Annotated in this window: 107 protein-coding genes, 2 tRNA genes and 1 pseudogene (1 of these 110 cut by a window edge); 47 read left to right on the plus strand and 63 right to left on the minus strand. The window is 71.0% G+C overall.

The window, feature by feature from the left end:
• Positions 1 to 113: 113 nt before the first annotated feature.
• Together NAG42_RS41725 and NAG42_RS41730 are read right to left on the minus strand one after the other, a co-directional pair.
• Positions 114 to 1931, minus strand: coding sequence for a penicillin acylase family protein (locus tag NAG42_RS41725; protein WP_250038072.1), 1818 nt, complete (start codon positions 1929 to 1931; stop codon positions 114 to 116).
• Between the two features lie 53 nt (positions 1932 to 1984).
• The gene (locus NAG42_RS41730) at positions 1985 to 3031 is read right to left on the minus strand and encodes a beta propeller repeat protein (protein WP_250038073.1); all 1047 of its coding nucleotides are present in this window, start codon (positions 3029 to 3031) and stop codon (positions 1985 to 1987) included.
• A 74-nt stretch (positions 3032 to 3105) separates the two neighbouring features.
• Between NAG42_RS41730 and NAG42_RS41735 the strand changes: the two genes are divergently transcribed.
• Positions 3106 to 3654, plus strand: coding sequence for an antibiotic biosynthesis monooxygenase (locus tag NAG42_RS41735; RefSeq protein WP_438872524.1), 549 nt, complete (start codon positions 3106 to 3108; stop codon positions 3652 to 3654).
• 19 nt (positions 3655 to 3673) lie between these two features.
• Here the strand turns inward: NAG42_RS41735 and NAG42_RS41740 are convergent, their stop codons facing one another.
• On the minus strand, positions 3674 to 5332 hold the full coding sequence (locus tag NAG42_RS41740) for an alpha/beta hydrolase (protein WP_250038075.1): 1659 nt from the start codon (positions 5330 to 5332) through the stop codon (positions 3674 to 3676).
• A gap of 107 nt (positions 5333 to 5439) precedes the next feature.
• On the opposite strand from NAG42_RS41740, the gene NAG42_RS41745 reads away from it, so the two are divergent.
• The 4 genes from NAG42_RS41745 to ligD (NAG42_RS41760) all read left to right on the plus strand — a co-directional run bounded on the left by NAG42_RS41745 (position 5440) and on the right by ligD (NAG42_RS41760) (position 12728).
• A complete protein-coding gene (locus NAG42_RS41745) occupies positions 5440 to 7365 on the plus strand; it encodes an amylosucrase (RefSeq protein WP_250038076.1) in 1926 nt (641 codons plus the stop codon).
• Positions 7366 to 7405: 40 nt separating this feature from the next.
• Positions 7406 to 9193, plus strand: coding sequence for a sensor domain-containing diguanylate cyclase (locus tag NAG42_RS41750; protein WP_250038077.1), 1788 nt, complete (start codon positions 7406 to 7408; stop codon positions 9191 to 9193).
• Positions 9194 to 9241: 48 nt separating this feature from the next.
• Positions 9242 to 10969 (plus strand): acyl-CoA dehydrogenase, encoded by a 1728-nt coding sequence (locus NAG42_RS41755; RefSeq protein WP_250038192.1) that lies wholly within the window; start codon positions 9242 to 9244, stop codon positions 10967 to 10969.
• A gap of 784 nt (positions 10970 to 11753) precedes the next feature.
• Positions 11754 to 12728, plus strand: a complete 975-nt coding sequence (gene ligD, locus NAG42_RS41760; RefSeq protein WP_250038078.1) for a non-homologous end-joining DNA ligase — start codon at positions 11754 to 11756, stop codon at positions 12726 to 12728.
• A gap of 107 nt (positions 12729 to 12835) precedes the next feature.
• On the opposite strand, the gene NAG42_RS41765 is transcribed toward ligD (NAG42_RS41760), so the two are convergent.
• A complete protein-coding gene (locus NAG42_RS41765; protein WP_250038079.1) occupies positions 12836 to 14986 on the minus strand; it encodes an NACHT domain-containing protein in 2151 nt (716 codons plus the stop codon).
• A 230-nt stretch (positions 14987 to 15216) separates the two neighbouring features.
• Positions 15217 to 15459, minus strand: coding sequence for a hypothetical protein (locus NAG42_RS41770; protein ID WP_250038080.1), 243 nt, complete (start codon positions 15457 to 15459; stop codon positions 15217 to 15219).
• A 64-nt stretch (positions 15460 to 15523) separates the two neighbouring features.
• Here NAG42_RS41770 and NAG42_RS41775 point away from each other — a divergent pair, with 64 nt between their 5' ends.
• Positions 15524 to 16420 carry an aminoglycoside phosphotransferase family protein gene (locus NAG42_RS41775; RefSeq protein WP_250038193.1) on the plus strand — a complete coding sequence of 299 codons (897 nt, stop codon included), beginning with the start codon at positions 15524 to 15526 and terminating at the stop codon, positions 16418 to 16420.
• Positions 16421 to 16508: 88 nt separating this feature from the next.
• Here NAG42_RS41775 and NAG42_RS41780 read toward each other — a convergent pair whose 3' ends face one another.
• Both NAG42_RS41780 and NAG42_RS41785 read right to left on the minus strand, forming a co-directional pair.
• Positions 16509 to 17336, minus strand: a complete 828-nt coding sequence (locus NAG42_RS41780; protein ID WP_250038081.1) for an ABC transporter permease — start codon at positions 17334 to 17336, stop codon at positions 16509 to 16511.
• A gap of 62 nt (positions 17337 to 17398) precedes the next feature.
• Positions 17399 to 18379, minus strand: a complete 981-nt coding sequence (locus tag NAG42_RS41785) for an ABC transporter substrate-binding protein (protein ID WP_250038194.1) — start codon at positions 18377 to 18379, stop codon at positions 17399 to 17401.
• A gap of 286 nt (positions 18380 to 18665) precedes the next feature.
• Here NAG42_RS41785 and NAG42_RS41790 point away from each other — a divergent pair, with 286 nt between their 5' ends.
• Complete coding sequence (locus NAG42_RS41790) at positions 18666 to 19595, plus strand: LLM class F420-dependent oxidoreductase (protein ID WP_250038082.1); 930 nt, start codon at positions 18666 to 18668, stop codon at positions 19593 to 19595.
• A 3-nt stretch (positions 19596 to 19598) separates the two neighbouring features.
• Here NAG42_RS41790 and NAG42_RS41795 read toward each other — a convergent pair whose 3' ends face one another.
• Positions 19599 to 20234 (minus strand): response regulator transcription factor, encoded by a 636-nt coding sequence (locus NAG42_RS41795; RefSeq protein ID WP_250038083.1) that lies wholly within the window; start codon positions 20232 to 20234, stop codon positions 19599 to 19601.
• Positions 20186 to 21481, minus strand: coding sequence for a sensor histidine kinase (locus NAG42_RS41800; protein WP_250038084.1), 1296 nt, complete (start codon positions 21479 to 21481; stop codon positions 20186 to 20188). The genes NAG42_RS41795 and NAG42_RS41800 overlap by 49 nt, the downstream gene beginning before the upstream one ends.
• Positions 21482 to 21582: 101 nt before the next feature.
• Here NAG42_RS41800 and NAG42_RS41805 point away from each other — a divergent pair, with 101 nt between their 5' ends.
• Positions 21583 to 22587: a fatty acid desaturase family protein gene (locus NAG42_RS41805; protein WP_250038085.1), complete on the plus strand. Its 1005-nt coding sequence runs from the start codon at positions 21583 to 21585 to the stop codon at positions 22585 to 22587.
• Here NAG42_RS41805 and NAG42_RS41810 read toward each other — a convergent pair.
• The gene (locus tag NAG42_RS41810) at positions 22584 to 24323 is read right to left on the minus strand and encodes a pyruvate dehydrogenase (protein ID WP_250038086.1); all 1740 of its coding nucleotides are present in this window, start codon (positions 24321 to 24323) and stop codon (positions 22584 to 22586) included. The two genes, NAG42_RS41805 and NAG42_RS41810, sit on opposite strands and share 4 nt — an antisense overlap.
• A 70-nt stretch (positions 24324 to 24393) precedes the next feature.
• Between NAG42_RS41810 and NAG42_RS41815 the strand changes: the two genes are divergently transcribed.
• Positions 24394 to 25179: an SDR family NAD(P)-dependent oxidoreductase gene (locus NAG42_RS41815; RefSeq protein WP_250038087.1), complete on the plus strand. Its 786-nt coding sequence runs from the start codon at positions 24394 to 24396 to the stop codon at positions 25177 to 25179.
• Here NAG42_RS41815 and NAG42_RS41820 read toward each other — a convergent pair.
• A complete protein-coding gene (locus NAG42_RS41820) occupies positions 25163 to 25987 on the minus strand; it encodes an alpha/beta fold hydrolase (RefSeq protein WP_250038088.1) in 825 nt (274 codons plus the stop codon). The genes NAG42_RS41815 and NAG42_RS41820 overlap by 17 nt on opposite strands.
• 27 nt (positions 25988 to 26014) lie before the next feature.
• On the opposite strand from NAG42_RS41820, the gene NAG42_RS41825 reads away from it, so the two are divergent.
• Positions 26015 to 26698 carry a TetR/AcrR family transcriptional regulator gene (locus NAG42_RS41825; RefSeq protein ID WP_250038089.1) on the plus strand — a complete coding sequence of 228 codons (684 nt, stop codon included), beginning with the start codon at positions 26015 to 26017 and terminating at the stop codon, positions 26696 to 26698.
• Between the two features lie 5 nt (positions 26699 to 26703).
• Here NAG42_RS41825 and NAG42_RS41830 read toward each other — a convergent pair whose 3' ends face one another.
• The 5 genes from NAG42_RS41830 to NAG42_RS41850 form a co-directional block, all read right to left on the minus strand.
• On the minus strand, positions 26704 to 27396 hold the full coding sequence (locus NAG42_RS41830; protein ID WP_250038090.1) for an ArsR/SmtB family transcription factor: 693 nt from the start codon (positions 27394 to 27396) through the stop codon (positions 26704 to 26706).
• Positions 27397 to 27490: 94 nt separating this feature from the next.
• Complete coding sequence (locus tag NAG42_RS41835) at positions 27491 to 27946, minus strand: DUF6069 family protein (RefSeq protein ID WP_250038091.1); 456 nt, start codon at positions 27944 to 27946, stop codon at positions 27491 to 27493.
• Positions 27939 to 28394 (minus strand): SRPBCC family protein, encoded by a 456-nt coding sequence (locus tag NAG42_RS41840; protein ID WP_250038195.1) that lies wholly within the window; start codon positions 28392 to 28394, stop codon positions 27939 to 27941. Before NAG42_RS41840 ends, NAG42_RS41835 begins: the two co-directional genes overlap by 8 nt.
• 68 nt (positions 28395 to 28462) lie before the next feature.
• The gene (locus NAG42_RS41845) at positions 28463 to 28807 is read right to left on the minus strand and encodes an ArsR/SmtB family transcription factor (RefSeq protein ID WP_250038092.1); all 345 of its coding nucleotides are present in this window, start codon (positions 28805 to 28807) and stop codon (positions 28463 to 28465) included.
• Positions 28808 to 28847: 40 nt separating this feature from the next.
• Positions 28848 to 28919: transfer RNA gene (locus NAG42_RS41850), tRNA-Met, on the minus strand.
• Positions 28920 to 28993: 74 nt separating this feature from the next.
• Between NAG42_RS41850 and NAG42_RS41855 the strand changes: the two genes are divergently transcribed.
• Complete coding sequence (locus NAG42_RS41855; RefSeq protein WP_250038093.1) at positions 28994 to 29380, plus strand: VOC family protein; 387 nt, start codon at positions 28994 to 28996, stop codon at positions 29378 to 29380.
• Positions 29381 to 29534: 154 nt separating this feature from the next.
• Here the strand turns inward: NAG42_RS41855 and NAG42_RS41860 are convergent.
• The 4 genes from NAG42_RS41860 to NAG42_RS41875 all read right to left on the minus strand — a co-directional run bounded on the left by NAG42_RS41860 (position 29535) and on the right by NAG42_RS41875 (position 33852).
• Positions 29535 to 29607: transfer RNA gene (locus tag NAG42_RS41860), tRNA-Trp, on the minus strand.
• A 333-nt stretch (positions 29608 to 29940) separates the two neighbouring features.
• Positions 29941 to 30693, minus strand: a complete 753-nt coding sequence (locus NAG42_RS41865; protein ID WP_250038094.1) for a hypothetical protein — start codon at positions 30691 to 30693, stop codon at positions 29941 to 29943.
• Positions 30694 to 30830: 137 nt separating this feature from the next.
• Positions 30831 to 31820, minus strand: coding sequence for a TAXI family TRAP transporter solute-binding subunit (locus NAG42_RS41870; RefSeq protein ID WP_250038095.1), 990 nt, complete (start codon positions 31818 to 31820; stop codon positions 30831 to 30833).
• Between the two features lie 10 nt (positions 31821 to 31830).
• Complete coding sequence (locus NAG42_RS41875; protein WP_250038096.1) at positions 31831 to 33852, minus strand: TRAP transporter permease; 2022 nt, start codon at positions 33850 to 33852, stop codon at positions 31831 to 31833.
• A 167-nt stretch (positions 33853 to 34019) separates the two neighbouring features.
• Here NAG42_RS41875 and NAG42_RS41880 point away from each other — a divergent pair, with 167 nt between their 5' ends.
• From NAG42_RS41880 to NAG42_RS41890, 3 genes are read left to right on the plus strand one after another with little or no spacing between them, the layout of a single operon-like run.
• Positions 34020 to 34658, plus strand: a complete 639-nt coding sequence (locus tag NAG42_RS41880; protein ID WP_250038097.1) for a dioxygenase family protein — start codon at positions 34020 to 34022, stop codon at positions 34656 to 34658.
• A gap of 14 nt (positions 34659 to 34672) precedes the next feature.
• The gene (locus tag NAG42_RS41885; protein WP_250038098.1) at positions 34673 to 36349 is read left to right on the plus strand and encodes an AMP-binding protein; all 1677 of its coding nucleotides are present in this window, start codon (positions 34673 to 34675) and stop codon (positions 36347 to 36349) included.
• 9 nt (positions 36350 to 36358) lie between these two features.
• On the plus strand, positions 36359 to 38251 hold the full coding sequence (locus NAG42_RS41890; protein WP_250038099.1) for a glycosyltransferase family 39 protein: 1893 nt from the start codon (positions 36359 to 36361) through the stop codon (positions 38249 to 38251).
• A 131-nt stretch (positions 38252 to 38382) separates the two neighbouring features.
• Here NAG42_RS41890 and NAG42_RS41895 read toward each other — a convergent pair whose 3' ends face one another.
• Positions 38383 to 39987, minus strand: coding sequence for an AMP-binding protein (locus NAG42_RS41895; RefSeq protein WP_250038100.1), 1605 nt, complete (start codon positions 39985 to 39987; stop codon positions 38383 to 38385).
• Positions 39988 to 40039: 52 nt separating this feature from the next.
• Here NAG42_RS41895 and NAG42_RS41900 point away from each other — a divergent pair, with 52 nt between their 5' ends.
• The 3 genes from NAG42_RS41900 to NAG42_RS41910 all read left to right on the plus strand — a co-directional run bounded on the left by NAG42_RS41900 (position 40040) and on the right by NAG42_RS41910 (position 43560).
• Positions 40040 to 41068 (plus strand): zinc-dependent alcohol dehydrogenase, encoded by a 1029-nt coding sequence (locus NAG42_RS41900; protein ID WP_250038196.1) that lies wholly within the window; start codon positions 40040 to 40042, stop codon positions 41066 to 41068.
• A 92-nt stretch (positions 41069 to 41160) separates the two neighbouring features.
• Positions 41161 to 42798, plus strand: a complete 1638-nt coding sequence (locus NAG42_RS41905; protein WP_250038101.1) for a GMC oxidoreductase — start codon at positions 41161 to 41163, stop codon at positions 42796 to 42798.
• 258 nt (positions 42799 to 43056) lie between these two features.
• Positions 43057 to 43560 carry a pyridoxamine 5'-phosphate oxidase family protein gene (locus NAG42_RS41910; protein ID WP_250038102.1) on the plus strand — a complete coding sequence of 168 codons (504 nt, stop codon included), beginning with the start codon at positions 43057 to 43059 and terminating at the stop codon, positions 43558 to 43560.
• Between the two features lie 237 nt (positions 43561 to 43797).
• Here the strand turns inward: NAG42_RS41910 and NAG42_RS41915 are convergent, their stop codons facing one another.
• Complete coding sequence (locus NAG42_RS41915; RefSeq protein ID WP_250038103.1) at positions 43798 to 44934, minus strand: glycoside hydrolase family 12 protein; 1137 nt, start codon at positions 44932 to 44934, stop codon at positions 43798 to 43800.
• 267 nt (positions 44935 to 45201) lie between these two features.
• Here NAG42_RS41915 and NAG42_RS41920 point away from each other — a divergent pair, with 267 nt between their 5' ends.
• Together NAG42_RS41920 and NAG42_RS41925 are read left to right on the plus strand one after the other, a co-directional pair.
• Positions 45202 to 45546: a histone-like nucleoid-structuring protein Lsr2 gene (locus NAG42_RS41920; protein ID WP_250038104.1), complete on the plus strand. Its 345-nt coding sequence runs from the start codon at positions 45202 to 45204 to the stop codon at positions 45544 to 45546.
• A gap of 65 nt (positions 45547 to 45611) precedes the next feature.
• Positions 45612 to 46352: an SDR family NAD(P)-dependent oxidoreductase gene (locus NAG42_RS41925; protein ID WP_250038105.1), complete on the plus strand. Its 741-nt coding sequence runs from the start codon at positions 45612 to 45614 to the stop codon at positions 46350 to 46352.
• Between the two features lie 63 nt (positions 46353 to 46415).
• On the opposite strand, the gene NAG42_RS41930 is transcribed toward NAG42_RS41925, so the two are convergent.
• Genes NAG42_RS41930 through NAG42_RS41940 form a run of 3 tightly spaced genes read right to left on the minus strand, consistent with a single transcriptional unit; the run spans position 46416 to position 49914 of the window.
• The gene (locus NAG42_RS41930; RefSeq protein WP_250038106.1) at positions 46416 to 48488 is read right to left on the minus strand and encodes a xanthine dehydrogenase family protein molybdopterin-binding subunit; all 2073 of its coding nucleotides are present in this window, start codon (positions 48486 to 48488) and stop codon (positions 46416 to 46418) included.
• Positions 48485 to 49447, minus strand: a complete 963-nt coding sequence (locus NAG42_RS41935) for an FAD binding domain-containing protein (protein ID WP_250038107.1) — start codon at positions 49445 to 49447, stop codon at positions 48485 to 48487. Before NAG42_RS41935 ends, NAG42_RS41930 begins: the two co-directional genes overlap by 4 nt.
• Positions 49444 to 49914, minus strand: coding sequence for a 2Fe-2S iron-sulfur cluster-binding protein (locus NAG42_RS41940; RefSeq protein ID WP_250038108.1), 471 nt, complete (start codon positions 49912 to 49914; stop codon positions 49444 to 49446). The genes NAG42_RS41935 and NAG42_RS41940 overlap by 4 nt, the downstream gene beginning before the upstream one ends.
• A 59-nt stretch (positions 49915 to 49973) precedes the next feature.
• Here NAG42_RS41940 and NAG42_RS41945 point away from each other — a divergent pair, with 59 nt between their 5' ends.
• Positions 49974 to 51053: an NAD-dependent epimerase/dehydratase family protein gene (locus NAG42_RS41945; RefSeq protein WP_250038109.1), complete on the plus strand. Its 1080-nt coding sequence runs from the start codon at positions 49974 to 49976 to the stop codon at positions 51051 to 51053.
• Between the two features lie 9 nt (positions 51054 to 51062).
• On the plus strand, positions 51063 to 52256 hold the full coding sequence (locus NAG42_RS41950; RefSeq protein ID WP_250038110.1) for a cysteine desulfurase-like protein: 1194 nt from the start codon (positions 51063 to 51065) through the stop codon (positions 52254 to 52256).
• On the opposite strand, the gene NAG42_RS41955 is transcribed toward NAG42_RS41950, so the two are convergent.
• On the minus strand, positions 52253 to 55306 hold the full coding sequence (locus NAG42_RS41955) for a putative bifunctional diguanylate cyclase/phosphodiesterase (RefSeq protein ID WP_250038111.1): 3054 nt from the start codon (positions 55304 to 55306) through the stop codon (positions 52253 to 52255). The genes NAG42_RS41950 and NAG42_RS41955 overlap by 4 nt on opposite strands.
• An 80-nt stretch (positions 55307 to 55386) precedes the next feature.
• On the opposite strand from NAG42_RS41955, the gene NAG42_RS41960 reads away from it, so the two are divergent.
• On the plus strand, positions 55387 to 56022 hold the full coding sequence (locus NAG42_RS41960; protein ID WP_250038112.1) for a class I SAM-dependent methyltransferase: 636 nt from the start codon (positions 55387 to 55389) through the stop codon (positions 56020 to 56022).
• Between the two features lie 110 nt (positions 56023 to 56132).
• Here NAG42_RS41960 and NAG42_RS41965 read toward each other — a convergent pair whose 3' ends face one another.
• Positions 56133 to 56858 carry an HAD family hydrolase gene (locus NAG42_RS41965; protein ID WP_250038113.1) on the minus strand — a complete coding sequence of 242 codons (726 nt, stop codon included), beginning with the start codon at positions 56856 to 56858 and terminating at the stop codon, positions 56133 to 56135.
• 1 nt (position 56859) lies between these two features.
• Positions 56860 to 57615, minus strand: a complete 756-nt coding sequence (locus tag NAG42_RS41970) for an ROK family protein (protein ID WP_250038114.1) — start codon at positions 57613 to 57615, stop codon at positions 56860 to 56862.
• 63 nt (positions 57616 to 57678) lie between these two features.
• On the opposite strand from NAG42_RS41970, the gene NAG42_RS41975 reads away from it, so the two are divergent.
• On the plus strand, positions 57679 to 58479 hold the full coding sequence (locus tag NAG42_RS41975; RefSeq protein WP_250038115.1) for a TrmH family RNA methyltransferase: 801 nt from the start codon (positions 57679 to 57681) through the stop codon (positions 58477 to 58479).
• Here NAG42_RS41975 and NAG42_RS41980 read toward each other — a convergent pair.
• Positions 58454 to 59263 (minus strand): oxidoreductase, encoded by an 810-nt coding sequence (locus NAG42_RS41980; protein WP_250038116.1) that lies wholly within the window; start codon positions 59261 to 59263, stop codon positions 58454 to 58456. The two genes, NAG42_RS41975 and NAG42_RS41980, sit on opposite strands and share 26 nt — an antisense overlap.
• Before the next feature lie 70 nt (positions 59264 to 59333).
• Between NAG42_RS41980 and NAG42_RS41985 the strand changes: the two genes are divergently transcribed.
• Positions 59334 to 60224, plus strand: a complete 891-nt coding sequence (locus NAG42_RS41985) for a LysR substrate-binding domain-containing protein (protein ID WP_250038117.1) — start codon at positions 59334 to 59336, stop codon at positions 60222 to 60224.
• Positions 60225 to 60266: 42 nt separating this feature from the next.
• Here NAG42_RS41985 and NAG42_RS41990 read toward each other — a convergent pair whose 3' ends face one another.
• The 7 genes from NAG42_RS41990 to NAG42_RS42020 form a co-directional block, all read right to left on the minus strand.
• Positions 60267 to 61163: a DNA-3-methyladenine glycosylase family protein gene (locus NAG42_RS41990; protein WP_250038118.1), complete on the minus strand. Its 897-nt coding sequence runs from the start codon at positions 61161 to 61163 to the stop codon at positions 60267 to 60269.
• Between the two features lie 271 nt (positions 61164 to 61434).
• Entirely contained in the window at positions 61435 to 62700 is a 1266-nt protein-coding gene (locus tag NAG42_RS41995) for a Pecanex-like protein 1 (protein ID WP_250038119.1), read from the minus strand.
• 43 nt (positions 62701 to 62743) lie between these two features.
• Positions 62744 to 63490: a DUF4142 domain-containing protein gene (locus NAG42_RS42000; RefSeq protein WP_308201256.1), complete on the minus strand. Its 747-nt coding sequence runs from the start codon at positions 63488 to 63490 to the stop codon at positions 62744 to 62746.
• Positions 63491 to 63575: 85 nt separating this feature from the next.
• The gene (locus NAG42_RS42005; protein WP_250038197.1) at positions 63576 to 64274 is read right to left on the minus strand and encodes a COG4315 family predicted lipoprotein; all 699 of its coding nucleotides are present in this window, start codon (positions 64272 to 64274) and stop codon (positions 63576 to 63578) included.
• A 208-nt stretch (positions 64275 to 64482) separates the two neighbouring features.
• Positions 64483 to 65268 (minus strand): anti-sigma factor family protein, encoded by a 786-nt coding sequence (locus tag NAG42_RS42010; protein ID WP_250038121.1) that lies wholly within the window; start codon positions 65266 to 65268, stop codon positions 64483 to 64485.
• The gene (locus NAG42_RS42015; protein WP_284046686.1) at positions 65265 to 65948 is read right to left on the minus strand and encodes a sigma-70 family RNA polymerase sigma factor; all 684 of its coding nucleotides are present in this window, start codon (positions 65946 to 65948) and stop codon (positions 65265 to 65267) included. Before NAG42_RS42015 ends, NAG42_RS42010 begins: the two co-directional genes overlap by 4 nt.
• Positions 65949 to 66392: 444 nt before the next feature.
• Entirely contained in the window at positions 66393 to 67199 is an 807-nt protein-coding gene (locus NAG42_RS42020) for a class I SAM-dependent methyltransferase (RefSeq protein WP_250038122.1), read from the minus strand.
• Positions 67200 to 67251: 52 nt separating this feature from the next.
• Here NAG42_RS42020 and NAG42_RS42025 point away from each other — a divergent pair, with 52 nt between their 5' ends.
• On the plus strand, positions 67252 to 67842 hold the full coding sequence (locus NAG42_RS42025; RefSeq protein WP_250038123.1) for a TetR/AcrR family transcriptional regulator: 591 nt from the start codon (positions 67252 to 67254) through the stop codon (positions 67840 to 67842).
• Here the strand turns inward: NAG42_RS42025 and NAG42_RS42030 are convergent.
• Genes NAG42_RS42030 through NAG42_RS42045 form a run of 4 tightly spaced genes read right to left on the minus strand, consistent with a single transcriptional unit; the run spans position 67835 to position 74246 of the window.
• Complete coding sequence (locus NAG42_RS42030; protein ID WP_250038124.1) at positions 67835 to 68815, minus strand: hypothetical protein; 981 nt, start codon at positions 68813 to 68815, stop codon at positions 67835 to 67837. The two genes, NAG42_RS42025 and NAG42_RS42030, sit on opposite strands and share 8 nt — an antisense overlap.
• Entirely contained in the window at positions 68812 to 71298 is a 2487-nt protein-coding gene (locus NAG42_RS42035; RefSeq protein ID WP_250038125.1) for an AAA family ATPase, read from the minus strand. Before NAG42_RS42035 ends, NAG42_RS42030 begins: the two co-directional genes overlap by 4 nt.
• Complete coding sequence (locus NAG42_RS42040; RefSeq protein ID WP_250038126.1) at positions 71295 to 72446, minus strand: exonuclease SbcCD subunit D; 1152 nt, start codon at positions 72444 to 72446, stop codon at positions 71295 to 71297. The genes NAG42_RS42035 and NAG42_RS42040 overlap by 4 nt, the downstream gene beginning before the upstream one ends.
• A 9-nt stretch (positions 72447 to 72455) precedes the next feature.
• Positions 72456 to 74246, minus strand: a complete 1791-nt coding sequence (locus NAG42_RS42045) for an ATP-binding protein (protein ID WP_250038127.1) — start codon at positions 74244 to 74246, stop codon at positions 72456 to 72458.
• A gap of 192 nt (positions 74247 to 74438) precedes the next feature.
• On the opposite strand from NAG42_RS42045, the gene NAG42_RS42050 reads away from it, so the two are divergent.
• A complete protein-coding gene (locus NAG42_RS42050) occupies positions 74439 to 75752 on the plus strand; it encodes a CU044_5270 family protein (protein WP_250038128.1) in 1314 nt (437 codons plus the stop codon).
• Here the strand turns inward: NAG42_RS42050 and NAG42_RS42055 are convergent.
• The gene (locus NAG42_RS42055; RefSeq protein ID WP_250038199.1) at positions 75740 to 76519 is read right to left on the minus strand and encodes a pyrimidine reductase family protein; all 780 of its coding nucleotides are present in this window, start codon (positions 76517 to 76519) and stop codon (positions 75740 to 75742) included. The genes NAG42_RS42050 and NAG42_RS42055 overlap by 13 nt on opposite strands.
• Positions 76520 to 76721: 202 nt before the next feature.
• Between NAG42_RS42055 and NAG42_RS42060 the strand changes: the two genes are divergently transcribed.
• Complete coding sequence (locus NAG42_RS42060; protein WP_250038129.1) at positions 76722 to 77426, plus strand: ACT domain-containing protein; 705 nt, start codon at positions 76722 to 76724, stop codon at positions 77424 to 77426.
• A gap of 105 nt (positions 77427 to 77531) precedes the next feature.
• Positions 77532 to 78581 (plus strand): GNAT family N-acetyltransferase, encoded by a 1050-nt coding sequence (locus NAG42_RS42065; protein WP_250038130.1) that lies wholly within the window; start codon positions 77532 to 77534, stop codon positions 78579 to 78581.
• Here the strand turns inward: NAG42_RS42065 and bsaP are convergent.
• Together bsaP and bioB are read right to left on the minus strand one after the other, a co-directional pair.
• The gene (gene bsaP, locus NAG42_RS42070; protein WP_250038131.1) at positions 78578 to 78754 is read right to left on the minus strand and encodes a biotin synthase auxiliary protein BsaP; all 177 of its coding nucleotides are present in this window, start codon (positions 78752 to 78754) and stop codon (positions 78578 to 78580) included. The genes NAG42_RS42065 and bsaP overlap by 4 nt on opposite strands.
• Positions 78754 to 79749: a biotin synthase BioB gene (gene bioB, locus NAG42_RS42075; protein WP_250038132.1), complete on the minus strand. Its 996-nt coding sequence runs from the start codon at positions 79747 to 79749 to the stop codon at positions 78754 to 78756. Before bioB ends, bsaP begins: the two co-directional genes overlap by 1 nt.
• A gap of 107 nt (positions 79750 to 79856) precedes the next feature.
• Between bioB and NAG42_RS42080 the strand changes: the two genes are divergently transcribed.
• Complete coding sequence (locus tag NAG42_RS42080) at positions 79857 to 81008, plus strand: 8-amino-7-oxononanoate synthase (RefSeq protein ID WP_250038133.1); 1152 nt, start codon at positions 79857 to 79859, stop codon at positions 81006 to 81008.
• A 1151-nt stretch (positions 81009 to 82159) separates the two neighbouring features.
• A complete protein-coding gene (bioD, locus tag NAG42_RS42085) occupies positions 82160 to 82873 on the plus strand; it encodes a dethiobiotin synthase (RefSeq protein WP_250038200.1) in 714 nt (237 codons plus the stop codon).
• Positions 82874 to 83388: 515 nt separating this feature from the next.
• Here bioD and NAG42_RS42090 read toward each other — a convergent pair.
• Both NAG42_RS42090 and NAG42_RS42095 read right to left on the minus strand, forming a co-directional pair.
• Positions 83389 to 85605, minus strand: coding sequence for a glycoside hydrolase family 65 protein (locus NAG42_RS42090; RefSeq protein WP_250038134.1), 2217 nt, complete (start codon positions 85603 to 85605; stop codon positions 83389 to 83391).
• Complete coding sequence (locus NAG42_RS42095; RefSeq protein ID WP_250038135.1) at positions 85598 to 86434, minus strand: PfkB family carbohydrate kinase; 837 nt, start codon at positions 86432 to 86434, stop codon at positions 85598 to 85600. The genes NAG42_RS42090 and NAG42_RS42095 overlap by 8 nt, the downstream gene beginning before the upstream one ends.
• 152 nt (positions 86435 to 86586) lie before the next feature.
• On the opposite strand from NAG42_RS42095, the gene NAG42_RS42100 reads away from it, so the two are divergent.
• The 6 genes from NAG42_RS42100 to NAG42_RS42125 all read left to right on the plus strand — a co-directional run bounded on the left by NAG42_RS42100 (position 86587) and on the right by NAG42_RS42125 (position 90768).
• A complete protein-coding gene (locus NAG42_RS42100) occupies positions 86587 to 87165 on the plus strand; it encodes a GAF domain-containing protein (RefSeq protein ID WP_250038136.1) in 579 nt (192 codons plus the stop codon).
• Between the two features lie 34 nt (positions 87166 to 87199).
• On the plus strand, positions 87200 to 88102 hold the full coding sequence (locus tag NAG42_RS42105) for a diacylglycerol/lipid kinase family protein (RefSeq protein WP_250038137.1): 903 nt from the start codon (positions 87200 to 87202) through the stop codon (positions 88100 to 88102).
• A gap of 45 nt (positions 88103 to 88147) precedes the next feature.
• Positions 88148 to 88792, plus strand: a complete 645-nt coding sequence (locus NAG42_RS42110; RefSeq protein WP_250038138.1) for a class I SAM-dependent methyltransferase — start codon at positions 88148 to 88150, stop codon at positions 88790 to 88792.
• Positions 88793 to 88928: 136 nt separating this feature from the next.
• Positions 88929 to 89168 (plus strand): hypothetical protein, encoded by a 240-nt coding sequence (locus NAG42_RS42115; protein ID WP_250038139.1) that lies wholly within the window; start codon positions 88929 to 88931, stop codon positions 89166 to 89168.
• The gene (locus tag NAG42_RS42120) at positions 89168 to 90394 is read left to right on the plus strand and encodes an MFS transporter (RefSeq protein ID WP_250038140.1); all 1227 of its coding nucleotides are present in this window, start codon (positions 89168 to 89170) and stop codon (positions 90392 to 90394) included. The genes NAG42_RS42115 and NAG42_RS42120 overlap by 1 nt, the downstream gene beginning before the upstream one ends.
• Before the next feature lie 134 nt (positions 90395 to 90528).
• Entirely contained in the window at positions 90529 to 90768 is a 240-nt protein-coding gene (locus tag NAG42_RS42125; protein WP_250038141.1) for a hypothetical protein, read from the plus strand.
• An 80-nt stretch (positions 90769 to 90848) separates the two neighbouring features.
• On the opposite strand, the gene NAG42_RS42130 is transcribed toward NAG42_RS42125, so the two are convergent.
• Genes NAG42_RS42130 through NAG42_RS42140 form a run of 3 tightly spaced genes read right to left on the minus strand, consistent with a single transcriptional unit; the run spans position 90849 to position 93201 of the window.
• A complete protein-coding gene (locus NAG42_RS42130) occupies positions 90849 to 91517 on the minus strand; it encodes a glycosyltransferase family 2 protein (RefSeq protein ID WP_250038142.1) in 669 nt (222 codons plus the stop codon).
• A gap of 8 nt (positions 91518 to 91525) precedes the next feature.
• Positions 91526 to 92116 (minus strand): YdcF family protein, encoded by a 591-nt coding sequence (locus NAG42_RS42135; protein WP_250038143.1) that lies wholly within the window; start codon positions 92114 to 92116, stop codon positions 91526 to 91528.
• A complete protein-coding gene (locus tag NAG42_RS42140; protein ID WP_250038144.1) occupies positions 92098 to 93201 on the minus strand; it encodes an MBL fold metallo-hydrolase in 1104 nt (367 codons plus the stop codon). The genes NAG42_RS42135 and NAG42_RS42140 overlap by 19 nt, the downstream gene beginning before the upstream one ends.
• A 67-nt stretch (positions 93202 to 93268) precedes the next feature.
• Between NAG42_RS42140 and NAG42_RS42145 the strand changes: the two genes are divergently transcribed.
• Positions 93269 to 93847, plus strand: a complete 579-nt coding sequence (locus tag NAG42_RS42145) for an LURP-one-related family protein (RefSeq protein ID WP_250038145.1) — start codon at positions 93269 to 93271, stop codon at positions 93845 to 93847.
• 10 nt (positions 93848 to 93857) lie between these two features.
• Positions 93858 to 95303: a deoxyguanosinetriphosphate triphosphohydrolase family protein gene (locus NAG42_RS42150; protein WP_250038146.1), complete on the plus strand. Its 1446-nt coding sequence runs from the start codon at positions 93858 to 93860 to the stop codon at positions 95301 to 95303.
• Between the two features lie 389 nt (positions 95304 to 95692).
• Here the strand turns inward: NAG42_RS42150 and NAG42_RS42155 are convergent, their stop codons facing one another.
• Positions 95693 to 96253: a hypothetical protein gene (locus NAG42_RS42155; RefSeq protein ID WP_250038147.1), complete on the minus strand. Its 561-nt coding sequence runs from the start codon at positions 96251 to 96253 to the stop codon at positions 95693 to 95695.
• Between the two features lie 94 nt (positions 96254 to 96347).
• On the minus strand, positions 96348 to 96812 hold the full coding sequence (locus NAG42_RS42160) for a hypothetical protein (protein ID WP_250038148.1): 465 nt from the start codon (positions 96810 to 96812) through the stop codon (positions 96348 to 96350).
• A 64-nt stretch (positions 96813 to 96876) separates the two neighbouring features.
• Here NAG42_RS42160 and msrB point away from each other — a divergent pair, with 64 nt between their 5' ends.
• The 3 genes from msrB (at position 96877) to ligD (NAG42_RS42175) (ending at position 99169) form a co-directional block, all read left to right on the plus strand.
• Positions 96877 to 97287 carry a peptide-methionine (R)-S-oxide reductase MsrB gene (gene msrB, locus NAG42_RS42165; protein ID WP_250038149.1) on the plus strand — a complete coding sequence of 137 codons (411 nt, stop codon included), beginning with the start codon at positions 96877 to 96879 and terminating at the stop codon, positions 97285 to 97287.
• 361 nt (positions 97288 to 97648) lie between these two features.
• Positions 97649 to 97843 carry a hypothetical protein gene (locus tag NAG42_RS42170; RefSeq protein ID WP_250038150.1) on the plus strand — a complete coding sequence of 65 codons (195 nt, stop codon included), beginning with the start codon at positions 97649 to 97651 and terminating at the stop codon, positions 97841 to 97843.
• Between the two features lie 294 nt (positions 97844 to 98137).
• Positions 98138 to 99169, plus strand: coding sequence for a non-homologous end-joining DNA ligase (gene ligD, locus NAG42_RS42175; protein WP_250038151.1), 1032 nt, complete (start codon positions 98138 to 98140; stop codon positions 99167 to 99169).
• On the opposite strand, the gene NAG42_RS42180 is transcribed toward ligD (NAG42_RS42175), so the two are convergent.
• Complete coding sequence (locus NAG42_RS42180; RefSeq protein WP_250038152.1) at positions 99159 to 99623, minus strand: GNAT family N-acetyltransferase; 465 nt, start codon at positions 99621 to 99623, stop codon at positions 99159 to 99161. The genes ligD (NAG42_RS42175) and NAG42_RS42180 overlap by 11 nt on opposite strands.
• A gap of 79 nt (positions 99624 to 99702) precedes the next feature.
• On the opposite strand from NAG42_RS42180, the gene NAG42_RS42185 reads away from it, so the two are divergent.
• Positions 99703 to 100161: a potassium channel family protein gene (locus tag NAG42_RS42185; protein ID WP_250038153.1), complete on the plus strand. Its 459-nt coding sequence runs from the start codon at positions 99703 to 99705 to the stop codon at positions 100159 to 100161.
• On the opposite strand, the gene NAG42_RS42190 is transcribed toward NAG42_RS42185, so the two are convergent.
• Both NAG42_RS42190 and NAG42_RS42195 read right to left on the minus strand, forming a co-directional pair.
• Positions 100112 to 101674 carry an alpha/beta hydrolase gene (locus NAG42_RS42190; protein WP_250038154.1) on the minus strand — a complete coding sequence of 521 codons (1563 nt, stop codon included), beginning with the start codon at positions 101672 to 101674 and terminating at the stop codon, positions 100112 to 100114. The genes NAG42_RS42185 and NAG42_RS42190 overlap by 50 nt on opposite strands.
• Positions 101675 to 101750: 76 nt before the next feature.
• Complete coding sequence (locus tag NAG42_RS42195; RefSeq protein WP_250038155.1) at positions 101751 to 102818, minus strand: ATP-dependent DNA ligase; 1068 nt, start codon at positions 102816 to 102818, stop codon at positions 101751 to 101753.
• A gap of 131 nt (positions 102819 to 102949) precedes the next feature.
• Here NAG42_RS42195 and abmR point away from each other — a divergent pair, with 131 nt between their 5' ends.
• Genes abmR through NAG42_RS42210 form a run of 3 tightly spaced genes read left to right on the plus strand, consistent with a single transcriptional unit; the run spans position 102950 to position 104617 of the window.
• Positions 102950 to 103501, plus strand: coding sequence for an ATP-binding transcription factor AbmR (gene abmR / locus NAG42_RS42200; RefSeq protein WP_250038156.1), 552 nt, complete (start codon positions 102950 to 102952; stop codon positions 103499 to 103501).
• A gap of 13 nt (positions 103502 to 103514) precedes the next feature.
• Entirely contained in the window at positions 103515 to 104240 is a 726-nt protein-coding gene (locus NAG42_RS42205; RefSeq protein WP_250038157.1) for a HipA family kinase, read from the plus strand.
• Complete coding sequence (locus NAG42_RS42210; RefSeq protein WP_250038158.1) at positions 104237 to 104617, plus strand: DUF3037 domain-containing protein; 381 nt, start codon at positions 104237 to 104239, stop codon at positions 104615 to 104617. The genes NAG42_RS42205 and NAG42_RS42210 overlap by 4 nt, the downstream gene beginning before the upstream one ends.
• A gap of 42 nt (positions 104618 to 104659) precedes the next feature.
• Here the strand turns inward: NAG42_RS42210 and NAG42_RS45585 are convergent.
• From NAG42_RS45585 to NAG42_RS42240, 6 genes and pseudogenes are all read right to left on the minus strand, one after another.
• Positions 104660 to 105526: pseudogene (locus tag NAG42_RS45585) on the minus strand (glycosyltransferase family 2 protein); the annotation flags it as partial.
• An 81-nt stretch (positions 105527 to 105607) separates the two neighbouring features.
• Positions 105608 to 106090, minus strand: coding sequence for a dihydrofolate reductase (locus tag NAG42_RS42220; RefSeq protein WP_250038159.1), 483 nt, complete (start codon positions 106088 to 106090; stop codon positions 105608 to 105610).
• Positions 106087 to 106887: a thymidylate synthase gene (locus tag NAG42_RS42225; protein WP_250038160.1), complete on the minus strand. Its 801-nt coding sequence runs from the start codon at positions 106885 to 106887 to the stop codon at positions 106087 to 106089. The genes NAG42_RS42220 and NAG42_RS42225 overlap by 4 nt, the downstream gene beginning before the upstream one ends.
• Positions 106888 to 107031: 144 nt before the next feature.
• On the minus strand, positions 107032 to 107277 hold the full coding sequence (locus NAG42_RS42230) for a hypothetical protein (RefSeq protein ID WP_250038161.1): 246 nt from the start codon (positions 107275 to 107277) through the stop codon (positions 107032 to 107034).
• A gap of 29 nt (positions 107278 to 107306) precedes the next feature.
• On the minus strand, positions 107307 to 107915 hold the full coding sequence (wrbA, locus tag NAG42_RS42235) for an NAD(P)H:quinone oxidoreductase (RefSeq protein WP_438872525.1): 609 nt from the start codon (positions 107913 to 107915) through the stop codon (positions 107307 to 107309).
• A 69-nt stretch (positions 107916 to 107984) separates the two neighbouring features.
• On the minus strand, positions 107985 to 108260 hold the full coding sequence (locus NAG42_RS42240; RefSeq protein WP_250038163.1) for an isoamylase early set domain-containing protein: 276 nt from the start codon (positions 108258 to 108260) through the stop codon (positions 107985 to 107987).
• Positions 108261 to 108342: 82 nt separating this feature from the next.
• Between NAG42_RS42240 and NAG42_RS42245 the strand changes: the two genes are divergently transcribed.
• Complete coding sequence (locus tag NAG42_RS42245) at positions 108343 to 108792, plus strand: GNAT family N-acetyltransferase (RefSeq protein WP_250038164.1); 450 nt, start codon at positions 108343 to 108345, stop codon at positions 108790 to 108792.
• Here the strand turns inward: NAG42_RS42245 and NAG42_RS42250 are convergent.
• Positions 108789 to 109397: a TetR/AcrR family transcriptional regulator gene (locus NAG42_RS42250; RefSeq protein WP_250038165.1), complete on the minus strand. Its 609-nt coding sequence runs from the start codon at positions 109395 to 109397 to the stop codon at positions 108789 to 108791. The two genes, NAG42_RS42245 and NAG42_RS42250, sit on opposite strands and share 4 nt — an antisense overlap.
• Before the next feature lie 57 nt (positions 109398 to 109454).
• On the opposite strand from NAG42_RS42250, the gene NAG42_RS42255 reads away from it, so the two are divergent.
• Positions 109455 to 109862, plus strand: coding sequence for a RidA family protein (locus NAG42_RS42255; protein WP_250038166.1), 408 nt, complete (start codon positions 109455 to 109457; stop codon positions 109860 to 109862).
• A gap of 6 nt (positions 109863 to 109868) precedes the next feature.
• Here the strand turns inward: NAG42_RS42255 and hemQ are convergent, their stop codons facing one another.
• The 3 genes from hemQ to hemE all read right to left on the minus strand — a co-directional run.
• On the minus strand, positions 109869 to 110573 hold the full coding sequence (gene hemQ / locus NAG42_RS42260) for a hydrogen peroxide-dependent heme synthase (protein WP_250038167.1): 705 nt from the start codon (positions 110571 to 110573) through the stop codon (positions 109869 to 109871).
• Positions 110570 to 111973, minus strand: coding sequence for a protoporphyrinogen oxidase (gene hemG / locus NAG42_RS42265; RefSeq protein ID WP_250038168.1), 1404 nt, complete (start codon positions 111971 to 111973; stop codon positions 110570 to 110572). The genes hemQ and hemG overlap by 4 nt, the downstream gene beginning before the upstream one ends.
• Positions 111974 to 112034: 61 nt before the next feature.
• Positions 112035 to 112213: the 3' portion of a uroporphyrinogen decarboxylase gene (gene hemE, locus NAG42_RS42270; protein WP_438872526.1), read on the minus strand. Its footprint extends 859 nt past the window's final position; only the last 179 of its 1038 coding nucleotides appear in the window; its start codon lies beyond the right edge, outside the window; the stop codon is at positions 112035 to 112037.

Genomic DNA, 112213 nt, shown 5'->3' on the forward strand with positions numbered 1-112213 from the left:
CGACCCAAAAGCAGCAGGGCAGCCCTGAGCCTCTACGCCGTCCTCCGGCACCTGCAATACCAACTCGCCACCTGGCTCGGCTTCTGCCCACACTGCCACCAGCCCGTCCCCACCTAACAAAGTCCTATTAGTTCTTCCTCGATCAACGCGGACCAGTCCGTGACCAGCGGGATCAACTCGCCGGCGGCCCACAGCGGCAGCTGGTCGAGGTGGTGCGGCGACGCCGGATCGCCGGAGGCGCCGAACGGCACGATCCAGCGGCTGCGCTGCCGGTCGGCGATGTCCCAGACATAGCGGGCGACCGGGCCGCGCGAGCACAGATCGGTCACGCCCGGGATGCTGTTGAGGCAGAGCACCGAGTCGCGCTCGCCGGAGAGCTCGGTGCGCGGGATCCCGGCGGTCGCCCCGGGCAGGCGTACGGGATCGAGCAGGTGCCGCGACCCCCAGGGCCCCGACTCGACAGTGGCCGGGTCGACCACCTCGGCCGCGGTGAGCCCCAGCCCGGCCAGCACCCCGTCGAGCACCGAGCCGATGCGGACCCGGGGATTCGTCCAGCTGTCGAAGAGCGGGTCGAAGCCGTGCGGTTCCATCAGCGGTGCGAGCGCGGGATGCTCGTGCAGCCGCCGGGCGACCGCGAACCGCCAGGCCGCCCGCCGCCCCGCTTCGACACTGGCGGCGGGCATCGGTGTGTCCATGTGGATGCGCTGCGCGGGCACGCCTTCCCCGATCAGCTCGACGATCCGGTCGGCCCGCGCTTTCGAGGCAAAGGCGTTCCCGTACGCCTCGGTGTCCGGCCGCCGATCATTGGCGTTCACCGCGACGCCGCTCACCGCGGTCCGCGTCATCGGCACGTAGCCCGGCCGCCACGCGTACGTCTGGTCCCAGGCCGGCACCGGGACGGTCTCGTTCCGCTGGTCACGCACCGGAACCCGGCCCACGGTGAGCTGCCGGACCCGCCCGGTGGTGTCGGCCGTGAGGACGCTGTTGACCGGCTCCACCCAACCCGCCAGCGCATCGGCGACGTCATCCACAGTAGACGCGTGCAGCAGCGGGAGCAGCGCGCCGAAGCCGAGGTCGAAGTCCACCCGGGTGGGGGTGCGCAGACTCAACGTGCCGTCGACGATCGGGCCCCGGGCCGTCTCGACGACCTCGACCAGCTCGCTGCCGCCACCCCGTACGGGAATGGTCTCGGTGTGCACCGCGGCCGGCTCCCACCCGCGCGGACCGCGAGCCTCGACCCCCGACGGCGTGCGGCGGAGCTCCTCGACGAAGAGGTCCTGATAGTCGGCCATGGCGTTGGTGACCGCCCAGGCCACCCCGCCGGTGTGCCCGAAGTGCTGCACGCCGGGCACACCCGCGAAGGTCAGCCCGGCGACGTCGAACTCCGGGCAGGAGAGCCGGATCTGCTGATAGACGCCGGGCAGCTCGATCAGCCGGTGCGGGTCGCCCGCGACGATGCCCGGGATCGCCCAGGCGTTGCTGCCCGAACTGGCCGCGGACTCGGCCGCGAACCAGCGGACGGCGTCCGGCCCCAGGGTGCGCTCGACATGCGCGTTGAACAGCTTGCCGGGAAAGCTGGCGAACATGATGTGCCGGGCCAGGAACACGCCCAGGGACGACCAGGGATGCCAGGCCGTCCCCTCGGCGCGGACCCCTTCGGCGTACGCCCGGAGCCACTCCCGGGTCCGGGCGTCGAGCCCGGCGAAGGCCCGCCGCGCGGTGTCGTCGAGCCGGGCCCGCCGCGCGAAGCGGTCCCAGCCCAGCCCGTCCGGCCCGATCAGCTCGGACAGCAGGCCCTCGGACCGGCGGCGCTCGACCTCGATCTGCTGCCGGCGGTCGCGAGCGGTCACCCGCCCCTGCAGAAACGCCAGCTCATCGACCGTTCCGGCCCGCAAGTGAGGAACGCCGTACCCGTCCCGGAAGACCCGCATGCCCCATGCTTACCTGCTTCCCACCCCCGACAGCGACCCGGAACTGGCCGGGGTCAGTGGCGGTGGGTCAGTCTGGCCACCCGGCCCTTGGTGCCGGAGGCCCAGCAGGCGCCGGGCACGCAGTCGACGGCGTCGAAGCTTCCGGTGTCGAAGAGCTTCCAGGTGCGGCCGCCGTCGTACGAGATGTTGCTCCCGGTGGGGCCGACGGCCAGGGCCGTGTCGCCCCGGCCGGTCCAGGCCGCGCCCGAGCGGTATTCGCCGGGGACGGTGCGGGCGACGGTCCACGTCCGGCCGCGCAGGTAAGCCGCTCCGTCCGGCGCCGCCGTGGGGGTCTCGTAGTCGCCGCCGACGGCGATGGCGGCACCGTCGCGGCGTACGGCCAGGCTGTAGATCCCGGCGGTCGGGCCGCCCGGGATCGGCGTCGCGGTGACCGACCACGAACGGCCGCCGTCGCGGGAGGTGAAGACGCGCGACTCGGCGCCGCCGCCGGTCGCGAACATCACTTTGCCGGCAGCCGAGACGATGCAGGTGCCGCTCGCGGCGAACGCGAACTCGCCGGGCAGCGCGGCGGGCATGCCGGCCGTGGGCTGGACCTGCCAGGAGCGGCCGCCGTCGCGGGTCGCGAGGATGCGGAACTTGCCGTCCACCGGGTCGGAGAGGGCCAGGCCGTGCTTGCGGTCGAGGAACGTCATGCAGTCGTAGAACGCGGCCGGGTCCTCGTTGCGGAACGTCTCGGTCCAGGTGTGGCCGCCGTTCGAGGTCGCGTAGACGCGGGAGTCGGGGCCGTTGCCGATCGTCAGGGCGACGGCGTGCCGGGCGTCGAACGCCTCGATGTCCCGGAACTCCAGCTCGGCCGCGGCCGCCGGACCGACCGAGGCCCAGGTGCGGCCGCCGTCGACCGTGCGCAGGACGGTGCCGGCCGCACCGGCCACCCAGGCGACCTGGGCGCTGACCGGCGCCAGGCCGCGGAACTGGGCCTCGGTGCCGGTCGGGGTCAGCTGCCAGGCCGGCGTGCTGCCCCCGGCCAGGGCGGGTGCGGGCAGGAGCAGGGCCGCGACGACACCCGCCGCCGCCATCGACAACTTTCGCTGCAAGGTCATGCGCCGGAACTTACCGTGTGGGCCACGGCACGGAAACCGGGGACGCGGCCTGCTGGAAACCTCCGGGTATCACAATGTGGGACATGGAGTCCCCTGCCGTCACCGTCGCGATCACCCGGCGGGCCGACCCGTCCCGGACCGCCGAGATGATCGCCTGGGTGAACGCGGGCACCACGCTGGCCGAGGACTTCCCCGGCTTCCTGGGCACCGGCTGGGTGCGGCCCGATCAGCGCTCGCACGACTGGCACATGCTCTACCGCTTCGCCGACGAGATCTCCCTGCGCAACTGGGAGGAGTCGCCGCAGCGTCGCTGGTGGCTGTCGTCGGCCGAGGGCTTCGTCGAGCACACCCGGACGGAACGCCGGACCGGGATCGAGGGCTGGTTCGACCCGCCCAGCGTCCGCGAGGTCAGCGAGACGGTGCCGAAGGCGCCGCCCCGCTGGAAGCAGGCGGTGACCATCTGGCTGGGCTTCTTCCCGGTCAGCCTGCTGGCCGCGGTCACCCTCAACCATCTGCTGGTCGACCTGAACGTCGTGCTGCGCACCCTGATCAGCACCCTCTGCCTGACCCCGATCATGACCTACCTGGTGCTCCCCCGGATCACCCGCCTGCTCCAGCCCTGACTCCGCCGCTGAGGCCGGCTCAGTTGTCGAGCAGGGCGCGCAGGCGCAGGGTGTCGGCGACGGTCCAGCCCGGGGGTGGGGCCAGGGCCGCCCAGCCGTCGACGGCGCCGGACTTGTAGACGTGGCCGTGGCCGATCGGGGCCTTGTTGGCGAAGAGCAGGTCGACCGTGGTCTGCCAGAACGTGATGACCGGGTACCAGTGCATGGCGGGAGTGACGTCGGGACCTCGTTCGCCGCGCAGCCACTGGGGTTTGTGCCAGAGCAGGCTGGGGCTCCACCACACGACCGGGTCGGAGGAGTTCTGCATGTAGACGACCCGGGGCCGGACGGCCAGGTCGCGCAGCTCGTGGAACTCGGAGGAGAACTCGACCGGCAGGCGGGGATAGGCCGGGTCCCACACCGGTGAGCCGGGGGCGCGGCCGGAGGTGAGCTGCTGGTGGATCGGGTTGGCGAAGGTCGGGCCCTCGAGCAGGATGCCGTCGGCCCCGTCGACCATCGCGGGGGCCGTACCGAAGGTCTTCTCGGTGCCGTAGGTGCCCAGGCTCTCACCGAAGATCAGGAGCTTGGGCCGATCGGTGGCGGGCATCGCCGCCCAGCGCTCGCGGACCGCTGTGATCAGCGCCGAGGCGGCGTCGACGACCTTGCTGCGGTCGACCGCGAACGAGATCCAGCTCGGCAGGTAGCTGTATTGCATGGAGACCAGCGCCGTGTCCCCGGCGTACATGTATTCGAGCGAACTCGGCACGTCGTTGTCGACCCAGCCGGTGCCGGTCGGGGTGAAGACCGCGATGACCGAGCGGTCCCAGGCCCGGGTGCGGTCCATTTCCCGTACGACGAGGGCCGCGCGCTCCTCGACCGAGTCGGCCGACGACAAGCCGGCGTAGATCCGGATCGGGTCGAGCGCGGTCCGGCCGGCGAACGCGCCCAACTGGTCGGCCGCGGGCGCCTTGGTCACGAAGTTGCGGCCCTGGCGACCCAGCGAATCCCAGCTCACCAGCGACTGCGAACTGCCCGAGCGCAGGACGGAGGCCGGCCGCACGACTCCGTTGCCGGTCCCGCTGTCGGTGACCGCGGCCGAGCGGTCGGCGCTGGTGTAGAGGTTGCTGACCAGGAGGCCGTCGAAGGCGGTGTAGCTGATCAGGGTGACCACGACGAAACCCGCGCAGTAGGCCGCCGACTCGGGCACCAGGCGGCCGAAGAGCCGGGCGAACCCGTGCGCGGCCAGCCGCAGGCAGCGGGCCAGCAGCAACAGCATCCCGAAGGTGAGCAGGCTGATCCCGACCGTCCGGATCAGGTCGTACTCCTGCTGCGGGGGCAGGCCCAGGCGGACGCGCACCTCGCGCTGCCACCGGGTGCCCAGCCAGAGGAAGAGCAGGACGAGCGGCGGCACCAGCACGAACAGCATGCGCCAGGCGACCCGTTCGGCCCGGCGCGACGGCCACCACCGCAGGCGGACGACCGCCCCGATCGCTGTCCCTCCGGCGTACCCGAAAGAAGCCGTCAGCCCGGCCACGACGCCCTGGAGAAACCAGGGTCTCGGCAACAGGGACGGCGTGTAGGTGAGGCAGTAGAAGAGCGCGCAGAGCCCGAAGCCGGTGACGCTGAGCCCGCAGCGCACAACCCGGCGGCGCGGAACGACGGTCGGTGCGGTGGCCGAGGAGATGACCCGGCGCTGCATGGGTATCAGGGGCGCTGGTAACACCACCTTGCGCATCGGCTCCCCCGCCCCTCGCGACCGCCGTCGATATGCGTGACCCGCGCGCCACCGAAGGTTACGTTGACCCGATGGCAGGATCTTCCGTTCGCACCCGGGCCGCAAGCGCGTTCGAGGCCCTGCTTCCATCTTTGACTGCCCGCGCCACCGAGCGGCTGGGCCGTTCGGAGGCGGTCGCGTTCGTTGCCCGCTGCGAGACGTCGCTGCTCGACATCTACGAGCCGCTCGAGGTCGTCTACGGCACAGTGCCCCTGAATGACCTGGTGGAAGTGGCTCTCGACGCGGCCGCCGAGCGCCCGGTCGCTCTGCGTGACCTCGATCGGCGGCGGGAGATCGACCCGCGCTGGTATCAGCGAGCCCGTCAAGTCGGGTACGTCGCTTATGCCGACCGCTTCGCCGGGTCGCTTCGCGCGGTAGCCGACAACTTGGACTATCTGGACGAGTTGGGTGTCACCTACCTGCACCTCATGCCGCTGCTCGAGCCCCGGCCCGGCGAGAACGACGGCGGTTACGCGGTGCGCGACTACCGGGCGGTCGACCCGCGGCTGGGCACGATGGACGATCTGAGCACGCTCGCCGGCCGGCTGCACGAGCGCGGCATGAGCCTCTGCGTCGACCTGGTCCTCAACCACACCGCCCAGGAACACCCCTGGGCCGAGGCCTGGCAGGCGGGCGATCCGGCGTTCGCCGACTTCTACCTGTCGTTCCCCGACCGCGAGATGCCGGACGCCTACGAGCGCACGATCGTGCCGGTCTTCCCCGACCGCGCGCCGGGCTCCTTCACCCTCGTCGGGGACCGCTGGGTCTGGACCACGTTCTGGAGCTACCAGTGGGATCTCAACTGGGCCAGTCCGAGCGTCTTCCGGGCGATGCTCGAGACCATCCTGTGGCTGGCCAACCGCGGCGTCGACGTGTTCCGCCTGGACGCGGTCCCGTTCCTCTGGAAACGGCTGGGGACGACCTGCCTCAACGAGCCCGAGGTGCACCGGATCGTGCAGGCGCTGCACGCGCTCACCCGGCTGGCCGCACCCGGCGTGATCTTCAAGGCCGAGGCGATCGTCGCGCCCGACGACCTCGTGCCCTACCTGGGCGGGCACGACCGCTACCGGCCGGAGTGCGAGCTGGCCTATCACAACCAGCTCATGGTCATGCTCTGGAGCAGCCTGGCCACCAAGGACGCCCGGCTCATGGCGCAGTCGCTGTCGCGGATGAAGCCGATCCCGGCCGAGGCGTCGTGGGTGAGCTATGTGCGCGGGCACGACGACATCGGCTGGGCGATCAGCGCCGAGGACGCGGCGGCGGTCGGCTGGGACTGGTGGAACCACCGGAACTTCCTGAACTCGTTCTTCTCCGGTCGCTTTCCCGGCTCGTACGCCCAGGGAGCTCTTTTCCAGGAGAACCCGGACACCGGGGACGCGCGGATCTCCGGTTCGGCCGCCTCGCTCTGCGGGATCACCGACGATCCGGCGACCTGGCGTGACGGCGTACGGCGCCTGCTCCTGCTGCATTCCGTCGCTTTCGCGTACGGGGGTATCCCGCTGATCTACATGGGCGACGAGCTGGCGACGCGCAACGACCTGTCGTTCGCCGGCGATCCCGCGCTGGCCGGCGACAACCGGTGGATGCACCGGCCGTATCTGGACTGGGCGGCCGCCGCGCGGCGTCACGACCCGTCGACGCTGGAGGGCCAGGTTTTCGCGGGGCTGCGGGCGCTCATCGCCGGCCGCAAGGACCTGCTGGCCCTGCGCGGCGGCGGCGAGACCGCGACCGTGGGCGTCGACAACGGCCACGTCTTCGCCTGGCGCCGCCGGCACCCGCGCAGCGGCACGTTCATCGGGCTGGCCAACTTCAGCGAGCAGCCGCAGACCGTCGAGGCGGCCGCGATCGGGCACTACGGCTGGCTGGAGACCGCGCTGAGCAGCGACGGCCCGCTCGTCGTCCGGGAGGGGCGGGCCCACCTGCCCGCGCTGGGGTTCGTCTGGCTGATCGAGCGGTGAATTCCGTACAGTAGGCCCGGGCGTTGCCGATCAAGGAATCATGCGGCTGCGCAACTGGATCGCCGTAGTGGTCGGCGTGGTGCTGCTGGCTGCTGCGGGAACTATCGGCTTCCTGGTCAACCGGTCGGCGCTCAAGGCCGCCGACGAGGTGCACCTGGCCGACTCACGGGCTCTGGCCGTCAACAACGGCACCCTCGTCGGCCGCCTGCAGTGGCTGTCGGCGGCCGAGCTCGGCGATTTCCTGAGCGAGAACGCCCTGCACCTCGGGCCGGGCAACGCCGGCGACCGCGATCTGCTGCGTACCTTCGCCGCCAAGAGCGACACCTTCGGGTACGGGGCTGTGCTGCTCGACCTGAACGGCCGGGTGCTGAGCAGCTCGCGCGGCACCGGGCTGCCGGCGGCCGGCAACGCGGGCTGGAAGCCCCTGTTCACCCAGCTGACCGGCGGCGCCAAGGCCGGCTTCTCGTCGATCATGGTGGTCGACGGGGCCTTTCTCGAAGCGGTCGGTGTGCCGGTGGTGGTCGGCGGCGTCCCGGCGGCCGTCCTGGTCGGCCTCAACAGCGTGGCCACGACCAGCCTTCAGCAATACACCGTGACGCTCAGCTCGGACGTCCACCAGACCGCGATCATCGACAGCACCGGCACGATCGCCGCCACCAACCGGGTCCAGCAGCTCGGCCGCCAGATCGACCCGGCCGTCCGCCGGGCGCTGGCCGCGGAGCCCGCGGGCGGGTTCGTCCGGTACACCACCGTCGGCGGCACCGAGATGGTCGCGATCACGGTCGGCGGGCTGCCCGGCGGCTGGTCGTACGTGCGGATCCAGACCAGGAAGTCGTTCGACGGCGCGGTGCACACCAAGAGCCAGACGTTGAACCTGACGCTCGGCGCGATGTTGCTGATCGGCGTGCTCGCGATGTCGGTGCTCGGCTACCGCACCCAGATCCAGCGCCGGCGGGCCGACGAGCGCTTCCAGGCCCTCTTCCAGCACGCTCCCGACCTGGTCTCGGTGCTCGGCGCCGACGGCACCATCGACTACTCGAGCCCGAGCGCGGCGACCGTGCTCGGCTACCCGGAGGGGAGGCTGGTCGGCACCAGCGTCTTCGACCTGGTCCACCCGGACGACCAGCCCTACATGCGCGGCCAGTTCGCCCGGCTGCTGATCAACCGCGACGAGTTGCTGCGCCTGCAGTGCCGGGTGCGCTCGGCCGCCGGCGACTACCGCTGGTTCGAGTTCACCGCGTCCAACCAGATGACCAACCCGTCGCTGCACGGCATCGTCATCAACGCCCGGGACATCTCGGAGAACCGGGCCTACCAGGAGCGGCTCGCCCACGAGGCCGAGCACGACGCGCTGACCGGCCTGCCCAACCGCCGCCGCATGCAGGACGCGCTGGGCACCTCGCTGCGGGAGCAGCCGGTGGCCGTGCTCTTCGTCGACCTGGACGGGTTCAAGCCGGTCAACGACGCCCACGGGCACGAGGCCGGCGACGACCTGCTGCGCCAGGTCGCCGCGCGGCTGACCGGCTGCGTCCGGGAGCAGGACGTGCTGGCCCGCGTCGGCGGCGACGAGTTCGTCATCCTGATGCCGGGTGTGATCGGGCCGGCCGACAGCGAGGCCATGTCCGCCCGCATCCGGGAGTCCATCGCGGCGCCGTTCGTCGTCGGCGGGTCGCCGGTGCGGATCGGGGCCAGCGTGGGCGTGCACCTCGCGGCCGGGTCGACCGACCCCGACGAGGCCCTGCGGGCCGCGGACCACGCCATGTACGCCGTCAAGCACTCGCGAGGTTATCCACAGGAGAAGGCGGGAAGGCACCGCGCGGAGGACTGAGAGGGCACACTGAAAGCCCGTCCTCGATGATTGGTGGTGCCGGCGGTGGTGGCCTCGAAGATCCTCTCGCGTCGTGATCTCGACTTCCTGCTCTACGAGTGGCTCGACGTCGAGGCGCTCACGGCCCGGGAGAGGTTCGCCGAGCACTCCCGCGACACGTTCGACGCCTTCCTCGACGTGTCGGCCGAGATCGCCGAGCGCGACTTCGCGCCTCACAACCGGCGCTCCGACCTCGAGGAGCCGACCTTCGACGGCGTCCGGGTCACGATGATCCCCGAGGTGGCGGCGGCACTCAAGGTCTTCAACGAGACCGGGCTGCTCAGCGCCACCATGGACGAGTCGGTCGGCGGTCTGCAGCTGCCGCACGTCGTCGCCCGGGCCTGCTTCGCCTGGTTCCAGGCGGCCAACATCGCGACGTCGTCCTATTCGCTGCTCACCGCGGGCAACGCGAACCTGTTGCTCACCCACGGGACACCCGCGCAAGTGGACCGGTTCGTCCGGCCGATGCTGGAGGGCCGCTTCACCGGCACGATGTGCCTGTCCGAGCCGCAGGCCGGTTCCGCGCTCAGCGACGTGCTGACCCGCGCGGTGCCGGCCGCCGACGGGTCCTACCGGGTGACCGGCTCCAAGATGTGGATCTCGGGCGGCGACCACGAGCTGAGCGAGACGATCGTGCACCTCGTGCTGGCCCGGGCCGCGGGCGCGCCGGCCGGCGTCAAGGGCCTGTCGCTGTTCATCGTGCCCAAACACCACGTCGAGGCCGACGGCACGGTGGGCGAGCGCAACGGGGTGTCGCTGTCCGGGCTCAACCACAAGATGGGCTATCGCGGCACGACGAATGCGGTGCTCGCCTTCGACGACGCCACTGGTTACCTCGTGGGCGAGCAGGGCAAGGGCCTGGCCTACATGTTCCAGATGATGAACGAGGCCCGGATCGGGGTGGGCGCCGGCGCCGTGGCCCTGGGTTACACGGGCTATCTGCACGCGCTCGACTACGCCCGGGAACGCACCCAGGGGCGCCCGGTGGCCGACAAGGACCCGGCGGCCCCGCCCGTGCCGATCATCCGCCACCCCGACGTCCGGCGCATGCTGCTCAGCTCCAAGGCGTATGTCGAAGGGGGCCTGGCCCTGATCCTCTATGCGGCCAAGCTGCTCGACGAGCCCTCCGACGAGAACGACCTGCTCCTCGACGTGCTGACCCCGATCGTGAAGGCGTGGCCGTCGCAGTGGTGCCGGCTGGCCAACGACCACGCCATCCAGGTCCACGGTGGCTACGGCTACACCCGCGAGTACCCGGTCGAGCAGTTCTACCGCGACAACCGGCTCAACTCGATCCACGAGGGCACCGACGGCATCCAGGGCCTCGACCTGCTGGGCCGCAAGGTCGTCATGCGCGGTGGGGCCGGTCTGCAGCTGCTGATCGGCCGCATCGTGACCACGGCCGTGGCGGCGCCGGCCGAGCTGGGCCGGCCGGTCATCGCCCTGTGCGACCGCCTGGCCGCCACCACCCGCAAGCTGTGGGCGGCCGACGACCCGACGGCGGCGCTGGCCAACTCCACGGCCTATCTGGAGGCCACCGGCCACCTGGTGATCGCCTGGCTGTGGCTCTCCCAGCTGGCCGCCACCGAGGGCAAGGAGGGCGCCTTCTACGAGGGCAAGCGCCTGGCCGCCCGCTATTTCCTCACCCACGAGCTGCCGCGCATCGGTCCCCTGCTCGACCTCCTCGACTCGGGAGACACCCTGTTGGCCGACCTCGACGACACCGTCCTCGGCTGAGTGCTCGGCCTGCTCCCTGGTCAATCGCCATCCGGGTGGAGTCGGCCGATACCAGGTCGCTCAACAGCCACCAGATGGCGGTAGCCGCACCCCTCGCCGGTTCGCATAGTTGATCTGGCGAGGGGTGGTTGCGGATGAACTCCAAGAAACCCGGCTGGGTCCGGCTCTCCGGTGACTTGCTGCATCGGCCTGACCCGTTACGTTCCGGCCGGACGGTGTGCGGCCGGAAGCTGCCTTCCACGGAGCCGGTTCTCCGGGTCCGGCCGCCCGATCTGGCGCCGTGTATCGCCTGCCGGGACATGATGCCCCTCCGCCCGGAGGTTTCCCGCAACCGTGGCCGGGCTGATGCCGACAACGACGTCACGCCATCCGGTCGAACGGAGACGTGGGAGCGCACCGTCGAGTCGACTGCCCTCAACCGTCAGGAATCCATGCGGGCCTGGCGCTCGATCGGCTGGGTCGTGCTCGCCGACAGCCGGTGGGCACACCGCCCGCACCCCGAGCGCCCTGGTCAGCTACTTTGCGGTCGGTCCGACAGCACGGCCACCGCCAGGAGCCGGAAACAACCCAGCCGGGAGCCGTGCTCGCGCTGCGCCGGCCTGTTGAAACGGCGGCATGATGAGCAGAGCCGGGGAACGATCATGGTCAGCCGGCCCGACGCGGTGGACCGCTACGACCGAGCCAGTCGGCGGAGCAGCTCGGTGCGGGCGTTCCGCGGCTGACCTGGCGGGCGGCCACTCCTGATGTCGGTGCGGTCCTGCGGGCAGAGCCCTAAGGTTGGCCCATGGCGGCTTCCAGCAAGAGCCCGGCGACCGAGGTGGAGGCCGGCGACTTCACCGTGCGCGTGTCGAACCCCGGCCGGGTCTACTTTCCGGAGCTCGGCCTGACCAAGCTCGACCTGGTCAACTACTACCTGGCGGTGGGTGACGGCATCGTCCGGGCGCTGCGGGAGCGGCCGTGCATGCTGCACCGCTTTCCCGACGGGCTGGCCGGGGAAAAAGTGCATCAGAAGCGGGTGCCGCACGGGGCGCCGCCGTGGCTGGAGACGGTGCGGGTGAAGTTCCCGCGCTACAACCGGCACGCCGACGAGCTGTGCGTGACCAAGCCGGCCGACGTCATCTGGGCCGTGCAGATGTCGACGGTCGAGTTCCACCCGTGGAATTCGCGCCGCGCCGACACCGAGAAACCCGACGAGTGGCGCATCGACCTGGACCCGATGCCCGACTGCACCTACGACCGGGTCCGCCGGGTGGCCGCGGTGGCCCGGGAGGTGCTCGACGACCTGGGCATCACCGGCTATCCCAAGACGTCGGGCGGGCGCGGGTTGCACATCTATGTGCGCATCGAGCCGTCGTGGGGCTTCTCCGACGTACGCCGGGCCGCGCTCGCCTTCGCCCGCGAGGTCGAGCGGCGGGCTCCCGACGACGTGACCACCACCTGGTGGCGCAAGGACCGCGACCCGGAGAAGCTCTTCGTCGACTACAACCAGAACGCCCGCGACCACACGATCGCCAGCGCCTACTCGGTCCGCGGCGTCCCCACGGCAACGGTCTCGACGCCGGTCCACTGGTCCGAGATCCCCGACGCCGACCCGCGCGACTTCACGGTCCTGACCGTCCCGGCCCGCTTCGCCGAACTGGGCGACCTGCACGCCGGCATCGACGACAAACACCACTCCCTGGCCACCTTGCTGGAGTGGGCCGACCGCGACGAGAAAGCCGGCCTCGAAGGCCCCGCCGACACCGACTCGGCCTCTTGATCCTTCGTCCGGCAGTCACCCACTCCTGAGCGTCGGCCGACGAGCTCGTGAGGCACCGAAGCACGGATAGCGTCCAGGTGCGGCCAAGGCCACAATCAACGGGGGTGTCACTTGGCGCCTCGAAAGGACGAGGAAATCCGATTGTATTCCTGGTCCGAGATCGAGGAATCCGATTGCTTGAGCCTTTGTCCCTGTGCGGATTTCACCAGCTGCTGTTGAAGCATGCCGTGACGGAACTGATAAACGGCTCCGGCTTGGCGAAGGATGCCCCGTCGGTGAGCGTCGTCCAGAAATGACATCAGACGCATCGGTGTACGGCCCTGCACTGCGAGCAACAGGCGAACTACGCAGAATTGCCCCCAGGCAGTAGCACTGAGCCCCGCAACAGACCCGACGATCAGCCCGAAGGCGAGCAGGAAGACCGCAAGCCACAAGAAGATCACCACACGTTCTGAGCCGGTTGGCCATGTTCGGGAAGGCGGCGATGCGATCGCAACAGCCATCATGCCGATGACGATTGCCGAGCTGACCACCGTCGCAAGCCAGAGCGCGAGTGCGCGATCCCGTCGCAGGACGCTGAGCGGGCTGACCGACCGACCTGCATCAGCCGCAGTCACAACAGTGCCGATCGGACCGTCGGACGGGAAGAACGCAGCCTCCAGCATGTACCACAGGGAAATGGCGGCAAGCGGTATGACAAGCGCGTCAGGAGGTGGCCCAGATATCAGTCCGGCGGCCACCCCGAGAAGCAGCGCCACAACAAGTCTTGCCACCTTGCGACGATTGAAACTGAGATTGACCTGGCGAGGGTGGCGAGCGCGGATCGTGGTGAGCAGCACCACCACGAATAGTGGAGTCTGCACCAAGACCAGCCCCTCGTGGTTGCGGGCGCCCGTCACTATCCAAAGCGCAGCCAGGACCGCCGTCAGACACCATTGCACAACGACAGTGGCGCTGCGCAAGTGCCACCAGGAAATATCTGGACCGCCACCATGAGTGTGGAGGAGCACGGCGATGTTCGTAAGCCACCGCTGCGCCCGATCAGCCTTCTGCTTGTCGAGACGGGGCTGGTTACCTACTGGACTCGTATACGCCGCCGGTATCAATGCACCAAGCAGGTGACGCTCGATGCCGGCTCGCTCACGCGCCCAAGCGGCCGTGATGAGGTCGTCGGGGCGAGAAGCCTGGCTGTCGTAGACCGTTCGCGCCAGCGAAAGCATGAGCGGCGTCGAAAGTGCCTGCCATAGTGGGCGATCATCCGTCCTATCGAGATGTTCGAGGACGCGCTTCCAACGCTCGGGCTTTTCGGTGCTCTCGGTCAGGTACCTCGCGACGTCGGATGAGGCTAGAGGCAGAATCTCGACTACAGGCGTACGAGCGAGTTTGCCGGCCGCGACTGCGAGCTCGTACTCCGCCGTACGGCTCGTCACCACAATCTGACGGTCGGGGCGCAAAGTATCGGCGATCGCGACGAGAGCTGATTGATGGTGGTTCTTGGCCATCTCATCCAACCCATCGAGAACAGGAAGGATGCGCGCGGTGTCGATCAACTCGCGCGCCCGCGTCCGTCGCCTGCCGTCGGCTGCTCGCAGCGCAGAGGCAAGTTCACGGTGTTCGGTCGCCAGACGAGCGGCTATCCACTCGTCCAGCGGCTCGGACGGATTCCAAGTCGCGACCGAGAGCAGAACCGGAACCGGATCGCCTGCCGTACGCCGAGCAAGCAGATCCAGGGTCAACCGGAGCGCCAGCATGCTCTTACCGGCCCCGGGCTCACCCAGAATGACGAGCCGTCCAGGCGACTCCGGGTGCGTGAACGCATCAGCAATCTGGCCATATGTACCATCCAATGGAAGCGGGCCCGCTCCAGCCCGGCCTCGGATAGCCGGCCAATCGACCATCACCGCGTCAGCCCTCTCGGTGACGCCCCAGCGCACGGGGAGCGGCCAAGGGTCAAAGACCCTACGGGCCAGTTCCTCGGTTTCCCACCGCCTCTTCTGCGCTTCAGCGATTGATTCCGCCATGTGGTTGAGCTGGTCGTCCGATGTGCTCGAGGCGGCAGAGCCCTTGCGCCACAGGTAAACCGCCAGGGGACCGGCCAGCGAAACGACGCCCAACGGCGGCCCCAGGGAACTTGCGAATTGATCGGCCCAGCTCAAACCCGATATCTGGTACAAGACGATGAGTACGGCAACCGCTGTGGCGGCCACTGCGATGACCGTGATCGACCAAACCCGAGGGTTCTTCCACCAGACCGGCACTCCCTCATCATGGCCTCTTGTCAGCCCACCAGTCCTTACCAAGCTCATGGCTGGCACGCCCGGCTTCCCCGACCGTTGTCATGTCCGCCACGAACGGCATGTAACTGGCCTTGGACCGCCGAGCCTCCTGGCGACACCCCACCGACATTCACCGGTTGGTCGGCGACCGCCGACGGGAGCCGGCTCGTTGTTCGTATGCGAAACGGAGCGGGGCGCCGGGTGAGCATCGGCTATCGGGACGTCAGAGGTGTACGGGCGTATCGGACGGCGGCCGTGGCCACACCGGCCGCCGCCAGGACCCAGGTTGTGGCCTCGGCCCAGGCGGCGGCCGAGCTTTCGCCGGGCAGGCCGTTCCGGACCGGGAGCACCACCATGTTCAGCGCCGCGCCGACCGGGATGGTGAGCAGAGGCAGGAGACCGATCGGACCCGCGCCGAACGCCGGACCGATCAGGATTCCGGGGGCAGCACGCATGACCGGATCCTAGGTAAACGGCTGGCGCCGCGTGGGGGTGCCGGAATAGCGTGCCGCCGTGCCGATGCATGAGAACGAGGTCCGGGCGACCGTGGGGCAGGTCGAGCGCCTGGTGGCCGGGCAATGTCCGGAGTGGGCGCACCTGCCGGTGACGGCTCTGCCCGGCGATGTCGAGGGCACCGACCATGTGCTGTTCCGGATCGGTGACGAGCTGGTGGCCCGGATGCCGAAGATCGGGTGGGCGGTCGATCAGGCCGAGCGGGACGCGCGGTGGCTTCCCGGGCTGGCGCGGCGGTTGCCGGTCCGGATCCCGGTTCCGGTCTTCGTCGGTGAGCCGGGGGCGGGGTTCCCGTGGCGGTGGAGTGTGGTGCCGTGGATCGCCGGGGGCACACCCCAGCGGCTCGGCTGCGACGACCTCGGGCTGGCCCGTGATCTGGCGGCCTTCGCCGGTGCCCTGCACGGGATCGACTCGTCGGGCGGGCCGGTCCGGCCCGCGGGATCCCGGGGGACGCCGCTGCGGCACGCCGACGAGTCCGTCCGCCGGGCGCTGGCCGGGCTGGCCGGGCACGACGACGGTTTCGCGGTGGCGGCGGCCGAGGCCGCCTGGGACGAGGTGCTCGCCACCCCGGAGTGGGCCGGTGATCCGGTGTGGATCCACGGTGACCTGCAGCCCGGCAACCTGATCGTCGAGGACGGCCGGCTGCGGGCGGTCATCGACTGGGGCGCGCTCGGCGTCGGTGACCCGGCGCCGGACCTGGCCGCGGCATTGTGGACCTTCACCGGGGCCGCCCGGGCGGCCTATCGGGAGGCGCTCGGTTATGACGATGCCACCTGGCGACGGGCCTGCGGCTGGGCGCTGGCGCCCTCGCTGACCGGCATCGGCTACTACCGGCACACGTTCCCGCGCATGGCCGAGCACGGCCGGCGCATGGTCCGGGCCGCGATCGACGAGCTGAGCTGAGCTGAGCCCGGCCACCGCGTGGTCCGAGCCGGGGAGCTGAGCTGAACACGGCCACCGCGTGGTCCGAGCAGCGAGTTGAGCTGAGCGGTCAGGCCGTGGTTCCGCGGACCCAGGGCAGGGCCAGGCGTTCGATCAGGACCAGGGCGTAATACAGGATGATGCTGACGATGGCCATCAGGGTCAGCGCGGCGAACGCCGTCGCGGTGTCGCCCTGGCCCGCGGTCTGCACGATGATCGTGCCCAGCCCTTCGTCGACGCCGCCGGACTGCATCTCGCCCACGGCCACGCCGATGACGGCCAGCGGCATCGCCAGCTTGAGGCCGACGAAGATCTGGGGCAGGGCGGCCGGCACGCGCACCCGCAGGAACGTTTGGGTGCGGGTGGCGTCCAGCGACCGGGCCAGCTCGGCCAGGTCGGCCGGTGTGCTGGCCAGACCGGTCGCGGTGGAGAGCACGATCGGGAAGAAGCAGAGCAGGAACGCCATGGCCAGCACCGGCTTCGTGCCGAAGCCGAACCAGGCGATCATCAGCGGGGCGATCGCGACCTTCGGTACGGCGTTGAGTGCCACCAGCAATGGCCCGAACGCGCGCTCGAACGGTTTCCAGGCGGCGATCGCCGTGCCCAGGGCCATGCCGACGACCACTGACAGCGCGAAGCCGATCAGGGTCACCCGGACCGTGTCCCAGGTCGTCTGCAGCAGCAGCTCGGGATACGTCCGGAAACCCTCGAAGACGTCGACCGGGGACGGCAGGATGATCGGCTGGATCTCGAAGATCTCGACCACCGCCCACCAGGCGGTGATGGTGACGACGATGCCGAGCACCGGCCAGGCCACCACCGAGGGCGAGAACCGCCGGGCGGGGCGGGCGGGACGGGCCACGGCGGCCTCCGACGGGGGCGTCAGCGTGTCTTGCACCGGGGGTGCTCCTCAAGCGGTGGGGTGCGCCGGAGATCCGGCGCACCCCGCGTAGCGAAAGATCAGGCCTTGGGGGTCAGGTCGAAGTTGATGACCTGCTCGGGCTTGAGGCCCGGCTCGATCTGACCGGAGCCCTGCAGGATCGCGATGCTCCGGGCGACGCGCTCGGCGTCGAGCGCACCGACCGGGATGCCGGCGGCGGCCGACTTCACGTACGGGCCCATCAGGGTCAGCTCGGCGGCGACGCCCTCGGGCTTGGCCGTCTGGACGTACTTCTGCGTGATCTTGCCGGCCGTGGCCGGGTCCTCGATGGAGTCGGCGAGACCCTTGAGCAGCGCCTCGGTGAACTTCTTGACCTTCTCGGGGTTGTCCGTGGCGTACTTGGTCGACGTGATCAGGACGTTGCCGTACAGGTCCTGGAGGAAGTCGCTGTAGGGCAGCACGACGGCCTTCTTGCCCTTGGCCACCGTCTCGACGGTCGGCTTGCCCACCACGAACTGGCCGATGCCCTGCGTCTTGCCCGACGCGAGCAGGCCGATCAGCTCCTGGGCCTGACCGTTGCGGAACGTGACCTTCGAGTCGTCCACGTTGGCCAGCTTGGCGTAGGTCGGGAACAGCGTGCGCACGACCGAGCCGGGCTGGTCGGTCAGCGTCTTGCCCTCGAGGTCCTTGGGCGAGTTGATGCCGCTGCCTTCGAGCGCGATGATCGCGGCCATCGTGCGCTGCTGCACGGCCGCCACGGCGGTGAAGCCGGTGGTCTTGTCCTTGCCACCGGCGGCGATCAGGCCACCGGTGAGGTCGATCGGGGTGAACTGCGCCTGGCCGGACACGATCGACTTGATGTTCTCGCCGGAGCCCTTGCCCGGGTTGATCGTGACGTCGAAGCCGGCGTCCTTGAAGTAACCCTTGTCGAGCGCGACGTACGCGTACGAGTCACGGCCGAAGGTGCCGAACGAGGTCAGGTAAGTGATCTTCTCGAGCGAGGCGCCGCCGCCACCGTCGCCGTCGGCCGAGTCGTCGCTGCACCCGGCGGCCGCGCTCATGGTGAGAGCGAGTGCGCCGGCGACAACGGTACGTACGAGGGTCCTTCTGTGCACCGTGGATCCTTCCCGACCTGGGTCGGTCGAATGGGGAACCGGCAACCCGGCAATTGGCGCACCGGGGCCGTGAGGGGCCGAACGTGGGGCAGTGGTGTCCCGACGGGGATCGTAGGGCAAACTGGCACATGCATCGATGACAGGTTCGTCTCAAAAGCCGAAGTAGACGTATCCCGCACGATCGATCAGGATGAGCCGGGTATGCGCCCAGCTCGGTTTATGAGGGACGATGATGCGTGTTTGTCTGTTCGTCGAACCGCACCGGGGTGCGACGTACGACACTCAATTGAACTTCGCTCGTCACACTGAGGACGCCGGTTTCGAGGGCCTCCTGCGGGCCGATCACTACCGTGCGTTGACCCCCGAGCCAGGCCTGCCGGGCCCCACCGATGCCTGGATCACGCTGGCCGGACTCGCCCGGGAGACGCGGACGCTGCGGATCGGCACGTTGGTCAACTCGGCTACGTTCCGTATGCCCGGTCCACTGTCGATCATGGTGGCCCAGGTCGACCAGATGAGCGGTGGCCGGGTCGAGCTCGGCATGGGCGCCGGCTGGGTCGAGCGCGAGCACACGGCGTACGGCATCCCGTTCCCCGCGGTCGGCGAGCGCTTCGACCGCCTCGAGGAGCAGCTCGAGATCCTGACCGGACTTTGGGGCACGCCCGAGGGACGGACGTACTCCTTCGACGGCAAGCATTACCACCTGGTGGACGCCCCGGCGTTGCCGCGCCCGGTGCAGCGGCCGCATCCGCCGATCATCGTCGGAGGCAAGGGCCCGAGGCGTACGCCGCAGCTCGCGGCCCGCTACGCCGACGAATACAACATGCCGTTCAAGACGGTGGCCGAGACCGCCGCGGCCTTCGACCGGGTCCGCACCGCGGCCGAGGCGATCGGCCGGGAGAGGCCGCTCACCCTGTCGGCGGGCATCGTGGTCGCGATCGGCCGCACCGGCGCCGAGGCCGCCCGCCGCGCCGCTCCCCTGCACGTCAAGAGCGCTCTGCCGCCGGAGGACCCGGTGGAGGGCTCGCCCGCCCAGCTCGTGCAGCGGATCGGCGAGATGCGCGAGATCGGCGCGACCCGGGTGCACCTGCGCCTGATCGAGATGGACGACCTCGACCACGTCGACCTGATCGCGAGCGAAGTGCTGCCGCAGCTGACCTGAGTTTCAGCTGTCCAGGTAGGCCAGCACAGCCAGCACGCGCCGGTTGTCGTCCTCGGAGACCGGCAGGCCGAGCTTGGTGAAGATGTTGTTGATGTGCTTGCTCACGGCCTTCTCGGTGACGTAGAGCTTGGCCGCGATCGCCGCGTTGGAGCGGCCCGCCGCCATCTCGCCGAGCACCTCACGTTCGCGCGCGGTGAGCACGTCGAGCGGTCGGCTGCGCTCGAGCAGCCGGGCCACCACCTCGGGGTCCATCATCGTGCCGCCGCCGGCCACCTGCCGCACCGCGTCGACGAACTGGGCGACGTCGGACACCCTGTCCTTGAGCAGGTAACCGACCCCGCCGCGGCGGTCGGAGAGCAGCTCGCGGGCATAGAGCGGCTCGACGTGCTGGGAGAGCACGAGGATCGGCAGGCCGGGGACCTGGCGCCGGGCCGCGATGGCCGCCTGCAGCCCCTCGTCGGTGAAGGTCGGCGGCAGCCGCACGTCGAGGACCGCCACGTCGGGCTTGCACTCCAGCAGCGTCGGCAGCACGTCGGGCCCGCGGTCGACGACCGCGACGACATCGAAGTCGAACGCCGCGAGGATCCGGGTCAGTCCGTCCCGGAGGAGAGCATGGTCCTCGGCGATGACGACGCGCACGGCAGCTCCATGGTCACGATGGTCGGTCCACCCGGCGGGCTGGACACGGACATCGTGCCATCGAAGGCGGCCAGGCGGCGTTCCATTCCGGCCAGCCCGGTGCCGCGCCTCGGGTCGGCGCCGCCGTGGCCGTCGTCCCCGACCTCCAGGCGCAGCCGGTCGCCGGTGTGGTGCATGCTCACGTAGGCGAACGCGGCGCCGCTGTGGCGTTGCACGTTGGTCAGTGTCTCGGCGACCGCGAAGTAGGCGGCCGACTCGACCGGTGTCTCGAGGCGGCCGGCCAGGTCGGAGTCCACAGTGGTCGGGATGCTCAGGGTCAGGGCCAGCGCCCGCACCGCGCCGTCGAGGCCGCGCTCGGCCAGCACCGGCGGGTGGATGCCGCGGACCAGGTGGCGCAGCTCGACGAGCGCGGTGGAGCTGTTCTCCCGGGCCTCGGCCAGCAGCTTGCGGGCGGTCGCGGGGTCGCGCTCGATCAGCTCCTCGGCCAGGCCGATGGCCATGCCCAGCGACACCAGCCGGGTCTGCGCGCCGTCGTGCAGGTCGCGCTCGATGCGGCGCAGTTCGGCGGCCTGGGCGTCGACCGTGTCGGCCCGGGTCACGGTGAGCTGGGTGACTCGCAGACGCAGCTCGGCGGCGCGGGTCGGGGCCAGGAAGAGCCGGCTGAGCAGAGCCTCGAAGCGGCGCGGGTAGGGCGCGACGGCCAGGCCCAGCACCAGGATGACCACGCCCTGAGGCATGGAGAGGAAGCCCTCCCCGACGCTCTCGATGGGCCAGTTCACGCCGTAGCCGGACCACTCGCCACCCAGATACATCCAGAGCGGCAGCAGGACGATGCCCTCGACCCCGTACGCCGGCAGGGCCAGCGTCACGATGCCGAGCGCCAGCCCGCCGACCGCCCCGGGCAGCAGCCAGGCGAAGTCCCGCCAGGTCGCCGGATCCGTCATGATCCACTTGTAGCGGCCCCAGCCGATCAGCCCGACGCCCGCGGGCCGTGGCCGGTAGGGCCGGGAGATGGGCACGCCGTGCCAGCCCGCGATCCGCCGGGCCGCGTCGGCTCGCAACCGGATCAGCGCGGTCACCGCGGGCAGCAGCACCAGGCCGATCCCGAGCACCGGCGTGAGCACCAGCGACACCACGAAGAGCACGAAGAGCGGGAAGTTCAGAACCGCGAGCACAATCGCGAGCACGCCGGACGCCACGGCCCGGAGCCCGTCTCGAAGCCAGTCTCTTGTCTCCACGCCTCTCATCGTGGCCCACCGGGGCTGTCAACTCAGTAGTGCTAGCCCTACCACCGATCCGGGGCCTGGCACTCCTGACCTTGAGGGGGTCGCCACGGTCTGATGGAGGCATGACGACAATGGCAGAGCGGCCGCGTGCGACGGCCGGGAGCGACTTCGCGGAACTGGGCCGGCGGATCAACGCGGCGGAGCTGCTGCGCCGGCGTCCCGGCTATTACGCCCTGCGCCTGTCGCTCGTCGGCGGCGCGCTGATCCTCGGCTGGGCGGCGTTCTTCGTGGTCGGCGCCTCGTGGTGGACTCTCGCCGTGGCCGCCTTCCTGGCCGTGGTGTTCGCCCAGGCCGCGCTGGTCGCCCACGATCTGGCCCACCGCCAGGTGTTCCGCACCAACAAGCCGAGCTCGCGGGCCGGGCTGATCGCCGGCAATCTGGCGATCGGCATGTCCTACGGCTACTGGATGGACAAGCACACCAAGCACCACGCCAACCCGAACCACGACGACCTGGATCCCGACGTCGGTCCGGGCGTGCTGGTCTGGTCGCGCGAGGCGGCGGCCGGAAAGGGATTCCTGACGCGCTATCAGGCGTACTTCTTCTTCCCGCTGCTGACCCTGCTCGGGATCTCGCTCAAGCGGGACAGCATCAAGTGGATCTCGCAAAAGCGGAAGCCGCTGGAGGCCGCGCTGATCGGCCTGCATCTCCTCGGCTACGTCGCGGCCCTGGCCATCGTGCTGAACCCGTTGCAGGCGCTCGCGTTCGTCGTCGTCCACCAGGCGATCTTCGGTGTCTATCTGGGCCTGACGTTCGCGCCCAACCACAAGGGCATGCCGCACCCCACCGGTGACGAGGACTTCCTGCGCAAGCAGGTGCTGACCTCGCGCAACGTGCGGGGCGGCCACCTCGTCGACGCGGCCCTGGGCGGGCTCAACTATCAGATCGAGCACCACCTGTTCCCAGCCATGCCGACCCCCAACCTGCGCAAGGCGCAGCCGATCGTGCAGGCCTACTGCGCGGAGATCGGCGTCCCGTACGAGATGACCGGCCTGACCGATTCCTACGGCCAGGCCCTGCGCCACCTGCACGACGTCGGCGCCGACCTCCGCGCCGGCCGCGACTAACGAGGAATGTTCCGCAGGTTCGTGCGGGCCAGGTGGAGCATCTGGCCGACGCCGCCGGAAAGCACCGACTTTCCGGCGGCGAGCGCGAACCCGGCCGCCTCCTCCTTGGTGATGTGCGGCGGGATCTCGAGCGCGTTCGGGTCGGTGACGACGTCGAGCAGGGCCGGGCCGTCGTGGTCGAGCACCGCTCGCAGAGCACCGCGCACCTCGTCGGGCTTCTCGACCCGTACGGCGAAAAGCCCGGCCGCCCGGGCGATGGCCCCGAAATCGACGTGCTCGTGGTCGGTCTCGTAGGGCGGGTCGCCCGCGACGAGCATCTCCAGGCGCACCATGCCGAGGCTGGAGTTGTTGAAGACCACCACCTTGACCGGCAGGTCGTGCAGGCGGGCGGTGAGCAGCTCACCGAGCAGCATGGCCAGGCCACCGTCGCCCGACATCGAGACCACCTGCCGGTCGCGGTCGAGCTTCTGGACGCCGAGCGCGTGCGGCAGCGCGTTGGCCATGGTGCCGTGCACGAACGAGCCGATCAGCCGGCGCCGTCCGTTCGGCGTGATGTAGCGGGCCGCCCAACTGGTGCACATGCCGGTGTCGGCGGTGAAGACGGCGTCGCCCGCCGCCTCCTCGTCGAGGATCGACGCCACGTACTCGGGGTGGATCGGCACCAGGTTCTCGACGTTCTTGGTGTACGCCCCGACGACTCCTTCGAGCGCGTCGACGTGCTTCTTGAGCATGTGGTTGAGGAACTTGTGGTCCTTGCGCTCCAGCTTGGGCATCAGCGCCTTGATGGTGGCGCCGACATCGCCGGCCACGCCCATCTCGAGCGCCGTCCGGCGGCCCAGGCGGGCCGGGTCGATGTCGATCTGGATGGTGTTCTTCTGGGGCAGGAACTGCCGGTAGGGGAAGTCGGTGCCGAGCAGCAACAGCAGGTCGGCCTCGTGGGTCGCCTCGTAGCAGGCGCCATAACCCAGCAGGCCGGACATGCCCACGTCGTACGGGTTGTCGTACTGCAGGACGTCCTTGCCCCGCAGGGTGTGCCCGACCGGCGCGCCCAGCCACTCGGCGAGCTGCAGCACCTGCTCGCGGGCGCCGGTGCACCCGATGCCGCCGAAGATCGCCACCGTCCTGGCCGCGTTGATCCGCTCGGCGAGGTCCTCGATCACGTAGTCGGACGGCGCACCGAGCACCGGGCCGGCCACCGCGTGTCCCGTACCGGTCTCGGTGGTGGCCTCGGCGGCGAGCACGTCACCCGGCAGGACCAGCACCGCCGCGCCGCGCTTGCCGATGGCCTGCTGGATGCCCATCCGGGCCATCCGTGGCATCTGCTCGGCCGACGACACCATCTCGCACCAGTGGCTGGCCTGAGCGAACAACTGCTTCGGGTCGGTCTCCTGGAAGAAACCGGAGCCGATCTCGGTCGACACGATGTGCGACGCGATCGCCAGCACCGGCGCGCCCGAGCGCTGGGCGTCGAACACCCCCTGGATCAGGTGGGTGTTGCCCGGCCCGCAACTGCCCGCGCAGACCGCGAGCTTGCCGGTGATCTGGGCCTCGGCGGCGGCCGCGAACGCGGCCGCCTCCTCGTTGTGCACATGCACCCATTCGATGGCGTCGTTGCGGCGGATGGCGTCGGACAGTGCGTTGAGACTGTCCCCGACCAATCCGTAGATCCGTTCCACCCCAGCCCGGATCAAAACCTCGACGAACTGGTCAGCGACTGTCTTTCCTTTACCGAACACCCCGGCCTCCAGCCTTCGTGCGAATGTTCGGGAGGTACCCGACCGACCAAGCGCGCGAACGGAGTTCGAGATGGATCTGCGTCTCACTAATAGGGTGGCCGTGGTCACAGGCGGTAACGCGGGGATCGGCGAGGCGATCGCTCGCGGACTGGCCGCCGAGGGGGTCGATCTGGCTCTGGTCGCCCGCTCGCGGCCCCGGCTGGAAGCCGTGGCGGAGTCGATCGAAGGCGTACGGGTCCTGCCCATCGCGGTGGACCTCACCGAGCCGGACGGGGCGGCCCGGGTCGCCGCCGCCGTACAGAAGGAGTTCGGCGGGGCCGACATCCTCATCAACAACGCCGGCACCGGGAGCGACGAGAAAATCCTGACCGCGCCCGACGAGAAGTGGCAGTTCTACTGGGAGCTGCACGTGATGGCGGCCGTCCGGCTGGCCCGGGAGGTGGCGCCGCAGATGAAGGCCCGCGGCGGTGGCGTGATCCTGCACAACGCGTCGATCTGCGCCACCCAGCCGCTGGGTTACGAGCCGATCTACAACACCACCAAGGCGGCGCTCGTCATGTTCTCGAAATGCCTGGCCGGCGAACTGATCGGGGACAACATCCGGGTCAACGCGGTCAACCCGGGCCTGGTCATGACCGGCGACTGGATCAAGACCGCGAAGGCGCTGACCGCGGGCACCGATCAGACGTGGGAGCAGTATCTGGCCAAGATCGCCGAGGACAACGCGCCGATCGGGCGGTTCGCCACGCCGGCCGAGGTGGCCGACTTCTTCGTCTTCCTCTGCTCCGAGCGGGCCGCCTATTCGGTGGGGTCGACCTATTACGTGGACGGCGGCTGGCTCAAAGTGACGACCTGAGCCACGGGATCAGCAGGGGCAGGACGGTGGCCGCCTGCATGGCCACCAGGTGGTCGGCCTCCGGGACCAGGCGCACCTCCCAGCCTTTCTTCTCCAACTCGGCGCCGTGCTCCTTCAACGGCTCGGCGAGGGCGACATAGGCGTTGTCCCACGCCGGGCCGTACTGGATGTTGTCGTCCTCGCCGGCGAAGGCGAGCCGCGGAAGGTCGAGCCGGACGCCGCGCTCGTCGAAATTCTGGAGCGACTCGTAGAGAGTGACGAACTGCCGCGTCTGGTCGGGCGTCTGGGTGAAGGCGACGGAATCCCAGTCGCCCGGCACGGCGTCGCCGGTCGGCGGGGGCGGCGGGTCGAGCGCCATCCGGTGGGCCGCGCGGGTCACGGCGAGCATCGCCGCATAGGGACCACCCAGTGGCGGATAGCCACCCATGACCAGGGCGGTGAGCCGGTCGGTGCGCAGGGCGAGCTGCAGGCCGCAGAGGGCCAGCCAGGAATACCCGTAGTAGGCGAACCGCGGCTCGGCGCCGGCCAGGCTCAGCAGATCGGCGGCGACGGTGTCGGCGGTCAGGGTCAGCGGCGCCGGGTGCCGGTTGCGGTGGCCCTCGTAATCGGCGGTGATCACCCGGAAGCCGGCCTCGGCCAGACCGGTGGCGAGGGTGTGGCCGAGGTGGGGGTCGGCGCCCCAGGCCCGCATCGTCTCGGCCTGCTCACCCTCGACGATCGCCGTGCTGACGGGGAGGAGGATGGCGGGACCACTGCCCCGGACCTGAACGTCGATGGTGGAGTCGTCGTGCAGTCGAACGGTCGGCATGCAAAACACTATACACTGTCAGGAGTTATGGACGACCACCTCAGGCGGCTCTGGCGGCACCGTGGGGCGACGCTGCCCACGCCCCGCCGCGGGCCCAGACAGCAACTCGACCTCGACGAGATCCTCGCGGCCGGGATGGCCATCGCCGACGCCTCCGGACTCGAGGCGGTGTCGACGCGGGCCGTCGCCGCGCGTTTCGGCAAGACCGCGATGGCCCTCTACCCGTACGTGGGAACCAAGGAGAACCTGCTCGCGCTGATGCAGGACCAGGCCACGACCATGCCCGATTTTGATCTTGCGCAGGGCAGGCTGGAGGAGGCGCTGCGGGCGTGGGCGACGGCGCTGTTCGAGGTGTATCTCGCGCATCCGTGGCTGACCGAGCGGCCGTGGTCGCAAGCCAGCCAGGGGCCGCACGAGCAGGACTGGATGGAGGCGTTGCTGGGGATCTTCGAGCGCTTCGACGTGGCGGCGCGGTTGCGGGCACCGGCGGTGACGATGCTCTATGCGACGACCCGGGCGACGGCCCAGACGGCAGCGGCCTACGAGCGGCTGACCGAAGAGGATCTCGAGGCGTGGCGCACCCGGGCGGCCGCTGCTCCTTCGCCGGCCGTCCCGCTGGTCCCGGTCACGACGGATTGGCGGGAAGCTCCCCGCGCGGGACTGCTCGCCGCGGTCGCCCTGCTCGCGACCGGACTCGCGGCCGGTTCGTAGCGGCGTCAGAGACCGGTGGTGTCGAGATCGAGCAGATCTCGCAGGGCCACCTGGCCGTCCGGGGTGAGCCGCACGGCCCGGCCCGAGCCGATCCGGGTGACCCAGCTCCGCGCGAGGAAGGTCTCGCACAGGCGTGCGCCGGCCACCCCCGCGAGATGTTGCCGCCGCTCGGTCCAGTCGAGGCAGCCCCGGGCCAGCGGCCGCCGCCCCGCGCCCAGGTCGCTCCCGGTGGTCGAGGCCAAAAACCGTTTCCCGTACGGCGTGAGAGCGAACCCGCCGTCCACGTCGAGCATCCCGGCGCCCGCCATCGCCTCGGTGACGGCGACCCCGAGCCGCCCGGCCAGGTGGTCGTAGCAGGTGCGACCCCGGCGCAGGGCGGCACTGGCCGTGGCGGCCCGCAAACCGGTGGCCGGCGCCGGGCGCGGGTCGAGGCGGGCGGCCAGGTCCTCGATCAGCTGGGCGGCCGACTCGTCGGCCAGCTGCACATAGCGGTGCCGGCCCTGCCGTCGCTCGACCAGCAGCCCCCCGGTGACCAGCCGGTGCAGGTGCTCGGTGGCGGTGGAGGGCGCGACCCCGGCGTGCCGCGCCAACTCCCCCGCCGTCCACGCCCGCCCGTCGAGCAACGCCAGGCACATGGCCGCCCGGGTCTCGTCGGCGAGCAGCCCGGCGAGGGAGGCGAGGTCTCCGGCGGTGGCCATGCCCCTAGTGTGCGGCGACGACGCTTCGGCATGAACCGAACCCTGTGGACAACGCCCATGGCTTGCCGGGCGCCCTGTGGACAACGCGACGCCGTCAGCCCTCCGAACGCATAGTGTCAGCCCCCTGCCCCGGGAGGGAGGGGGTTAGGGATGGACGGCGGCTCGGCGAAACGTTGATCCATCGGATTGCCAGGACACTGATCGGTGCCAGGGTCACGTGGCAAAGCGCCAGCGTGATCGTGCTCGCCCGGTCGAGGTCGGCCGGCAGGGTCATGACAAGAATCGTCACGACCGCGAGCACGGGCGCCACGATCGCGGCGACCCGGCTGACCCAGGAGCCGAGCCGCCCGAGCAGCGCGACCAGGACCAGACCGACCAGCAGGGGCACGGCGCTGAAGCCGGCCACGGTGACCGCGTCGACCTCGTTCGTCACGCCGTCGGCGGTGAAGCGGAAGCTGCCACCGGCGGCCCGGCCGACCGCGTAGACGAGCAGGTTGATCACGACGGCGGCCACGACGGCCAGCGTGATGATCGCCGGGCGGCTACGCATCGGACTTCTCGCGCTTGAGGAAGGCCTCGATGCGGGCGAGCGCGCCCTGCCAGACCTCGCCGGCGAAGAAGTCGCGGATCTCGGGGACGGGGAAGCCGCTCTGCACGACGGTCATCAGCGTGCCGTCGCCCTTCTCCTCGAAGGTGATCTCGATGCGCGTGGTCATCTCCAGGCCGTCCGGGCCCGACCCGGTCGACTCGGTGACCAGCCGGTGGGGGCGGTCGATCTCGAGGAAGGTCTGCGTCTCGCGGAAGAGCGTGTCCTGGTCCGGCCCCCAGACGGCGGTCTGCTTCCCGCCGACCCGCAGGTCCACCTCGATCTCGACGATGCCCGGTTCCTCGTCGAGGATGCTGAACCAGATCTTCTGTTTCTCGGCGTCGGTGTACGCGTCGAACACCTCCTCCGGCGTGGCCGGCAGTTCCCGCGTGACCCGCATGTCCAGCGTCATGTCCGTGCTCTCCCTCATCTCATGCTTCGCCAGGTACGTCGGCCGGCTCGCAGATCGGCCGCTGATCGTCAGTGCTGCTGCTCACCGCCGCCACGGCGCAGCGTGAAGTAGGCGTCGAGGCCGTCGAGCCGGCGCGCCCAGAGTCGCTGATAGAAGCTGATCCAGGCCATGGCGTCGTCGAGCGGCGCCGGGGCCAGGCGGCACTGCCGGGTGCGGCCGACCTTTTCGGTGACCACCAGGCCGGCGTCCTCGAGCACTTGAACGTGCTTCTTCATGCCGGTCAGGGTCATGCCGGTCGGCTCGGCGAGCTCCCCGATCGTCGCCGGACCCTCGCCCAGCCGGACCAGGATGCCCCGCCGCGTCGCGTCGGCGAGCGAGGCGAAGACCCGATCCAATTCCCGTTGCTGAACCACGTGGTTCACCTTATAAAAGTGAACCGGAAAGTTCAATATGTGCCGTCGGGTGGTGTCGAACCACCGGCCTCCGCCTTATGAGGGCGGCGCTCTTCCGCTGAGCTACGACGACGGGTTTCAGGAAGCGGATCGTCCGCATCCGGCTCTAGGGTGCGATGTCCGTACCCGGGTCGAAGGGAACTTTCGATGCTGTCGCGAACCAAAGGCATGTGGTGGGGCATGGCCGTCGAGGCGCCGGACCCGGCCGCGCTGGCCCGGTTCTACTCGGACTTGGTCGGCTGGCCCGTGGTCCACGAGGAACCGGGCACCACGGTTCTGGCCACCAACCCGGACGGGTCGAACTTCGTCGTGTTCCAGCAGGCGACCGACTATCGGGCGCCCGTGTGGCCGCCGGCCGAGGGCAGCCAGCGACCGATGATGCACTTCGACTTCCAGATCGGGGACCTCGACGCCGGGGTGGCCGAAGCCGTGGCGCTGGGGGCCGAACTCGCCGACCACCAGCCCCAGTCCCACGTCCGCGTCCTGCGCGACCCGGCCGGGCACCCGTTCTGCCTGGTCCGCGACGACGGCTGACCGCAGAAGACGGCTGACCGGAGCGGCGGGGCGCGCGTTGGCCGGGTAGCGCAAGTGTTCCCGGCCGGCCAGCCCGGTGGTCGCCTCACCCACCGCAGCCGGCCCGCGCACGCCGCCGCCCCGATCCGGACCATTCAATTGTCGGAGGCAAAAGCACGGGCGGCAGGATTCGAACCCGCACCGAACGGCTTTGGAGGCCGCCGCTCTACCATTTGAGCTACGCCCATTCGCCACAAAAAAGGCCGGAAAGGGCGAGGGGAATTGGTGCTCCCGCGTCAGCTGCGACTCGCTCCAGCGGCCGCCTGCCATCGCTCGGAGCAGCGCATTCGCGGCGAGCACCCGCCGAAGCGCATCTCTGCGGCACTCAACGGAAGGTCGAAAACAATGGCGTCATGCCACAGCATCTCGATCTCCTTTCGCGGGGCGCTCTCGCGGACTGATCAGAACAATACTGCTTTCCTGACGCCGACAGCAATTGTTTATACGAAGGTGAGTGCCGGCGCCACCCACGTCGCGAGAGGGGTGGCGCCGGCTTTGTGAGGTGCCGGCCGGAGCCGGATCTAGGAGCCGCTCACCGACCAGCCGTCGGCGTATTCGATGTGGACCAGCCGGACCTCATCGTGCCAGGCACCCGGCACGGGTTCGGTGCGCAGGACCACCGGGCGGTCGACGAGCACACAGCGACTTTCGCCGGGCCACCACCACCCGGCCGACCGGGTGAGCGCCGACCACTCGATGAACTCCCGCTCATGGCCGAGGTGGGGCGTCACCGTCCGCCGGATGGCGTCGACATGGCCGATCCAGTAGCCGTCCTGATGCCCGTACCAGCCGACCGGAAGCCGGCCGAGGGCCGCCCGCACCGGCAGATAGAGCCCGGCCAGACTGCGGAAGAGCGCATTGCGGACGCCCTGGGTGAGCACCTCGTGGAACGGCAACCCGGACTCGAGGGCCTGCTCGGGCGGCAGCACCGGCCAGGGCTTGCCCTTGGGGCGTTTCAGGGGCGGGCGGTCGCCGGGCGGCTCGGTGTAGTCCGCTTCGAGGGCCGACCGCAGGTGGGAGAGCTCGGCTGCGATGTCGCCGGCCAGCGGGAACCGGCCCGGTGACCGGCGGTCACCCAGCCACGATCGCAGGTCGTCGTGGGTGGGCAGACCTTCGAGGTACGGGACGGCGGCACGCGGCGACGGGACCCGGATGAACTCCGGGCGTGGCCGGCCGTGCCGGGCGTACAGGGAAGTGAGTATCTCTTCGGTGGTGGTGTGGTCGGCCGGCTTGGTGGAGAGGCCCACCTCGAGCCATTCGCGGCGAGTGGACACCGCCCGATCCATGAGTTCCTGACGGAGCGCGGACTGTCGCCGCGCGGGCGCGATCAAAGCGCGAGGGCGCACGCGCCCTTCCGGGAGAAGATCATCATGGGATCAGCTTCTCCCGGAAGCGACGAGATGTCCAGCGGTTATTTCGGGGCGCCGAGGTCGTCGAGGGCCTTGGCCGAGCCGCGGTGCAGCGGCACCGGGTCGGTGTCGCGGGCCTGGTCGAGGCTGATCTCCTTGGCCGCGGCGTTGGCCTGTTCGAGCTGCGGCTTGCGGTCGAACAACGTCTTGGTGAGCACGCAGGCCACGTTGGCGTCCAGGTCGTCCTTCACGAGCAGCAGGTTGGGCACGACGATCGTCGAGGTGTCGCCGGACAGCTTGTAGGCGGCGGCCGGGATGGTCCCCGTCTCGTACACCGGGTTGATCTTCTGCATCTCGGGCAGCAGCGGCGTGATGTCGAGGAACTCGACCTGACCGCCCGACGTGGTGAGCAGGTCGGTGATGCCGGGGGTGGGCAGGCCGCCGGACCAGAAGAGCGCGTCGATCGAGCCCTCCTTCATGCCGTCGACGGTCTTGGTGAGGTCGAGCTTCTGGGCGCTGACGTCCTGGGCCGGGTCGAGGCCGGCCGCCGTCAGCAGGCGGTTGGCGATGACCTCCGTACCGGATTTGGGGGAACCGGTGGAGACCCGCTTGCCCTTCATGCCGGCCACGTCCTTGATGCCGGCCGCCTTGCGCACGATCACCTGGGTGTAGTTGGTGTGGATGCGGGCCAGCGCGGCGATCGGCTGCTTGCTGTCGAAGCTGCCGGTCCCGTTGACCGCGTCGGCCGCGGTGTCGGCCAGCGAGAACGCGACGCCGTAGCTGCCCGCCACGAGCTGCTGGATGTTCTGGACGGAGGCACCCGTCTCGGAGGCGGTCGCCTTGACGTTGCCGCCGGCCGCGCCGAGCTGTTCGGCGTACGCGTTGCCGAGCGCGAAATACACGCCGGTCGCGTTGCCGGTGGCGATGCCGATCCGCGTCTCGTTGGCGACGTCGCACGTCACCTCGCCACCGGCGTCGGTCGAGGCGGCGTCCTGCCGCCCGCCGCAAGCCGACCCGGTGAGGATCAGGGCGAACCCTACGGCCATGGCCATGCGTTTCATCTCAACCCCGTTCTTCGGTGTGCACGGTTTCGGTGGTCTCCGCGGCGCGCCGGCGGTCGACGGCGGCCCAGCCCACGGCCACAGCGAGCAGGGCAACGCCGATGCCGATGGTCAGTGGCGCGAGGTAGAGCAGAAGCAGGCCGGCCAGCGCGGCCAGCACCCGGCTGCCGGTGCCCGCGCGCCCGATACCGAGCACCCAGCCGCCGGTGGCGACGGCCAGGGCGGCCACCCCGGCGATGGCGGCCGCGGTGGCCCAGACGACGTCGGCGAACGGGCCGCGGGCCAGCAGGTAGGAGCCGGCCGGGGTGAGCACGAACGCGATGGGCGCCAGGAACGCCGGGAGGGCGTACTTGAGGGCCTGCCACATCGTCGGGATCGTGCGCCCGCCGGTGATCGCGCTGGCCCCGACGGCGGCCAGGGCGGTGGGCGGGGTGACCTCGGAGAGCACCGAGTAGTAGAAGACGAACATCGCCGCGGCCGGCGCCGGGACGCCCAGGGCCAGCAGCGCCGGCCCGATGATGACCCACCCGATGATGAAGCTCGCGGTGACCGGGACGGCCAGCCCCAGGATGGCCAGCGCGATCGCGGCCAGGATCACGGTCAGCGCGAGCACCGCGGTCGGGTTCGAGGTGACGGCCTGGGCGCCGCGCACCAGCAGCGAGGCCAGCTGGGCGCCGAGCCCGGTCTTGGTCGTGGTGGCGGTGATGATGCCCGCGGCGGCGCAGACCGCGACGACCGGCAGCACGCTGCGGACGCCCGCGCTGAGCGCGGTGAACAGTCGTTGCGGGGTCAGCCAGGACTGCCGGTCGAGGAACGACAGGGCGAAGGCCAGCACGGTGGCGTAGACGACGGCCCGGGTCGCGCTCTGCCCCAGCGCCAGCAGCACGACGATCAGCACCAGCGACGAGAAGTGGTAGCCGAACCGGCCCAGCAGGCGCAGCGTGCTGACCTCGGGCGCGTCGAGACCGCGGACGCGGAACCGGCGCACGTCGATCTCGACCGCGAGCAGGATGCCCAGGTAGTAGAGGACGGTCGGGATCATCGCCCAGCCCAGGACGGTCAGGTAGGAGACGTCCAGGTATTCGGCCACGATGAAGGCGGCCGCGCCGAGCGTGGGCGGGGACAGGATCGCGCCGACACCGGCCGCGGCCAGCATGCCGCCCGCCTGCTCAGCTGGGTAGCCCGCGCGCCGCAGCAGGGGCCAGGTGACCGCGCCGACGCTCACCGCGGTGGCCGTGCCCGAGCCCGAGACGGTGCCGAGCAGGAAGCCGGCGGCGACCGCGGTGCGCCCAGCCGCGCTGCGCGACTTGCGGAAAGCGGCCACCGACAGGTCGACGAAGAACCGGCTGGCACCGGAGAGGTCCAGCACGGCGCCATAGATCGTGAACAGCACGATGTACGTCGCGGCGACGTCGAGCGGGGTGCCGTAGAACCCGCTGCCCGAGTTGTAGAGCGCGTCGACGATCTGCGAGAAGTCGAGCCCGGCGTGCGCGATCGACCAGTTCTGCGGGAGCAGGCCGCCGTAATACCCGTACGCCAGGAAAGCGAGGCAGACGACCGGGAGCACCCACCCGGTGGTACGCCGGCAGGCCTCGACGATCAGGACGAGGAGCACCGCGCCGAAGGCGATGTCGGTCGGCTCGAGCAGGCCCTGCCGGTCGAGGAAACCGTCGTAGCCGCCGCTGATCGGGCTGACCGGATAGAGGCAGACGACCAGTGTGGTGACGGCCAGGATCCAGTCGAGCACCGTCGGCCGGTCCCGGCTCTCGTTCTTGACCAGCCGCGACCGGTACGCGAGAAAGACGAGCGGGAGCGTGCCGGCCAGAAAGATGATCAGGTAGAACTGGCTGCCCCGGGCCAGCGGGCGGAACACCTGCCAGAGCACGAGCAGGGCGACCGCGAAGGCGACGATCGCCACGCCCAGCCCGACGCGCCCCTTGAGCTCGCGGGCCGGCAGCTCCTCGTCGTCGTACTGCAGGGCATCCATCGTGGACAGAGGGCCGGGAGATCGATCATCGCCCATGAAACGGACAGTACTATCTTCGGTCGCGCTTGGTAACTGCACGACTCTGTAACGACCCGGCCGCGTGTCCGCACCCGTCTCGCAACCGTTGGACAACCCGGGCTGCAACCCGGAAACGGCGTAATGGACCCCTGACCGTCGGCGGAGGGGGCCGTATGACCGTGCAGGTGGAAACTCGGAAGCAAGAACCCGGCGAGCTGGCCCGCGATTTCGCGGTGCTGCGCCGGCGCCGTCTGATGGGCCTGGGCCACGGCGTCACGGTGGCCACTCTGGTCTCCGCGGCACCGTCGGACGCGCTCGCCCGGTCGGGCATCGTGCGCCGGGATCTGCGCCGCGGCTTCGCCCGGGCCACCGGCGTCGCCCGTGGCGTTCCGCTGACCGTCCGGCTGAGGCTGGTCAGCGCCCACTCCGGGCGCCCGCTGGCCGGGCACGCCCTGTATCTGTGGCACGCCGACCGCGACGGTGCCTACTCGCTGCACTCCCCCGGTCTGGGCGCTGAGAACTATCTGCGCGGCATCCAGACAACCGACGCCACCGGCTGGGTCACCTTCTCGACCATCTTCCCGGGTGCGTCCGACGGCCGGTGGCCGCATCTGCGCTTCGAGGCCCAGCCGGGGACCGCGGGTCAGGTCGCACTGCCGGGCGACGTGTGCGCCAAGGTCTACGGCGTGCCCGGCTACGAGCCGAGCGCCACCCACCTCGCCCTGGCCACGCCGATGGCCGAGGACGGCGGCGAGCTGACCATGGCCACCGTCACGGGGGATCTTGACCGTGGCTTCACGGCGACCAGGACCATTAGCATCTGAGCCAGGAGGCTCAGATGACCGAGGGCACAGAGGCATTCCGGGCGGCGCGCGACTTCCTGGTGGCGCACAGCGACGACTACGACGGCGCCGTCGCCGGCTTCTCCTGGCCGCCGCTGGGCGCGTTCAACTGGGCCCTCGACTGGTTCGACGTGATCGCCGCGGGCAACGACGCGCCCGCACTCTGGATCGTCGAGGAGGACGGCTCCGAGCAGCGGTTCTCCTTCGCCGAGATGTCCCGGCGGTCGGACCAGGTCGCGACCTGGTTGCGGTCCGAGGGCGTACGGCGAGGTGACCGCATCGTGGTGATGCTGGGCAACCAGGCGGAGCTGTGGGACACGATTCTCGCCGCCATGAAGCTGGGCGCCGTGCTGATCCCGGCGACGCCGCTCCTCGGGCCGGCCGACTCCGCCGGGCGGGTTACCCGGGGTGGCGCCCAGCATGTGATCGCCCTGTCGTCCGCAGCGGCCAAGTTCGCTGCGGTCGACCCGTCGATCACCAGGATCGCCGTGGGCCCGGCGGTGGACGGCTGGAGTTCCTTGGCCGATGCCTATACCGGAGATGTCGGGTTCGTTCCGGACGGCGTGACGCAGGCTTCCGACACCTTGCTGCTCTACTTCACGTCGGGCACGACGGCTCGGCCCAAGCTGGTCGAGCACACCCACGAGTCGTACCCGGTCGGGCATCTGTCGACCATGTATTGGATCGGCCTGCGGCCCGGGGACGTGCACCTCAACATCTCGTCGCCGGGCTGGGCCAAACACGCCTGGAGCAACGTCTTCGCCCCCTGGAACGCACAGGCCTGCGTGTTCATCTACAACTACACCCGCTTCGACCCGCCCCGGCTGATGGCCGAGATGCAGCGCTGCGGCGTGACCAGCTTCTGCGCGCCGCCGACGGTGTGGCGGATGCTGATCCAGTCCGACCTGTCGGCGCTGGCGACCCCGCCCCGGCTCGTGGTGGGCGCCGGTGAGCCCCTCAATCCCGAGGTCATCGACCAGGTCAGCAAGGCCTGGGGCGTGACGATCCGCGACGGCTTCGGCCAGACCGAGACGACCGTGCAGATCGCCAACACGCCGGGGCAGCCGGTCAAGCCGGGCTCGATGGGCCGGCCGGTGCCCGGTTACACCATCGCGCTGATCGACCCGACCACCGGCGAACAGGCCCAGGAGGGCGAGATCTGCGTGACGCTCGAGCCGCGGCCGACCGGGCTGATGGTGGGTTACCACGGCGACGAGGAGCTCACGGCCGAGCGGATGGCCGGCGGTTACTACCACACGGGTGACGTGGCCTCCCGCGACGAGGACGGCTACATCACGTACGTCGGACGCACCGACGACGTGTTCAAGGCCTCCGACTACCGGATCTCGCCGTTCGAGCTCGAGAGCGTGCTGATCGAGCACGAGGCGGTGGTCGAGGCGGCGGTGGTGCCGTCGCCCGACCCGGTCCGCCTCGCGGTGCCCAAGGCCTACGTCGTGCTCGCCGAGGGCTGGACGGCCGACGCGGCGACGGCCGAGACCCTTTTCGCGTACGCCCGGGAGCACATGCCGCCGTATGCCCGGATCCGCCGCCTCGAGTTCGCCGACCTGCCCAAGACGATCTCCGGCAAGATCCGCCGCGTCGAGCTCCGTGCGGCCGAGCGCGAGAAGCACGCCGACCCGTCCGCCACGCCGCCCGGGGAGTTCGCCGGATAGATTGGCGCGATGCTCCGACGGCGCCTGCTCTACCCGCTCGCTGTGGTGCTGCTGCTGGGACAGATGGCGTTCGCCATGGTCACCACCGCCGTGCAGCAGTCGCCGACGATCGACGAGCCGGTCTACGTGGCCACCGCCGAGGTCTATCGCCAGCAGCACAGCCTGGTCTACAACCCCGAGCACCCGCCGCTGGCCAAGCTGGTGATGGCGGCCGGGCTGACCTTCGTCGACCCCCGCCTGGACGCGCCGCACCGGGTCAACCAGAGCTATCTCGGCCGGCACCTGCTCTACGAGAGCGGCAACAACCCGTTCGACCTGATGCTGGCCGCCCGCCTGCCGATCATCCTGCTCACGCTGCTCTTCGGCCTGGCCGTGCTGTTTTTCGCCCGCGACCTGGCGGGCCCCTGGGCGGGCTTGCTGGCCCTCGCCCTGTACGCGTTCTCCCCCGACGTGATCGCCCACGGCGCGCTGGCCACGCTCGACGTCCCCGCGGCCGGCTTCGTCCTGGTCACGTTCTGGATGCTGTGGCGGGCCCGCTCCCGCCCCCGTCTCTACCTGCCCCTGGCCGGCTTGGCCATGGGCGCGGCCCTGGCCACCCGCATGAACACTCTCGCCATCGTCCCGGTCGCCCTGCTCGTGGCCCTCCTCGCCGCACCCCTCACCCGCCGCTTCCAGCCCAGCGCCCCCAATCCGGCCGACGCGTCCGCTCCCCCTGAAGCGCCCACCCCACCCCAGGCCGCCACCCCATCCAGCGCCTCCACCACACCTCGAGCCGCCACCCCATCCGGCGCCACCACCACACCTCAAGCCGCCACCCCATCCGGCGCCACCACCACACCTCAAGCCGCCACCCCATCCGGCGCCTCCACCGCACCTCAAGCCGCCATCCCGTCCGGCGCCTTCACCCCGCCGCCCCATGCGGCCGACCCGGCGGGCGCGGACGTTAAGCGCACTGCTGGGCTGCGAAGCGGGGAGCTGTGGCGGGGGTTCGGTCTCCGCCTGCTCGGCGCGGTGGGGGTAGGACTGATCGCTGTCGCCACGGTGTGGTTGGTCTATCTGGCCGTAGACCCACGGCTGCGGTGGACCACCCCGGCCACGCTGCCGCACCCCGGCGGCTTGAAGGGGCTGGCCGTCGACCTGCTGCCGTTCCCGCAGGCCTACCGCGACGGCGTGCTCATCCAGTTCGTCTTCGAGTCGCGCACCTTCAACGGCTTCCTGCTCGGCGAGGCCTACCGCGGCGCGAAGTGGTATTACCTACCGATCGCCCTGCTGATCAAGACGCCGATCGGCATGCTGCTGCTCTGGCTGGCCGGCACGATCACGCTGCTGGTCAAGAAGTGGATCGCCGCGCTCTACCTGCTGCTGCCGGCCGGCGTGCTGATGCTGGTGGCGATGACCGGCTCCCGCGACTACGGCACCCGCTACGTCATCTTCGCCCCGATGCTGCTCGCCGTCGCGGCCGGCACGCTCGTGCTGATCAGGTGGCGCCGGGCCTGGATCCCGACCGCGGCGCTGGTGGCCTTCGTCGGGGTGAGCTCGTTGATGACGTTCCCCTACTACCTGCCCTACTCGAACGAGGCTTTCGGCGGCACCGCGAACACCCACAACAACCTGCACGACTCGAACGTCGACTGGGGCCAGGACCTGCCGCGTCTCGCCGAGCGCCTGCGAACGAAGTACCCGGACGAGCCGATCTGGCTGGTCTACAAGGGTTCCGGCGTGCCCGGCTACTACGGCATCGAGGGCCGCAACCCGCTGACCGTCCCGGTCGATCAGGTACGCGGCTTGCTCGTCGTCTCCGACTCGCGGGTGGCACTGGCCCGCGACCAGCTGAAACGCCTCCTCGACACCAGCACCCCCATCGACCAGGTCGGCTACTCCATCACGATCTACCGCCGCTGACCGCCCGGCCACCCCGCTCCGCGCCGCCCCAACCCGCGCCACCCCGCTCCGCGCCGCCCCAACCCGCGCCGCCCCACCCGTCCGGCTCCGCCCCGCCCGGTGCTCGGCACTCGGCGCTCGGCCAAGTCCGGCTAGGCGTTGCGAACCGCGGCGGCGTCCTGCAGGCCGAGGATGCCGACCGATTTCTCCCGCATCTCGACCTTGCGCACCTTGCCGGTCACCGTCATCGGGAAGCCGTCGACAACATGCACGTAACGCGGCACCTTGTAGTGGGTGAGCTTGCCCGCGCAGAACGCCCGGACGTCGTCGGCGGTCAGCGGCGTCGTGCCGGGACGCATCACGACCCAGGCCATCAGCTCCTCGCCGTATTTCACATCGGGCACGCCGATCACCTGCACGTCGGCGATGTCGGGGTGGGTGTAGAGGAACTCCTCGACCTCGCGGGGATAGACATTTTCGCCGCCGCGGATGACCAGGTCCTTGATCCGGCCGACGATGTTGACGTAGCCCTCGTCGTCCATCGTCGCCAGGTCGCCGGTGTGCATCCAGCGGGCCCCGTCGATCGCCTCGGCCGTCGCGTCCGGCTGGTTCCAATAGCCCAGCATCACCGAGTAGCCGCGGGTGCACAGCTCGCCCGGTTCGCCGTGCGGCACCGGCCGGCCGGTGTCCGGGTCGACCACCTTGGACTCGAGATGCGGCATGACCCGGCCGACCGTCTCGGTGCGGCGGGCCAGGGTGTCGTCGGGGCGGGTCATCGTCGACACGGGTGACGTCTCGGTCATGCCGTAGCAGATCGCCACCTCGCTCATGTTCATCTCGGCGACCACCCGTTTCATCACCTCGACCGGGCACGGCGAGCCGGCCATGATGCCGGTGCGCAGCGTCGACAGGTCGTAGCCGGCGAAGCCGGGCAGCCCCAGCTCGGCGATGAACATCGTCGGGACGCCGTAGAGCGAGGTGATCCGTTCCGAGGCCACGGCGGCCAGGGTGGCCTCCGGGTCGAAGCCGGGGGCCGGCAGCACGATGCAGGCGCCGTGCGAGGTCGCGGCCAGATTGCCCATCACCATGCCGAAGCAGTGGTAGAGCGGCACCGGCAGGCAGACCCGGTCGTGCTCGGTGTAGTTGATCAGCTCGCCGACGAAGTAGCCGTTGTTGAGGATGTTGTGGTGCGACAGCGTCGCGCCCTTGGGGAAGCCGGTCGTGCCCGACGTGTACTGGATGTTGATCGGATCGTCGAAGGCCAGCTCCGACATGTCCGGACCGTCGCCGTCGAGGAACAGCTCGGAGAACCCCGGCGTGCCGATGAACACGACGTCGCGGAAGCCCACGGACGAGATCATCGCCCGGTAGTCGCTGGTCTTGAACGACACCGCGCTGATCAGCAGTCGCAGGCCGGACTGCTCGATGACATAGCGCAGCTCGTGCGTCCGGTAGGCCGGGTTGACGTTGACCAGGATCGCGCCGATCTTGGCCGTGGCGTACTGCGTGATCACCCACTCGGCACAGTTCGGCGCCCAGATGCCGACCCGGTCGCCTTTCCCGATGCCCCGGGCCAGCAGACCGCGCGCGAGCCGATTGACGTCGGCGTCGAGTTCCGCGTAGGTCCACCGGCTCCCGGCGGCCACGTCGACCAGTGCCTCCCGATCGCCGAAGCGCGCGACCGTGCGCTCCAGGTTGGCGCCGATCGTCTCGCCGAGCAGGGGCAGCTCCGACACACCCGAGGCATAGGACAGCATTCCCGCAGCATGACCCCTCGCTCCCCACGGGGTCTAGGGTCTTGCCGTGACCATGCAGCGGGTGATCGTCTCGGGTGATGGGGTTTCGGTGGTGGCGGCGGAGGTGCCGCGGCCGGGGCCGGGTGACGTGCTGGTGCGAACGGCGGTGGCCGGCGTCTGCGGCTCCGACACCCACGCCCTGGCCGGGTCGCATCCCTTCATCGATCTCCCCTACCCGCCGGGCCACGAGGTGTGCGGCACCGTCGAGGCGGTCGGGTCGGCGGTGACCGCGGTGACGGTCGGGCAGCGGGTCACGCTCGAGCCCTTCCTGCCCTGCTGGGAGTGCAAGCAGTGCCGGGCCGGGCGGCAGAACGTCTGCGAGCGGCTGCGATTTTTCGGCTGCGCGCACGACCAGGGCGGCATGGCCGAGCTCTTCACGATCGACCAGCGGCGGCTGCACGTGATCCCGGACGGGCTCGACTGGCGGACGGCCGCCTTCATCGAACCGCTGGGGACGCCCGTGCACGCCGTGGGGCTGACCGGCGGCGTACGGGACAAGGCCGTGGCCATCCTCGGAGCCGGCACCATCGGGATCCTGACCTTGCAGGTCGCGCGCGCCCTCGGAGCCAAGCGCGTGGTGATGACCGCGCGGTCGGCCACCTCGCGGGAGCGGGCGCTGACCTTCGGTGCCGACGCGGCGATCGACGCGACCTCGCCCACCGCCGCCGAGGACGTGCGTGACGCCCTGGGCGAGAGCGCCGACGTGGTCTTCGACTGCGTCGCCGAGCAGTCGACCACCAGCCAGGCCCTCGCGATGGTGATGAAGGGCGGAACGGTCGTGGTCGTCGGGGTGCCGCCGGCCGACGTGACGATCCCGCTGCCGCTGATCCAGGACGCCCAGCTGCGCATCCAGGGCAGTGCCACCTATCTCCCGGCCGATTTCGTCGAGGCCATCCGCCTGCTCGAGACCGGCGCGGTGGACGTCTCGGCCATGGTCACCGCCGTGCACCCGCTGCCGGATGCCGCCGCCGCTTTCCAGGACGCCGCCTCGGGTCACCATCTCAAGGTCCTCCTCACCGCCGGGGATGTGGGCCGACTTTAGGCCCGTCGCGACGGTGTCCCGGAGTTATCCACATTCCCGGGTTGTCCACAGGGGCTCTGTTGACTACCGACAGGTAATGCGACAGTGGGGCCATGGCGGATTACGACGTCGTGATCGTGGGCAGCGGCTTCGGCGGCAGCGTGAGTGCGCTGCGCCTGGCCGAGAAGGGCTATCGCGTCGGGGTGCTCGAGGCGGGCCGCCGCTTCACCCGCGACACGTTGCCGAAGACATCGTGGGATCTGCGCAATTTCCTCTGGGCACCCCGGCTCGGTCTGCGTGGTATCCAGCGGATCACCCTGCTCAAAGACCTCGTGGTGCTGTCGGCGGCCGGGGTCGGCGGCGGCTCCCTGGTTTATGCCAACACGCTCTATCAGCCGCCGCCGACGTTCTTCGCCGACCGGCACTGGGCCGGCATCACCGACTGGGCGGCCGAGCTGGCCCCGTTCTACGACCAGGCGTCACGCATGCTCGGCGTCACCGAGCAGCCCACGATGACCCCGTCCGACGTGGTGATCCGCCAGGTGGCCGAGGAGATGGGGGTGGGTGACACCTTCCGGCGCACGCCCGTGGGGGTCTTCTTCGGCGAGGCCGGCAAGAGGGTGCCCGACCCGTTCTTCGGCGGCGCCGGACCCGACCGCACCGGGTGCACCGAGTGCGGCAACTGCATGATCGGCTGCAAGATCGGCGCCAAGAACAGCCTCGACGTCAACTATCTGCACCTGGCCGAGCGGGCCGGGGTGGTGGTGCATCCGTCCACAGAGGTCACCGCCCTGCGCCCGGCCGGCGACGGCTGGCTGCTCACCACCTCGCGGGGCGACTTCACCGCGCGTGACGTCATCCTGGCCGCGGGCGCGCTCGGCACGCAGCGGCTGCTGCACGCCATGCGCGACACCGGCGTGCTGCCCGCCCTGTCGGCGCAGTTGGGCGCGCTCACCCGCACCAACTCGGAGGCGCTGCTCGGGGCGCAGGCCGATACGGTGCCCGCCGAGCCGTTCTCGAAAGGTGTGGCGATCACGTCCTCGTTCCACCCCGACGAGACCACCCACATCGAGCCGGTGCGCTACGGGCCGGGCAGCAACGCGATGGGGCTGCTCTCCACGCTGCTGGTCGACGGCGGCGGGCGGGTGCCGCGGCCGGTGCGCTTCCTCGGGCAGGCCCTGCGCCATCCGTACGTGCTGATGAGGTCGATGTCCGTGCGGCGCTGGAGCGAACGCTCGATCATCGCGCTGGTCATGCAGACGGCCGACAACTCGCTCACCGTCCGCCGCACCTCACGCGGCCGCCTGACGACCGCGCCCGGCCACGGCGAGCCGAACCCCACCTGGATCCCGGCCGGCCACGACGCCGTCCGGCGCATCGCCACCCACATCGGCGGCTTCCCCGGCGGCACGGTCGGCGACATCTTCAACATGCCGATGACCGCCCACATCCTCGGCGGCGCCACGATCGGCGCGTCCCCCACGTCCGGCGTGGTCGACGCCTATCACCGCGTTTTCGGGTACGACGGCCTGCACGTCATCGACGGCTCGGCCGTCCCGGCCAACTTGGGCGTCAACCCGTCCCTGACCATCACCGCGCTCGCCGAGCGGGCCATCGCCGGGTGGCCCAACAAGGGCGAGCCCGACCCCCGCCCCGCCCCCGGCGCCCCCTACCGCCGCCTCCCACCGATCCCTCCGCACTCCCCCGCCGTTCCTGCTCACGCCCCCGCCGCCCTGCGCCTCCCCCCGTGACCTCGCACAGCCACAACGCCCCGCAGCTCACACAGCCGCACAGCCCGCGCAGCTCACCCCGCCATGCGGTCATGCTGCCCTGGGGTACGGCAGTGAGCCTGACCTTCGAGTCCGCGCAGACCCCGTGACCCGCCCAGCCCAACGCAGCCGACAGCCCGTGCAGCCGCACAACCCGCGTCGTCGCAGAGGCGCGCAGGCGCGGGGCGTCCGGGCTCAACGGGATCGCGGGGAGAGGCGGCCGCACCTAGGCTGGCTCGCATGCCGACACCCGATGAGCCGCACCCGGGCCTGGCCGCGCACGCCCGCGAGCTACTGGAGGCGAATCGCTATCTGACTCTGGGCACGGTTTCGCGCGGTGGGTTGCCGTGGGTCGGGCCGGTGTATTTCTCGTGGGCCGGTGAATGGGAGTTCTTCTGGGTGTCCAGGACCGACGCTGAGCATTCGCGCAATCTGGCGGCCCGGCCGGCGGTCAGCTTCACCGTTTTCGACTCCACCGTGCCCGCTTATCAGGGGCGGGCGGTCTATGCGGTGGGTGAGGGCCGCGAAGTGCCGTCCGACGACCTCGACGAGATGCTGGTGCACTATCCGGGGCCGGCCGGGCGCGGGGGCGCGGTGTTCTCGCGGGATCGGTTGTCCGGCGACTCGCCGTTGCGCCTCTATCAGGCCGCGGCCTCGGAGCTGTGGGTTTTGTGCCCGAGCACGACCGGAACGAGTTGCGACCTGCACGACATCACGCGCGACCACCGGGCCCGGATTCTCTGACCGCCGGGCGACGAACCGGAGCTCGAGGGAGGAGCCGGCCGGGCAATTCGCCGTGCGTCGGCTCGGCGGTTGTGGGCGGCCGACCAGACAAGACCGGGCGGGGTCGCACGCCGCGCGATCGGCCCGCGACTGAGCATTCGTCCCGGGCGGCGGGCGAATGGCTGAAGAATTGGACGAACCGCCCCGGCACCGGAGAATCGGCGACGAGGCGGCTCGGGATCGGGGTGAGCTATAGCGTCACGCGGTCGTGCACGGGGAACCGTTCAGGGTGAACGAGGACGGGGCCGTGGCCGAGCCGCCGTGGGTGGCCTGGAAACCGAACGACGTGCTGCCGTTGGCCGGAATCGAGCCGTTCCACGCGATGTTGCGGGCGGTCACCGCGCCACTCGAACCGGTCAATGCCGCGTTCCAGGAACTGGTGATCGTCTGGCCGGCCGGCAGCGTGAAGGCGAGCGCCCACCCGTTCAGTGCCGTCGATCCGGTATTCGCCACGGTCACATTGGCGGTGTAGCCGGTATTCCACGAGTTGGTCGCGTAGGTGATCCGGCAGCCGCTCGATGCCGGCGGGTTAGTGGGCGGCGTGGTGGTGGGCGGAGTGGTCGTCGGCGGAAGACCGCCACCGTTAACCGCGGCGGCGAAATCGGTCACCGCGAGGCCCGCCCCACCGATCCACGGCTCGAATCCGGCCTGGATGCTGGTCAAATACCAACTATTAGTGATGGCGCCGCGATTCTGTGTGTCGCGGATGAAGTCAAGGACGCTGAAGCTCCAACTGGTGATCGGGGCCGGCGCGACGTACGAGATCACCGCGTTCGCACCGTTGCTGCCGCGCCACACCTCCCAGGTGCGGCCGCCGATCGTCGCGTTGCCCACGACCGAGCCGATCGGCTGGATCGAGCCCTGCCGGTTGAACCAGATCATGATCTCTTGCGCGTTGACCCCGTCGGTCCTCGGTGACGGGTCGAGCCAGATGTCGTACGCCGCGTCGTAGGTCGCCCCGGACACGTACTGATAGGTGATGCTGCTGGTGGCGCTGGAGATGTCACTGACCCGGATCGGCAGGTTGGTGCCGGGCGAGCAGCGGGTGTAGTGGCAGCCGAGATAGACCGCCGGGTAGGACACCGGGGCGCCGCTGGTGCTGCCCACGCCCTGCTGGCTGGTGATGGCGAATCCGCTGCCGGTGACATTGATGCACTGCTGGGCCGAGGTGCCCCAGCGGTTGTTCATCACGACGTAGCGGCCGCCGATGGTGGTCTGACCGTACTGGTCGCAGATCTCGGCGTCGGCCGAGGCGGGGCCGGCCGTGGCGAAGGCGGTCACGGCGGTGGTCGCCAGCAGGCCGGCGGCCAGTGCGGCGCGGAGAAGACGTCTCATTCCGAGCTCCTTGGGAGGGGGATCCCGTGGGGACGGGCACGATGGGAGCGCTCCCAGGAGACGTTACAGGACATTCACGCGCATGAAAAGAGGGCTCCACGACCCACCTCCACGGGTGTAACTCCGGGCAGAATGGCGACATGCGGAAGGGCGCAATTTGCACTTCAAACTGTCGCGAGACAGAATGCAACCGTATCGACATTCACGGCGAAGCGGCATGAGCATTGTCGTGGTTCAAATGACATCGCTGCAGGAGCGGGGCACACCATGGCCAAGCAGGTAATAACCCTTCTGACCGACGACCTCGACGGCGGAGAGGCCGATCGGACCGTCGAGTTCGGACTGGACGGTGTGAACTACACGATCGACCTCTCCGAGAAGAACGCCGGGAAGTTGCGCAAGGCGCTCGACCCATTCCTGAGTGCGGCCACCCGGGTGGGCCGCACCGCCGTGGTCTCCCCGACGCGACGCACGGCGCCGGCGAGCACGGGCCGCGCGAGCCGCGACCAGAACCAGGCGATTCGCGAGTGGGCGAACAAAAACGGGTTCGAGGTGTCGGAGCGCGGTCGCATCCCGAGCCACATCGTGGAGGCGTACCACAGCAAGCGTTAGTTTCATCGGCAAGAATGAACGGCGTCGTCGATCTCCGGCGGCGCCGTTTCTGTCAGGAGTGCGTTATGCCAGTGGTGATCGTGACCGGCGCGTCGAGCGGAATCGGGCGTACCACGGCGGAACGGCTCGCCCGCAACGGCACGACAGTGGTGCTGGCCGCCCGTCGCGCCGACAAACTCCAGGCACTCGCCACACAATTGCCGGGCGCGGTCGTGGTCCCCACCGACGTCCGCGATCCGGCCGCGATCGAGAATCTGGTGGAACAGGCCAGGGCGGTCACCGGGCGCATCGACGGCCTGGTCAACAACGCCGGAATCGGTGGCGCGGCCTCGATTCTGGCCGCCGACGAGTCGGTCGAGGCCATGCTCCAGGTCAACCTGCTGGCCCCGATCCGGCTGATGCGCGCGGTCGTGCCGATCATGCGGTCGCAGAACGCCGGCGCCATCGTCAACATCGGCTCGGTGGCGGGCGAGGTCGGGATCAGCGGCACCTATTCGGCGACCAAGTTCGCCTTGCGGGGCATGACCGATTCCGTACGGCGGGAACTGGCCGGCACCGGAATCGGCGTCACCCTCGTCGAGCCCGGCTACATCGCGACCTCGTTCAACAAGCACCGCAGCAATCTGCCCGGCCCCGAGATCGTCGCCGCCGCGGTGGAGAAGGCCCTGAACCGTCCCCGCCGCCGCATGGTCGTCCCGGTGAAGTACCGGGCCGCGATCGTCGCCGCCAACCTGTTCCCGGCCCTGGCCGACCGCATCTACGCCGGCAAGGCGGCCGGCCAGGCCGAGGTGAAGGGCCGGATCTGAGGGACCACGATCGACCGGCGCCGCGCCCTGATCCGCAACAACGGGGAAGAGCAGCCCGGGCCCCTAGAGGTGCGGCAGGATCTTGTCGAGCCGGGCCGGCAGATCCCGGACGCGGACCCCGGTCGCGTGCCAGACGGCGTTGAGGATCGCGGCCGGGGAGCCGACGATGCCGATCTCGCCGATGCCCTTGCTGCCCATCGGGTTGATCTGGTCGTCCTGCTCCTCGAGCCACTCCGCCTCGACCGACTCGACGTCGGCGTGGGCGGGCACGTGATATTCGGCCAGGTCGTGGTTGACCCAGGTGCCCATTGCGGGGTCGAGCACCGCCTCCTCGTGCAGGGCCATGCCCATTCCCATGATCATGCCGCCCAGGAACTGGCTGCGGGCTGTGCGCGGGTTGAGGATGCGGCCGGCGGCATACATGCCGAACAGGCGGGACACCCGCACCTCACCGGTGACGGCGTCGACGCGTACCTCGGCGAAGTGGGCGCCGAAGGCGTGCTTGCCGTCCTTCTCCTGCTTCTGGACCAGCTCCGTGCTGTCGAAGACGGCCTCGTCGGACGAGGAGTTGGAGCGCAGAGCCTGACAAGCGCCGGTCACGGCCCAGCCCCACGAGGCGCTGCCCGACGAGCCACCGGCCACCGAGGCCTTGGGCAAGGTGCTGTCGCCGATGCGCACCCGCACCTGTGAGACGGGCACGCCGAGGGCGTCGGCCGCGATCTGCGTGAGGATCGTGCGGGCGCCGGTTCCGAGGTCGGTGGCCGCGATCGACACCTCGTAATCGCCGGACGGCAGCCGGCGGGCCCGGGCGGTCGACGGCTGGGCCATGGTCGGGTAGGTCGCCCCGGCCATCCCGGTGCCGATCCACCAGTCGCCCTCACGCCGCTGCTTCGGGCGGGGATCGCGGTCGCCCCAGCCGAACCGCTCGGCGCCGCGCCGCAGGCACTCGACGTAGTGCCGGCTGCTGAACGGCACGCCCGACTCGGGCTCGACCGTGGGCTCGTTGCGCACCCGGAGCTCGATCGGGTCCAGCTCCAGGGCGACGGCCAGTTCGTCCATCGCGCACTCCAGCGCCACCATGCCGGGCGCCTCGCCGGGCGCGCGCATCCAGCGCGGGGTCGGCATGTCGAGGCGGACCAACCGATGACCCGTACGGCGGTTCGGGGCCGCATACATGTGCCGGGTCGACACCGCGGTCTGCTCGGCGAACTCGAACAGCCGGGACGTGTGCGAGACGGCCAGGTGATCGATCGCGGTCAGGTGACCGTCGGACGACGCGGCCAGCCGCACCCGCTGGATCGTCGGTGTGCGGTGCCCGACCATGCTGAACAGTGCCTGGCGGGGCAGGGCCAGGCGTACGGGACGGCCGGTGACCCTGGCCGCCATGGCCGCCAGGACCGCGTTGGGCCGGGCCGAGCCCTTGGAGCCGAAGCCGCCGCCGACGTGCTCGGTGATCACGTGCACCCGCTCGGGCGGGAGTTCGAAGACCGTCGCGACCGCGGCCGCGACGCCCGGTGGGTGCTGGTTCGAGTCGTAGAGGACCAGGTCGTCGTTCGCCCACAGCGCGGTGGTGGCGTGCGGTTCCATCGGGCTGTTGTGCAACGGCGGGGTGCGATAGGTGACGTCGACCGTGACCGGTGCGGCGGCGAACGCGGCCTCCACGTCGCCTGACGTGGTCTCGCTGGGGAACGCCGGGTTGACCTTCTCCGGGGTGTACAGGTCGGGGTGCTCGGTCCGCAGCACGCAGTCGTGCGGCTCCTCGTCGATCTCGAGCGACAGCGTCGCCGCGGCCCGGCGGGCCGCCTCCAGCGTGCGGGCCACGACCAGCGCCAGCGCCTGCCCGCGATAGCTGATCCGGTCGGACTGCAGCACCGCGAGCTCGGGGTCGTCGGCCGCACCGAGGCGCGGCGCGTTGCCGTGCCACAGCACGGCCAGTACGTCGTCCGCCTCCACCAGCGGGTCGACGGTCACCCCGGTCAGCGTGCCCCGGGCCACCGGCGACTGCGCCACCCAGGCGTACGCGAGATCGTCTCCCACCTGGTATTCGGCCGCGTAGCGAGCCGTGCCGCGGACCTTGTCCGGTCCCTCGATGCGGCCGATCGGCTGCCCGACGGCTCGTTCGGTGGTGGTCGTCATGACAGGCCCTCCAGCACAGAGGCGACCAGGTTGCGGATCAGAGCGATCTTGAAGGCGTTGTCGCGCAGCGGCTCGGCCGCGGCCAGCTCGGCGTCCGCCGCGGTCAGGAACGACTCGCGGGTGGCCGGCTGTCCGCGCAACGCCTCCTCGGCCACGAAGGCCCGCCACGGCTTGTGCGCCACGGCGCCGAAGGCCAGGCGGACGTCGGTCACGGTCCCGTCGTCGACCTGCGCCGCGGCGGCGATCGAGCCCACCGCGAAGGCGTACGAGGCCCGGTCGCGCACTTTCCGATAGGCCGACCGGGCGGCGAAGCCGAGCGGCGGCACGTCGACCGCGGTGATCAGCTCGCCGTGCTCCAGGACGGTGTCGCGGTCGGGGGTGTCGCCGGGCAGCCGGTGCAGTTCGGTGACCGGCACGGTCCGCTCCCCGGCCGGGCCGCTGATCCGCACGACGGCGTCGAGCGCGGCCAGCGCGACCGCCATGTCGGACGGGTGCGTGGCCACGCACGACGGGGAGGCACCCAGGATGGCCAGGTTACGGTGGTCGCCCTCGCGGGCCGGGCAGCCGGAGCCGGGATCGTGCTTGTTGCACGGCATCGTGGCGTCCATGAAATAGCGGCACCGGGTGCGCTGGAGCAGGTTGCCGGCCGTGGTGGCCATGTTGCGCAGCTGGCCCGAGGCGCCGGCCAGCAGGGCCTGGCTGAGCACGGGGTAGTCCCGGCGCACGCGCGGGTCGGCGGCCAGGTCGCTGTTGCGCACGCCGGCGCCGATCCGCAGCCCGCCGCCGGGCCGGTCGCCGACCTCGTCGAGCCCGAGCCGGGTCACGTCGACCAGGACGTCCGGGGTGGCCACACCGAGCTTCATCAGGTCGACCAGGTTGGTGCCCCCGGCCAGGAAGGTCGCGCCCGGCTCCAAGCCCTGCGAGACGTCGGTGGCGGTGCGATAAGTGAACGTCTTCATCGCCCCGCCGCCTCCCGGATGGCCGGGACCATGTTGGGGTAGGCCCCGCAGCGGCAGAGGTTGCCGCTCATCCGTTCCTTGATGTCGGCGTCGGACAGGTGATCCTCGCCGGTGGAGACCGCGCTCGGCCAGCCCTTCGCCACCTCGTCCAGCATCCCGACGGCCGAGCAGATCTGCCCGGGCGTGCAGTAGCCGCACTGGAACCCGTCGTGCTCGAGGAATTTCTCCTGCACCGGGTGGTCGACGCCCTCGATGGTGGTGACCTCGGTGCCGTCGAGGGTGACCGCGAGGATCAGGCAGCTGTTCACCCGGCGGCCGTTCAGCAGCACGGTGCAGGCGCCGCACTGGCCGTGGTCGCAGCCCTTCTTGGCGCCGGTGAGGCCCAGATGCTCGCGCAGAGCGTCCAGCAACGTGGTGCGCGGGTCCAGGTCGAGGCTGTGCTCGACGCCGTTCACGACGAGATCCATGGTCGCGTCGTACCCGGGCCGAGGTGGTTCAACCGCCCGCGTCCGGGTAGCGGACAGACATGCGAGTTGTGATCGTCGGAGCCACCGGGAACGCCGGAACCGCCCTGCTGCGCCGTCTGAACGCCGAGCCGGACGTATCGGTCGTCGGGGTGGCCCGGCGGCTGCCGTCGCGCACCGGCGCCTACGCCAAGGCGACCTGGCACTCGGTCGACATCGGCGTCACCGGCGCCGAGGACCAGCTGGCCGAGGTCTTCGCCGGGGCCGACGCGGTGGTGCACCTGGCCTGGCAGATCCAGCCCAACCACGACCAGCGCGTGCTCTATCGCACCAACGTGCTGGGCAGCCGCTCAGTGGCCAAGGCGGTGCTGCGGGCCGGGGTGCCGGCGCTGGTCTTCGCCTCGTCGGTGGGCGCCTATTCGCCGGGGCCCAAGGACGCGTACGTCCGGGAGAGCTGGCCGCGAGCCGGGGTGCTGCAGTCGTCGTACAGCCGGCACAAGGCACTCGTCGAGTGGATGCTCGACCAGATCGAGGCCGACCACCCCCAGCTGCGGGTGGTCCGGCTGCGCCCGGGGCTGATCTTCCAGCGGGCGGTCGGCACCGAGATCTCCCGCTACTTCGCGGGGCCGCTGTTGCCGGCCTGGCTGCTGCGCCCGCAGTGGCTGCCGGTGGTGCCATCGCATCCGGGGCTGCGGATGCAGGCGGTGCACGCGGACGACGTGGCCGACGCGTACGCCCGGGCGATCATGTCCGACGCCCACGGCGCCTTCAACATCGCGGCCGGCCCGGTGCTGGATCCCCGGGTCGCGGCGCGCACCTTCCACGGCGTACAGGTGCCGGTCCCCGGTCTTGTCCTCAAGGCCGCGGCCGCCGCGAGCTGGTGGTTGCGCCTGCAGCCGATCGACCAGGGCTGGGTCGAGCTGGGCCTCAAAGCGCCGCTGATGTCGTGCGACCGGGCGGCGACCGAGCTCGGCTGGCACCCGCGCCACGACGCCGTCTCCGCCCTCAAGGAGCTGATCGCCGGCATGGCCGACCGCGCCCACGACGACGGCGGGCCACCGCTCTCGGGCGACCCGGCGCTGCCCGGCCGGCTCGGCGGGCTGCTCAAGGGCCGCCTGCCCGGCACCGGCAATCCCTACTAGGTTCGCAGCATGATCTTCGACGTCGCGCGCATCCGGTCGGACTATCCCGCCCTCGCGGAGGGCTTCCTGCACTTCGACGGCGCGGGCGGCACCCAGCCGGCCGAGCCGGTGATCGCGGCGATCGCCGGGGCGATGCGCACCGCCGTGTCCAACCGCGGAACGGCACACGAGCCGGCCCGCCGCTCCGGGGAGATCGTCGCGGCCGCCCGGTCCGCGGTGGCCGATCTGGTCGGCGCCGACCCGGCCGGAGTGGTGTTCGGGCCGAGCGCCACCGCGCTGACCTACCTGGTGTCGCGCACGCTGGCGGCCGGTTGGGGCCCGGACGACGAGGTGGTGGTGTCGCGGCTCGACCACGACGCCAACGTCCGGCCCTGGGTGCAGTCGGGCGCGACCGTCCGGTGGGCCGACGTCGACCTGACGACCGGCGAGCTGCCGGTCGAGCAGTACCGCGACCTGATCGGTCCACGCACCCGCCTGGTCGCGGTGACCGCGGCGAGCAACGCGACCGGGACCGTGCCCGCGGTCCGCGAGATCGCCGACCTCGCCCACGCCGCCGGTGCCCAGGTGTACGTCGACGGCGTGCACGCCACGGCCCACCGCCCGACCGACGTGGCCGCGCTGGGCGCCGACTTCTATGTGACCAGCGCCTACAAGTGGTCGGGGCCGCACTACGCGGCCGTGGTCGCCGACCCGGCCGTCTGGGAGCCGCTGCACCCGGTGAAGCTGATCCCCTCGCCCGCCGGCGCGCCCGACCGCTTCGAGTACGGGACGCTGAGCTTCGAGCTGCTGGCCGGGATCACCGCGGCCGTCGATTTCCTCGCCGGCCTGAGCGAAGCCGGTCTGAGCGACGCCACCGGTGACCGCCGGAGTCGCGTGCTGGCCGGTCTGGCCGCCGCCGAGGCGCACGAGAACGGGCTGCTGGCCCGGCTGCTCGACGGCCTGGCCGCGAACGACCGGGTGACCCTCTGCCCGGCCGGCGCCGAGCGCTGCCCGACGGTCTCGTTCCGGATCGACGGCGAGGCTCCCGCCGACACCGCCCGGCGCCTCGGTGAGCTGGGCATCTGCGTCTCGCACGGCGACTACTACGCGGTCGAATACTTCGAGGCGGCCGGCCTGCGGTCGACCGGCGGCGCGGTGCGGGCCAGCATCTACCACTACAACACCGCGGACGAGGTCGACCGCCTGCTCGAAGCTCTGGGCTAGGCGACCAGCGGCATCCGGTCGGTGATCTGGCTCAGCGCCTCGGTGCCGTCGACCGGGCTCGAATACAGGTAACCCTGGCCCAGCGGGCAGCCCAGCCGGGCCAGCAGGTCGCGGTGGGCCGGATCCTCGATGCCCTCGGCGATCACGGTCAGGCCGAGCGCCTGGGCCAGGTTGATCAGCCCGGACACGAGCGCGAGCTGGTGCGGGTCGTCCACCACGCCGTCGACGAACGCCTTGTCGATCTTCACCACGTCGACCGGGCGCCGGCGTACGCTGCCCAGCGCGGACGAGCTCGCCGCGAAGTCGTCGATCGCGACCCGTACGCCGAGATCGCGCAGCGCGGCCAGGTCGGCCCACATCGCCTCGTGGTCGCCGTCGAGCACGCCCTCGCTGAGCTCCAGCATCAAGGCCTGCGGGGGCACCCCGGCGTAGGCCAGGGCCTGCTCCACCAGACCCACGAAGTTGCCCTCGCGGAACTGCCGGACCGACACGTTCACACTGACGAACGGCTGGCGGGTGCGCGGCAGGATGCGCCGCCACTGCGCGACCGTGTGCAAGGCCTGGTCCAGCACCCAGCGACCCATCGGCACGACCAGACCGCTCTCCTCGGCCACCTCCAGGAACTCGGCCGGCGCGATCACCCCCCGGGACGGGTGGTGCCAGCGGACGAGGGCCTCGAAGCCCACCGGCTCGTCCGTGGCCAGCTCGATGATCGGCTGATAGGCGAGCAGGAAGTGCCCCTCGTGCACGGCGTGGTCCAGAGCCGAGCGCAACTCGAGCCGCTCGACCATCGTGCTGTGCAGGTGGGCCTGGTATCGGCGCCACTGATTCTTGCCGGCACCCTTGGCCACATAGAGAGCCAGGTCGGCCTGGCGCAGCAACTCGTCCGGAGTGTCGGCCTCGGGCGTGGTGGTGATGCCGATGCTGGCCACCGCGGTCAGCTCCGAGCCGTCGTCCATCCGGATGGGCTCGGCCAGCGCGGTCAGGATCCGCTGGGCGGTCTCCTCGACCGCCCCGGGGTCCTGCACGTTCTCGACCAGCGCGGCGAACTCGTCCCCGCCGAGGCGGGCCGCGGTGTCGTCGGCCCGCAGGGCGCCGGCGATCCGGTGGGCGACCCCGATCAGCAGCTGGTCGCCGGCCGCGTGCCCGAGCGTGTCGTTGACCTTCTTGAAGTCGTCCAGGTCGATGAACAGGACGCCGACCACCGAGCCGTCGCGGGCCCCGCGCTGCAACGCGTGGCCCAGCCGGTCGTGGAAGAGCACCCGGTTGGCCAGCCCGGTCATCGCGTCGTGGAACACCCGGTGGGTCAGCTCCTGCTCGAGCCGGCGCCGCTCGGTCACGTCGCGCAGGGTCAGCACGAGCGCGGCCACGGTCGGCTCGCGGCGCAGATCCTGACCGTGCATCTCGAGCACGACCTCGGCCCGCTCGGCGGCCAGCGCCCGGAAGTCGAGGCCCTCCTGCAGCCCGTCGCCGGTGCGCAGCGCGGCCAGCACCTCGGCCAGCCGGGACCGCTCGACCGGGTGGATGACCGCGGCCATCGGGTTGCCGGTCGGGTCCGCCCCGAGGACGGCGGTGGCGGACGGACTCGCGTACCGGATCCGGTCCTGCTCGTCGACGATGAGGATGACATCGGAGGTCTTCTGCACGAGCGTCCGGAAATAGGTCTCGCTGTTGCGGCGGATGACCTCCTGGCTCAGGCCGATCCGCTCCAGGGCCAGGGCGGCCTGGGTGGCCAGCACCTCGATCGCGCGGAGCAGGCCGGCCAGCGCCGGCGTGGGACCGCCGACGTGCAGCACCCCGACCAGCGGATCGCCGGTCGGCCGGTCGGAGAGCACCATCGGGCAGCGCAGCGTCAGGGCGAACTGGTTGAGCCGCACCGAGACGGCCCAGTCGACGTCCCGGGTCGGCAGCAGACGGGCGGCGGTCCCGGTCGAGCGGTCCACCGCGGCCTGGGTGGTCGCCTCCGGGGAGAGCAGGCCGGTCTGCTCGATCGTCACGGCCAGCACGACGGCGTGCGGGGTGTCCGGGGGCAGCAGGTGGGCCACCGCCGTCCGGACGGCGTCGCCGACCTCATCGGTGTCGGCCGCCGAGACGAGCGCGGCCGAGGCCTCGCGGAGCGCCCGCTCGCGGGCCAGCGCCTGCCGGTGCCCGGTCATGATCCCGGCCATCCGCACCAGCACCAGCAGGAACGTGATCGCGCTGAGCGCGGCGACCACGGTCAGGTCGGTCTTCGCCTCCCGCAACATGATCACCACGAGGACGGCCGGGGCCACCATCGAGGCGGCCCCGAGCAATGCCAGGCGGCCCCGGCCCAGCCCGGGGGCGGGCAGGTCGGCCGGCGTGTCCAGCTCGGCCATCGACGGGTGCAGGGCGGCCAGACCAGCCGCGGCGTAGAGCGCGAACCGGCCCAGACCGGCCACCGGCACGTCGAACAACGACAGCTCGTAGCCCGCGTCGGCCAGCAGGAAGAACACGACGCCGGCGCCCAGGAGACGAACCGAAAGAACCGGCCGGTCGCTGATCAGCAGGCGGGTCAGCATGCCGAGCAGCAGCAGATCACCGACCGGGAAGGCGAAGGCGGTCCACGGGCTGCCCCCGGCGCGCTCCAGGGCGGGCCCGATCAGGAAGCTCCACGCCAGCAGCGCGGCTCCGGCGGTGAGCGTGAGGGAGTCGAGCATGGCGGCGCGGTCGCGCGTTCCCCTCGTACGCCGTCGCAGCAGCACAACAAGCATGGCGGCGAACAACGGATAGGCCGCGACCGCGAGCAGCGCCCCGGCCATGACCAGCCCCGGCACCTGGGTGGTGACCGAATCCGGCGCCCGGTAGAGGGCGGTGCCCACCGCGGACAGCGCGATGGCGGTGGCCAGCAACCGCCACGGCAGACGGCGGGCCGGCCGGTTCAGCCGCACCCCGACGCCCACGACGACAACCGCCGTGGCCCCGGCGATCAGGCGCAGCACCGACTGGGCCCCGGCCGGAACCGCGACGAAGAGCACTGCGAGCACGGCCATCCAGCCGCCGAACAGAGCGGCGACCCACCGTGGGGGCATGGGCGTTCCTTTTTCCGAAGGGAGTGGCCGTCCCATCGGTCCCGCGAAGGCCGAGTTGAGCAACGGGGCACAATCAATGGGTGCTTCTGGAGTTCATTCGCGGCAACACGACGCCCGCACCCGTGCCGTTCGTCGGTGAGATCACGCTGTTTCAGGCGGACGAGCCGATCGCCCTGTGGGAGAAGACCGAGGAGGGCGGGAGTTCGCAGCCGCCGCCGTTCTGGGCTTTCGCGTGGGCGGGCGGGCAGGCGCTGGCCCGGCATGTGCTGGACCATCCCGATCTGGTGTCGGGGCGGTCGGTGCTCGATCTGGCGACCGGGTCGGGGCTGGTGGCAGTGGCGGCGGCCCGAGCGGGGGCGGAGCCGGTGACGGCCAATGACATCGACCCGTATTCGTTGGCCGCGGCTGAGGCGAACGCGGTGGTGAACGGGGTCGAGGTGCGGCTGCTGGAGGCGGACATCCTCGACAGCGACGAGTCGTACGGGGTAGTTCTGGCCGGGGATGTGTTCTACAGCCGCGAGATGGCGGGGCGGGTGCTGCCGTTCCTGCGGCGGGCGGCCGGGCGGGGGTCGCTGGTGCTGGTGGGGGATCCGGGGCGGGCCTATCTGCCGGACTCGGGGCTGATCGAGCGGGCGGTCTACGACATTCCCGTGCCGGTCTCGCTGGAGAGCGTCGACACCCGCCGTACGAGGGTCTGGCAGCTCACGACGGTGTGAAGCGCGCTGTGGACAACTCGGCTCCGTTCGCTTGACACCGCGTAAGGTCACCCGACAACGCCCCGAGGTGGGAGGGGGCTAGGGATGGCCGGCGCGGGACAAATCGGATTTCAGAGGCTTTTCTCGAGCAGCGTCTGCAGGCCGAATCCGTCCTCGACCACGTCGTCGGCGGCTGGTCCGCCGGGCTCCAGCGACGTCCGCGGTGACGGCATGAGCACCGCGCGGCCCACCCCGGCCCGGCGGGCGCAGACGATGTCGCGGCGCGGCGTGTCCCCGACGAACCAGCACTCCTCCGGCGGCAGCCCCAGCTCGTCCGTCGCGTTCCAGATCATCTGCGGGTTCGGCTTCCGCACGCCCGCCTCGTCGCTGTAGACCTGCACGGCGAAGAAGTGCCCGAGCCCCGCCTTGTCGAGAAAGTCCCGGTGCGCCGCGCCCGACAGCGTGTTCGACACAACCGCCAGCGGGATCGCGGCGTCCGCGGCCTTTTGCAACGCCGACGGGATGCCCGGCCGCAGCGCCCAGTTGTCCCGCCAGGCCCACTCGTAGCTCAGCTTGCGCACCGCGCCCCGCACCGGCACCTGAGCCGCCGGCGGCCACCCGGGCAGGATGAACCGCTCCCACACCTGGCCCTGGCTCAGCTCGTCGGGCCAGTCCTCGTCGCGCCAGGCTCGGTAGGCGACCGCCCCGTCGGTCAGCGACCGCTGGATCTCGCCCGGCGTCAGCACCCCGTTCACCAGGTTGAAGATGCGCAGCACCAGACCGGGCGGCGCGGTGCGCTGGGGCGGCGCGTCCGCCAGCACTCCCCCGAAATCGAGCAGGATCGCGGCCGGGCGCATGTCAGCGGGAGGTGCCCAGCGTCCAGGCGCGCACGCCGCCGACGATGCCTGCCGTGTTGGGAACCACGACCACATCGTCGCCCATCCGGGCGAGCTGGGCAGGGGTGATCAGCCGAGAGTTGCCCCCGCCGAGATAGACCCGGTCCCACAGGAAGACCGGCCGCAGCCCTTCGACGACGTTGCGCACCCGGCGCGACCAGAGCGCGTCGCCGAGGCGCCGGCGCTCGTGCTCGCCGATGTACGTGTCGTACGACATGCCCCAGCGCACCGGCGCCTGCGACATCTCGAGGTGCGGGGCGAGCGCGCCGCCGTCGAAGAGCGCGCAGCCCAGCCCCGTGCCGAGCGTCAGCACCAACTCGCATCCCGTGCCGGCGACCACCCCGGCCCCGTGCACCTCGGCGTCGTTGAGCACCAGCGTGGGGCAGCCGAACGCGTCCTCGAGCGCCGTCCGCGCGTCGAAGCCGAACCAGGCCTCCTGCAACTCCGGATCGATCTTGGTGCGGGGACCGCTGCGGGTGATGTAGTGCGGGGTGGCCACGACGACGCCGTGCCGCAACATGCCCGGCATGCCCACGGTGACCCGGTCGTGGGCCGGCAGCCGCTCGCCGAGCTGCGTCAGCGTCTTCACGAACAGGTCGGGCGGCAACGGGTACGGGGTCGGGACGCGCAACGGCTGCGCTCGCATGGTCCCCGCCTCGTCGAGCACGGAACCCTTGATGCCGCCGCCGCCACAGTCGATCGTCAGGGTGAAAGCCACGCCGCCAGTTTGCATGGAGTACACCTCCTCGCACAGCAATTGTGACCCGGTATCGTCGCTGCGGTGTCCAGGGCCGTTCGAGTCAGCACCCGCAACGCCAGCTTCCAGCAGTGGGAGGCGTTGCTCACCAACCGCACCAAGCGGCACCGGACCGGCGAGTTCCTGGTCCACGGCGTCCGCCCGATCTCGCTCGCCGTCGACCACGGCTGGGAGATCCGCGATCTGATCTACCCCGATCGGCAGTCCCTGTCGTCGTGGGCGCGCGACATCCTGGACCGCAGCGGCGCCCGCCCGGTGGCGATGTCGCCCGAGCTGGTCGCCGAGCTGGCCGACAAGGAATCGGCCGAGCTCATCGCGGTGGTCGGTCTGCCCACCGCGCCCGAGCTGCCCTCGTCGGGCGATCCGCACCTGCTGGTGGTGGTCTTCGACCGGCCGAGCGCCCCCGGCAACATCGGTACGCTGATCCGCTCGGCCGACGCGTTCGGCGCGGCCGCGATGGTCGTCACCGGGCACGCCGCCGACCCGTACGACCCGAAGTCCGTGCGGGCCAGCACGGGCTCGATCTTCGCCCTGCCGGTGATCCAGGCCGAGGGACCGGACGAGGTGCTGCGGTGGGCGTCGCGGACCGGCGTGCAGCTGGTCGGCACCGACGAGCACGGCGCGGTCGACGTCGCCGATCACGACCTGACCGGCCCGACCGCGCTGCTGATCGGCAACGAGGCGACCGGCCTGAGCGCGGCCTGGAAATTGGCGGCCGACGTGCTGGTCCGCATCCCGATCACCGGCGCGGCCAGCTCGCTGAACGCCGCCACGGCGGCCACGGTCGTGCTCTACGAGGTCAGCCGGCAGCGGTCCCGCGGCTGACCTTCTCCCAGGCCCGCAGCTCCGTCTCGCGCTGCCGCAGGACGGCGGCGATCGCGTCCACCGCGTCGCCGCCGAGGGCCAGCCGCAGCGGCGCGTCCGGGCTGTGCACGGCCTCGACGATCGCGGCGGCGGCTTTCGCGGGGTCGCCCGGCTGGGTGCCGTCCATGGTGTCGACCGCCGACCGGGTGGCCGAGGTCGAGACCGCATAGGCGTCGATGGTGCGGGAGCGGTGCATCCGGGGGCCGCCGAACTCGGTCCGGAAGGCCCCGGGCTGGATGATCAGGACCCGTACGCCGAACGGGGCGACCTCGGCCGCGAGCGCCTCGGAGACCGCCTCGAGCGCGAATTTGGACGCGCAGTAGGAGCCGAAGCCGGGCATCGTCACCTGGCCGCCCATCGAGCTGATCTGCACGATCGTGCCGCTCCCACGGGCGCGCAGGTGAGGTAGCGCCGCCTTGGTCACGGCGACCGCGCCGAAGAACATCACCTCCATGAGCGCCCGCAATTCGTCCATTGTGAACTCCTCGACCGCACCGACGCTGCCGTGCCCGGCGTTGTTGACGACCACGTCGAGATGGCCCAGATCGCGGACGGCCTCGGCCACCACCCGGTCGACCTGCGGCCCGTCGGTGACGTCCAGCGCCGCCGTCCGGGTGGCGCCGAGCCCGGCCAGCGTCGCGGGCCGCCGGGCGGTCGCGACCACCTGGTCGCCCGCGGCCAGGGCAGCCTCGGCGATCGCCCGTCCGAAGCCCGCCGAACATCCTGTGATGAGCCAGTTCTTCATGCCCCCACCCTGGTCCGCGCGGTTGCGGCGGTCCAACATCGACTGCCTGCCACCGCTACAGTCCTCAGCTGTGAGCCTGGAGCTACGCCATCTCCGCTACTTCGTCGCCGTGGCCGAGCAGTCGAGCTTCGGCCGGGCGGCGCAGCGGCTGCACGTCGCCCAGCAGTCCCTGTCGCAGCAGATCGCGGCTCTGGAACGGCTTCTCGGCGTCCGGCTCTTCGACCGCGACAGCCGGGGCACGAGGCTCACCGCGGCCGGGTCGGCCTTCCTGCCGTCCGCCCGCGAGATCCTGCACCGGGTCGAGGTCGCCGTTTCCGACGTACGCCGGGTGGCCGGCACCCTCGACCTGGCCTTCCTCGAGTCGACCGCCAACTACATGCTCCCGCCGGTGGTCCGCGCCGTGCGGGAGCGCTTCCCCGACGCCGCGCTGACCACCCACAACGTGTCGATCGCGGAGCTGGTGGCCGGGTTGCGCGACGGCCGGTACGACGCCGCGTTCACCCGTCCCCCGGGCGTGCCCGACCTGGCAACCCGGGTGCTGGTGACCGAGCCGGTCTGCGTGGCGATGCCGTCCGGGCACCCGCTGGCCGGCCGCGAGTCGGTGCGGCTGAGCGACCTGGCCGGCGAGAACTGGGTGCTCACCCCGCGCGACTCGTGGCCGCCCTGGCACGAGAAGTACGACCGCGACTTCGCCACCGCCGGATTCGAGCCCCGGGTGGTGCAGCGCGCCGCCGGCGTACCCAATCTGCTCGGTCTGGTCGCGGCCGGGATCGGCATCACCCGGCTGGCCCGGTCGGCCCGCAGCATCCGCGCCGGTGGGGTGGTCTTCGTGCCGCTGGAGGGCGAGCAGGCCGCGACTGTCGTGGCGTGGCGGCCCGGCCGCGAGAACCCGCTGCTCGCCGACCTGCTGGGCCTGACCGACGACCTGGCGCGGAATCTCGACCTGACCGCCTGGGGCTGAGGCCGGTCAGCTGCGGCCGCGGCGTGACCCCGGCCGCGTGTCTCAGAACCGGGCGAACGACCGGATCGGCATGCGGGGGCCGAATTTGGGGGCACCGAGGCCGCCGTGGGCCAGCAGGTCGCAGACCCGGCCGCGGTGGCCGCGGAACGGCTCCAGCAGCTCCAGCATCCGCTCGTCGGTGCCCCTGGCCTCGCCGGCCAGCGCCCACGCGACCGTGTTGGGGATGTGGAAGTCGCCCACGCTGACCGCGTCGGCATCGCCGTAGGCGACCCGGACGACCTCGGCCGCGGTCCACACACCGATGCCGGGTAGGGCCATCAGCCGCTTCGTGGCCTCGGCGGAGTGGGCGCACCCCTCGAGCCGGGCCGCGACCACCGCCGCCCGTTGCAGCGCCTGGGTGCGGCGCTGCTCCATCCCGTACGGATGGAAGACCCAATAGGGGGTGGCCGCGATCACGGCGGGGTCGGGGGGAAGCATCAGCTCGAGCGGTCCGGGAGCCGGCTCGCTGAGGTTCTGGCAGATCATCCGGTACGCCCGGTGGGCTTCCTTGCCGGTGACCTTCTGCTCCAGGACGGCGCGCAGCACGCTGCGGAAGACCAGGCCGGTCGACGGCATCCGGATGCCCTCGAAGGTGCGGGCCAGACGCTTGATCAACGCATGACCGGCCACCAGGTCGGCGAAGCCGGTGAGGTCGTCCCGCAGGCCCGCGATCGCGTCGGCCCGGTCGACGATCCACTGCTCACCCGCGCCGTAGCCGGTGGCGACCAGCTCCCGGCCACGTCGAGCCAGGTGCAGGGTGGCCGGGCCGTCGGGGGTGCGGGCCGCGAGCCAGAAGTCGTCACCGGTGAAGACGCCGCACGGGTCGTGGCGGGGAACCAGCAGCGAGCGGACCGAGGCGCCGAACTGGTAGCGCTCCGGGGCGGTCAACGTGCGGGTCACCGGCTCACTCTGCCACTTCGTCCGCCGATTGCCCACTGCCCGGAGCCGGAACAGGCCGATGGCCCTGACCGCGCTCCCGGTCAGGGCCATCGGAAGGGCTACCGGACACCCGAGTTGGTCCGGTTCGCCCGAGGAGCTGCCGCCCTGTCGTCCGTCAGGGGGAAGGACGACCACCCGGAGTCGATGGGGGGTCCCGTCCGGGACGGGGTCATGTCGGTGACCCTGTCCCGTCCGGGTTCGCCTCCGGGTTACGAGCGGCGATGCTCCTGGATCAGCGACGTCCGTTGCGAACAGAGATCTTGACCGAGTCGAAGGCCGGGATCTGGTTGGCCCGCACCATCATCGGGATGCGGTGGGAGCCGTCACCGGCCCACGAGGCGCACTGCGCGGTGCCGGCGTTCGGCAGACCCGGGACCTGGATGTTGATCGAGTCGGGGGTCGCGCCACCGCGGCTGTCCTCGGTCGCCACGAAGAACGCGGGAACCGGGTCGGCCGCCGGGGCCTCGTTGGTGTTGGGCAGGATGCGGCAGGCGGTGTGGAAGTGACCGCGGACCAGGCCGTTGGCCAGGACCGAGCTCTCCACGTAGTAGCCACCGGCGCCGGCCGCGAGGAAGCGGTCACGGATCAGGTTGCGGGTGCTGATGGTCAGCGTGAACGGCTGGTTGACGCCCACCGAGCGCGGGGCCCGGGTGATCAGCAGCGTCGGGTTGGCGTTGGCCTCGCCGACCTCACCGAACTCGGTCGAGACGCAGTGGCTGCCTTCCTGGAACCCGGTGTGCGGGGTCAGGTTGCTGGTGTCACAGCTGTTGGTCAGCACGCCCAGGCCGGCGCCGGGGGGCGGCGTGGTCTGCTCCTCGGACGGCTCGGGGTCGGGCTGGTTCTCGCCGCCGTTGCCCTGCTCACCATTGCCCTGCTCGCCGTTGCCCTGGCCCTGCTCGCCGTTGCCCTGGCCCTGCTCGCCATTGCCCTGCTCGCCGGTGCCGGCGGACGGGTCGGCGCCGTTGCCCTGCTCGCCGTTGCCCTGCTCGCCGTTGCCCTGCTCGCCGTTGCCCTGCTCGCCGTTGCCCTGGCCCTCTTCACCAGTGCCCTGGCCGTTGTCGCCCTGGCCCTCTTCGCCGGTGCCCGCGGACGGGTCGGCGGCCGGCGGCGTGGAAGCGGCCTCGGTCGGCGGGGTGGTCTCGTCGTCCTTGGTGTCGCCGACGTTGTTCATCACCCAGTTGCGGCAGCGCGTGCGCAGCGTCTGGGTCGACACCGTCTCGCCGGCGCCGTCGTCCGCGTGCTGAGTCACCTTGCCACCGTTGGTGGTGTAGGTGCCCTTGCGCGTCTCGGTGGACAGCTTGGCCCGCGCGGGAGCCTGGATGTCGTCGCACGCCGACAGCGCCTTGCGTTGAGTCCGGTCGGTGCTCGCGTTGGAGACCTGGGTGACGGTCACGATGCCGCCGAAGGCCACCAGCGTGGCAGCGACCGCGATGATGCGACGCTTGCCGGAGAACCAGTTGTTGCTCCTGGATACGCGCCGGTACTTGGACCTTCGCATGGGGGTGACACCTTTCTCTGACGCGACGGGACGCGGCTGGGGGCTACCGCGACCGGAAGATGCGCATGGACGTGATGACGCCGGCCACGAGCGCGGCGGCGAGAACGAGCAGGATCACGGTGGTGCTGACGCCCGGGATGCCGCCGTTGCTGCTGGCGGCCGCGAGCATCTGCCCGTCCACCGGAACCGGACCCTTGCCGGCGTTTGCGGGGGCGGGAGCTGTGGGAAGCTGCGCGTAGTCGACGATGTTGCTCGACTCCAGCAGCGTCATGTGCGTCATGACGAACTGGTTCGTCTCCTGGGCCAGCTTGCGCACCGAGTCGTTGCGCGTGGTGGCCCGGATGGTGGCGATGGCCGGGAAGATCTTGCCGTGAGCGGCGCGGAGACGGTCGATGAAGATCTGGTCGAAGGTCGTCGCGTTCGCGTCCCTCATCTCCTGCAGCCAGAACTGCTGATCGCTGTTCGGCTTGGCCGGCAGGTCGATGCCCAGCTTCTTGGCCGTCGAGCGGTCGAGGTTGTCGAGCGTGACGTGCTGCTCGGCGATCGACTTGCCGATCTTGACGATGCGCGGGTCGTTCGACTTCTCCTGGGCCATGTTGCCGGCCGGGATCTCCCAGAGACCGGCCAGCCGGACCTTGATGACGAAGTCCTTGTCCGCGTCACTGAGCGCGCCCACACCCTTGTTGGGCAGACCGTTCGACGACGGCACCGGCACCGGGGCACCGGGAGCCGCGTGAGCGGGGGCGACGGGCGCGACGAGGAAAGTCAGGAACGCCGCGGAAATGCCCACCAACCAACGCGTCGATCGGCGCGTAGAGGAAGCGGTAAGCATTTGTTCTCAACCTCCGGATGGGGCGATTACGGGGACTGCGGGATCAGTAGCTGTAGTCACTGCCGGTGCCGCCGGCGTCACCGGAATCGGCACCGGAATCGCCCGCGGAATCGTCGGCGGGCGGGGCGACCGGCTTGGACACCTTGGGCAGGCAGGTCAGGTTCTTGGCACCGTCGGGCTGAATCACGAACCAGGTGCCGTTGACGTTCTGGCCCTTCCAGTTACCGGGCTTCTTGTCACCGATGTAGGTGTAGAGCGGCCAGCCCTTGAGGGTCAGCTGCTTGCTGCCGTCGGCCCGGGTGACCGTGCCGACGAGCTTCGAGTCGACGCCCTTGAGGGTCGGCTTGCCGTCGTTGGTCAGCGAGGGCGGCCAGGTCTCGGCGCAGTCGCCGACGCAGTTCGACTTGGCCGGCTTGTTGCCGTCGTTGTCGAAGCGATAGAGGACGAAGCCCTCGTCGTTCGTCACGACCTTGCCCATCCGGGCCACCTTGGTGCCGGTCAGCTTGGTGGTCGCCTCTTCCTCGCTGAGCTCGGGAGCGGCGTCCGCGGCGGCCGGCGGCGCCGTGGCGTCGGGGTCGGCCTCGGGAGCGCTCGTGGCAGCCGGGTCGGCGGTCGCGCCGGCCGTGGCCGCCACGTTGTCCGAAGCGGGCTCAGCGGCGTCGCCGTAGTCGGCACCGCCGTATCCCGCCGGGGCGCAGCCGGTCACTGCGAACGCCGCGGCGATTGCGGCGCCGACGACCATCAACTTTCGCTTCTCCGGTAGCACGTGCCCTCCAGGGTCTTTCTTCGTCGAGCGTTTCCGGGCTGTAGTACGCGGGCCGGGTCGTGGCGGTTGAAGAAAGTCCCGATCAATTTCCGAGTTTTGGGCCACCCCTACGGGAGCTGCTTCTCTAAGGAAAAAGAAAGGATCCCGGCCGATCGGCCGGGATCCTTCTTGCGTACGGGAGCGGTTACGGAACGCGAACCAGCGTCTCGCCGGCGCCGTTCGCGGTGATCTCCTGGACCTGCACGTGGGCGATCTTGTCGCGCGGCGTGGCCGTGGTCGCCTGCAGCAGCAGCGGCTCACTGTTGGCGGCCGTGCCCCACCCCTTGTCGCCGACCTGCCACGAGACGAGTGGCTCGGTCGTACCGTCGGTGTGGACGGCGACCAGGCGGCACTCCTTGGGCCCGGAGATGTTGGAGATGGCGAACGAGATCTGGGTGCCGAACGTCTTCTTCTCGAACGCGACCGAGGCCGCGACACCGCTGCGCGGGTCGGTGCCGTCGAAGCGCTCACCGGTCAGGTCGGGACCACCGATGCCCGGGCCCCCGTCCGCCGTGTTGGGCAACGGGTCGAGCTGGCTGTCGTCGCGCTGGGCGACGTTGGTCGTCGCCGGGTCGCCCTGGTCGCCGAGCACCTGACCGCCGACGAAGAACGCGCCGATCGAGAGCATCGCGAAGACGACCACGGCGGCGGCCAGCGAGTAGAGCCGCCGGCTGTTGGCCCGGTGGCGCTCGCGAGAGGCCTCGCCGATCACCTTCTGCAGCATGAAGCCGTCGCGCCGGGTCTCCTCGGCCGCGATCACCCCGTTGGCGTCGACGTCGGCCAGCAGGTCGGCCACCTCGACGAAGGACTCGAGCTCGTAGGCACAGCGCGAGCACTCGATGAGGTGGTCCTCGAAGCGCGCGGCGTCCCGCTCGTCGAGCACGCCCAGGGCGTACGACGCGACGTCGAAGTGGTCCTCTTGGGTTGTCATTCGGTCACCCCCCGCTGCTGCAATGCGGTCCGCAACGCACGCAGAGCGTAATACACCCGTGACTTGGCGGTACCCAACGGAAGGTTGAGCTTCTCCGCCGCCTCCGGCACCGTGCGGCCCCGGAAGTACGTCTCGATCAGAATCTCGCGGTGCGACTGGCTGAGCTCGCGCAGCGCGTCGGAGACGGTCATCGACTGCAGGACGCGGTCGGTGTCGTCGGCCTGGCTGGGGAAGCTCTCCAGCTCGCGGTCGTAGGTCTCGGCCGGCCGCGCGCTGGCACTGCGGTGGTCGTCGATCGCGATGCGCCGCGCGACGGTCACCAGCCACGGGCGCAGCGACTGCTGCCCCTGAGCGCCGAGCCGGTGCGCGTTGCGCCAGGCCCGGAGCAGGGTCTCCTGCACGATGTCCTCGGCGCGCTGCCGGTCACCGCCGGTCAGGCGAAGCACGAACATCAGAAGTGGCCCGGCATGCTCCTCATAGAGCATCTTGACCAAAGTGTCCTCGTGAGTCGCGCCGCCCGGGGTCGCGGCCTCGTGCCGCGGCGCCTGCTTGGGAATCACCGAACCACCATCGCCCGCACTACGGCCTCCGTCGAGTGACTGCCACCGTCCACCGGAATGCTGCTGAGTCATCAGGCGCACCCCGCCTGGCGCCAGCCGGAGATCGGCCACCGCATGCATCGATACCTCCACCTGGAACTTTCCCCGTCGCCTGAGATACGGCTGGGGACAGCCCTCGGGATCAATGCGGGCGGGGAAATTTCCGGGAGCGGTCTCAAACGATCCTCCGGCGTCATGTTGGGGGGTCACGAGGCGCATCGGCCGAGCGATCTGAATTCATCGATCTGCACCGATATGACTGCCTGGGCAGCCGAATAATACTCAGCCCCACCGGCCCCATGAAATACGCAGTTGAGCAGGACTGACGCACTGGCAGTGCGGCATTACCGCTAAGTAGGCAAGCCGAAGCACAGCGTTCACGTCCCGGAATGTGGGAGCGCTCCCAATCGATCTGCGGCCCGCGTCTTGCCCGTTCGGGGGACGTCTGACGGCCAACCGGGTGTTTCGCGGGCCACCCGCCCTAAGAATCCCGATTCGGCGGATCTGCGTGATCTGGCGCGCGAGTCACTGCCTGGTCGCCACGGTGGCCAGCGTGGTGAACCGCATCGGGAAGCTGCCGCCGAGCCCGTCGACGGCCACGCCCATGGCGGCGACCAGGGCGGACAGCTCCTCGGCGGGCAGTGTGGTGAACAGACCCTGGGTGGGCAGCTGGTCGAGCCACTCGGCCCGGGTGCAGACCTGCTCCCACTCGAAGGCCCAGCGGTCGAAGCCGGCGAACGCCCCGGTCGCCCGCAGGCCCTCCTCGGCCCGGTCGAGGAAGGCGGCATAACCCTGCGCCGCCGAGACCGAGCCGCGATAGGCCTGGGTCATCGGGCTGTCCGGCATCAGCCGCTCGAAGACGTCGCCGAAGGCCCGGGCCGCCGGCGGCGAGGGCTGTCCCGCGTTCCAGAAGAGCGCCAGCCGACCGCCGGGCCGCACCACTGACGCCGCCTTGGCCGCGCCGGCCACCGGATCGACCCAGTGCCAGGTCTGCCCGGCCACCACCACGTCGAACGACCGGCCGGCCGGCTCCCACTCCTCGAAGGTCGCCACCTCGACGTCGAAGCCGTCCGCCCGGGCGAAGGCCGCCATCCGCGGGTCGGGCTCGACCCCCAGCACGTGGCAGCCTGCCACCCGCAGCTGGCGGGCGACGATGCCGGTGCCGATGCCGACATCGAGAACGGCGGGGTGACCGGGCGCGAAGCGGGCGATGCGCCCGATCAGCTCATCGGGATAGCGGGGGCGGGCACGGTCGTACCGGGCGGCGTCGACGCCGAACGACTCGGCCACCCGCCGATGCCGGAAGGCGTCCGAGGAAGCTGAAGTGGGCATGCGCCCACTTTAATGGGCAAGCGCCCACCTGTCGATGTGCGAGGCTGACGGGGTGCCGACCGGAGTGGCGCTGCGCGACGTACGCCAGCAACTGTTCGACGCCGCCGAGCGGGTCCTCCTGCGCGCCGGCCCCACCGCGCTGACCAGCCGCGCCGTGACCGCCGAGGCCGGCTGCGCCAAGGGCGTCCTGCACCGGCACTTCGCGGACTTCGACGACTTCCTGGCCGAGCTCGTGCGCCGGCGCATCGCCGCCCTCGAGGCCTGGGGCGCGACCATGCGGGAGACCGCCGGCTCGGGCCCGGTCGACGAGAACATCGCCGACGCCCTGGCCGGTGTCTTCGATCCCGTCGGCCTCGGCCTGATCAGCCTGATCATCGCGCGCGACGACGTGCGGGCCCGGCTGAGCCGGGACGGCCGCCCACCCGGGCTTCCCCTGCTGGCCGAGGCGACCGCCGTGCTCGCCGCCTACCTGACCGCCGAGCAGGCCGAGCACCGGGTGCCGGCCGGCGCCGACGTCCCGACCCTGGCGCTCACCCTGGTCGGCACGGCGCACCTGGTCTTCGCGGACCGCGAGCGCACGCCGCCCGGCCCGGCGGCCACCCGGGCACTGGTGGCGTCGCTCCTGAGGACGGCCGCTAGTTGAGGCGAGCCCGGGCGGTGGCCTGGGTCAGCGCCCGGTGCAGCACCCGCGAATCCCCCAGCAGTCCGCGCAACCGACGCTCGAGCCCGGCGATCGGCACCAGGTTCTGCGGGGCGCGCGGGTCCTTGTAGGCCGACGAGGCGAACCGCGGGAGCGTGGCCCCGGAGACCTCGGCCAGCTCGATCGCCTCGCCGGGGGTCAGGTCGGGTGAGCACTCGACCCGCACGATGCCCGACCAGGGCGCCCCGGACGCGCCGGGCAGGCGCAGATACCACGACCAGCCACCCCACACCGTGCCCAGGTGGAAGACCGGCGTGCGCTGGCTGGGCCGCAACGACGTCACCACCGCGGTCAGCGCGGCCGGGAGGTACTGCTTCTGCTGCGTCTTGACATACCCGATCGTGCGCGGCAGCTGCCGCCGGTTACGCAGCGGCCCGTCCACCACCAGCAGGTCGCGGCCGTCCGAACTGGCGTCGCGGGCGGTGGCCGAGATGTCGATCTCGAGCGCGGTCAGCGGGCCCTGCACCGCGGCCGGCAGCTTGCTCGCCTCGCCCGTGCCGTGAATGCGGTGCACCTCGTAGCGCACCGACCCGGCCTGCACATCGGCCGCTGTCGGGCTCGCGGTGAACAACCCCCGGCCGACCCGCGCGCCGACCAGCTCGGCCACGCCCCGGGCCAGGTCGCACCGGACCACCCCGGCCGCGTACGAGGCGGCGAGCCCCGCATAGGACGTGCCATCCTCCTCGGCCGTCCACAGTCCCGCGTCGTTGCGCCGGACGCCGTCGACCAGGAAGACCACGTCGGGGCAGCGCACCGACGAGGACACGTCGATCGGGGCCCACTCGGCCGCGGGCACCTCGACGTCGGTGTCGACCTGGGCGCTGCTGGGCGAGGCCGGTCCGTCCCCGCCGTCGCCCCCACCCTCGAACGACGAGCCGTACGACGGGTCCCACGCGTCCACGAACATGTTTGTCAAAGGCCCACCCTCGTCACGTGCGCGGTCCGCGCGTCCTTGTGCACCTCGAAGCGCACCGGCACCCGCTCGGCCAGTGCGTTGACATGGGTCACCACGCCGACCATCCGGTCACCGCGGGCGGCCAGATTCTCGAGCGTGGCCGCGACCACGTCGAGGGTGGCCGCGTCGAGTGTGCCGAAGCCCTCGTCGAGCACGATCGACTCCAGGCTGGCGGCCGTGGTCGACATGCCGGCCAGCTGCTCGGAGAGGGCGAGCGCCAAGGCCAGCGAGGCCTGGAACGTCTCGCCGCCGGAGAGCGTGCGCACGCCGCGCCGCAGCCCGGCGTCGTGATGGTCGATCACGGAGAACTCGCCCTTGTCGTGGATCAGGTCGTACTGCCCGCCGGTCAGCTCACGCAGGATCCGGGACGCCCCGTCGACGAGCAGGTCGAGCGCCTCCTCGAGCAGCCACCGCTCGAAGTTGTTGGCCCGCAGGTGCCCGGCCAGGGCCTTGGCCACCCGCATCTCGCGTTGCAGCGACATCCGCTGCTCAGTCAGCTCGTGAGCCTGTTGGCGCCGGTCGACCAGCCGCCGCAGGGCCGCCTCGGAGCGTTCGGCGGTGACGGCGGCCGCGCGGATCAGAGCGTCCTCCTCGGAGGCGGGCGTGGCCACCCCGGCCGCGGTGAAGAGCGTCCCGATCTCGTGCAGGGCCGCGACGGTCACCCGGTGGGCCGCGGCCACCGACTGCTCGGCCTCGTCGCGGGCGGTGGCGCGTTCGACGGCCAGCCCGGCGGCCCACGAGACCAGCAGGGCCCACGCGCCGGCCAGGTCTTCGCGGTCGGCGGGCGGCGGCGAGAAGCGCGCGACCTGATCGCGGACGGTGTCGAACTCGCGCCAGGCGGAGCGCTGGCGCTCCTCGGCGGCGATCACCGCGGCCTGCGCCTGCCGGTTGGCCGACCGGGCCGTGCGCACGGCCGCGCCCGCCCGGTCGAGCAGCTTCTGCAGCCTCTCGATCTCGCCCAGCTGCCGGCGCAGCGCGTCGGCACCGGGCGCCTCGGCCACGGCCAGCCGCGCCTCGGCCAGCCGCGACAGGTGGTGCTCGTGCTGCGCGCGCTTGCGTTCCAGGTTGCTCTCGAGCTTGCGGGCGATCGCGTCCTTCTGCTGCCAGGCCTTCTCGGCGATCTCGGCGGCAGCCCGGGCGGCCTTGCCGGTGGTCTCGGCCGCCCGCACGGCGGACTCCTCGGGCACCGGCGGCACCGTGGTCACGGTCTGCTCGCACACCGGGCAGTGGTCGCCGGCGGCCAGGTGGGCGCGCAGGGCGGCGGCCCGGTCGATGCGCTGCGCCTCGGTGTAGTCGAGCCGCGCCTGCTCGAGCAGCTGGATCGCGCCGAGGTGGGCGCTGTGGGCGATCTCGGCCGAGGCCGCGGCGTCCTTGTGTTCCACCTCGGCCACGGACACCTCGCCCGCGAACCACTCGGCCTGCCCGATCAGCTTCTCCAGCTCGGCCTGCCGGTCGAGCATCAGATTGAGCGACCCGGCGTCGCCGGCCGCGGCGAGCTCACCCCGGATCTTTTCCTCCTTCTCCTCCGCGGCGCGCACTTCATCGGCGGTCTCGGCGGCGGTCGCTCTCGCCGCGGCGGTCACGCCGGCCGTTTCCACGCTTCCCGCGGGCGTACGGACGGAGGAGAGCAGCCGCACCTCGGCGTTCAGCGCATCGCGGGCGGAGGCGGCCTCGGCCTCGGCGGCGCGCTTGGCCCGCAGCCCGGGGACGGCCTGCTCGACGGCGGCGGTCAGCTCGCGCATGCGGGCGACGTGCTGCTCGGCCCCCTCGACCGCCTCGTCGGTGGCGTCGGCCAGCCCGGCCAGGCTCTGGTCGACCACGGCCAGCTTGCCCTCGGCGGTCTGGGACCGGCCGGTGGCCCGGGTCTGCACCTCTTCGTAGACGTGCAGGCCGAGCAGGTTGACCAGGATCTGCTGCCGGGTGGCCGGCTTGGCGTGCAGGAAATCGGCGAACTGGCCCTGCGGCAGCACGACACAGCTGGTGAACTGCTCGAACGGCAGGCCGACGGCGTCGAGCACCGCCCCGTCCATCTCGGCTGGGGTGCCGGCCAGCACCTCGCCCAGGTCGTCGAGATCCATGCCGGTGTCGAGCTTGGACACGTCGAACCCGGTCGGCATGAGCTGAAGCCCGGCGCCCGCGGTCTTGACGTTGCCGCGGCCGTCGCGCCGCACGACGCGGGTGGCCACATAGCGGTCGCCGGCCGACTCGAAGACCAGCCGCACCCGGGCCTCGGTGGCCGAGGGAGCCAGCGCGTTGCCGATGCCGCGGGTGCCACCCCAGCGCGGGACGGTGCCGTAGAGCGCGAACGTGATCGCATCGAGAACCGTCGACTTGCCCGAGCCGGTCGGCCCGACCAGCGCGAAGTAGTCGGCATCGGTGAAGTCGACGGTGGTCTCGTCCCGGAAGACCGTGAACCCGGCCATGTCCAACCTGATAGGTCTCATGAGCTGGAACTCACCTCGTCGTACAACTCGTCGAAGAGCTCGCGGACGCCGTCCTCGGCGTTCTCGCGACTGTCCAGGTAGTCACCGAAGAGCTCGCGTGGTGACCGACCGGCTCGCTGTGCCATCCGCTCCCCTGCCCGCTGCGGCATCATCTCGGGGTCGATGCGCACCTCGAGGGCGTTGGGCAGCAACTCCTGCACGTCCTCGCGGAGGCCGACCCGTGGCTTCTCGCGCACCAGGACACGCAGCCAGGCATCCGGAAGGTTCACCGTCGCGAGCTGTTCGAGGGTGCCGCGCACCGTGCGCAGCGCGATCGCCGAGCTGATCGGCACGTCGCGCACCCGGGCCGCCTTGTCGGTGGCGACGTCGACGATCGCCACCGAGGACACGTTCTCCTCCTCGCCGAAGTCGACCGCGAGCGGGCTGCCGCTGTATCGGGTCGGGCAGGGGGCGATCACCTGCTGGGCGCGGTGGAGGTGGCCGAGCGCCACGTAGTGGGCGTTGCGCGGGAAGACCGTGGCCGGCACCGCGTACCCCATGATCGTGTGGGCCTCGCGCTCACCGCCGCCGGCCGAGGCCCCGACGATGGTCAGGTGGGCGGTCAGCAGATTGACCACGCCGGGCTGGTCGAACTGGTCGCTGAGCCGCTCGATCAGCCGGGCGATGTGGTCGGCGTACGTCTGATTGGCCTCGGCCGCGGTCAGCTCGTACATCTCGGCGGCCCGGATCGCGTACCGCTGGGAGAGGAACGGCAGCGTCACCAGCTGCCATTTCTCGCCGCCGGCGGTCTCGCCTTTGATCAGCAGCTCGTCGGCGTTGTCGCGGACCGAGCCGCGCAACACGATGCCGGCCGCCTCGGCCCACGGGCGCAGGGCATCGAGGGCGGGCCCGTTGTCGTGGTTGCCGCCGATGGCGACCACCGTCGCGCCCGTCTTCTGCAGCGCGGACAGCGCACGGGTGACCACCCGCGTCGCGTCGGCCGTGGGGGCCGCGGTGTCGTAGAGGTCACCGGCGATGATCACCAGGTCGGGCTGCTCGGCCCGGGCGATCTCGACCACCTGGGCCAGCACGCGAATGTGTTCCTCATGCCGGCCGCGGCCCTTGAGAACCTTGCCGACGTGCCAGTCGGACGTGTGCAGGATGCGCATGGGGAGACCTCAGAACGGGATGTCGTCGTCGGACGAACCGCCGCGGGTGCCCACGACGGCGAACGGGTCGGCGCCCTGGACGATCGATTTCATCGTCTCGGCGGGCGGCGGGCCGGACTCGGACTTGCGGGTGGCCCAGGCCGGGAACGGGAACTCCACACAGAGCGGCACCGGGATGTCGGGCTGGTTGACGAACATGGTGCCCGGCCGGGCCAGCAGGGCGCGCTGACGCATGGCCGGCGGGAGGAAACCGTACTCCGGGCGGGCCGCCTCGGCCGGGTCGAGCCGGCCGACCACTCGGATCGCCGAGTTGGTCACGATGCGGCGCTCGACCTCGCTCGCGGTCTGCTGGGCACCGATCAGGATGACCCCGAGCGACCGCCCACGCTCGGCGATGTCGAGCAGCACCTCCTTGATCGGCGAGGTGCCCTCGCGCGGGGCGTACTTGTTGAGCTCGTCGAGCACGACGAAGAGCAGCGGGCGGCCGGTGCCGGCCTTCTCCTTCTCCTCGAACTCGGTCTTGAGCGTCACACCGACCACGAACCGCTGGGCGCGGTCCGGCAGGTTGTGCAGGTCGACCACGGTGACCTGGGCCGACTCGGCCGTCTTGATCTGGTGGGGCCGGCGCTGGGCCAGGTCGCCGCGGATCAGCCGGGCCAGGTCGCGCTTGCTGCCGATCAGGCGGCGGGCGAACGCGTTGACCGTGCCCATGTTGATCGCGCTGCCGGCCCAGGTGGAGCGGGTCTCGTCATCGGTGAGCTGCTCGACGATGTGGTCGACCAGATCCCCGTACGAGCCGATGCGCCGGCCGTCGATGCTGATGCCACCCTCGGCCGGCACGGCGTAGCGGTTGAGGTGGGCGGTCACCGAGTGGACGACCATCGTGTACTGCTGGCGCTCGTCGTCGGCGTCGGCGAACACGTACGGCAGCAGGCGCTTGTCGCAGAATTCCTCGAGCGTCCAATAGAACGCGTCGACCCCGGTGAGCCGGCTGCTGACATCGGGCGAGCCGGACGAGTCGCCCGCCCGGGGCGGGGCATAGACCCGTACGTCGGAGAAGGGGGTCGCCGGCAGCTCGAGCAGCTTGTAATTGGCCCGGGTGGGCTCGTCGAGCTTGGTGTTGGGGTGGTCGAGGAAGAGCAGGTCCTCACCCTTGACGTTGAAGATCAGCGCGCGGGCGTTGGCGCCGTCGGCCCCGAGCTGGCCCGAGCGGAAGACCGAGTAGAGCAGGAAGGTCGCGAAGCTGGTCTTGGTGGCCACGCCGGAGATGCCGGAGATCGACACGTGGGCGCCGCGGGTGCCGTCGAGGAAGTCGGCGTTGAGGAAGACCGGCACGCCGTCGCGGCCGGTGCCCATCGGGATGCGCCGCTCCATGCGGTCGAAGTGCAGCGCGGCGTCGCGGGCCTCACCGGTCGCCCGGTGGACGATCGCGCCCGGGGCGGGCGGCACGTAGAGCTCGGGGTCGACCCGGGTGGTGGTGATCTCGGCCGCCTCCTGCACCAGGGCGGGCAACGTGCCCTCGGCGATGGCGAAGACGTCCGAGTCGAACTGGGCGCCCTCGTGCCGCGCCCGCACCTGGGTCACCACGCCGGCGATCGTGACCGGTTCGCGGTCGGGCAGATCGCGCTTGGTGACCACGACATCATCGAGCTGCAGGTAGCTGCCCGGGGTCACGGCCGTCCAGAACTGCAGCGGCGTGGCATCGGCAGTGCCGAGCACGCGGCCGACGGGGTCATCGCCCGATTTGTCATTTTGTTTTCCGCCGCGGGGAAGCACAGCATCGTCTGACACGCCGATCATCGTGCACCAGGGGTACGACAGAACCCACACCAGGCGTCTGTTGGCACGCGTTGTCCACAACTTCTGGTGGTCATACACAGAGTTATCCACAAGATCTTGCCGAGGCGACGGAGGCGCGCCCACAAACGAACCGATGTGAGCCGATCGGCCAAAGGCAGAGTGACGCCCCTCCACCCATGCGAAAGGGCCCGCATGAGACCCACGGCCACCAGGCCCGCACTCACCGACGGCGACCTCATGCGGCTCTCGACCACCGACCCCGAAGCGTTCGGTGCCGTGTTCGACCGGCACGCCGCGGCGATCCACCGCTACCTCTCCCGGCGGGCCGGCACCACACCGGCCGACGACCTCACGGCCGAGACGTTCCTCACCGCGTTCACGAGCCGGGCGACGTACGACCTGAGCCGGCCCGACGCCCTGCCGTGGCTCTACGGCATAGCGGCCAACCTGCTCCGCGGCCACCAGCGATCCGAGATCCGGCAGTACCGCGCGCTGGCCCGCACCGGCGTCGACCCCGCCCTGGCCGGCCCGGAGGACAGCGTGCCGGCCCAAGTCACCGCGGCCGAGCACGTCCGGGCCCTGGCCGGCGCGCTGGCCCGGCTCACCGCCGGCGAACGCGAGGTGCTGACCCTGGTGAGCCAGGCCCAGCTCAGCTATCCCGAGGTGGCCGAGGCGCTCGACATCCCGATCGGCACCGTCCGCTCCCGCTTGCACAGCGCCCGCAAGCGCATCCGCTCCGCCCTCCCCGCCTTCGCGGCGACCCTGACGGCGGTGGTTGCGGCGGTTGTGGTGCTCGTGCCGGTCCGCCGCCCGGACCCCGGCCCCGGGGCGGCCCAGGTGCTACGCCTGGCCGCTGCCGAGGCCCGCCGGTCTCCGGACCTGGCGGCGAGGCCCGATCAATTCGTCTACGCCCACAGCCGAGTCGCCCGAGGCGTGGTCACGCAGGATGCCGGGTCGGGCGCGGCGGTCTATCTGCCACCGGTGGAGCAGGACCGCCGGATCTGGGTGTCGGTCGACGGCAGCCGGGACGGCCTCGTGCGGCAAGGCGGCACGCCCGACACGCCGCTGCCCGGGTCCGAGGCCGGCCGCGCCTATGAGAGCCGGCTGCCGACCGAGCCGGTTGCCATGCGCGATTGGCTCTATCGCGACCCGACCGGCGGCAGCGGCGACGATGTGCGGGCTTTCGACACGGTGGCCGACACGCTGCGGGAGCAGTACGTGTCACCGGCGTCGGTGGCGGCGATGTTCGAGGCGGCGGCGACCATCCCGGGCACGGAAGTGGTCCGCCAGGCCGACCTGGCCGGCCGCCGGGGCATCGCCGTCTCCCGCACCGGCGACGACGGTCTCCGGCACGACCTGATCTTCGATTCCGGCACCTACCGCTTCCTCGGCGAGCGCCAGGTCGCCACCACCGGCGAGACCTCGCCTTATCCGAAGGGCGCGGTGATCGGATGGACCGCGTTGCTGCAGGTAGCGGTCGTCGACGAGGCCGGTCAGGTGCCCTGACGGGTGTAGCGGAGGAAAAGCATGTTCTCGAGCGTCAGGACGTGACGCAGGGACATCGGCCGCGGATCGGTGACGGCTCCGGACGAGATGCGGCCGGGGCCGCCGCCGACCAGCAGCGGTGAGACCGTCAGGCACAGCTCGTCGACCAGATCGGCGTCGAGCAGGGCGCCGAACAACTGCGGGCCGCCCTCGGAGAGCAACTGGGTCGCGCCCCGGGCGTGCAGCTCGCGGACCGCCGCGGCGCAGTCGACCTGGTCGTCACCGGCCACGATCACGTCGGCCACTCCGGTCAGGGCCGAGGGGTCGGCGCGGGTCGTCGTCACCACGATCGGGCGGATCGGCGCGTCCGAGAAGACCAGCTGGTCCGGGTCGAGGTTGAGCGAGCCCGAGACGATCACCATCAGCGGGAACTCGGGCAGACCGTGGGCCAGCCGCCATTCGCGCGCGGCGGGGGTCAGGCGCAACGCGTCGTAGTTCTCCGCCCGTACGGTCCCGGCAGCGACCACCAACGCGTCGCAGACCATCCGCAGCGAGTCGAAGATCTCTTTGTCGCCCGGGCCGTGCAGGCCCCCGGAGAGCCCGTCGACGGTGACCGCGCCGTCGGCACTGGCGATGAAGTTGACCCGCAGCGTAGGGGCCGGATTTCGCGGATACAGCTCGACCAGGCCATCGGCCGAGGACGGCCACGCGGGGAACCCGGTCACGGGCCGGGCGGCCCGGTCACCGGCGGGATCGGCTCGACGGGCCGGTGCTGGCAGTCGCACCAGGAACCGCCGCGGCATTTGTCGTGCCGCCGCTCCCGGCAGGCCTCACAGATCACGGCTTGACCATACCGCTCGTACGCTGGTGTGATCCCCGACATACGCGGGTGCCGGACACGGCGCCGCAACCCCGGCGAAACGCCGAATTGGCAGGCTGGACGCCTACGGGGACGGTTCGCCGTGCCGTCCGCAGATCGGGAGGAGTCGCATGTTGCTGCGGGTTCGAGTCACCCTGCCCGACCGTCCGGGCGCGCTGGGTCAGGTGGCTCGCACGCTGGGCGTCGCCGGAGCCGACATCGTGCAGGTGGTCGTGCTGGAACGCCTCGGCGGCCGGGCCGTCGACGATTTCTCCGTCGTGTGGCCGGGCGCGGCCCGGGTCGAGCGACTGCTCGCCGGTCTCGCCGCGATCCCCGGGGTGCAGGTCGACGGCGTGTGGAAGGCGATCGGCGCCCCCGTCTCCGGTGGCCACGACGCCGAGCTGCTGGCCCAGGTCGCCGCGAACCCGGCCGACGGCCTGGCCACGCTGGTCGACGCGGTGCCCGGCCTGCTCGCCGCCGACTGGGCGGCCGCCGCGTTCGTGCCGGCCGACTGGGCCGCGCGGGCCGACGCTCCCCGGACGCTCGATTCCGAGCCCACCATCGCCTATGCGAGCTGGCGGGCCCCGACCCCGCTGCAGCTGCCCCAGATCACCCCACTGCGGGCGCGGCCCCTGATCGGCCCCGAGAGCACGCGTTACGCGATCGCCCCGTTCGGCCGGGCCGGGCTGGTGCTCGTGGTGGCCCGTACGGATGAGGACGAACTGCCCGCGGCCGCCTTCCACATCACCGAGGTCGACCGGGTGGCCCAGCTGGTCCGCGCGGCCGCGGTGATCCTGGGCGACCGCCTGGACGCCGCCGTGCCGTCCGCCCTGTGATTCGACTCTCTGTGAATTCCCAGCTCAAGCAATGTCTGCTTAACAGCGGCGGTGGAGGATTGAAGACGGCAAAGCTGTAGGTGACTCGCCGAAAGGAGTGCCTTCATGGCGCTGTGGCGGATCCGGGCCACGGTCGACGACCGACCGGGCTATCTTTCCGTTCTGACCGCAAGCCTCGCCCTGCGGTCGGTCAACATTCTCGCTGTCCAGGTGCACACGACCGAGGCCGGCGCGGTCGACGACTTCCTCGTCGACGCGCCCGACTCGATGACCGAGACCGAGCTGCTCGGCGCGATCGCCAAGGGCCGCGGCCGTGACGCGTTCGTGGCCCGGGCCGAGGCGCAGGGCCTGGTCGACCAGCCGACCCGGGCGCTCGCGCTGGCCGGCCGGCTGGTGCACGAGCCCGACACGCTGGCCGAGGCGCTGGTCACCCTGCTCGACGCGACCGAGGTGCGCTGGCGTCCCGAGCCGCTGACCGGCCGCCCCGGCTACGACGCCGCGCGGATGACCCTGGCCGACCCGGCCGGCGGCGCGTTCGAGGTGCTGCGCTCGGTCCCGGCGTTCACCCCGGCTGAGTATGCGCGGGCGCAGGCCCTGGTCGAGCTGTCCGGCGCGATGCTGCGCCGGCACGACGAGCGGACGACGCTGCTGCTTCCCGACGGCGTCGAGGTGGTGCTCCGGACCGCGACGATGGACGACCTCGACGGCGTACGCGATCTGCATGCCCGCGGTTCCGCCGCCTCCCTGCAGCGCCGTTATCTGGGCAGTGGCATCCCCACCGACGCGCGGCTGGCCCGGCTGATCGAGCCGGTCGGCGGCGGCCGCACGCTGCTGGCCGTGGCCGGCGACCGCGTGGTGGCGATGGCCAACCTGCTGACCGAGGGTGACCTGGGCGAGGTGGCGATGCTGGTCGACGACGACTGGCAGCGCCGGGGCCTCGGCACGGCGATGCTGCGCCGGCTCTACGCGTACGCCGAGCAGGCTCACTTCTCGGCCCTGATCGCGCACACCGCGGCCGACAACGTGGCGATGCTCCGCACGCTGCGCCGGCTCGGCGGCGGGCCCATCGACCGCGACGGCACGCTGGTCAGCGTGACCCTGCCGATCGCCGGCCGCAGCCCAGCCGGTCAGGAGACCCCGGCCACCCTCGGCTAGGACGTACGGGTGCCGTGCTCCACACAGGTGGCGGTCCACCCGGTGGGCACGACCTGCACCTTCATCCGCCGGCGGCAGTCGGGGCAGTAGCGTGGCGGCTCCAGGGCGCGCGCCGCGTCACACCCGCGGTGGTCGCCCTGGGCGGCCGGCTCGCCGCACCGGTCGCAGAACATCAGATGGTGGCCGACAGGGCCTTGACCGGCATCTTCAGGTCCTGCAGCAGCTCGAGGTCGGCCGTGGCCGGGCGGCCCAGCGTCGTCAGGTAGTTGCCGACGATCACCGCGTTGATCCCGCCCAGGAGCCCGTCCCGCGTACCCAGGTCGCCCAGGGTGATCTCGCGGCCGCCGGCGAATCGCAGAATCGTGCGCGGCATCGCCAGCCGGAAGGCGGCGATGGCGCGCAACGCGTCCTTGCCCTCCACGACCGGCTGGTCGCCCAGCGGCGTGCCCGGCCGCGGGTTGAGGAAGTTCATCGGCACCTCGTGCGGGTCGAGCTGAGCCAGCTGGGCCGCGAACTCGGCCCGCTGAGCCAGCGACTCGCCCAGGCCCAGGATGCCGCCGCAGCAGACCTCCATGCCGGACTCGCGCACCATCTTGAGCGTGCCCCAGCGCTCCTCCCACGTGTGCGTGGTCACCACGTTGGGGAAGTGCGACTGGCAGGTCTCGAGGTTGTGGTTGTAGCGGTGCACACCCATCTCGACCAGGTCGTCGACCTGCTCCTGGCTGAGCATGCCGAGGCTGGCCGCGACCTGGATGTCGACCTCGGCCCGGATCGCCTTGACGCCCTCGCGCATCTGGTCCATCAGCCGCTTGTCGGGGCCCCGGACGGCGGCCACGATGCAGAACTCGGTCGCTCCGGTGGCCGCGGTCTGCTTGGCCGCCTCGACCAGGGACGGGATGTCGAGCCAGACCGAGCGCACCGGCGAGGCGAACAGGCCCGACTGCGAGCAGAAGTGACAGTCCTCGGGGCAGCCGCCGGTCTTGAGGGAGACGATGCCCTCGACCTCGACCTCGGGACCGCACCACTTCATCCGGACGTCATGGGCGAGCTGCAGCAGCTCCGGGAGATCGTCGTCCGGCGACCGCAGCACCTCGAGGATCTGCGCCTCGTCGAGGCCGACGCCGTCGGTGAGCACCTGGGCACGCGCCCGGTCGAGGATCTCTGACATGCCCCGCACCCTAACAAGGGCCGGGTCCGTTCTTGGGCGGTGGGACTGTCGGAGGTGGGTGGTAGTTTCCCATTCTCGTGATCGCCTTCGAGAGGGCTGGAGGTGTCGTGGCGAGCTGGTCGGAGTCGAGCTGGTCGGATTCGCTGGAGGTTCTGGCGGCGAGCCGGGCCAAGGCGGGGCTGACCCGTCGGTTGCGGCCCCGCTCGGCCGCCGACTCCGTCGTCGATCTGGCCGGCAACGACTATCTCGGCCTGGCCGCCCATCCAGCGGTGGTCGAGGCTTCCGCTCGGGCCCTTGCGGCGTACGGGCTGGGAGCGACCGGTTCGCGCCTGGTGCGCGGATCGACGTCGGCCCATGAGCTGCTCGAGTCCGACCTGGCGGCCTGGCTGGGCACGCCGGCGGCGCTCGTGTTCTCCTCGGGCTACCTGGCCAACCTGGCCGCCGTCCGCAGCCTCGCGGCGGTGTGTGACCTGATCGTCTCCGACGCCTGCAACCACGCCTCGCTGATCGACGGCTGCAAGATCTCGGGCGTCCGCACGGTGGTCGCGCCGCACAACTCGCCGGCCGGTGTGGCCGAGATCATCGACGCCCACCCCGATCAGCGGGCGCTGGTGGTCACCGAGTCGGTGTTCTCGGTCGACGGTGATCTGGCGCCGCTGGCCGAGCTTCACGAGGTGACCCACGCCCGCGGCGCGCTGCTGCTGGTCGACGACGCGCACGCGCTCGGCCTGCTCGGCCCGTCCGGCGCCGGCGGGGTGGCCGATGCCGGTCTGGCCGGCCGGCCCGACGTGATCGTCACCGCCACCCTGTCCAAGTCACTGGGCGGCGCGGGCGGCGTGGTCGCGGGCCCCGCCCAGTTCGTCCGGCACCTGATCGAGACCGGCCGCACGTTCATCTACGACACCGCGCTGCCGCCCGCGGTGGCCGCCGGCGTCCACGAGGCCCTCCGGATCGCCCGGTCCGCCGACGACCGCCGGGCCCTGCTGTCGGCACGCGCCGAGCTGACCGTCACCCGCCTGCGGGAGGCCGGCCTGGAGGTCTCGGCCCCCACCGCGGGCGTGCTGTCGGTGCTGGCGCCCGGCCCCGAGGCGGCGCTGGCCTGGGCCGAGGACTGCCGCGACCGCGGGGTGGCCGTCGGCTGCTTCCGCCCACCGTCCACCCCCGACGGCAGCTCCCGGCTGCGCCTGACCCTGAATGCGGGTGTCACCGACATCAACTTCGCCCGAGCCCTGGACGCCATCGTGGAGTGCGCCCCATGACCCGCCGAGACGCGGCCTCACCCCACCTCCACGAGGTCCTGGGCCGCCTCCCCCACGCCAATGTCGTCCTCACCGCCACTGCCAGGCTCTTCACCCTCAGCCCAGCGGCGGCCCCCCTCAACGCGCCGATCGACCGGCCCCTCACCACAGCGACTCCCCACGCTCTCGGATCCCTCACCACACCGCCGCTCCCGGCAACGCCTCACCAGCCCGCGGACGAACCTCACCTCGCGCTCCACACCTCCACGCCCCACCCGAGCGCCGGCCCGGCGATGCCCACTTACACACCTCTGTTCATGGACCGCCCCGAGTTCCCCCCTTCCGCAGACGACGCGGCGCCCCCCATTCACGCACCTCAGTTCGACGACTCAGCGCTCTTCGCCGCCGAACCACACCCCACCCCGACGCCTCACCCGACAAGCGGCACGACCTCCGCTCACACACCGCAGACCGTGGACCGACCCGAGTCCCCTGCTTCCGCAGACGACGCGGGGCTCTTCGCCCCCGAAACACTCCCCACCTCGACGACTCACCCGGTGAGCGGCACGACGACCTCCGCTCACACATCTCCGTCCGTGGACCGACCGCACGTCCCCGCTTCCCCAGACGACGCGGCAGTCTTCGTCCCCGCGCGTGATGTGCGACTGCCCAGGCATGTGGAGGACCGTGCGCTCCCGATCACGACCGGCGGTGCTGACGCGTCGTTGAGTTCCGCGCCCGTCTGGATCACCGGCTCGGCCACCGCCCCACCGGCGGAGCCCGCACCCCCGGTGGAGATTCCGCCTGGAGTCGTGCCGGTCTCTCCGTCGCCCGGTCACCCCGTGCCCGAGCCACTCGTGCCGGACAACCTGACGCCGATCTGCCCCGCACCCGGCCACCCAGTGCCGGATGCGCCGGCACCCATCTCCCCCGCGCCCGCGACACCCGCGCCCGCGACACCTGTGCCCGGTCATCCTCGGCCGGAGTCGCCTGTGTCTCCGGCGCCGGGAGTGCCCACTCCGGCGCCCGTGGGCCCCGGCCTCGGTGTCGATGACCTGCCCAGTGCGGATTCGCTCGGGGCGGAGATCTCGGCCGAGCTCGCTGCTCAAGCTCCGACGTCGGCGCAGCCCGCGCCGAGACGGCCGGAAACCGATGAGTGGCGTGGAGTCGTCCTGGTCACCGGCACCGACACCGAGGTCGGTAAGACCATCGTCACCGCCGCCGTGGCCGCGGCGGCGCAGGCGGCCGGTCTTCGCGTCGCGGTGATCAAGCCCGGCCAGACCGGCATCTCCACCGGTGAGCCCACCGACATCGAGGTCATCACCCGCCTGGCCGCCCCGGATACCACCCGCACGCTGGCCGAATATCCTGATCCGCTGGCGCCGCTGGCCGCCGCCACCGTGGCGTCGCTGCCGCCGCTGGATCTCTCCGAGGTGGTCGACGCCATCCGCGCCGAAGCCGACAAACACGACCTCGTGCTGGTCGAGGGCGCGGGCGGCCTGCTGGTCCCGATGGGCGTCCGACCCTCGGGCGAGTCCTGGACCGTCGCCGACCTGGCCACCACGCTGGGCATCAGCACGATCGTGGTGGCCCGGGCCGGTTTGGGCACGCTCAACCACACCGCCCTGACCCTGGAAGCCCTGGCCCGCCGCGGTGTCCCGGCGGGCGTGGTCATCGGCGCCTGGCCCGGTGACCCCGAACTCGTCCACTGGGCCAACCTCGGCGAACTCGTCCCCCACCTGATCGGCGCCCTCCCGGCCGGGGCGGGCCGGATGGATCCGGGTGTCTTCCGCCGCTCAGCACCGGGGTGGCTGACCCCCGCGCTCTACGGGGTCCTCGACAACTGGCGGGTTTGGGCCGAGGAGTTCGGCGAGGGCCACCACTGACGCCCGATCCCGTTTGTCCACAGACGACAGCGAACCGATGTACCTGTGGACAACAACACACCGGGCATGGCGGAAATTCGTAAAATCGGTCCGGTGACGCGACTCTCGGGACCACGCGGCAGTGGCGCGTGGCCGACGGTCGGCCGAGCGGTCGTGCAACGCCGGCACATCACACGGCACCCCAACGCCGCCCACCACACGATCCCCGCAAGGCCGGCCACCACACGGTCCCCCGAGGCCGGCGGTCACGCGGTCCCGCACCGCCGGCCACCACACGATCCCCGAGGCCAGCCGTCACGCGGTCCCGCACCGCCGGCCACCACACGATCCCCGAGGCCAGCCGTCACGCGGTCCCGCACCGCCGGCCACCACACGATCCCCGAGGCCAGCCGTCACGCGGTCCCGCACCGCCGGCCACCACACGATCCCCGAGGCCAGCCACCGCACGACCACGCAAGGCCGACCGCCACACGATCCCCGAGGCCGGCCACCATACGGGCCCGCGACGCCGGCCGTCACGCGGGTGGACTGTGGCGGCGTGGTGGGCGGGGTGACGGTGGGGCGGGGATGTCGCCGATCGGGTCGATGGCGAACGTCAGCTCCTCGCCCGCCTGCACCTGCACCTCTTTGCCCTCGTGGCGGAAGGTGACATCGCCGTCGGCGGTGTAGGTGACGGCGTCGCGCTTCACCGTGACTGTCAGCGTGGCGCCGCGCCAGTGCAGGCGGAAAGCCAGCCGCTGCAGGCCCGGTGGCAGCCTCGGGCCGAACGACAGGCGGCCCTCGTGGTCGCGCATGCCGCCGAACCCCATCACCAGCGCGATCCAGCCGCCGGCGCAGGCCGCGATGTGCAGACCGTCGCCGCCCGACTCGCCGCCGCCGCGCAGGTCGAGCAACGCGGCCTCGGCCAGGTAGTCGTGGGCCAGTGACAAATGGCCCAGCTCGGCCGCCAGCACCGCCTGGATCGGCGCCGACAGTGACGAGTCGCGGACGGTCCGGGCCTCGTAGTACGCGAAGTTGCGACGTTTCTCGTCGGCCGTGAACGCATCCCCCCGCACCATCATCGCCAGCACCAGATCGGCCTGCTTCACGACCTGTTTGCGATACAGGTTGAGGTAGTGGTGACCCAGCATCAGCGGGTACTCGTTGTCGGTGAAATCCCACTCGGGCAACCGGGTGAAACCGGCCGCCTGCTCGTGGACGTCGCGGCCCTCGGCGTACGGGATGCTCAAGCTGTCGGCCAGGCGCCCGGCCTCGTCGTCGAGCCCGGCCGCCCGCAGGGTTCGCTGGGCCATCAGGTTGGTGTAGATGTTGTCGTCCATCAGGGCCGTGTATTCGTCGGGGCCGGTCACGCCCGCGATGTGAGCCACGCCTTCATCGTCGAAGTAGGCGACCGACTTCCACAGCTTCGCCGTCTCGGTGAGGATCTCGTGGCCGGCCTCCCGCATGAATTCCTCGTCGCCGGTGGCCGCTTCGTAACGCAGCACCGCGTCGGCGATGTCCGCGTTGACGTGCAGCGCCGCCGTGCCCGCGGGCCAGTATCCGGAGCACTCCGGGCCGCTGATCGTCCGCCACGGGAAAGCCGCGCCGTCCAGTCCCAGCTCGCGGGCCCGGTCGCGGGCGTCGCCGAGCGTGCTGTGCCGCCACTTCAGCGCGGGGCCGACGCAGCCGGGATGGGTGTAGGTGAGGGCCCGCAACACGTAGGTCTCGGTGTCCCAGAGCGTGTGCCCGTCGTACCCGTTGCCGGTCAGGCCCTTGGCCGGGATCGGATGCGGGCCGGCCTGGGCGCCCGCCTGCAGCACGTGGAACAGTCCGAAGCGGACCGCCTGCTGGATGTCCGGGTCGCCGTCGACCTCGACGTCCGCGCCCGCCCAGAAATCGTCGAGATACTCCCGTTGCTCGGCCGCCAGCACGTCGAAGCCGTCCCGGGCGGCCGCGTCGCGATCGGCCACGACCTCGTCGGCTGCGGGCCAGCGGTAGGCCAGGAACTTCTCGAAGGTGATCTCGCCACGGGCGGTGGACGTCCAGCGGATCAGCTCGGGCTCCGCCGAGACCTCGCCGGGAGCGCCGGTGTGGGTGACCGCGGCCGCGACGGTCAGACCGCTGCGCCGGGTGCGGAGCACGAGGACGTCGTCGTTGTGCGACACCGGGGCGAACGGGTCCTGGATGATGGCGCTGGCCCGCGGGTCGTCCTCCCGCGGCGGCGGCAGGTCCTCGTCGACCACCAGATCCGACTCCACCCGCAACTCGGCCTCGGCGCGCACGGAGTAACGAACAGCCGCCACCGAGGGACGGCGGAACGAGACCAGCCGCTCGGTGCGCAGCCACACCGGCACCCCGGCCGGCGAGACCCATTCGACTTCCCGGGTCAGCGTGCCGGCCCGCAGGTCGAGCACCCGCTCGTGGCTGCGCACTTCGCCCGTACGCAGATCGAAGCTCTCGCCGTCGACGAAGAGCGCGATCCGCTTGCCGTTGGGCCCGTTCACGATCGTCTGCGTGACCTCGGGGAACCCGAAGCCCTCCTCGGGGTACTGCAGGTCCCGCTCCTCGAACAGCGAGTTGAGGAAGGTGCCGGGCATGCCCCCGCAGTGCGGCTCCTCGAGGTTGGCCCGCAGGCCGATGTGCCCGTTGGCCAGTGCGAAGACCGACTCGCCCTGGAGCAGCGCGCCGTCCTGTTCGTCCGGGGCGCCGATCTCCCGGACGATCCATGGCTCGGCCGGTCCGATTTCAGACATCGCTCAACTCCGGTCGTCCGCTCACCCGGGTGACAGTGGCGCCCGAGGCCGCCGTTGCCTTGCGCGCCGCTTCCTCGTACGACGCACCGGCCAGCAGCGCGGCGGTCAGCCCGGCCACGAACGCGTCCCCGCCGCCGGTGGTGTCGACCACCTCGGCATCGATCAATGGGATCTTGACCCGGCCGCCCCGCCACACGAACAGGTTGCCGTCGTCCTGGGCCAGCGCGAGCAGCTTGGGGCCGAGCTCGAGCACGTCCTCGCCGAGACCGCCGGCCTCCTTCTCGTCGGCGCGCACGACATCGGCGTACGAGAGAAGGGTCTTGTCCTTGATCTGGCCGTCGAGCACCACCAGCTTGCCGGCCTCGTGGCCGATCCGGGCCGCGGCCAGCGTCGCCGCCTCCGGCTGCTGCAACTGCACGAGGACGGCGTCCGCCCCGGCGATGACCTGCCGGGCGCGCCGCACATCAGCCGCGGTTAGCAGCACCGACGGCGGCAGGTGCTCGACGTAGCGGTAATGGCCGCCCGGCTCCAGGAGCTCCACGATCAGCCCGGTCAGCGTGTCCGGGCGGCGGATCACCGGGCGGACGTCGATGCCGTCCCGCCGGGCCTGGGCCAGCAGCACATCGCCGATGACGTCGTCACCGGCGACCGCGACCAGCGACGGGCGCACGCCGAGCTGGGCCAGCGCCACGGCTTGATTGGCACCTTTGCCGCCCAGCTGCTCGTGGCGGCTGCCGGCGGCGCCCGAACTGCCAGGATCGGGCAGGCGATCAACGGTGAGGACGAGGTCACGGGCCAGCTGCCCGATCACGGCGGCGGTAGGAGTCACGCGTCCCCATGTACCCACGACTGACAGTTTGTGCGACATTCGCACCTGAGGCTTCACTGAGAGTGCGATTCGCCCATCGAGAGCATTGCAGGACACCGATGCCCTTTCTAGGCTCTCCTGGACCATGCCGAACGTGAGGGGGATCACCGACCATGACCAACAGCAATCCGGTCTCATCGAACGCGTACGAATATCTGGACAACGTCGGTCCGGAGGAGCAGGCGCGGCTCGAGGCCGTCCGCCGCTACCGGCTGGTCGACCAGCCGGTCGAGGACGCGTACGACCGGATCGCGTTCGTGGCGGGGGCGATCTTCAACACTCCGATCGCGACGGTGTCGCTCGTCGAGCAGGACAGGGTGTGGCTCGCCGCCTGTCAGGGACTGGTCGGGGTCCGCGAAGTGGGCAAGGAGCCGGGGCTGTGCGCGTCGGTCATCGCCCAGGACGACGTCTACGTGATCAACAACGCGGCCGTCGACCCGCGGACACTGGAACACCCGCTCGTCCGCGGTGACCTGGGGCTCCGCTTCTATGCGGCGGCACCGATCCGCACCCACGACGGTTACCGCCTGGGGACGGTCAACGTGATCGACAACAGGCCGCGGGAGGCGACGGCCCGGCAGCTCCAGGCACTCGAGCACCTGGCCTCGATGGTCTCCGACGAGCTGGAGCTGCGGCTCATGGTGATCCGCAGCGCGGCGGCCGAGCAGCGGATGCGCGAAACGGTGAGCTGATTACGATTCCGGCGGTTCGGGTAGTGCGCAGCGCATGCGTACCCCTCGCAAGATCGCCGTTGTCGCGCACCAGAAAAAGACGCTGGGCGGCGGCCTGGACGAGCTCCGCCGCCGCCTGACCGATGCCGAGGTCGAGGACCTGGACTGGTATGAGGTGCCCAAGAGCAAGAAGGCGCCCAAGGCGGTGCGGTCGGCCCTCGAGGGGAAACCGGACCGTCTGATCGTCTGGGGCGGCGACGGGATGGTGCAGCGCTCGCTCGACGTGGTGGCGCGGTCCGGCACGAAGGTGCCGGTGGGCATCATCCCGGCCGGCACCGGGAACCTGCTGGCCACAAACCTGGGCATCCCGACGTCGTCGCTCGAGGACGCGGTCGAGGTCGCGTTGCACGGCGTGGACAAGGCCATCGATCTGGGCAAACTCGACGGTGAGCACTTCGGCGTGATGGCCGGCATCGGGTTCGACGGGGCGATGATCCAGGACGCGGACCGCGGGCTCAAGGATCGGCTGGGCAAGCTGGCGTACGTGTGGGCCGGGTTGCGGCACGTGAACGGCGAGGCGGCCACGGCGTCGATCACCATCGACGGGACCACGTGGTTCGAGGACGAGGCCAGCTGTGTGCTGATCGGGAACGTCAGCAAGATCACGGGTGGGATCCGGGCCTTCGACGACGCCAAGCCGGACGACGGCTGGCTGGACGTGGGAGTGGCCACCGCCCAGGGTGCCCTGCAATGGGCCCGGGCGCTGGGGACCATGGCCGTGGGGCGCAGTGACAGCTCGCCGTTCGTCCGGACCACCCGGGCCCGGCGGGTGGACGTGAAGCTCGAGTCCAAGATGGAGTACGAGCTGGACGGCGGCGCCCGCAGCAAGACGAAGTCGTTCTCGGCGAAGGTCGTTCCCGCAGCGGTGAAGATCTGCGTCCCGGCGTCGGAGTCATAGGTAACGCTCTCGCACGCCGCGGGTGAACCGATAGCGTGCGGGGCCATGGATGAGCCGACCGAGGAACTACGCCGGGCGCACGACGTGCTGGCCGACTTCTATGTGGAACGTCTGAACGGGCTCCTGGAGTCGATGCCGATCGAGCGCGCGATGCTCGACCTGTTCAGCGGCTTGACGCTCGCCGCCGGGCTGGGGGCCGAGGTGGCGGACGTCGGCTGCGGGACCGGCCGGCTCGAACCGTATCTGGCCTCCCGCGGACTGTCCCCGCGCGGCGTCGACCTCTCGCCCGGGATGGTCGAGGTCGCCCGGCGCGACCACCCGGCGTTCCCGTTCGAGGTGGCCGACCTGCGCGACCTGCCGTTTCCCGCGGCCTCGCTGGCCGGCGTGGTGTGCTGGTATTCGCTGATCTTCCTGGCCCCGCCGGATCGGCCGGTGGCATTCGCCGAGCTGGCACGGGTCCTGCGGCCGGGCGGTCACCTGGTGACCGCGTTCAAGGACGGCGACGGTGAGCATCGGCGCAGCGGGCGGTCCGCCGGCCTGGGGGTGGAGTTCGACTCCTACTGGCTGTCCACCCGGCAGATGCTGGACCTGGCGGGCGGCGCGGGCTTCGACGTGGTGTTCCAAGGCAGCCGCCCCCCGGAGGACGGTGAGTCCTGCCCACAGGGCTATCTGCTGCTCCGCAAGGCTTGAGAGGTCTGATCACTGGGCAGACCCGGATCTGGGCACGGGGCGGGAACGGTGGTGGCGGGCGGCTCACCAGCGCACGACCCTCGACCCGGGCGTCGGGCGGGCGGCGGACGGGGCCGCCGAGGGATATCTGCGGGCTGTGGCGGCGGCGGACTCGCAGCGGGTGGAAGCCGCGATCACCGACCTGGCGGTGCTGCCGGAGCGGTGGCAGGACGCGTTCTACCTGGCCACCGAGCAACCGCGGCTCTCGCCTCGGCAAGCTGTCGAGCTCAGCCGGCGGTTCAAGGAGCTGGTCGACGAGTACGCCGCGGCGGCCGGCGATGACGCGGAGCGGGTCAGCGTGCAGTGGCAGGTTCTCCCGATGGTGGAGCGCGACTGATGCGTCCGCTGCCGGGGCTGCTGGTGGCTGAGGGGGTGTCGCTGGCCGGCAGTCACGTGGCGACGGTCGCGGTGCCGTGGCTGGTGCTGGTCACGACCGGCTCGGCCACCCGGGTCGGGGTGGTGGCGCTCGCGCAGACGTTGCCGTTTGTGCTGGCGGGGATGCTCGGGGGTGCGCTGGTCGACCGTACGGGTCCGCGGCGGGTCGCCATCGCCGCCGATGTGGGCAGTGTGGTGGCGGTGGGGGCCATCCCGCTGTTGCATCTGCTCGGGGAGCTGACGTTCGGGCGGCTGGTGGCGGCGGTGGCGATCGCCGGGGCGGTCAGCGGATGCGGCAACATCGCCAAGCGGGCCCTGCTTCCGCTCGCGGTGGAGGCTTCGGGAACGCCGATGGCGCGCGCCACGGCACTGTTCGACGGCTTCGGACGGGCGGCGCTGCTGGTCGGGCTGCCGTTGGGTGGTGTTCTGGTCGCGGCGTTCGGGCCGGCCGCGGTGCTGGTGGTCGACGCGGCCTCGTTCGCCTTCTGCGCCGCCACGGTGGCGGCCACGGTCCGCATCCGGCCCGTGCAGGCCGACGATGACGCTGCCACTCCGGCCGGCCAAACCGGCGACGGGGTGGCGGCCGGCTTCGCGTTCGTCCGGCAAGATCGGCTGGTCGTCATGGTGGTGGGGATGCTGTTCTTCACCAACCTGGCCGATCAGGCGTACATGGCGGTCTTCCTGCCGGTCTGGGTGCGCGAGACGGGTGCCGGGCCGGCGGCTTTCGGTCTGGTCGGCGGAGTTTTCGGGCTCGGGGCCGTGCTCGGCGCGGCCGTCTACGCGGTGCTGGCCGAGCGGCTCCCGCGTGCTTCGACCTTTGTGGTGTGCTTTTTGATCGCCGGGTCGCCGCGTCTGTTCGCCATGGCTCTGAGTGATGAGCTGTGGCTGATCGTCGGCGTGGCGTTCGGGGCCGGGGTGGCGGTCTCGGCGGTCAACCCGATCCTGATGGCGGTCAGCTACGAACGCATTCCGGCCCGGCTGCGCGGGCGCGTGCTCGGGGTGGTCGGCGCTCTCTCGTACGCGGGGATTCCGGCCGGTGGGTTGCTCGGCGGGCTGTCGGTGGATGGAGCCGGGCTACGGACGGCCGTTCTGGGAGCCGGCCTGCTCTACCTGGTGGTGACTACGGCTCCGCTGTTCGCCGTCCGGCGTCTCAGCGCCGCCGTGCGAAAGCCGGTGACAGTCGGATAGGCGACAGGAGACTTCGTTCCCGTGAGCGCCCTATTCTGCGGTATTCGCCCACATATCCCCTGGATCGAGTCGGCCATCGCCCCCACACTGGCGATCACCATCCGGCACCGCTACGCATCTCCAGGGGGTTCGCCATGCCGTTCCACCCGAGTTCCGCAGTGAGCGTCGCATTTCTGGTGACCGCGGCGGCCGTCATCGTCGCCGGCTACCACCTCGGCCGCGGTCGCTCTTCCTTTTGGCGTGGCCGGCCAGAGATCCGCCGCTCGCCGAGGGCCACCCGTCCGAACGCGTGGATCCCGACCGCCCGGATCATGACTGCGTTGTTGCTGCTCCTCATCGCGATGTTCGCAGCGGCTTACAGCGCCGGCAACTGAAAGCACGGCCCACACCGCCCGCAGCTAAGACCTCACCGCGACGGCAGCCGACAAGCCGCCGGCAGTGAACAGCCGCAGCCCTACAAAGAGAACCGGTCGACGATCGCGAAGCGCAGCAGCGCCCGATAGACCCGCGCCGCGTCGCTCACCGAACCGAAGTGCGAGGAAGCGTTCCCGTTCAGATAGGTGGTCGCGATCTCGACCTGCTCGATCGGATGGCCGGCCCGGGTAGCTGCCAGCAGCACATTCATCTCGTACTCGAAGCGCTCGCCCGCCACCTCGCCCAGCCACGGCAGCAACGAGGCCGGACAGCCGCGCAGCCCGGTCTGGGTGTCCCGCACCCACTGGCCGGTCGCGGCCCGGAACAGCTCGCGGGTGATCGCGTTGCCCACCCGCGAGCGGGGCGGCATCCGCCGGACCCGGCGCACGCCCAGCACCAGGTGACCGGTCTCGCGGACCCGGGCGCCGATCCGCACGATGTCCTCCGCGCTGTGCTGCCCGTCGCCGTCGGCGCAGATCACCGGCTCGCCGGGGTGGGCGGCCGCGATGTGCGCGAACCCCGTACGCAGCGCCGCGCCCTTGCCCCGGTTCACCTCATGCCGCAGAACCGTGCACCCGGGCACGGAGACCGGGGTCGAGGAGCCGTCGTCGACCAGGACGATCGAGCCCGAAGGATCGGCTTCACGCACATCCGCGACCAGCCGGGACAACCCGGCACCCGGCTGATAAACCGGCACAAGAAACACCATGGCCGCTGCTATACCCCGCGGCGCAACATCGTTACCATTCGTCGCTCGCGCCGCAGCAGCACCGCCGGATCACGCACGCCCAGGAAGCAGACGCGGGATGCCGCCCGGACGCCGTACTCGAACAGACCACCGCGCGGCAGGCCGGCCGCCGGCACGTTGATCAGCGCGTCGCCCCGCAGGCCCAGGACCTTGCCCGCCAGGAACCGGGCCCGCGGCAGATGCCAGGCGTGGGTGACCAGCCCGAGCGGCCGGGCCGGGCCCAGCCCCAAGCCGTCGAGCAGCCCGTCCGCCTGCACGTGCAACAGGTTCTCGAGCGTGCTGCGCGACCGGCTCTCGACGCGGGCGACACCGGGATCGAGCCCGAGGCCGACGGCGGCACCGCGCATCAGGTCGGCCTCGCGGCAACCCGGCGGCGGTTCGGCGGCACCCGAGCGGGCCTGCTCCCAGCCCCCGGAGAACACCACCCTCTCCACGTACGGATAGGAGACCGCAGCCCGCACCCGGGCCAGACTCCCGGCCGAGAGGGCGAAGCCCGACGGCGCCGGGACCAGGCCGTTGCCGAGGACCAGGAGCGCGGCCGCTACGCGATCTGCTGCCACCAGCCGTCCACCGCGGGCGGGTTGTCGACGTCGACGCGCTCGCCCGGGCGCGGGACAGCCAGCCGGACGTCGCGGGCCTTGGCCTCCCGCCACGTGCGGTCGGCCGGCTCGGGCCAGTCGTGCAGGGCCAGGTTGAAGGTCGCCCAGTGCACCGGGATCATCAGGCCGCCGCGGACGTCGACGTGGGTGGCCACGCCGTCCTCCGGGAACATGTGGATGTCGGGCCAGTTCTCGCTGTACGCGCCGATCTGCACCAGCGTGACGTCGAACGGCCCGTGCCGCTCACCGACCTCGGCGAAGCCGGGGAAGTAGCCGGTGTCGCCCGAGTAGAAGACCTTGCGGGTCGGCCCGTTGATGACCCAGCTCGTCCAGAGCGTGCCGTCCCGGTCGAACCCACGCCCGCTGAAGTGCCGGGCCGCGGTCGCGATGAACTCGAGGCCGGCCACCCGGTGGGTGTCGTTCCAGTCCAGCTCGACGATGCGGCTGGCCGGCACACCCCAGCGCTCCAGGTGGGCGCCCACTCCCAGCGGCACCAGGAACGGCACGGCCTGCAGGTCGACCAGATTCTGGATGGTCTGCATGTCCAGGTGGTCGTAGTGGTCGTGCGAGATCAGCACGGCGTCGAGCGGGGGCAGGTCGCGCAGCGCCACCGGCGGCTCGTGCAGGCGCTTGGGACCGGAGACGCTCGACGGCGAGCAGCGCTCACTCCACACCGGGTCGAGCAGCACCCGCTTGCCCTCGATCTCGACCATGGCCGAGGAGTGGCCGTACCAGGTGACGTGCAGGCCGTCGGCGGTGGCGCCCGGGTCGGGGGTGACCAGCGGGATCGGCAGGCGCGGGTGGCGGCGTCCTCGGTCGCGCAGGGTCTCGGCGAAAATCTTGGGCATCGACGAGGCGGCCAGCATCGTGGCCGGGACGGTGTTGTGGAACTTGCCGTCGGCGAACTGCGGTGACGCCTGCATGCGCGCGAGCCGCTCACCCTTGGCCTTCGCGCCCATCTGACGCGGGATGTCCCGCGCCACCCACGCCACGCCTGCCGCCACAGCCAGCGCAATCAATGATCCGGTACGTCCTCGCTTCGCCATCCGACCAGTCTGACCGCACCGGCTGGGGTCCCGCCACCGGATGACAGGTGTGACACACTGCTCAGCCGTGACTGTCGACACCCTTCAGACCCAGCAGCAGCTGATCATCCGTCAGCGCGTCAAGCTGATGGTCAACCAATACGAGATCCACGCCGTCACCCCCGACGGCCAGGAGGCCGGCATCCTCGCCTTCGCGCAGCAGAAGCGCATGGCGTTCAAGGAGCAGGTCACCCTCTACACCGACGACACCAAGCAGGTGCCGGTCTTCGGCTTCAAGGCCCGCCAGCGCATCGACCTCGGCGCGACCTACGACGTGACCGACGCCAGCGGCGCCCCGATCGGCCTGTTCAAGAAGAACTTCAAGGAATCGCTGATCCGCTCCACCTGGCACCTGGAGCAGCCCGGCTTCGGCACGCTGGTCGGCCGCGAGACCAACCAGCTGGTGGCGATCCTGCGCCGCTTCGTCGACTCGCTGTCCTGGCTGCCCTACCACTTCGACTTCGTCCTGGACGACCGCCCGGTCTTCTCGGTCGTCAAGAAGTGGGGCCTGCGCGACCGCTACGTCGTCACGATCCACGACCCGCGGGTCGACCGTCGCCTGGTCGCGGCCATGTCCGTCGCGCTGGACGCGCTCCAGGCCCGGTAATCTCCCGGGGATGGACGATCCCCGGGCTCAGCGCCTCTTCGGCGATCGGCTGGTCGCCCCCGGCGACCTCGCCGCCAGCCCGTTCCGCGTCGACCGCGACCGCATCGTCGCGTCGCCGTTCTTCGCCCGGCTCGCCGGCGTCACCCAGGTGATCAGTCCTGGCGGCGCCGGCCTGCTGGTGCACAACCGGATGACCCACAGCCTCAAGGTCGCCCAGGTGGCCCGGGCCATCGCCGAGCGCGTCGATCACGACCTGGCCGACAAACTGGGCGGCTGCGACCCCGACGTGGTCGAGGCGGCTGCCCTGGCCCACGACCTCGGCCACCCGCCCTTCGGCCACCTCGGCGAGCGCGTGCTCGACCGGGTCGCCCGCCAGCGGCTCCGGCTCAGCGACGGCTTCGAGGGCAACGCCCAGTCGTACCGGATAGTCACCAGCACCGAGAGCCGCGGCCAGGCCATCATCGGGCTCAACCTGACCAACGCCGTCCGGGCGGCGATCCTCAAATACCCGTGGACCCGCCGCGACCCGCAGCGCTTCATGGACCCGGCGCCGCGCGGAGCCGCCCCGCCGCCCGACGACCCCGAGGGCGGCTCGCTCAAGTTCGGCGCCTACTCGACCGAGGCCGGCGACATGCGCGCCGCCCGGGCCCCGTTCGCGGGCCGGGTCGCCGACTGGCAGCAGACCGTCGAGGCCTCGGTCATGGACACCGCCGACGACATCGCCTACGCGATCCACGACCTCGAGGACGTGCACCGGGTCGGCGTCCTCCAGCAGGGCGCGGTCGCCACCGAGCTGATGGCCTGGCAACGCTGGGGCCGGTCGACCGACCTGACCCGAGCCGGCGGCGCCATCGAGTCGCTACGCCGTCAGCTGCACCGCAAGGACGGCTGGATGGCCGACGACGACGCCTTCTCGGCCGCCGTCGAGCTGGTCCGGGCCGAGCTGGTCGACGGCTTGCTGGCCCGCCCCTTCGACGGCTCCCTCGACGCCGAATCCCAGGTCGCGGCGTTCTCCGCCACCTGGACCCGGCGCCTGGTCGAATCGGTCGAGACGATCGCCGACCCGGCCGTCCGCTCCGGCCATGTGCAACTCGCCACAGCCCAGTGGCACGAGGTGCAGATCCTCAAGTTCGTCCAGAACCGTTTCGTCCTGGCCCGCCCCGACCTGGCCCTGCACCAGCGGGGCCAGGGCCGCCTGGTCGCCTCCCTGGTCGACGCCCTGATGGCCTGGCTGGTCGACCCCGACGAGGAGGAGCGCATCCCGAGCCGCCTCCGCGACCTGGTCGAACTGGCCGAAGCCGAACTGCCCGCCGGCACTCCCGAGCGCATCGACCGGGCCCGGGGCCGCGCGGTCGTCGACTTCGTGGCCGGCCTGACCGACAACCAGGCGGTGGGGTTGATGCAGGCCCTCTCCGGCAAAAGCCGCCAACTCTGGACAGACGCGTTCGTTCTGTAGGCCGGAGAAAGTTCGGCGGATGTCGTCTTGTCAGGCGATCAAGGTCAAGAGCTGGATGTCGTAGCGGGGTGGTGGGTGCAGACCGTCGCTCACGCCGAGGGCCCGGCCGAGCCGAGCAGGGCGCTGCGCGCCCAGAACGCCCGGCGCGACCGGGCGGCGTGCGTGAGTGGTCGCGCTCCGAAGGACCGATCGCCGACCTCGACGCCTCCACTGGCGGCATCGCAGCCCGACGGCGGAAGCTGCCGGGCCGTCGCGGGTTGGCTCCGGCGTCGTCGGCTGAGCAGCCGTGGCGATGACAGCGCCGTCAACGAGAGCCGGTGTGGGCGGCGTGAGCGTCTGTGGGTAACGAAAAAGGCCGCCCGGGTGGGCGGCCTTTTTCAGGGAGTACTTCAGGCGTTGCGGCGGCGACGCGTGTACCAGACGGACGCGGCACCCGCGGCGACCATCAGGGCGCCGAGCGAGATGACGGTGCCCATCGGGGCGCCGGTGACCGGGAGGGCTCCGCCGGCGCTGACACCGCCGCCGGGGGGCGACGTGGCCGGGAGCGCCCCGGTCGGGGTGCTGGGCGTGGCCGACGGCGTGACCGTGTCGACGCTGGCGGTGGGCGTCGGGCCGTAGCCGTTGTTACCCCGCGTCGGGGTGTCCGAGTCCGGCAGTTCGGTGGCCGGCGTGTCCGTGTCGGGGGTGTCCGTGTCGTCCACGTCCGGCGTGCTGGCCGCGGTGGCGGTCGGCTCGTTGGTCGCGCCCGGCGTGCCGTAGCCGTTCTGGCCGCGGGTGGGGGCCTCGTCGGTGGCGTCCGGCTCGCCGTAACCGGTGGCGGCGACGACCGGCCGCGCGGCCTGGTCGATGGTGGCCTCGGCGGCCAGGGCCGGGGAGACACCCAGCGCGAGAGCGGCGGCAAGGCCGACGGCGGGCAATCCGACGGCGACAATCCGACTGATTGAGCTCATGAGGAGTAATCCATTCCTGTTGCGGTGTTCTCGGTCCGGGAGGGAGCTTAGCGGCAAATGCCCGATTTACCCGTTAAGCACGATCGGCGGGTCATCATCCCGGAAGACCACCGAAACGGTGACTCCGGCACAGATGGAACAAAGTGGTCATTTTCCCCTCAAATCTGGGGTCCGCCGCGAACAGTCCACCGCTGTACGGCGCCTGGAGCTGCACACTCGCCCCGGACTGGAGATAGACCGACACCACCGTCCGGCCGCCGCGCCGCTCCGTCCGCAGGTCGGCGACCTCACTCCAGGCCGCGATCCCCCCGCGGAAGACCGACACCGTACGAATGCCCCGCGAGGTGATCTGCGTGCCGGTCAGACGCCCCACCACCAGGCCGATCAGCGCTCCGAGGATCGGCGGCCCGGCCAGCGCGGCCGCCCACAGCAGGCCCGGCGGCGCGACGATCGCGGTGATCAGCAGCACCCCGATCGCGATGAGCGAGCCGAGGTAGAGACCTCGCCCGAGGGCCTGGTTCCAGGTGGGCCGGAAGGTGGCCGCCGATGCATCTTCCATGCCCCTGTTCAACGGAGACGCAAAGCACTCCGCCCACACTTGGAGTGCGACGTACTTTTGTTGTATGGCACCGAACGAGACCACCCTGCCCACCACCGAGGAGGAGTGGCGCGTGCGCCTCTCCCCCGACGAGTTCCGGGTTCTGCGCCAGGCCGGCACCGAGGCGGCCTGGTCCGGCGAATACGTCGACACCAAGACCGAGGGCATGTACGAGTGCCGCGCGTGTGGCGCCGCCCTCTACCCCAGTGACTACAAGTTCGACTCGCACTGCGGCTGGCCGTCGTTCGACGACGCGATCCCGGGCGCGGTCAAGGAGATCAACGACTTCTCACACGGCATGGTCCGCACCGAGATCCGTTGCGCGCGCTGCGACTCCCACCTGGGCCACGTCTTCCGCGGCGAGCGGATGACCGACAAGAACACCCGCCACTGCGTCAACAGCCTCTCGATCAAGCTGGACGCCAAGACCGCCTGACCCCAAGCCGCCACCGGCACCCCCGCGGTGCCGGTGAGCCGTTCCCCAGCGCCGCCCAGCCGTGCCTGAACCCACAGCACCAGCAAGCCGCGCCGCAACAACAGCGCCACCAAGCCGCGCGCCAACAAAAGCACCGAAAAGCCGCGCGCGGCAACGACCGCGCCAGCAACAGCACCGCTAAGCCGCGCCGCACCGACCGCGCCAAGAAGCCGCCCGCCAACATCAGCACCGCTAAGCCGCGCCGCACCGACCGCGCCAGCAAGCGCCCCAACGACAGCGCCGAAAAGCGACAATTCCCCGTGCGGGTGCCCGTCGCCGGTTCTGAGTGCGATCAATCCGGCACCGGCCTAGCGTCGGCCCCATGGACTACCAGGTTTCGGTCAAGTGTGAACAACTCGCCGAGTGGTACGTGCGGGTCAAGGGCCTCGCCGACGCTCATCACGGCCACGCCACCGGCGACCGTCTGCTGGCCATCGCCGACGAGATCCACGAGATGGTCCCGTCCGAGTGGTGGATCAGCCAGCCACAGCCGCTCGACAACCGCGTCCGCAGTTGACCTTGTAGGGCGCAACCACTCCCGCACGCCGCCGTGGCGGGGTGAGCGCTCTGGGCGCGCCAGCGCCCTGCTCACCGCGCCGCGGCCCTCGGCGTGAGCGACGGTCCGCACCCACCACCCCGCCACGACATCCGCATTTGATCTTGCTCGCCGGAAAATCTCGGCCGGCAGGATGAGCGACATCCAGCATTTGATCTTGCCTGCGGGAAACCTGCGGGAAATCGGGGCAGCCAAGCTGAGCGACATCGTGCCCACGGGATCTCGGTCGGGCGCTGCGCGGTTTATCGTCGAGCCATGCCGAAAGCCGCAGCGGAAATTCACGAGATCGCCGGCCATGACGTGCGGCTGACCAGCCCCGACAAGGTGATGTTCCCGCAGCCGGGCTACACCAAGCGGGACGTCTTCGACTACTACTTGTCGGTCGGCGACGGCATCATGCGTGCGCTTCGCAACCGGCCGACGACGTTGCAGCGCTTCCCCGACGGCATCGAGGGCGAGGCGTTCTTCCAGAAGCGCATCCCCACCCGTGGCGTGCCCGACTGGATCCAGACGGCAGAGATCGCGTTCCCGAGCAAACGTACGGCGGTCGAGCTGTGCCCGGCCGACCTGGCCCACGTGGCCTGGGCAGCCCAGATGGGCACCGTCGTCTTCCACCCGTGGCCGGTGCGGGGCGTCGCGCCGGACAACCCCGACGAGCTGCGCATCGACCTCGACCCGCAGCCCGGCAACTCGTTCGCCGACGTGGTGGCCACCGCCGGAGTCCTGCACGAGGTGCTCGACGACCTGGGCTGGGTCGGTTTCCCCAAGACGTCCGGCGGCCGCGGTGTGCACGTCTATCTCCGCATCGCACCGCGGTGGTCGTTCATCGACGTGCGCCGGGCCGCGATCGCCCTGGCCCGGGAGGCCGAGCGGCGCCGCCCCGAGCTGATCACCACCGCCTGGTGGAAGGAGGAGCGGGGCGAGCGCGTCTTCCTGGACTTCAACCAGATGGCCCGGGACCGCACGATCACCTGCGCCTATTCGCTGCGGGCCAACGGCCGGGCCACCGCCTCGGCCCCGGTCACCTGGGCCGAGCTGCCCGACGTCGAGCCCGACGACTTCGACCTGCGCACCCTCCCGAAGCGTTTCGCCGAGATCGGTGACCCGCACGCCGCCATCGACGACGTGGCCCACGATCTGACGCCGCTGCTCGAGTGGGTGGAGCGCGACGAGAAGAACGGCCAGGGCGACATGCCCTATCCCCCCGACCACCCGAAGATGCCGGGCGAGCCCCCACGCGTCCAGCCGAGCCGTAAGAACGCCGCGAACTGGGACGCTACAGAGTGAGCTTCATGCCCTCGTGGGAGGCGACGAAGCCGAGCCGCGCATAGAAGCGGTGGGCGTCTCGGCGGCGCTTGTCGGTGGTCAGCTGGGCGATGCGGCAGCCCTGCGCGCGGGCCCGGTCCAGGGCGTAGGCCATCAGGTCGGTGCCCAGCCCGGAGCCGCGCCGGTCGGTGCTCACCCGGACGGCCTCGATGGTCATCCGGCGCGCACCCGAGCGGCTCAGGCCGGGGATGAAGGTCAGCTGGGCGGTGGCGACCACCACGCCGTCGTCGTCGGCGACGATGAGCTCGTTGTTCGGGTCGGCGTCGATCTCCTCGAACGCCGCCCAGATCGCCGCGTCCACGTCCTCGGCGACCGGTGGTGCCTCGCCGAATCCCCGGTCGCGGCTGATGTCGTCGTCGGCGAGCAGCCGCAGCACGGCGGGGACGTCGGCGCGGGTGGCGGTCCGGAATTCCATCGCGGCAGTCTCTCACCGGCGCGGATTTCTGTCCGAGAGGGCCTACGCGGCCGACCGTGGCTCAGGCACCATGTCGACCATGAACAAGCTGTTCAAGCCGTTCTACCGGGTCTACCGCGGCATCGTCTGGCTGGCGAACTCACCCGGCACGCTGATCCTCGCCTACGCGATGCTGATCGTCCTCTGCGGCGTGCTTTACCACTTCTTCGAGAAGAAGGAGTCCATCGGCGACGCGATCTGGTGGGCGGTGGTCACCGCGTCGACCGTGGGCTACGGCGACATCTCACCCAAGACGCTGGAGGCGCGGATCCTCGCCGGCCTGCTGATCTCGGTCATGGTGCTGGTGGTCATCCCGCTGATCACGGCGCATTTCGCCAGCAAGCTGATCGTCGACTCGGACGCCTTTCACCACGAGGAGCAGGAGGAGCTCAAGGCCAACCTGCGCCACGTCCGCGCCCTGCTCGACGCCATGGCCGAGCGCGACGGCATCACTTTGCCGGACAGCGCAGGCCCTCCTGCGGCACCTTCAGATCGATGAGATAGCCGTCCACCGCCTTCGCGATGCAGGTGGTGCTCGGGTAGGCCGTGTGGCCCTCGCCCTCCCACGTCAGCACGTGCCCGACGCCCAGCATCGAGGCCAGGTCGGCCGTGTTCTCATACGGCGTGGCCGGGTCGCCGGTCGTGCCGACCACCACGATCGGCGGGGCGCCGGTGGCCGCGCCGGCCGGGTAGGGGTCGCGCCCGCCGGACCAGACCGCGCACGACAGCATGCCGACCGCGAGCGGCGCACCGAAGAGCGGATATTTCTGACGCCACTCACCCTGGAGCCGGCGAACCTCGTCGACCGAGGGCGCGTCGTCGGTGTCGGCGCAGTTGACCGCCATGTTGGCGTCGAAGAGGTTGCTGTAGGAGCCGTCGGGCTTGCGCTCGGCATATTGGTCGGCCAGCGTGAACACGCCCTTGGCGTTGCCCTGCTGGAGCTGGGCGATCGCGTCGCCCAGCTTGGCCCAGCCCGACTCGGTGTAGAGCGACGAGATCACCGCATAGAAGATCCACCCGGGGGTGGCCTGGCGACCGCCGGTGCCCGCCACAGGCTTGGTCGCCGCGGCGGTCAGCACGCCGGTCACCGCCTTACGGGCGTCGGGCGCGATGGCGCACTTGTCGGGCGTGGCCTTGCACCAATCGGTGAAATTGGTGAACGCCCGCTCGAAGCCCTTGGCCTGGGTCTCGGAGCCCTCGATGAAGTTCTGCTTGGGGTCGACCGCGCCGTCGAGCACCATCGCCCGCACATTTTGCGGGAAGAGCTGGGCGTAGGTCGCGCCGAGCAGCGTGCCGTAGGAGAAGCCGAGGTAGCTCATCTTGGCGTCGCCGACGGCCTGGCGCAGCGAGTCCATGTCACGGGCGGCCTGCTCGGTCGAGAAGAAGGGCAACTGATCGCCGTATTTGGCGGCGCATCCGGTCGCGATCTTTTTGTTCAGGGTGACCAGCTGGTCGAACTCGGCCTGGCTCCGCGGGTCGGGTGCGGCTCCGAAGCTCGCGTCCTGATCGGCCGAGGAGATGCACTTGACCGGGTCGGACCGGCCGACACCACGCGGGTCGAAGCCGATGATGTCGAACTTGTTGGTGATCTCGGTGGGCAGGCCGCCGAAGGCCTCACCGAACGAGAAATAGACCGCCGTCTCGATGCCGGAGCCGCCGGGCCCGCCCGGGTTGAGCAGCAGCGAGCCGATGCGGCCGGACTGTTTGGACGACCGAATGCGGATCATGGCGATGGAGTAGGTCTCGCCGTTGCCCGGCTGGTTCCAGTCGCGTGGCACGCTGACGTCGGCGCAGTCGTAGGTCATGCCGGGCGCGGCCTGGCCGACCAGCTGCTCAGGCACGTCGCTGCAGGGGCGCCAGTCGGCGGTGCCGCCGGCGGCGGGGTTGCCGGACGACGTCACCGGGCCGGCCTCGCCCGAGCCGTTGGGCGCGAACGCGGGCACGGTGCACCCGGCGGCGACGGTCAGGACCGCGGCGAGGACGGCGATCACCGAGCGGGAGCGACGCGGCACGTTGCTGACCTTTCGACGGCGGACGACACGGGAAAGGCTAGCCGGTCCCCCTGACAGAATTCTGGCAGTGGCCGACTCAGCGGCTGGTCAGCACCTCGGCCAGATTGAACCGCACCGGCCGTTCCAGCTGGTCGTAGGTGCAGGTCCGCGGGTCACGGTCGGGCCGCCACCGTTCGAACTGGGCGGTGTGCCGGAACCGGAGACCCTCCATGTAGTCGTAACGCACCTCGACCACCCGCTCCGGCCGCAGCGGCGTGAACGACAGGTCCTTGCCGTTGTTCCACCGGCTGACCTCGTTCTTGCGCGGGGTGCGCTCACCCTCCAGGTGGGCGGCCCAGTTCCACGGGTGGCCCTCGAACGTGGTGACCAGCGGCTGCAGTTCCTCGAACAGCTCCTCGCGGACGGTGATCGGGAAGGCGCCGATGACACCGACCGACACGAGCACGTCGCGCTCGTCGTAGAGGCCGAGCAGCAGCGAGCCGATCCGGTTGTCGGCCGTCTTGTGCACCCGATAGCCGGCCACCACGCAGTCGGCCGTGCGCTTGTGCTTGATCTTTGTCATCACCCGCTTGTCGGGCTGGTAGACGAGCTCGCGCTGCTTGGCGATCAACCCGTCGAGACCGGCCCCCTCGAACTGGGCGAACCACCGCGTGGCCGTCTCGAGGTCGTCGGTCGCCGGAGTGACGTACACCGGGGGCTGGGCGTCCTTGAGCACCTCGACGAGCCGGGCCCGGCGCTCGCCGAACGGCACCTCGGTCAGGTCCTCGTCGCCGATCGCGAGCAGGTCGAAGGCGACGAAGCCGGCCGGCGTCTGCTCGCTGAGCAGCTTGACCCGGCTGGCCGCGGGGTGGATGCGCTGCTGGAGCGCCTCGAAGTCGAGGGTGTTGCGCTCGGTGTCGGCCACGATGACCTCACCGTCGATCACCGCCCGCTCCGGGAAGTTGGCCAGCACGGCCTGGACGACCTCGGGGAAATACCGCGTCATCGGCTTCTCGTTGCGGCTGCCGATCTCGACCTCGTCGCCGTCCCGGAAGACGATCGACCGGAATCCGTCCCACTTGGGCTCGTAGATCTGTCCCGGCGGGATCTCGGCGACCGGCTTGGCGAGCATCGGCTTGACCGGCGGATTGATCGGCAGCTCCATAGCGCCAGTCTGCCGCGTCGGACCCGGCCGGGGTGTCCCCACGGCCCCGAATTCCCCGCACGTTTCGCTGGTCGATTGCCTCGACAACGGTGTAATCATGTAATCAGTGCAAGTTCATGGGGAGGAAAGCCATGCGATTCCGTACCGCACCGCAGGGCCGCGTCGAGCCGCCGACCGCCGACGACGCCCCGGCCTGGGTCACCGGCGCCATCCCGGACGGATGGTTCACCGAGCGGCCCGAGATCGTCATCGACCGTGACGAGATCATCATCTGGGGCCGGGTGGCCGAGCCCGAGCTGGGCGCCGAGGCCACCGAGGCCGACCGGGCCGCGGCCCACGGCGGCCGCATCAACCAGTTCCGGGAGGACACCCGCGAGGCCCGCATCCGGGTCGCCCGGCAGATCGAGCACCGCTATCAGCGCAAGGTCGCCTGGGGCATCCGCTGCGGCGACACCAACGAGCTGTTCACCCACCTGGCCGCCCCGGTCATGACCCGCCTGCGCCAGCCCGAGCGGCAGATCCTCGACACGCTGGTCGACGCCGGCGTGGCCCGCTCCCGCTCGGAGGCACTGGCCTGGTGCGTCAAGCTGGTCGGGCAGAACGCCGACCAGTGGCTGGCCGACCTGCGCGAGGCCATGACCAAGGTCGACGAACTCCGCAAGCAGGGGCCCGACACCGTCTAGCTAGGGTTGCGGGGTGCTACGTCAGGTCACCGCGATCCGTTACGTCACCCCGCTCCGTGAGGGCGGCTCACTGCCCGGCGTGGTCGAGGCCGACGACCTCGGCACCTATGTGGTGAAATTCCGCGGCGCCGGGCAGGGCCCCCGAGCCCTGGTGGCCGAGGTGATCTCGGGCGAGCTGGCCCGCCGCCTCGGCCTGCCGGTGCCCGAGCTCACCGTCGTCCACCTCGACCCGATCGTCGCCCGGGCCGAGCCCGACGAGGAGGTCCAGGAGCTGATCAAGGCCAGCGCCGGCACCAACCTGGGCATGGACTTCCTGCCCGGCGCGCTCGGCTACGACCCGGTCGTGCACCCGGTCGACTCCGGGCTGGCCTCGCGGGTGATCGCCTTCGACGCCTTCGTGGAGAACGTCGACCGCAGCTGGCGCAACCCCAACCTGCTGATCTGGCACGGCGGCCTCTGGCTGATCGACCACGGTGCGACGCTGTATTTCCATCACAACTGGCCCCGGGCCGCGGCGGTGGTGAACCGTCCGTACAAGTGGGACGACCACGTCCTGAAGCCGTACGCGACCGAGCTCGCCACCGAGGGCCCCGCGCTGGCCGAGCGCCTCACGCCGGGCCTGCTCGAGGAGGTCATCGCCCTGGTGCCGGACGAGTGGCTGGACGACGAGGCCGGCCGCGAGGCGTATCTGCGGCATCTCTCCGCCCGCGCCGAGCGCCCGGAGGCGTGGCTCCCGTGAGAATCCCGTACGAGTACGCGATCATCCAGGCCGTCCCCCGCATCGAGCGGGGCGAGCTGATCAACGTCGGCGTCGTCCTCTACTGCCAGCGCCTCGACTTCCTGGCCGCGCGCACCGACTTCCGCGACAACCGCCTACTCGCCGTCGACCCCGGCGCCGATGTCCCCGCCATCCGGGCCGCGCTCTCCTCCTGGGACGCCACGTGCTCGGGGGCCGGTGCCGCCACCGACATCAGCCAGGGCGAGCGCTTCCGCTGGCTGGTCGCCCCGCGCAGCACCGTGCTGCGGGCCGGGCCCGTTCACATGGGCCTGGCCGCCGACCCCTCCGCGGAGCTCGACCGTCTGGTGCGGCTCCTGGTCAGTGTCGACGGCGATTAGATAGGGCGGCCGCTGCTGCGTGGCCAGGTAGATGCGACCCACGTACTCGCCCAGCAGCCCCAGGCAGATCAGCTGGATGCCACCGAGCAGCAGGACAGCGATGTAGAGCGACGTCCACCCGGGCACCACCGCGCCGCTCCCCCAGGCGACCAGCGCCGTCACGATCAGCACCACGCACAGGACGAAACTGAGCACGCCGAGCCAGGTCGCGATGCGCAGCGGCGCCGCCGAGAACCCGGTCACGCTGTCCAGGGTCAGCCGGATCATCCGCGACAGCGGGTATTTGGTGTGCCCGGCGACCCGTTCCTGGCGCGCGTAGGACACCTCGGCCCCGGCGAAGCCGAGCGACGGCACCACCAGCCGATACACCGGTCGCGGCTCGGGCAGCCGCTTGAGGATGTCGACGACGGCCCGGCTCATCAGCCGGAAGTCACCGGCCTGGTCGCTCACCGCGGGCCCGACGAGCCGGCGCATCAGCCAGTAATAGAGGCCGGCCGAGTGGCGCTTGAACACCGAGTCGGTGCGGCGGTCGCTGCGCACCCCGTAGACCACGTCGACCTGCTCGCGCCGCGCCGTCGCCAGCATCTCGCCGATCACCTCGGGCGGATCCTGCAGGTCGGCGTCGATGCTGACCACGTAGTCGCCGAGGGCGCTGTGCAGCCCGGCCCGCAGGGCGATCTGGTGCCCGACGTTGCGGCGCAGCGAGACGACCCGCAGCTGGGGCCAGCCGGCGCGCAGCTGCAGCAGGCGGGAGACGGTGGCGTCGCTGCTGCCGTCGTCCACGGCGACCACCTCGTAGGTGTCACCGAGGCCGTCCAGAGCAGGCCGCAGCCGGGCCACGAACTGGTCGACCGCTTCGCGCTCGTTGTACATCGGCGTGATCACCGACAGCGTCACCGAAGGCGGCATGGGCGACCTCTTCCTGTCCGGCCCCGACGGCGAACCCGAGTGGCACCCTTGATCATGAATGCTTCTCGGCTCCGGCGGGGGCTAGACCGCGCGGCGGGCCAGTTCCTCGACGACGTACCGCAGCCCGTTCCCGGAAGTCTGCCAGCCCGACGACGACGTGACGACCCACCCGTCGTCGAGCTCCGGGGCGTGGGTGTCACCGGCCACGTCCAGGTCGATCCGGGTACGCAGGATGTGCTCCGCCCTCGGCAGGAACGCCCGGTAGACCGACTCGCCGCCGATCACCCACACCTCACCCGAGAGGTCGACCTCGCCCACCGAGTGAGCCACCTCGGCCCCCGGCGCCGACCACGACGGGTCCCGGGTCAGCACCACGTTGCGCCGGCCGGGCAGCGGCCGGAAGCGCTCGGGCAGCGAATCCCAGGTCGCCCGGCCCATCACGACGGTCGCTCCATCCGTACGCGCCCGGAACATCTTTTGATCCTCGGACAGCCGCCACGGGATCGCGCCGTCGGCGCCGACCACCCGGTCGCGGGCCTCGGCCCAGATCAGGTGGAGCGTCATACGGCGACGGGCGCGCGCAGCGCCGGGTGGTGCTGATATCCGACGACCGTGAAGTCCTCGTACTTGTAGTCGAAGAGCGAGGCGGCCGGCGCGATCTCGAGCTGCGGGAACTCGAACGCCTCGCGGGACAGCTGCTCGGTCACCTGCTCGACGTGGTTGTTGTAGATGTGGCAGTCACCACCGACCCAGATGAAGTCGCCCGGCTGCAGGCCGACCTGCTCGGCGACCATCCGGGTCAGCAGCGCGTAGCTCGCGATGTTGAACGGCACACCGAGGAAGAGGTCGGCGCTGCGCTGGTAGAGCTGGCACGAGAGCCGCCCGTCGGCCACGTAGAACTGGAACATGGCGTGGCAGGGGGCGAGCGCCATCTCGGGCAGGTCGGAGACGTTCCAGGCCGAGACGATCATGCGGCGCGAGTCGGGGTCGCGGCGCAGCGTGTCGAGCACGTGGCTGATCTGGTCGGCGTGACCGCCGCCGGGCATCGGCCACGAACGCCACTGCACGCCGTAGACCGGCCCGAGCTCCCCGGTCGGCGAGGCCCACTCGTCCCAGATCGTCACGCCCTGCTCGCGCAGCCAGCCGACGTTGCTGTCACCGCGCAGGAACCAGAGCAGCTCGACCGCGAGGGATTTGAAGTGGACCCGCTTGGTGGTGATCAGCGGGAAGCCGGCCGACAGGTCGTAGCGCAGGCGCTCGCCGAAGAGGCTGACCGTGCCGGTGCCGGTGCGGTCGCTCTTGGGGGTGCCGGTGTTCAGGACCCTGCGCAGCAGATCCTCGTACTGGGTGTCGACGGGCATGCGAGCCAAACTACCCGCCGCGCGTCCCGGCCCGGCACAGGTGCGGGGCCGAGTCGCGCGGCGTGCCCGGAATGCGGCCGGCACCCCGGGCACCGGCCGGCGTCCCCCAGGTGGCTGGGGACGCCGATCGGTCGGCCCAGCCTGTCAGCTGGCCCAGGACTCCGACATCTGGGGGATCTGCTGATTGAGTGCCTGCAGATCGTGCTGCTGCCCGTTGGGGGCAGTGCCGGCGATGAAGCCCAGCTCGACACCGATCTGCTGCCAGCGCTCATAGAGCACCTGGTCCTGCAGGAGGGCCCGGACGTCGTTGTGCGACGAGCGCAGCTCCTCGAGAGCCGCCTCGTACCGCGCGACCCGCGTGTGCAGGTCCAGAGTCTCGTACGTGGTCATGCCGTCAGATTAGCGAAAGATGAGTAGTTTTATTCGCTTTTCAGCTTCGCTGCGATGCGGATGATCCGCTGCACCAAATGATCCAGAGCGGCCAGCTCGGGGTCAGTGATGGGCGCGTCGTTGGTGGGGCCGGTGACGTGCGAGACACCATAGGGGTTGCCGTCGACGAACTTCAGCGGGTCGGTGTAGCCCGGCGGGACCAGGATGCCGCCGAAGTGGTAGATCGTGTTGTAGAGGGCGAGCAGCGTCGACTCCTGGCCGCCGTGCGCGGTCTGGGTCGCGGTGAACCCCGCGTACGCCTTGTCGGCCAGCTGGCCCTGCGCCCACTGCGGGCCCAGCGTGTCGAGGAACTGCTTGAGCTGGCTCGTCACGTTGCCGTACCGGGTCGGGGTGCCGAAGAGCACGGCGTCGGCCCACACCACGTCGTCGGCGGTCGCCTTGGGCTCGTCCTTGGTGTTGTCGAAGTGCTGGCTCCAGGCCGCGTTGGAGGCGATCGCCTCCGGCGGGGCGAGCTCGGCCACCTGGCGCAGGCGCACATCGGCGCCGGACTTCTGGGCCGTCTCGGTCAGGCGCTCGGCCATCTTGTGGAGCGTCCCGGTGGACGAGTAATAGATGATCGACAGTTTCACGTCAGCCACGATGTGCCTCTCCGTCGGAATTTTGCTTGATCAGTCAAGCAAGGTCCCCGGCAGGCGCGCGCCGAAACGCTAAACCCGGAGCTCGCCGCCGTGAGGACCGACACCGTCGGCGGTCTCGTCGTCGAACCACATGCCGTCCGCTCCGAGATAGCGGAACCGGTAGTGGCCGGACGGGATCGTGATGCTGATCGTGCGGGTGCCGTCCCGGCGGGGCTTGAGCTCGTGCCGGCCGGGCTCCCAGTCGTTGAACGTGCCGACCACGCTGACCGGCCCGGTCGGCTGGTTGACGGGCAGGCAGAAGGTCACCTTCGTCTTGTTGCCGAAGAGTCGGTTCCTCTTGATCATCACGACCTCCACAGCTCGGGCTTCCATCTCTACAACGGCAGGCGGCGATACGGGTGACGCCACGCCCCTTAGTCTTTCCGGCATGCATCCGGCACCCTCTGACGAACTGCGGGTAGCGGCCTTCCGCGACCTCGACACGACGACCCTCTACGCGATCCTCAAGCTGCGGGCCGACGTCTTCGTGGTCGAGCAGGAATGCGCCTACGGCGACCTCGACGGCCGCGACGACGAGCCCGGCACCCGCCATCTGTGGTTCACCCGCGACGGCGAGATCAGGGCTTACGTCCGCATCCTGGACGACGGCGACGTGCAACGGATCGGCCGGGTGGTCACCGCCAAGACCGCCCGCGGCGCGGGCCTGTCCGGCCGCCTGATCCAGGAGGCCTTGACCGTCATCGGCAACCGGACCAGCGTCCTGGACGCCCAGTCCCACCTGGTGAATTTTTACGCCAAGTTCGGATACACCCGGACCGGCCCGGAGTACCTGGAAGACGGCATCCCGCACATCCCGATGCGCCGCGAACCGTCCTAGGAGATGACCCAGCCGCCGTCGACCGAGCGGCGGCACGCGGCGGGGTCGTCGCCGTTGCTGGTGAACAGCGCGACGAGCAGCTCCGGCCCATAGGCCAGGGCCTCGCGCGGCAGCGGCCCGGCGGTCACCAGCGAGGCCAGCCCGTGCCCGACGGTCCACGTCTGGGTGGCCAGGGCCGGAGCCTCGACGTCGCCGCGGAACCGGCCGGCCTCGCGAGCGCGCTCGGCGGCGCGGATGAGAGGGAGCAGGCCCTCGTCGGCAGCGGCCGGGTCCTCGAGCGCGAAGCCGACGTCGAACATGACCCGGTAGAGATCAGGATTGGCCAGGGCGTTCGAGACGTACGCGGCCCCGAGCGCAGCCAGATCCCGGACCGGGTCGCCGGTGGCCGGCACCGTCGCCAGCCGGGCCGCGAGGCGGGTGAACCCCTCCTGCCGCACCGCCCGCCACAACCCGTCCATGCTGCCGAAATGGGTGTAGACGGCCATCGTCGACAAGCCGGTGCCGGCGACGACCGACCGCAGGGTGATGGGCTCGCGGGACCGCAGCATGTGCGCCGCCCGCTCGATCAGCAGCACCCGGATCGCCGGATCTTTCGTCCTCGCCATTGGCTTAACATAGCATATCGATGCTATGTTGAGCCGACCGAGACTGAGGAGCAGGACATGGCTGTAGAGCTGATCAACCCCGACGGATTGCCCAAGCCCGAGGTCTACCGGCAGATGTCGGTGGCCACCGGGTCCCGCCTGGTCTTCCTGGCCGGTCAGGTGGCCCGCGACGCCGACGGCCACCCGGTCGGGCCGGGCGATCTCGCCGCCCAGACCGAGCAGGCCTATCTCAACATCGGCACGGCGATGGCCGCGGCCGGCGGATCGTTCGACGACGTGGCGAAACTGACCGTCTACGTCGTCGACTGGTCACCGGAGAAATATCCGCTGCTCGGCGAGGGCGTCGCCCGGGCCGCCGCCAAGCTCGGCGTCGACCCGGTCAAACCGATCACCCTGCTCAGCGTGGCCGGCCTCGGCGAGCCCGACCTGCTCATCGAGGTCGAGGCCGTGGGCGTCCTGCCCTGAGCCCGGTCAGGGCAGGGTGGCGACGAGCTCGCTCAGGGAGCGGCGGCGGCCCGTGTAGAACGGGACCTCCTCGCGCACGTGCCGGCGCGCGGTCGAGGCGCGCAGGTCCCGCATGAGGTCGACGATGCGGTAGAGCTCGTCGGCCTCGAAGGCCAGCATCCACTCGTAATCGCCCAGCGCGAACGACGCGACGGTGTTGGCCCGCACGTCGGGGTAGCCGCGCGCCATCTTCCCGTGCTCGGCGAGCATGTGGCGGCGCTCCTCGTCGGGCAGCAGATACCACTCGTAGGAGCGCACGAACGGATAGACGCAGATGTACGGGCGGGCCTCCTCGCCGGCCAGGAAGGCGGGCAGGTGGCTCTTGTTGAACTCGGCCGGCCGGTGCAACGCCATCTGCGACCAGACCGGGGCCAGGTGCCGGCCCAGAGCCGTACGCCGGAACAGCGAGTAAGCCTCCTGCAGGGCGTCCGGCGAGGCCGAGTGCCACCAGATCATCACGTCGGCGTCGGCCCGCAGCCCGGACACGTCGTAGGTGCCCCGGACCGTCACGTCCTTGCCGGCCAGCTGCTCGAAGAGCGCGTCGACCTCGGTGGCCAGCTCCTCGCGCATCGCCGGCAGCGGCGACTGGGCCCGGAACACCGACCACATCGTGTAGCGGATGGTCGCGTTCAACTCGTTGATCCGCGCCGCGTTCGACTGCTGCTCACTCATAGCGACATCGCCTCCCATGCCTTGCTCAGGTCCTCGGCGGCGCGTTCGCCGCTCGCCACGCAGGCCGGGATCCCGACCCCGTCGAACGCCGCACCGGCCAGGGCCAGCCCCAGCGGCAGCGCGGCCCGGGCCACGGCCAGCCGATCGAGGTGGCCCGGCGCGTACTGCGGCAGCCCGCCGCCCCAGCGCTGCACCCACGAGGCGGCCGGTGGCGGCAGCTCCCCGCCGATCAGCTCGCCCAGCTCGCGCCGCGCCCGCTCGACGAGCACCGCGTCGTCGAACTGCAGGCGCTCCTCCTCGCCGGCCCGGCCCAGCGACACGCGCACGATTACCGGGCCACCCGCGGGGCGCTCCCACTTACGGGTGACAAAGGTGGCCGCCTTGACCAGCGTGCCCTCGCTCGGCGGCACCAGGAAGCCGCTCAGCTCGGGCAGCGGGGTGCCCGGCGGCAGCGCGAGGGCGACCAGCGCCACGCTCGCATAGCTGAGCCCGCCGACCGCCTCGGCCGCCACCGGCGCCACCTGGCTCAGCAGGCGCGAGGCGGGCTTCGCGGGCACGGCCAGCACCACAGCGTCCACGTCGTCGGTGCGGGGCATCGGCACCGGACCCAGCAGCAGACGCCAGCCGTCGGCGGTGCGGGCCAGTTCGCGGACGGGAAGACCCAGGCTTATCCGGGCGCCGCTCGCCGTGGCGGCCGCGCCGACCAGGCGGCTCAGCCCACCGTCGAGCGCGCCGAAGATCGGCTGCCCGGGCACCCGGCGGCTCGCCACCTGGGCGGCCCGGACGGCCGCCCGCAGCGTGTGCTCGACCCGGGCCGTGCGCGCGAGCTGCGGCATCGTGACCGCGAGCGAGAGCCGGTCGGCGCGCCCGGCATAGACACCGCCGAGCATCGGGTCGACCAGCCGGTCGACGACCTCGTCGCCGTAGCGGTCGCGGACCAGCGCACCGACCGCCACGTCGGCCCCCTCGGCCAGCAGCGGCCGGCCGGCATCGGCGTCCTGACCGGCGGTGGCCCGCGCGACCTCGCCCAGCCGGGTGGGGTCGGCCGGGACGCCGACCAGCGTGCCGGCCGGCATCGGGGCGAGCCGGCCGCCGAAGGCCAGGGCGGCGGGCACCCGGTGCGGATGCACCACGGCCTCGGCCAGGCCCAGGCGCTTGACCAGCGAGACGGCGGCCGACTCGGCGCCGTCGGAACCGGTCATCAGGAACGACTCGGCGCCGCGCTCGACGGTCACCCCGGCCAGCTCGCCGGTGCGCAACTTGCCGCCCAGGGTGCCGCTCTGCTCGTACACGATGATCTCGGTGCCGGGCGGGGTGAGGTCCCGCAGTCGCAGGGCGGCCGACAGCCCGGCGATGCCGCCGCCGATGACCGCAATCCGCTTCCGCACGTCACCAACCATTCCACGTATCACCGCGCGGCCACCTCAGGGGTCGCCGGGTGTGAGTTGTGTCCGGCCGCTCTCAGCGCGCGGATGCCTCGTGGACGTGGGCGACCAGCCGGGTCAGCATGTCGGGGTCGGTCTCGGGCAGGACGCCGTGGCCCAGGTTGAAGACGTGACCGGGGGCGGCCTTGCCCTGCTCGAGGACGCGGTCGGCCTCGCGCCGCACCACGTCCCAGCCGGCGAACAGGATCGCCGGGT

This window comes from Paractinoplanes maris, from assembly GCF_023544465.1.
In the GTDB taxonomy this organism is placed as follows: domain Bacteria; phylum Actinomycetota; class Actinomycetes; order Mycobacteriales; family Micromonosporaceae; genus Actinoplanes; species Actinoplanes maris.

Coding starts and splice junctions, on each gene's coding strand:
- NAG42_RS41725 (WP_250038072.1), bottom strand. CDS start 1,931: ATGCGGGTCTTCCGGGACGGGTACGGCGTTCCTCACTTGCGGGCCGGA.
- NAG42_RS42150 (WP_250038146.1), top strand. CDS start 93,858: ATGGACGATCCCCGGGCTCAGCGCCTCTTCGGCGATCGGCTGGTCGCC.
- NAG42_RS42020 (WP_250038122.1), bottom strand. CDS start 67,199: ATGCCCACTTCAGCTTCCTCGGACGCCTTCCGGCATCGGCGGGTGGCC.
- hemG (WP_250038168.1), bottom strand. CDS start 111,973: ATGGTTGGTGACGTGCGGAAGCGGATTGCGGTCATCGGCGGCGGCATC.
- NAG42_RS42255 (WP_250038166.1), top strand. CDS start 109,455: ATGGCTGTAGAGCTGATCAACCCCGACGGATTGCCCAAGCCCGAGGTC.
- NAG42_RS42015 (WP_284046686.1), bottom strand. CDS start 65,948: ATGCATGCGGTGGCCGATCTCCGGCTGGCGCCAGGCGGGGTGCGCCTG.
- NAG42_RS42170 (WP_250038150.1), top strand. CDS start 97,649: ATGGACTACCAGGTTTCGGTCAAGTGTGAACAACTCGCCGAGTGGTAC.
- NAG42_RS42185 (WP_250038153.1), top strand. CDS start 99,703: ATGAACAAGCTGTTCAAGCCGTTCTACCGGGTCTACCGCGGCATCGTC.
- NAG42_RS41745 (WP_250038076.1), top strand. CDS start 5,440: ATGGCAGGATCTTCCGTTCGCACCCGGGCCGCAAGCGCGTTCGAGGCC.
- NAG42_RS41750 (WP_250038077.1), top strand. CDS start 7,406: ATGCGGCTGCGCAACTGGATCGCCGTAGTGGTCGGCGTGGTGCTGCTG.
- NAG42_RS41940 (WP_250038108.1), bottom strand. CDS start 49,914: ATGGATCTCGTCGTGAACGGCGTCGAGCACAGCCTCGACCTGGACCCG.
- NAG42_RS41895 (WP_250038100.1), bottom strand. CDS start 39,987: ATGCTGTCCTATGCCTCGGGTGTGTCGGAGCTGCCCCTGCTCGGCGAG.
- NAG42_RS41805 (WP_250038085.1), top strand. CDS start 21,583: ATGACGACAATGGCAGAGCGGCCGCGTGCGACGGCCGGGAGCGACTTC.
- NAG42_RS41740 (WP_250038075.1), bottom strand. CDS start 5,332: ATGCAGCGCCGGGTCATCTCCTCGGCCACCGCACCGACCGTCGTTCCG.
- NAG42_RS41910 (WP_250038102.1), top strand. CDS start 43,057: ATGCCGACACCCGATGAGCCGCACCCGGGCCTGGCCGCGCACGCCCGC.
- NAG42_RS42040 (WP_250038126.1), bottom strand. CDS start 72,446: ATGCGCATCCTGCACACGTCCGACTGGCACGTCGGCAAGGTTCTCAAG.
- NAG42_RS41870 (WP_250038095.1), bottom strand. CDS start 31,820: ATGGCCATGGCCGTAGGGTTCGCCCTGATCCTCACCGGGTCGGCTTGC.
- NAG42_RS42225 (WP_250038160.1), bottom strand. CDS start 106,887: ATGCCCGTCGACACCCAGTACGAGGATCTGCTGCGCAGGGTCCTGAAC.
- ligD (WP_250038151.1), top strand. CDS start 98,138: ATGCCGAAAGCCGCAGCGGAAATTCACGAGATCGCCGGCCATGACGTG.
- NAG42_RS42045 (WP_250038127.1), bottom strand. CDS start 74,246: ATGATCGGCGTGTCAGACGATGCTGTGCTTCCCCGCGGCGGAAAACAA.
- NAG42_RS41980 (WP_250038116.1), bottom strand. CDS start 59,263: ATGAAGAACTGGCTCATCACAGGATGTTCGGCGGGCTTCGGACGGGCG.
- NAG42_RS42105 (WP_250038137.1), top strand. CDS start 87,200: ATGCGTACCCCTCGCAAGATCGCCGTTGTCGCGCACCAGAAAAAGACG.
- NAG42_RS41785 (WP_250038194.1), bottom strand. CDS start 18,379: ATGAGCGCGGCCGCCGGGTGCAGCGACGACTCGGCCGACGGCGACGGT.
- NAG42_RS41945 (WP_250038109.1), top strand. CDS start 49,974: ATGCGAGTTGTGATCGTCGGAGCCACCGGGAACGCCGGAACCGCCCTG.
- NAG42_RS42110 (WP_250038138.1), top strand. CDS start 88,148: ATGGATGAGCCGACCGAGGAACTACGCCGGGCGCACGACGTGCTGGCC.
- NAG42_RS41875 (WP_250038096.1), bottom strand. CDS start 33,852: ATGGGCGATGATCGATCTCCCGGCCCTCTGTCCACGATGGATGCCCTG.
- NAG42_RS41815 (WP_250038087.1), top strand. CDS start 24,394: ATGGATCTGCGTCTCACTAATAGGGTGGCCGTGGTCACAGGCGGTAAC.
- NAG42_RS41950 (WP_250038110.1), top strand. CDS start 51,063: ATGATCTTCGACGTCGCGCGCATCCGGTCGGACTATCCCGCCCTCGCG.
- NAG42_RS41770 (WP_250038080.1), bottom strand. CDS start 15,459: ATGCGTGCTGCCCCCGGAATCCTGATCGGTCCGGCGTTCGGCGCGGGT.
- NAG42_RS41930 (WP_250038106.1), bottom strand. CDS start 48,488: ATGACGACCACCACCGAACGAGCCGTCGGGCAGCCGATCGGCCGCATC.
- msrB (WP_250038149.1), top strand. CDS start 96,877: ATGGCACCGAACGAGACCACCCTGCCCACCACCGAGGAGGAGTGGCGC.
- NAG42_RS42245 (WP_250038164.1), top strand. CDS start 108,343: ATGCATCCGGCACCCTCTGACGAACTGCGGGTAGCGGCCTTCCGCGAC.
- NAG42_RS41935 (WP_250038107.1), bottom strand. CDS start 49,447: ATGAAGACGTTCACTTATCGCACCGCCACCGACGTCTCGCAGGGCTTG.
- NAG42_RS42035 (WP_250038125.1), bottom strand. CDS start 71,298: ATGAGACCTATCAGGTTGGACATGGCCGGGTTCACGGTCTTCCGGGAC.
- NAG42_RS42240 (WP_250038163.1), bottom strand. CDS start 108,260: ATGATCAAGAGGAACCGACTCTTCGGCAACAAGACGAAGGTGACCTTC.
- NAG42_RS41900 (WP_250038196.1), top strand. CDS start 40,040: ATGCAGCGGGTGATCGTCTCGGGTGATGGGGTTTCGGTGGTGGCGGCG.
- NAG42_RS42195 (WP_250038155.1), bottom strand. CDS start 102,818: ATGGAGCTGCCGATCAATCCGCCGGTCAAGCCGATGCTCGCCAAGCCG.
- NAG42_RS41920 (WP_250038104.1), top strand. CDS start 45,202: ATGGCCAAGCAGGTAATAACCCTTCTGACCGACGACCTCGACGGCGGA.
- NAG42_RS41855 (WP_250038093.1), top strand. CDS start 28,994: ATGCTGTCGCGAACCAAAGGCATGTGGTGGGGCATGGCCGTCGAGGCG.
- NAG42_RS42250 (WP_250038165.1), bottom strand. CDS start 109,397: ATGGCGAGGACGAAAGATCCGGCGATCCGGGTGCTGCTGATCGAGCGG.
- NAG42_RS41825 (WP_250038089.1), top strand. CDS start 26,015: ATGGACGACCACCTCAGGCGGCTCTGGCGGCACCGTGGGGCGACGCTG.
- ligD (WP_250038078.1), top strand. CDS start 11,754: ATGGCGGCTTCCAGCAAGAGCCCGGCGACCGAGGTGGAGGCCGGCGAC.
- NAG42_RS41965 (WP_250038113.1), bottom strand. CDS start 56,858: ATGCGCCCGGCCGCGATCCTGCTCGATTTCGGGGGAGTGCTGGCGGAC.
- NAG42_RS42065 (WP_250038130.1), top strand. CDS start 77,532: ATGGCGCTGTGGCGGATCCGGGCCACGGTCGACGACCGACCGGGCTAT.
- NAG42_RS41730 (WP_250038073.1), bottom strand. CDS start 3,031: ATGACCTTGCAGCGAAAGTTGTCGATGGCGGCGGCGGGTGTCGTCGCG.
- NAG42_RS41905 (WP_250038101.1), top strand. CDS start 41,161: ATGGCGGATTACGACGTCGTGATCGTGGGCAGCGGCTTCGGCGGCAGC.
- NAG42_RS42180 (WP_250038152.1), bottom strand. CDS start 99,623: ATGGAATTCCGGACCGCCACCCGCGCCGACGTCCCCGCCGTGCTGCGG.
- NAG42_RS42100 (WP_250038136.1), top strand. CDS start 86,587: ATGACCAACAGCAATCCGGTCTCATCGAACGCGTACGAATATCTGGAC.
- NAG42_RS41790 (WP_250038082.1), top strand. CDS start 18,666: ATGCGTGTTTGTCTGTTCGTCGAACCGCACCGGGGTGCGACGTACGAC.
- NAG42_RS41955 (WP_250038111.1), bottom strand. CDS start 55,306: ATGCCCCCACGGTGGGTCGCCGCTCTGTTCGGCGGCTGGATGGCCGTG.
- NAG42_RS41835 (WP_250038091.1), bottom strand. CDS start 27,946: ATGCGTAGCCGCCCGGCGATCATCACGCTGGCCGTCGTGGCCGCCGTC.
- NAG42_RS41735 (WP_438872524.1), top strand. CDS start 3,106: ATGTGGGACATGGAGTCCCCTGCCGTCACCGTCGCGATCACCCGGCGG.
- NAG42_RS42060 (WP_250038129.1), top strand. CDS start 76,722: ATGTTGCTGCGGGTTCGAGTCACCCTGCCCGACCGTCCGGGCGCGCTG.
- hemQ (WP_250038167.1), bottom strand. CDS start 110,573: ATGAGTGAGCAGCAGTCGAACGCGGCGCGGATCAACGAGTTGAACGCG.
- NAG42_RS42160 (WP_250038148.1), bottom strand. CDS start 96,812: ATGGAAGATGCATCGGCGGCCACCTTCCGGCCCACCTGGAACCAGGCC.
- NAG42_RS42090 (WP_250038134.1), bottom strand. CDS start 85,605: ATGTCTGAAATCGGACCGGCCGAGCCATGGATCGTCCGGGAGATCGGC.
- NAG42_RS41925 (WP_250038105.1), top strand. CDS start 45,612: ATGCCAGTGGTGATCGTGACCGGCGCGTCGAGCGGAATCGGGCGTACC.
- NAG42_RS41915 (WP_250038103.1), bottom strand. CDS start 44,934: ATGAGACGTCTTCTCCGCGCCGCACTGGCCGCCGGCCTGCTGGCGACC.
- NAG42_RS41890 (WP_250038099.1), top strand. CDS start 36,359: ATGCTCCGACGGCGCCTGCTCTACCCGCTCGCTGTGGTGCTGCTGCTG.
- abmR (WP_250038156.1), top strand. CDS start 102,950: ATGCGATTCCGTACCGCACCGCAGGGCCGCGTCGAGCCGCCGACCGCC.
- NAG42_RS41775 (WP_250038193.1), top strand. CDS start 15,524: ATGCATGAGAACGAGGTCCGGGCGACCGTGGGGCAGGTCGAGCGCCTG.
- NAG42_RS41840 (WP_250038195.1), bottom strand. CDS start 28,394: ATGACGCTGGACATGCGGGTCACGCGGGAACTGCCGGCCACGCCGGAG.
- NAG42_RS42140 (WP_250038144.1), bottom strand. CDS start 93,201: ATGGCGAAGCGAGGACGTACCGGATCATTGATTGCGCTGGCTGTGGCG.
- NAG42_RS42230 (WP_250038161.1), bottom strand. CDS start 107,277: ATGACCACGTACGAGACTCTGGACCTGCACACGCGGGTCGCGCGGTAC.
- NAG42_RS41830 (WP_250038090.1), bottom strand. CDS start 27,396: ATGGCCACCGCCGGAGACCTCGCCTCCCTCGCCGGGCTGCTCGCCGAC.
- NAG42_RS42050 (WP_250038128.1), top strand. CDS start 74,439: ATGAGACCCACGGCCACCAGGCCCGCACTCACCGACGGCGACCTCATG.
- NAG42_RS42120 (WP_250038140.1), top strand. CDS start 89,168: ATGCGTCCGCTGCCGGGGCTGCTGGTGGCTGAGGGGGTGTCGCTGGCC.
- NAG42_RS41995 (WP_250038119.1), bottom strand. CDS start 62,700: ATGCGAAGGTCCAAGTACCGGCGCGTATCCAGGAGCAACAACTGGTTC.
- NAG42_RS41820 (WP_250038088.1), bottom strand. CDS start 25,987: ATGCCGACCGTTCGACTGCACGACGACTCCACCATCGACGTTCAGGTC.
- bsaP (WP_250038131.1), bottom strand. CDS start 78,754: ATGTTCTGCGACCGGTGCGGCGAGCCGGCCGCCCAGGGCGACCACCGC.
- NAG42_RS42155 (WP_250038147.1), bottom strand. CDS start 96,253: ATGAGCTCAATCAGTCGGATTGTCGCCGTCGGATTGCCCGCCGTCGGC.
- NAG42_RS41885 (WP_250038098.1), top strand. CDS start 34,673: ATGACCGAGGGCACAGAGGCATTCCGGGCGGCGCGCGACTTCCTGGTG.
- NAG42_RS42220 (WP_250038159.1), bottom strand. CDS start 106,090: ATGACGCTCCACCTGATCTGGGCCGAGGCCCGCGACCGGGTGGTCGGC.
- NAG42_RS42010 (WP_250038121.1), bottom strand. CDS start 65,268: ATGACAACCCAAGAGGACCACTTCGACGTCGCGTCGTACGCCCTGGGC.
- NAG42_RS42005 (WP_250038197.1), bottom strand. CDS start 64,274: ATGGTCGTCGGCGCCGCAATCGCCGCGGCGTTCGCAGTGACCGGCTGC.
- NAG42_RS42130 (WP_250038142.1), bottom strand. CDS start 91,517: ATGGTGTTTCTTGTGCCGGTTTATCAGCCGGGTGCCGGGTTGTCCCGG.
- bioB (WP_250038132.1), bottom strand. CDS start 79,749: ATGTCAGAGATCCTCGACCGGGCGCGTGCCCAGGTGCTCACCGACGGC.
- NAG42_RS42125 (WP_250038141.1), top strand. CDS start 90,529: ATGCCGTTCCACCCGAGTTCCGCAGTGAGCGTCGCATTTCTGGTGACC.
- NAG42_RS41800 (WP_250038084.1), bottom strand. CDS start 21,481: ATGAGAGGCGTGGAGACAAGAGACTGGCTTCGAGACGGGCTCCGGGCC.